Consider the following 115,343-nt stretch of genomic DNA (forward strand, 5'->3'; position numbering starts at 1 on the left):
CATACATTATGGCTCTGGCTTTTAGCTAACCCACGAAGGCGGAGGTCAGCACCTTTTGTGGGAGTCATATTGTCTATGTTTCAAAAGGAATTGTGTGAAGGCGGAATTCGTTAGTACTGAAGGAGACTACCTTCAAGCGGAGCTGAACATTGATGGGCAGACTCTCTATGTAATGGATGAGTTTGGAGGGGATTGTCTCAAGCCGGGGCAGGAAATTGATGTTGAGCTAATGAATTCCTGCGCTGATGATCTCGACTGGGATGCTGTGTTCAGTGCCAACCTCGAAAAGCGAACAGCTCTTCAACATATCTCTGGTTGGTCATACTTTGCCTTGGGTCGGGTTACTTCTATCAACCCTCTAATGTGTGACTGCGGAGTCGTCGAATTGGAAGGCCCTTTTTCAACTAATGACACGCGCTGCATTGGTGAATATGTTGGATTCAGAGTTACGAGGCTTACCGCTTTTGAAACATAACAAGAAAAACCAGAACGCCGCAAACAACGCGGCTGGGACTCCCTTCGCGAGCTCCGGCCGCCCCTGTTTTAGGCGTTAGGTTTCACTTTTATCTATGACGATGCTATCCACTTTTTTAATTCTGGCTGCTGTGGCCATTTATCTTTGGCTAGATGCCAAATGCATGTTTGGTACTGGGCTTCCTCCTGGTGGCATAGCCAGGGTTAGTGGCTGCCGCGAGATATCAATTAGCTATGGGCAATAGAACAGGGAATAGAACAGGGGACAGCCATCCGACGTTGACAGTTCAAGATTCATTTTCTACGCTGTTTGAGTGATAAATAAGCAAGGAAGCTGATATGACTCGCCCCCGCTCAGAGCTGGTTTCGCCCGCTGATACGCCTTACTACCACTGTGTATGTCGCTGTGTCCGTCGTGCATTTTTGTGCGGTGAGGACAGATTGACTAATACCGATTACAGCCACCGCAAAGGGTGGGTTCTAGAGCGTCTTACCCTGTTGGGTGAGGTATTCACTATCGAACTTTGTGCTTACGCGGTGATGTCCAATCACTATCATTTAGTCATTCATCTCAACCCCAAGAAAGCGGAACAACTTACTGACAGAGAAGTCTCTGAGCGCTGGGCCAAGTTGTTTACTTGGCCAGTAATGGTCGGACGTTATCTGGCAGGAAAGTTGGCCACTGAGGCTGAAAAGCAGGTTGCCACCAACATTATCCAACAATGGCGTGAACGCCTGTCAGATATATCGTGGTATATGCGCTGTTTAAACGAACATATCGCTCGTAAAGCCAATGAAGAGGACAAATGCAAAGGACGATTCTGGGAAGGCCGATTCAAGTCTCAAGCCATCCTTGATGAAGCTGGGCTGTTGGCTTGTATGACCTATGTGGATTTGAATCCACTCAGAGCAGGTATTGTGGATACACCGGAGCAATCCGTCGATGTGTCTATTCATCAACGCCTGAAACAGCATCATCAGGGACAACAAGAAGTTTCATCGTCACCTGAAACCAGCGCGACGCCAACGCTCAATCCGTTTGTCGGCAACCACAGACAGGAGATGCCGGAAGGTATTCCGTTCACATTTGCAGACTATCTGGAGCTGGTTGACTGGACTGGCAGGGTGCAACGTGCAGACAAGTGCAGTAGTCTTGCCAGTGACGCGCCACCTATTCTGCAACGTTTAGGCATGGACGGAGAAAGCTTTCTCACTGCGGTTCAAAAGCAAAACCTATCACGGGGCACCGTTATCGGCCATCCCGCCAGCCGAGTACGATATGCGCAGGTACAGGGGAGAAGCCGGGTATATGGTCCCGCATTAACGTCGCCATCTGGTTGATCTCAAAAATACTTCCGCTATCAAATTGCCATCACTTATTCCCACTGGGAAGAGTTAACGATGCTTCGTTTCTGGTGAAACAGTGCAAGAGCGAGTGATCTCCACCAAAAACTGCTTAAAATAATTAGCCAGTTATATTTTTCAACGGAAAGAGTGTTGCATGAAGTCTGTTCGCGGGAGATTATTTAGACAATTTAGAGATGGATGTCCATGCCGTGCTCTAAAGCGTTGCGACTTACTCATGCATATTCTTGAAGAAAGAGGATATGAGTCTACTGTTGAAAGCGAAGTTGCAGATGCTATAAGTATAATGTCTTTGAAATGCGAGTAGCAAGAGATGTCTGTACTGCAAAGTAGGTGGATGGTAGATGATAAGGTCGTGGAGATTTTATGATTTTATGTGATGGTTATACATCGTATAGAGTTTGTGAACAGCGAGAGTTAGTAGGTTTCCCATTAACTTTGTTTAAGAAAATAGAAGTTTGCGTTCCATCTATTTTTATTTATGAAAATAATCTTTATTTTCCAAATGAAGATGGACGTCTGGCTTGTTACGATCAAATAACATTTGAAAATATTTGGGTAAGCGATACAGATAAGTTGCTGCCAATTTACCCTTTGGTATCAAATGATAGCATTTTGGTTGTCCGTTATAGCGATGAGAAAGTCAGTCGAATAAAATTAGGTAATGGAGAATTCATTGAAAATTTGGATTTTAGATACAGTAGTAAATGGCTGATTAATGATGAAGTTATATATGCCCGCGGGTATAACAGGAACAAGGAGTGTAAGTATTCTATTAAGGCAATTTGTTCAAATACTTTCACTATTGGTTGGGAGTACTCTAGATTAGATTTTGGCAACTTTTCAGTATCTAAAAGCTACGTGTTATTGAAGTCCGACTCGGGTGTGTTTTTTGCTCTAGATAAAAGTGGTAATGAACTTTGGTCCCACTCGGTATCAAGGAACCCTTCGCTATTCGAAATTGACGGCGCTGACTTGTCCCAGAGTTCGGAGGGAGAGGGGATAAATTCATTTAATACCACATTAGGGGACCCGATTATTTATGATGATAGAATTGGAGTGCTACCAGTATTGTGTAATCAGCTGGCTGGGATAGACCTAAAAACGGGGGACGTCCTTTGGTTACGTAAACTTAGTCGCTCAGCGTCATCTAGTCGAGTGGCGTATGGAAAAATTCTTTATTGTATGGGAGAAAATCATATTGAAGCTATATGCTTAAATACAGGGGGTGTAAAGAAAATCATTGAAGTTGATACCAGCTTGCTTCATAAAAAATTAAATATAAAAGACATCGATTTTGGTCTATTTACTGTTACTGATACGCATATTTTTGCTGCTTCTCAGAGTTGCCATGTTTTCGTCGCCATTAACCTTTCTAGTGGTGTGATTGAATGGTTTTTTTCACCTGAAAATCCCATAGGTTCAACGAATGTCCCCTACGTCTCGAATGGGCGTGTGTACTTCCCTTGCTTTAAGCAATTATATGTCTTTGAAGCTTCAAATGGCTTTACTTCTTTAAGATAGAGGAGGTTTATGGATGGGGTCAGGAGACCTGTATCGACCACCTCGGATATTACAAGTCGCTGTCAGAAGAGTGTTTGCGGACATATGTCTGGCGTCTGGTTCAGTACGTTTATTCGTCTTTGCGCCATAGCTCGCTCCAAATCTGGTAGTTCAAGTACCACAAAACGTTTGGTAGTGACGATCGTTGTCTGTTGGCAGATCCTGATAGTCAGCGGTTTCGGCAAGCATTTGATAGGGTGAGCGTAACACTTTGAGCAAGGCGTCTGCTGGCGCACTGCTGTTGGTTAACTCACACGCCTGTAGCACCGCTTCTACGTGGTGATTGCGCGGGATCACGACAGGATTGGATTGCTGCATTAAAGCCAGTGCTGCTTGTTGTTGCTTACTGTCGTTACCGATGCGCTGCCGCCATTGACCATACCAATCACCTAATGTGTCTTGTAACTTGGTTGCTATCTGTTGCTCGGTGAGTGAGCGAGTCAGCTGGTGAAAGGTTTGGGTGTAATCGAGCTGTTGCTCCTGCAGCTGCTCGAGGAGTTCGGTGATCAGGGCAACATCTGTTTGCTGGATCTCGTCGAGTCCTAACTTGGCGCCCAACATGGTTTGGTATGCCTGTTCAAAGCGAGGAGAAAAATCGGCGATCAGCGCCTCTGCCTGAGCCAGTGCCTTATCCTGATCTTCGTCGATGAGCGGCAGTAAAGCTTCAGCTAAGCGGGCCATGTTCCAGCGGCAGATCGACGGTTGGGCACCAAAGGCATAGCGACCACCACTATCGATAGAGCTGTAGACCGTCCCCGGGTGGTAGATGCCCAGCATGGCACAGGGGCCAAAATCGATGGTTTCGCCTGAGATCGCGGTGTTATCGGTATTCATCACGCCATGAATAAAGCCGATACGCATCCATTCGACGATCAGGGTGACCTGTTTATCCATCACCGCTCCAAGTAATTCCAGCACCGGGTTGGCGGCTGCCTTTAATGTGGGGAAATGGCGGTCAATCGTATAGTCGGTCAATGTTTTTAGGGAAACGATATCCCCCTTGGCGGCAAAGTATTGAAAGCTGCCTACGCGGATATGGCTGCTGGCGATACGGGTGACCACGGCACCGGGCTTGGGTAAGTCGCGGTAGACGGTTTCGCCAGTGGTGACCACGGCTAAACAGCGCGTAGTGGGTACGCCCAGAGCATGCAGCGCTTCACTCATCAGGTATTCCCGTATGGCGGGGCCAAGGGCGCAGCGGCCATCGCCACGGCGGGAATAACGGGTAGGGCCAGAGCCTTTGAGTTGCAGATCCCAGCGTTGTTGATGGTCATCGACAAATTCGCACAACAGATGGGCGCGGCCGTCCCCCAGTTGGGGATTGAACTGACCAAATTGATGACCTGCATAAACGCAGGCGATGGGTGATGCCTCTGGCAGTAGGTCGTTGCCAGAAAATAATTGAGCAAGGGCGTTTTCGTTGTCGGGTAGCCCCTGCGATAGGGCTAGCTGATCTACCAGAGATTGATTCCAGAGTAATAGATGGGGATCGGCAACGGGAAGCGGATTAATCGATTCAGAGAAAGCGGTACCCAGTTGTAAATACGTATTAGAAATTTTCACACATAGCCCCGTGGCGAAAACGAATCATTTAGATTGCCTATGGGAGACTGTATCATCCCATGGCGTGAAGTGCGCCTGTTTCCAGCGCAGTAGGTGATAGCTTTTACGGCCGCGATAGGCTTTAGGTTCAGGTGCTATTTTGCTTCCTTGTCGCCAGTTTGGCGGCGTTGTGTCATCGAGGTACTGATTTTAGAGGCTGAGTTTGATTGAGATGAATAGACCGATACCACCGTTGTGGCGAGAAGCGGAACAGCACTGGTTATATCTAGGTGATGTGTTGGCTTGGGAACTGTTTCCGGCGTGGGGCGAGGCGTTCTGTGCGGGGATGGGGATCCAGGTGATAGTGAAAGATAGCGGTGCTGATCGGCATATTTGGCAGTGCCGAGGTAATGGGTTTGATCTGCTGCTGCAATTTGAGGGATTAGCTGAAACGATCTGGCTGGAGCCGTTGAGAGAGGCTGACTGGCCTGCATTGCAGGCCAGCTTCACAGAATGATGTTGTTAGCCGGCTTTATGGCGAAAGAAGCTATCGAGCAGGGTTTGCACGGCACCGTTTAGACGGGCATTACGTAACTCTTCTGATTGTTGCCCTTTGCCGACATTGGCTTGCAGGGCACCACGCCATACTGATTGTCCCTCTTTATTTTGAATGTCGATGACCAAGGTGCCTTTATCAAAACCTTTGTCACCGGCTAAGCCGAGAGATAAACCAAAATATTTTTCTAGATCGGCATCGTTAAGATCTTTTTCTAATGCCAGCACATAGCTGATTTTAAAGAACGCTTGCTCATGGTGCTCGGTGAAGTGATAAGCCTGTTGATCCATGCTTTTGACGATGGACTCTCGTAATAAGCCTTCAATTTCAGGGTTCTTTCCGACTTCCCCTAAAACACCACCAGTACGATCTGACCAGGTGACCATGGCTCTTGCGGGAACTGATAGTTCCGGGCTTTGAATAGAAACCGCCACTGATTTTCGTAGTTCATCGGGGACTGCATTGGCGTCATCTTTGGCGGCAGTTCCGGTATCGCCACAGGCTGCAACCATTGCCATTAGCAGCACTACTAAGAAAGATTGTTGTAACCCTTTAGCCATGGTGGCTCCTTAAAATTTAACCAGTAATCCAGCGGTGACCTGATATTGCCACCAAATTTCACTATCCACTTTTACCAGGCAGCCGCCATTACAAAAGACCTGTTTGTCACTGTCCATGGCGGTAGCAATGGCGCGGCCATCTAGGCGCAAGCCGACATAATCATTTGCAAACCACTTTAAGCCACCGGCAAAGCCCATGGAAAAGTTGGTTTCAGAGCTGTACTCTTCGGGATCAAAATAGGTGGCCCCTAGGGTTGCGCCGATATAGGGACGTAACCCGGTATCACGAACGACAAACTCATAAGTACCACCGAAATGGTAATAATTAATATCCATGTCGCTGGTGGTACGAGTGCCGTTGTTATCAAATAGTTCAAGATCGGTATTTGTTTGTGCGAGATAAAGCTCATACTGCAGTTTATTGCCTTTTTTGTGACCATCTAACAGGTTAAGTGTGAAGGCAATGGTGTCGCCACTATCCGTGTCTAGGGTGTAATCGCTGTCGTCACTTTCGGTGAAGCTATCACTGCCGCTGGTACCAGCCATAAGTGCGGCTTCCCACACCCATTCTCTGGCTGCGTGTGCCGGCAATATGATGGAAAACAAAGTTAAGGCTAACAGTATGCGCATAATGGCTGTCCTTAATGGCACTTGATGGAATGCTAGGTTGTCAGTCTAAGGCAAGTCGCTGGTTTTGTGCAGCTTTAGTATGACAATCTGGTCGGAGATGAGAGCGGTGCCCAGATCTATTTGGATCAGGTATGCTTACGCTCTGAAGTTGAACGGCTTATAAAGATAGGGTTGAAGGGATCAATGAGTAATACTGCGGCAGCGTCTGCCACTTTGCTAATTAACTGCCCAGACCGTAAAGGCTTGGTACATATAGTTACACAGTTCATCTATAGCAATGGCGGCAACGTTATTGATCTTGAGCAGCATGTGGATCGGGAAGATAACCGCTTTTTTATGCGGATAGAGTGGGATTTGAGTGATTTCGCTATTCCTGTGGATGCGTTGTCCGGCGCTTTTGAGAAAGCGTTAGCGAATCCTTATGAGATGCAATGGCAACTCAGCTTCTCTGATCGTAAGCCTCGTATGGCGGTGTTTGTGTCGCAGCATGAGCACTGTTTATATGACATGCTGGCGCGTTATCAGAGCGGTGAATGGGATCTCGAGATCCCATTGATTATCAGTAATCACACCAAGATGCAGGCCGCGGCAGAGGCTGCTGGTATCCCGTTTTATCACCTGCCTGTCACCAAAGAGACAAAAGCAGACGTTGAGGCGGAGCAGAAAGCTTTACTGCAGGCCCATGATGTCGATTTTATTGTGCTGGCTCGCTATATGCAGATCTTGTCTGACGATTTTATCCAGCAGTTCCCTAATCGCGTGATTAACATTCATCACAGCTTCTTGCCGGCTTTCCCTGGCGCCAAGCCTTATCATTCTGCCTATGCGCGCGGGGTGAAGATCATCGGTGCCACCAGTCACTATGTGACCGCGGAGCTCGATGCTGGCCCAATTATCGAGCAGGATGTGGCTCATGTGCGTCATACCGATACGGTAGATGACCTGGTACGTAAGGGGCGCGATGTGGAGAAGGTGGTGCTTTCCCGCGCTATCTGGCGTCACATCAATCAGAAAGTGATCGCCCATAACAATCGCACCGTGGTTTTTGATTGATACGTCAATTGAGTGACAAAAAATAAAGGCTCATTGATTGAGCCTTTATTTTTCTCCCTGTTAGATCTGATATTAGCTCTGTCCTGAGCGTAACTCTATTTCAGCACTACCCACACCGACCTCCACCGACAGCGAGTAACCATCGGTATTTGTTCCCTGCCAATGACTTTCATTACCCACTAAATGGCGCTCTTCACTGGCGGAGTTATCCGGGGTTTCAATATCAATATCACCTACCCCACTGACGCCTTTGACCTGCTGAAAGGTAGCGATGGGCAGAGACACCGCGACATCTCCTACCCCAACGTTAATCTCGGCACTTTGCGCTAAATCGGCGATGTCAGCGGCACCTACACCGACATCAAGATCTAGTGTTATCTGCTTAGGCAGGTACAGCACCCACTTTTCTTGATAGCTATCTTCAGCAAGGGAGATTGAGAGCACGCCATCACTCTTTTCGATAAGCAGATTGGCGTTAGTTACCGCCTCAGTAAACCAGCCATCGCGCTCGTCAACTTGCAGCGTAAACTGCAGCTCATCGCTTGCGGTGGGTAAGATTTTGATAGAGCCAACATGCACGCCGATCGCCAGGGTCTGGACACCTTGCAATGATAGCGTTTGCTCAAAGGTACGAGTGGGCTGTTCAGCCCATGTTTGGGTCGAGACCAGTAGACTGGCGAGAATAACGGTTGGTAGAAACATGCCCATGTTGACTCCTGTTCTTATTTGCATTGATGTTGGCTTAGCGGTTGCTGAGCAATAAAAAGCAGAAGTCGTGCCAAAGATATAAAGCTAACAATTACATTAGGTTATAAATTTCTATAGCAAAAGATATGGCGTGGTTTACTAGCTATTAGCAAACTACGCCACACTGGTGGGGTAAGCGGCTCTAGGATTAGGCCATAGCCAGTAACTGGTCTACAGCTTTCTCTATTCCCACCGCTGCTTCAGTGATGTTTTCTGCCAGCATATAAGCGGGTGTACTGATCACTTTTCGTTCTTGATCAACGCAGATCTCGGTTACCGCACACGCTTGATGCTCACCACCAAGCTGGTTAAAGGCTTTAGCCGTTTCACTGTCTGTGCCAATGGTGCCTTTAGCGCCATGGCCATAGACTTGTGGGATCAGGATCGGCGAGATACACAGGTAGGCCGCTGCTTTGCCGGCAGTGGCAAACGCCTGACACGCTTTTAGTACGTTTGCATCTATCTGGCACTCAGCGCCTTTGAAGGCGAAGTCCGATAGGTTTTTCGCGGCACCAAAGCCGCCGGGTAACAGTAATGCGTCAAAATCGGCAGCGTTTAGTTGCGCAACATCTTGGATCTCGCCACGGGCTATTCGAGCGGCTTCAACCAGCACATTACGCTGCTCTGTTTCTGCCACTTCGCCGGTTAGGTGATTAACGACATGATGCTGGGTGATATTAGGTGCAAAGCATTGGTATTCAGCTCCTGCTCGGCTGAGTGCTAAAAGACTGATCACCGTTTCGTGGATCTCGGCACCGTCAAAAACACCAGATCCACTGAGAATAACTGCTACTTTTTTCATTGCTAATTCCTTGTTCCGATAACGCAAGTTTTTAGTATGTAATTTTTCGATATGACACGTCTCAAATTTCTATTAAAAAACCTCCATTAGGATCTGGCAATGAAAATCTGATGTGGTAATCTCTTTCGCTACTGTGATACTGGTTAATTATTAACCGTCTTCTCCGCAGTACTAATAAAATGTTATTCACAGCAAAAACGGAATCACATCGAGAGCTAGGAATTGCTCGATCATCTTACCTAAGCTGCTGTTTTTAGTCGTATATTTTTTATTTTTATAGCTACTCTGTAGGCCATGCCGACGGAGGGTTTACTATTTCCCACACAGAGTTATCCACAAATTTCCTGCGCAGCGAGCGATTTCAATCGTCATTTCATGCCAAAGCCTTGTTAAACTACAACGACTATTCAAGCTATGGCATCCTTGCTGCTCTCCATCAAACTATAGAGTGACCCATGACCACGATCCCGGCCAATCCGTTTGTTCTTGTTGACGGCTCTTCTTACCTTTATCGCGCCTATCATTCGCCGCCGCATTTGACCAATTCAGCCGGTGAGCCAACGGGAGCGGTTTATGGTGTGGTTAATATGTTGCGCTCGTTACTGAAACAGTTCGATCCTTCGCATATTGCTGTGGTGTTTGATGCCAAGGGTAAAACTTTCCGTGATGATATGTTTCCGGAATACAAGGCCCAGCGACCGTCGATGCCAGATGATTTGCGCTGCCAGATCGCTCCGTTGCACGAAATTATTCGAAACATGGGGCTACCACTGTTGATGGTGGATGGGGTCGAAGCCGATGACGTCATTGGCACGCTTGCCCGACAAGCTGCAGCCGAAGGGCGACATACCTTGATCAGCACTGGCGATAAGGATATGGCGCAGTTGGTGGATGAGCACGTCACACTGATCAACACCATGACTGACACCGTGATGGGCCCTGTTGAAGTGGAGCAGAAATATGGTATTCCGCCGACGCTGATCATCGATTTTCTGGCCTTAATGGGTGACAAGGTCGATAACATACCGGGTGTGCCAGGTGTGGGTGAAAAGACGGCACTGGCCATGTTGCAAGGTATTGGCGGGCTTGATGCGTTGTATGCCGATCCCGATGCGGTGGCCACACTTGGTTTCCGTGGTGCCAAAACCATGCCGACTAAGCTGCGTGATAACCAGGCGGCGGCAGATATGTCGTATAAGTTGGCAACCATTAAGCTTGATGTGCCGTTAGAAAAACTGCCTGAACAACTGACGCGGACAGCGCCAGACAAAGATGCTCTGGTGAAATTGTTTGGCCAGATGGAGTTTCGTCGCTGGTTGGCTGAGATCCTCGATGGTGAGGGTGAGCAAGCCAATCCAGTAACTGATAGTCCGGCATCCAGTGCGGCAGCGATTGATCGCAGTGGTTATCAGACCCTGTTCACGAAAGCTGATCTAATGCCATGGTTGGAGAAACTTGCCGCAGCGCCTTTGTTTGCCATTGACACCGAAACAACCAGTCTTGATGTACAAGAAGCGAAATTGGTGGGTATCTCCTTTGCCGTTGCGCCTGGCGAAGCGGCTTACCTGCCGCTGGGACATGATTACTTGGGGGCGCCAGTGCAACTCTCGTTGGCTGACATCCTGCCGCTGTTGAAACCGGTTCTGGAGGATCCCAAGATCCTGAAAGTGGGGCAAAACCTGAAGTATGATTTGGCGGTGTTGTCTAATCATGGCATCGAGCTGGCGGGGATCGCCTTCGATACCATGCTTGAATCCTACGTCTTCAACAGTGTTGCCGGCAGGCACGATATGGACAGCCTGGCACTGAAGTATCTCAGTCATAAAGCGATCAGCTTTGAAGAGGTGGCTGGTAAAGGGGCGAAGCAGCTTACCTTTAATCAGATTGAGATGGATCAGGCCGCTCCTTATGCGGCGGAAGACGCTGATATCACGTTGCGCTTGCATCAGGCTATTTGGCCAAAGGTTGAAGCAGACACATCGTTGACCAAGGTGTTCAATGATATTGAGTTGCCATTGGTGCCGGTATTGTCGCGGATGGAACGCCATGGCGTGCTGATTGACAGTGCCATGTTGGCAGGGCAAAGCGATGAACTAGGTATTCGCTTGGCGGAACTAGAAAAAGAAGCGTTTGCCGTTGCTGGCGAAGAGTTTAACTTGTCTTCGCCGAAACAGCTGCAGGCGATCTTGTTTGATAAGCTGAGCTTGCCAGTACTGAAAAAGACCCCGAAGGGGGCGCCTTCTACAGCAGAAGAGACACTACAAGAGTTGGCGTTGGATTACCCCTTACCAAAGCTGATCCTCGAGTATCGTGGTCTTGCTAAGTTGAAGTCTACCTATACCGATAAATTGCCGCGGATGGTGAATGCTGGCTCCGGCCGGGTCCATACCTCTTACCATCAAGCGGTAACAGCCACGGGGCGTCTATCCTCCTCCGATCCTAATCTGCAGAATATCCCTATTCGTACCGCTGAAGGTCGCCGGGTGCGTCAGGCGTTTATCGCCCCGGCCGGTCGTGTGATCGTCGCGGCTGATTATTCGCAAATTGAACTGCGGATCATGGCGCACCTGTCGAAAGACGCTGGCTTGCTCAAAGCTTTCAAAGAGGGACTGGATGTGCACAAGGCGACTGCCGCTGAGGTGTTTGGTGTCACGCTTGACGAGGTGACCACTGAACAGCGTCGGCGGGCGAAAGCGATCAACTTTGGTTTGATATACGGTATGTCCGCTTTTGGTTTGAGTAAACAGCTTGGGATCCCGCGGCATGAAGCACAATCCTATATGGATACCTACTTTGAACGCTATCCTGGCGTACTTGAGTATATGGAGCGCACCCGAAAAGAGGCGGAGCAGCAGGGCTATGTAGAAACCCTGTTTGGTCGTCGTTTACATCTGCCTGATATTAAGGCGCGCAACATGGCGAGAAAGAAGGCGGCTGAGCGTGCGGCGATCAACGCGCCGATGCAGGGAACGGCAGCTGACATCATCAAGCTGGCGATGCTGAAGGTGGACCATTGGATCCAAACTGAAGGTAAACAACGTTTAGTGATGGTGATGCAGGTTCACGATGAACTGGTGTTTGAGGTGGAGCAAGCGCAAGCGGATGCGTTGGCAAAAACATTGAGTCAGCTAATGAGTGATGCTGTTGAGCTGGATGTGCCGCTATTGGTTGAAGCTGGAATTGGTGATAATTGGGATCAAGCACATTAGTTATTGCTTGGCTATTAATAAAGCAATATTAGGAATTTTATTACATAAATTACTTTCATGTTAACTGCGCGTTTGGTACATTAGTAGGCGTAGGGTACAGAGGTAAGATGTTCATTCTTACAGACCTTTTGGTTTCAGCTTGTTGAAACTGTTGAATTCTTACTCCGATACGTCAGTGTCGGAGTTTTTTTTGCCTGAAATCCCCCGCTATAAGCCATTCTATAGCCATAAATTGCGCTATATCAAACAAGCATTCAACTGTTAGAGTTTTAACTTTAAATTGAAAAAAAGCGCCTTTATAGTGCTCTCAAGCTAATAACCTTGTTGTTGGCTTTGACCCTAAGGGGTCTGGGAACATTAGCTTCTCCCCAAAGCTTTATTCGCCGGATGCACTCAGTGCAACCGGCTTTTTTTTGCCTAAATAGTGTCTATTGGGCATCTTTTATGTAATTAAATTACATTTTTATGTCCTTAATATGACGATCTTGCGTAGCTCATTGATTTTATGGGTGATTAAAGATGTGTGGAGTAAGGCGGCGTGAATGCGGTTAAAAAAACATCATTTTTTTAGGTGAAAAGCAGAACTTTTTTCATAGGAGTGAGTCTCAACTAGTGCATTGGAAAGTGCTTCCTTTCAAGACTCCCTAGCTTTTTATTAGCTGCCCATCCTCTCGGATGGGCTTTTTTTATGCGTCGCGCGTGAGTCGCGGCTGTCTGGGCTGATTAGGTTTCATTGCTCTGGGCAGATACGCTCTCTTCCCCTGTAGCTTCATCATCACCATGTAAGTGCCTGTAGCATTGGGTTTCAATAAACTGTGATAGGTGCTCTACCCCCAGTTTTTTCAGTGATGAAAACAGTTCAACCTGAATATCGCCACCAAACACAGTGATCGCCTCGCGAACCTTCAACAGCTGCGCCTTGCGAGCGCCTGACTTGAGTTTGTCGCACTTAGTTAGCAAGGCCAGTACCGGTAGATCACTGGCGACCGCCCACTGTAGCAGCATCTGATCGACCTCTTTCAGCGGATGGCGAACGTCCATCAGCACAACCACAGCGCAGAGCGATTCGCGTTTCTCCAGATATTCGGTTAGCGCGAGCTGCCACTTCTCTTTAAGTTCCAGTGGCACTTTGGCAAAGCCGTAACCTGGCAGATCAACTAAACGGCAGTCTTGGCCGATGTCGAATAGGTTAATCAGCTGGGTTCGGCCAGGTGTTTTACTGGTGCGTGCCAGATTTGTTTGCACGCAGAGGGTATTCATTGAGCTAGACTTGCCAGCATTGGAACGGCCAGCAAATGCTACCTCGGCACCGCCATCTGAAGTCAACTGACTGATCTTGGCGGCACTAGTGATAAAACTGGCATTACGAAAATTTAGCTTGAAGGGCTGCACAAATGGCCTCCGGGCAACGGGTTACTTTTTGTGAATTTGGTGTAAAATGACCGGATTACGATAATAAGCACGCAAAGTGTACCACGTCCCGCAGCTTTAGCGGACGAGAAAGATGGATTAGGTCACTAATGAAAAGATTCCTGATAGTTTTTACAGCTCTGGTAGGTTCCATCTCTGCAGCTTATGCAGAGGGTGATATTGAAGCGGGCAAGGCGGCAGCTGCAACTTGCGCGGCTTGTCATGGCGTTGATGGTAACTCCACTGTCGCTATCTACCCGAAACTAGCGGGCCAGCATGCCAGCTACCTGGAGAAGCAGTTGCATGAATTTAAGTTAGGCATGCAGAGCGCGGGTAAAGAGGGGCGCTATGACCCAGTGATGAGTGGTATGGCGATGCCATTGGATGATGCCGCCATTGCCAACCTTTCTGCTTATTTTGCTAGTCTGACAGCAACACCTGGTGCGACCCCTGAAGATGTGGTTGAAGTGGGTCACCAGCTCTTTCGTGGTGGCGATCCTGAGCGTGGGTTGCCTGCGTGCCTAGCGTGCCATGGCCCCCGTGGTGTTGGTTCTAGTCTAGCTAAGTTCCCTGCGATTTCTGGACAGCACCCCGATTATACGAAAGCGCAGTTAGAAAAATTCCGCTCAGGGGATCGTGCTAACGATATGAATGCCATGATGCGCGATGTAGCAATGAAGCTGACAGATGAAGAGATCGAGATCTTATCCAAATATCTGGCTGGCTTGCATTAAGCTAAATAGTTGCAGCGATTGATTGAAAGGCGGCATTGAGTCGCCTTTTTTGATTCTGGCTACATCGTCTGACACCATTGCTATGACGTATGACAGGCTTAAATAAGGAGCAGCATGTGCGACGTTTGATCACTGTATACGCTTTATCTGTGTGGCTTGGGTTGCTCTCTTTCGGGGTGACGGCAATGCCAAAAAATGGCCAGGACTATCTGACGGTCAATTTGCCGGACAGCGTCACTCTGGATGCCGATGTGGTGGAGTTTTTTTGGTACGGTGCGCCATCGTCGCAGCAATATATTCCTTATCGTAAGGCGCATCTGGCGGGTTCGCCTGGGCTTAAGTGGCAATATATGCCGGTAGTGATGCGCCCTGAATGGCGACCAGCAGCGAAAGCGTTTTACATTGCCGCCGAGAGTGAACAGTTCGAACGCTTGCACCTTGAGCTATTTGAACAAGCAAGAGATTTCCCCGAACTACTCGCCGATGAAGCGGGGGTGATAACCTGGTTTGCAGAGCGTGGCTTTAATGAAAATGATGTAAGGCGCAGCTACCTGGCAACCCATACCAATCAGCAGCTGGAAGCCGACCGGAGCGTGCTTGAAGCGCTGCCTATTCCTGGCGTACCGGCGCTGTTGATCCGTGGGAAATATTTGCTGCATGCCGGCATGCATAAGTCTGTTGATAGCTACGACGCAACGGTCAGTTATTTGTTGGCGCTTCCCGTACCAACAGTTGAGGCTAAATAGCCGTTTGCACCTGTGTTGTTCAGAAAGTGTGCGCTAGGTGGCAAAATGTAATCAATGTTATGGAAATGTTGCGTTTCATTCTTGAGTTATTACTCAACTGGACTACAGTATTACCCGACTCAGGGAAACAAAATCAGATCAGGATGATCTTTGAAAGATATTTAGGTCAAAGCATCAATGAAGAATGCATGACCAGCAAGCGGGGAAGCGCTGCACACGGGTTTATTTAAACCCACACGGTTTTTGAGCGGCACACTGTGTTTGCTCAGACGTGAAAGGAAGCATTTAAAAAGAAGAAAAAGAACCAAAGCATGGAAGCCGACAAAAAAAATAGGGATGTGACCAGGATGTCTCCCATATACAGCAAGGATTGTTGATAAAGATTGTTTGGCCATACTGACGTGGCCGATTAATAAGGCGGGCGTTCCGCCTTTTTTATTGCCTGTTTTTCAAGTCGTTACCCTCGAATTTTTCCTGTTTTAGCCGCAACAAATGTTTCTCCTTTATCGTTCCCATTTCAAAGTAACCGCAATTGCGGCTGATCGGTTACAATACGCTGGTATTTCTTTCCCTGTGTTGAGAGCACCATGAGCCGTAAGCGTAAAACGAGAAAAGTTGGTTCCCTAGCGCCATCGCTGAAACCGAAAGCGATCGCCAAAGAGGAGCGAAGTAAGCTACAAAAACGCGCGAAAAACCGCAAAGGCTTAAAAGCGGGCCATCGGCAGGTCTTAGAGTCAAATAAGGCCAGAAAAGGCGCGGGTAGTGGACAGGCCAAGTTAGATGATGCCGTGGCTGAAAAACTGGGAAGTAAGAAGCCGGTTGCTCTAGCTCCTGCGGAAACTAAGCCAGTACAGCAGCCGCAAGCGGTGAAGAAACCGAGTAAGCCCGCTGTGCCGGTAATTGATACGCAGACCCGTGAGGTTGTTGATATTGAGAGCTTATCTCTGGATGAGCTTGAGACTGCGTTGGATCTGTTGGAACAAGATCCGGTGTTTAACCAGCTGCTCGATCTGGTTGATGAAGGGAAAGCCCTGTCTGCCGAGCAACAAACGAATTTCGATCATTATGTCGCCGAACATGAGCGCCTCAGTGCTGCGCTTGGGATCACCGACGAAGAGGAACCGGAAGATACTGGCGCAGCACCGGCCTCTTCGGAAGACGAGCTGTGGAATAACTTTAATCAGGGCGAGTCATTGTTAAAACAGTTTCAGAAGGATGAGGATTAATGTCCCTGATGTTGTGGTTTTCAGGTGCTGTTGGCCTGTTGATTATTTTGGGATTGGCGGTTTATGCAGGGCGCCTGCTCTATTTGCTGAAGCAGCAACAGGATGAACAACGCCAGACTGTTGAGCGAAAAAATGCACGTTTGCTTGAGAGTATTTATACGATTGCGATGGCCGCAGAACAGCAGCAGTGTGAGTTGTCGGAGGCAGCCATTCGCCTTTGTGTGCTGTTGGACCATTTGCGCCCCGTTGGCGTTACGATCAATTTTGTTGAGCGCTATCCAAATTTGCATGCCTTGTATGATCGAGTGAAACACTTGCCTACCCATGAGGCGCGGAAGAAGTACAAGCGTAACGAGATTATGCGTATGGATCTGGAGCGGATGCGGGACGAGGAATCGTTGGCTGACGCGATAATGCCTGAACTTTCGATGCTGCGAGGCTTACCTGCGGAGTTGCTGCACGCCTAGAGCCTTGTGGCTGGCAGAAGATTAATCGTTGATATCGTTATTACTGAGAGCTGGAGAAGATCCGTGACCACGCCAACCCCGATTTGGGATCAAGCCCTGATTGCTAAGTATAATCTGACCGGTCCTAGATACACCTCTTACCCAACCGCATTGGAGTTTAAAGAGGGGTTTGCCGCGGATGATTTGGTGAAAGCGATCGCGCGCAGTGAACGCAGCAGCTTGTCACTTTATGTGCATATTCCGTTTTGTCATAAGCTTTGCTACTACTGTGGCTGTAATAAGGTGATCACTCGCCACCCACATAAGGCTGACATTTATCTCGATTTCCTCGAGCGAGAAATGGCAACTCGCGGCCCTCAGTTTCAGCACTATGAGGTGAAACAGTTACACCTTGGCGGGGGGACGCCGACCTTCTTATCTGCTGAGCAGATGAGTCGCTTGATGGCGATGTTAAGGCGACATTTTGTTTTTTCGCCATCGATAGAACAGGGAATAGAGGTCGATCCCAGAGAGATCCCACTTTCTATGATGTCTCATTTGGCAGCAGAAGGATTTAACCGCATCAGTATTGGCGTCCAGGATTTTAATCCTGTGGTGCAACAAGCGGTTAATCGAGAGCAAGACAATGAGTTTATTCATGCGTTAGTGGCTGAAGCACGAACTCAGGGGATGTCGTCGGTAAACTTGGATCTTATTTATGGCCTTCCGCATCAGACGGCGTCGAGTTTCGCCAAGACATTAGAGCAGACGCTTGCGATGGATCCAGACCGTTTGTCTGTCTTTAACTATGCGCACCTTCCAGAGCGCTTTGCGGCACAGCGTAAGATCGACGAGACCGCCATGCCAGAGGCAGCAGAAAAGATGGCGATGTTTCGGCAAAGCATTGAGTATCTAACGGCGCAAGGCTATCAGTTCATTGGCATGGATCACTTTGCGAAACCTGATGATGAGCTGGCGAAATTACAACGTAGCGGTGCATTGCATAGAAATTTTCAAGGCTATACCACCCATGGTGAGTGTGATCTTTTGGGCTTGGGGGTTTCGTCAATCAGTCAGATCGGCGATTGCTACGTCCAGAATCAGCGTGAACTAAAGCATTATTATCAGCAACTTGATGAGCGTGGGGACGCGCTACATAAAGGCGTGTCTTTGCACCGAGACGACTTGATCCGGCGCGATGTTATCAAAGCGCTGATCTGTAACTTTGAATTGAACTTCGTCGATATTGAAGCGCGTTGGGATATTGCTTTCACTGAGTATTTCAGCACTGCACTGACTGCATTGATGCCGCTAGCCGATGATGGTTTGCTTGCTATTTCTGAGCAGAAAATGGTTGTTAAACCGCCGGGAAGACTGCTTATCCGAAGTATATGCATGTGTTTTGATGCTTACATGCAGCAACAGCTCAGACAGCGGCAATTTTCCCGCATTATCTGATTGGCTCGGAGTTGAATTACACAGCTTTTGCTGTATCTCAAATTTCGTTGCACCACATTAGGTATCGCCAAATCAAGTTGTTGGCCGTAGTATGGGGTTGCTAAAATGTTAATAATCTCTTGTTTGGGTGCTTAGTGCTGTTGAACCTCTTTTATCAAACAAAGTTACGCTCTTTGCCTGCGCAAAAAGTTGAGGCTTCTGCTGATAGCGTTATACTCCTTGACCAGAATGTGATGTGGCTCTAATTATGATCAAGGATCCGGCGCCGTTAGCGCGCCTTTGTCGTCGACAGTTAAGAATGTACCGCATGGCTTATACCGTGCTGGTATTGATTACTGTGGCTATCTCTTGGTTTGATTTTCGCAATGATATTAAGGACCTGCGCCACTCGGTCGAATCATCCTTTCAAGAGCGTTTTTTATCTCTCAATAATCGACTGGAAAACACCACGTACTACGTGCGTGCGTTAGGTCAGCAATACCTGTTAGGGAAAGAAACCCCGGTAGGCTTACCTTTGCATCAGCTTGAGTCTCATCTGGTTCAATCTTCTACGCATTTTCAGCTTAGCAACAAAGAGTATTACAACCGTCCTTGGAGCTTTTTTGGTGCGGGCGAGTTTGAAGCGGATAACGCGGAATACCTACAAGAAGCCAATGCGGCATTAAAGATGGCCGATCTTTTGGTGTCTGCCCCTCTAGTAGAGCCGGCGGCTGTGCAAGCCTTCTACCATAACCCTGATGCCGGATTTTCATTTATCTATCCGCCATTGGATTGGCATGATTTTCAACCGGGCCCCCGTGATGGTGAGGTTCGTTATCGTTTGATCAACAGTGTGCTCCGCCCTCCCCAAGTCTGGTTACAACAAGGTGCTGAAGCGTATTGGACACGTCCCTATCTTGATTCTCGTGCGCAGGATCTGAGAGTTAGTTATTTGCAGCCAGTGAATTCTGGTGGCCGCTATCCTGCTTTGGTGGGAGCTGATGTAACGTTGGACTTCTTGGAGCGATTTGTTTCGCCATTGGAAGGGCCTGCATCCACTTTGAGCGTGATTAACCTGCAGCCGCCCGTGCAACTGCTGGCCAGTGGACGCCAACTGGACGATGATCCCGATGCGCCGCTATTTGATGATGGTCAGTTACTGCAGTTACATGAGATGGCCGCCAGCCGTACCCGCAAGCTAGAGCGGATGGACGGTGATTTGGTGATGCTGCGTCAGTTTGAACATGCGCCTTGGTATTTCGTTTATAGCTCCAGTCCGCTAGCGATGCTGGATGAATTGCGTTGGCAATTGGTTGTTAACATCAGTGTGGTGCTGTTAGTCGCCATTATTGGTGCCGTAACTGATCGATTTATTCGCGCACGATTTACCCGTCCTATGGAACAGGTAGAAATGGATCTGGTCGTGCAGCGCGACGAGTTATCCCGAGCATTAGATGATCTTGAACTGGCAAAAAGCGAGCTGGTGCAGTCGGAGAAAATGTCGGCCCTTGGCAGTATGGTGGCTGGTGTGTCCCATGAGGTGAACACGCCGATGGGCGTGGTGGTGACGGCTGTGTCCCATTTGCGGGAGCAGATGACGCGGATGCAATATCAGTTTAAGGAGCAACGCTTGTCTCCCGGCCAGTTGGAGCAAGCATTAGAAGATGGCCTGAAGGGGCTGGATTTGATCCAATTTAATACCGACCGCGCTGTGCACCTGCTGCAGAGCTTCCGTCAGGTTGCTGCCGATCAGACACAAGGGGAGCGTCGACGCTTTCTGCTTGCTGAGTATATTCAGAAAGTTCTCGATAGCATTCAGCCCCGTTTCCGTGATTCGCAGGTTGAACTGCAGTTTCATTATGACCGCGATGTGGAGATTGATAGTTATCCCAGCGCGGTAGCTCAAGCGGTTATTAATCTGGTATTGAATGCCCAGAAGCATGGCTATGAAGCTGGCCAACAAGGCACTATCCGTTTGGTGCTGAGTTTTGATGATCACAGCCAGCGCGCGCGCCTCAAAGTGCAGGATGATGGCTGCGGTATGTCAGCCGAGGTGGCGGCTCAAGTCTTTGATCCTTTCTTTACCACTGCCCGCGCTGCTGGTGGTACGGGGCTCGGCCTCAGTATTAGCTATAATCTGGCAGCCGGTCCGCTGGGTGGTAAGTTAAGTTTGGAAACGCGTCAGGGCTTCGGTTCATCATTCACCCTGGAACTGCCTTTCCAAGCCCCTGTAAATATCTCATAGCGCAAGCGCTCAAGGTCTCAAAGACGAATCATGATGTTGGTTATTAGTATATTGGCGCTATTGGCCGGCCCACCTTTGTATGCGTGGGTACGACGTCATCCCGGTTGGCTGGCATTGACGGACAGCTTCGTGTTTGTTGTGGTCGGCGGTCTGGTGTTGTTCCATATACTGCCAGAGGTTATCCATGCTGGCGGCTGGCAAGTACTGCTGTTGGTTGCTCTTGGGCTGTTCGGTCCGACTCTATTTGAGAACTTATTTCGCCGCGCTGCACTGCAGATGCATAATGCCACCCTGTTGGTCGGGGTGCTTGGCCTAGCGTTGCATGCACTCGGTGATGGGGCTGCACTGGTGGATCATGGTGAAGCGGAAACCCATGGGTTATTAGCGCTGAGTGTCGTTTTGCATCGTATCCCCGTGGGTTTGACCGTGTGGTGGCTGTTACGGCCACAGTACGGGAGAGTGCTGGCATGGTTGGTGATTATCCTTATGTCAGTGACCACTTACACTGGGTTTGCTGCTGGTGAGCAGTTGGTTACCGCACTTGATAGTCATCAATTTGCTTGGTTCCAGGCATTTGTGGTTGGCGCCATTTTGCATGTGGTATTTCATCGGCCCTATCACGTTGAAAGCGCCGAGCCGACGCCAACCATGACCGGTGTTGGTGGTCTACTGGGGGTGGTTGCCCTGCTATTGATCCTGCTTCCAGGCTGGCTGGGATACCATCTGCATGAGCATCATGAAGAGATACATCATCTGTTACAGGACGCGGCGCCGGAAGCACAATGGCGCTTTCTCTACCTTGCTTTGAGCGTCGCACCTTGGCTATTGCTCGCTTATGCCATTGCGGCGATGATTAACTACCTGTTCCCGCGTGCATTTTGGCTTTCACCGCGGCCGGGACGTTTGCCTGAGGCGCTGCGTGGTGCCTTGTTGGGCTTACCGTTGCCGGTTTGTATTCCCGATGCCACACGTATCTATCCGATGTTATTGAAGCAGGGGGCGACACCGAGCTTTGCGCTGGCTTTCTTGGTCGCATCACCTGTATTTGGTTTTGATGCTTTACTGGTGTCGTTGCCACTGCTTGGGTTGGAGTTCACCGGCATACGTTTATTGGCCGCGTTGGCGCTGACACTGCTCGTAGGGACGATCGTTGGGCGTTTTGTTCGCAACGTTGCAATGCCTGAAGCGGAGCTTTCGGTTGAAGAGCCGCGTCAGCATAGTGCCAAACGGCTATTTCAGGCATTTACTGATGGCTATGCCCACCTGATTGATCATACGGCGCCTTGGGTGATCGTCGGCTTGGTGGTTGCTGCCACGTTAGCGCCAACGCCAGGATGGGATCTACTGGCTGAGCAGTTGTGGGCACAGTTTCTATTAGTGATGTTGCTTGCATTACCGTTACATCTTTGTGCTACCGGGCTAACGCCTGTGGTAACCGTGCTCTTGGCTGTAGGCCTTTCCCCTGCTGCGGGTCTATTGTTCTTGCTATTGGGGCCCATGGTAAATCTAACGCTGGTGCGCTTTCTTATTCACAGCCATGGTCGGGGTATTGCGCTTGCGATGGTCGTCGCCATGGTGTGCTTGTCGGCAATGATTAGTTGGTTTGCACAACCATGGTTAGTACTTCCCCCATGGCTGCCTGACACTGAAACCACGGTGTGGCAATGGCTGGCACTCGGCGTTTTGGTGGCGCTATATGCGATCTCATTGCTGCGGAACGGCCCACGGGCATTTATTGCTGAGCTGTTGCCGAGTGAGTTACTTCATCACCATCATCATCACCATCATGATGCTAATCATGGTCACCACCATCATGATGGCGACCATAAGCACTGAGCCTTGGTCTGGCTAAGCCTAGTTAGTGAGCCGTTGAAAATCTTGTCCGCTGGGTGCTTGAAACGCTCTCAGTCCGAACACAGGTAAGATGGCAAATATATGGTCGAAAAGATCAGCCTGTAGCGCTTCATAGTGTGCCCAGCGCTTATCGTTGCTGAACAGGTAGAGCTCTATCGGTAAACCTTCACTGGTAGGAGCCAGTTGTCGGACAAGTAGGGTGAGTTCACCGTTTACCAAGGGGTGTTGCTTTAAGTATTGTTCAAGGTAGGCGCGGAAGGTGCCGATATTGGTCAATTGCCGATGGTTACACGGATGCTTGTCGTGCCACTGGCCTATCTCCGTCCGCTTCTGCTCCAAGTAGGGGTTGAGTACCGAGATCTCACTGAGGGCATTGAATGTCTCTTCATCAAGAAACTTGATGCTTTGTACATCAAGGTGCAGTGAGCGTTTGATCCTCCGGCCACTTGACTCTTCCATGCCGCGCCAGTTTTTAAACGCATCTGAAAAAAGCGCATAAGTGGGGACTGTGGTGATGGTTTTATCCCAGTTTTGTACCTTCACTGTGGTTAGGCCGACATCTTGTACTGCGCCGTCAGCGCCAAATTTCTTCACCTCGATCCAGTCACCACAGCGCACCATATCATTAGCGGCTAGTTGCAAACCGGCAACAAAACCCAGGATAGTATCTTTGAATACCAACAGCAGCACCGCAGTAAATGCGCCCAAACCGCTAAGCAGTACCATGGGTGAGCGATCGATTAGCATTGACGCGCCCAGGATGAGTGATAGTAGCAATACGAACAGCTTCGCTAACTGAGCAATACTGCGTAATGGCAATTTGTTGCTATTGCTATGACGGCTGGCCAATGCTTCTAGCGCACTGAGTAGAGCCATGAGGCCACGGCAGATGACAAACAATAGATAGAGCGACACGACGAGTGTGAGTATTCGCTCACTATTGGGCCGATCCGCAAAGGCATTGGGTATCAGTGAGATCATTAGCACGGCGGGTGCGAGATGCGCCAGATGCTCCATTACTTTGAAGTCGACCAGTAAGTCGTCCCATTTCATCGGGCTACGTTTGATCACTTGCCTGACAGCTTTGAGGAGTATGCGGCGGGTCATAAGATCCGCCACGACTGCTATCAGTAATAACAGAGTGATCAGCAGAGCATCAATGAGTAACGGATTCACTGGGAAGTTGGCGTTTATTAGCCAATGGGTTAGGGTGTCACGCATTTTTCCGGCTCCATACTGTAAGTACTGTGTATGTTAAAGCAGCGCACATGGCTGGAGAAAGTCTAAAGTTATTGTTGTAGCAGCATTTTGTTGCTGACTTTGAAGTGAGGGTGGTTTGATGTGGCAAAATTTTTGCGGCTGGTTATTGAAACGGGCTGGTTGGCGAATTGATGGTGATCTGCCAAACATCCCTAAGTTTTTACTAATAGGTGCCCCTCACACCAGCAATTGGGACTTTGTTGTTTGTATCATTGCGCGTTTTGCTTTGGGCTTAGAGATTAAATTCCTGGGTAAACATCAGCTGTTTAAACCGCCATTCGGATGGATATTTCGTGCGCTGGGTGGCTATCCTGTGGTTCGCCATCAGCGGGGTAATGTGGTGCAGGACGCGGTTGATCTTTTCGACCGTCATGAGAAATTTGTCTTGGGCTTGGCACCTGAGGGTACTAGAAAGCATGTTGGCCATTGGCGATCTGGCTTTTATCACATAGCGCTCGGCGCAAAAGTACCTTTAGTTCTATTGGGATTAGACTTTGGTAATCGACGCTTATGCTTGTCTGAGCCTATGTACCTTACGGGGGATCGCAGCACCGATGCGGCTGCGATTGAGGCTTTTTTCAAACCGATTCAAGGTAAGAAGCACCAGCCTATTCCCAAAGGATTAGGCTGGGACGATTAGATGATTGGCTGGCGTGTTAATCGACAATGTAAGCGTGTGATGCTGGCAGGTAGTCTCGAAGATCCTGCAGTAAGCCGATTTTTCCTAAAGTGAGCGGCTCGCCGGAGGGCACGAGAACATAGCCTGAATCGCTTAGGATCGGTTGCGCCAATAGCATCCCTTCCACTAATGCGTCGAATTCAACTTTCTTGCCTGGTCCGTCTACATCGTTGATACCGTCTACGCTGGCATCAATTTGTAATGGCTTCTCTGTATCTAATATCTCATAAGCGATCGCTGGACGCAGCTCAGGCTGTGGGCCGAGTAGTAGATGGTCGATGCGGGTTTTTAACTGGTCAGCACCAATGCTTTTATTGATGATCGCATCGGCATCCAATGCGATGGCTGTGCCAAGCACTGCCATCTCATCATGGCTGGTGATGACCATGACACGGGTGTTTCTGGGTTGTTCTGTTGCGCCGCAGCGGATCTTTTGTAGTAGCGTTAGACCGTTTACACCTGGCATCTCTATATCGGTGAGAATGAGGTCATATTCGCTCTCTTTCAGGCAGGCAATAGCCTCATCACCATCGCTGGCGACAGTAATAGAGCGAAAGCCCAATTGCTGTAACAGGCTATTCAATAGGTGGCGAGTGATCGGTTCATCATCCACCAACATGATATTGAAATTACCCCAGACCCCTTCGCTCATTCTGCTCTCCCTATGCTCTAGAAATAAGGGTGCCGATGGCACCCTTATTAAAATTGCTATTTGTTTTGGGCGTTTCGCCACCGATAGCAGTAGACCAAGCTACTGTTATCTTGATGTTTGACCTCTTCCCATAAGCCTAGTTCCTGAAAATAGTGCTTAGCCGCCTCCATTTCGCCTTGGGCGATAGGGGGATACAGATCACCAGGATCATGGGTTACGTCAGCCAATGACTCGGACAAAGAGATCGGTTTAGTACGCCAACGATAGCAATAGACAATGCCGTCCACGCTTTGTTGCTTTACTTCATGCCATATTCCGAGCTCGGAGAAGTAACGTTTCGCTTCTTCAAACTCGCCGGCTTGCGCCGGCGGAGTTAGTTTAAAGGCCATTTTAAGCTCCTAAAAAGGACTACTTCCAACGAACTTCAATGTGATTAACAAACGCGAGTTTCATTACGCCGACTTTGGCGTAGACACGGTTGCCGTCTTGGAACCAGCCGCGAGCGGCACGCTTATACTCTTGCATGCTGTCAAAGCGCTTTAAACGCTCTTTACGATAGGCAACGGAGGCGATCTCCTGACCGTGTGTAATGAACATCGCATTGACTTCGCGTCCAGGCTTCATACCGTCGTAACGACCACGTCCTTCAGCTATGGTTAGCTCAGCTGAGTTATTCCGTTGCTTGAGGATAAGATCAGTGTTGACGGTTCCTTTGCCTTTAACTTTATAGCTAACGGACTCGCCATCGTCTTCGTAAAGTGTGAATTTACTTTTTAGCTTACCATCACCTAAATAGGCGACTACCAGTAAGGTATTTTGCTTCTGGCCAGTGCCACGGAGACCATCGATATTCAGCAGAGTGTCATCAACCACGATCTGTGGAATAACGGTACCGGTTTTAACGAAGGTCGGCAGGCGATAGATGCCTTCACGATAGAGTGGGAATGGACCAAACCATTCGCCAGCACTTTGGTAGCGTTCGTGATCGTGGAAGTCAATCCATTCACCTTTAGGCAGGTAAACCAAGGCTTCTGTTGCACCGGCTTCAGCAACGGTCGCAACGATCATCCTATCACCGATCATCTTCTGGTTAGCCAGTGTGCGAACGCCGGGATCATCTTGATAGTGATAAACCATCGGAGGGAAGATCGCCGCACCACGTTGATAGGCTTCGTGTGCTAGCGAGTAGTAGTAAGGAGACAGTGCGTAACGTTGACGAATGATCTCGCGGTTACTATTTACATCGCCAATTTTGGCAGGGCTGGTCTCTTTGCAGTTACAAAGGTTTTCGGTGTGTGGGCGCATTGGAATATCAATTGCTGCACTGACCGCTAACCACTGGGTGTACATCTCATCTACGTTGGCGCCAGCAAGCGCTTTGCGATGGAAGCCGCCAATATCGGAACCATAATAGTCGAAGCCAGACATCGACATATGCATCTGGGTATTGATGTGTGCGGCCAGGTTTTTCAGGTTGGAGCCAATATCACCGGACCAGATAGCTGTGCCAAAACGTTGGCTACCAGCAGTACCTGAACGACTCAAAATGAATGGGCGTTGAGTGTGCTTATTGCGGGCGTAACCTTCAGCGATGCTCTGGCTCCAGAACAAGTTGTAGAGGTTATGAACGTCTCGATGACCGTGTTGAGTTTCAGTACCGATACCAACACCAGCATACCAAGCGTTGACGTCAAATTGCTCTGGTTCACCCAAATCTGTCCAGTGGCCCATGACACCATCTTTGATTAGCTGTTCACGGCGCCAATCATGGAAGAAGTTAGCACCTTCCAGATGAGTGTAATCAAGCATGCCGCCTTTACCCCACCATGGCTGGGAATTCAGATAGACGGGATCACAAGGGTATGGGCATTGGCGAACCAAATAACCTTTGGTGGCCATGGTCAGGTATTCAGGTAGACGTTTGCCAACATAGGGTTCTTCGATGGTGACGACACCCAGACCATATTTCTCTTTGTACTCTTTGATCCGCAGTTTGGGGCTAGGGAAGTTAGTTTTGTCCCAGCGCATAGAGCCCATTTTCGTGTTTTCAGAGCCTTCGCGAATACCGCCAAACCATTGTAGGTCGAGGAATGCACCATCAACTGGGAATTTGGCTGCACGCAGGTCGCGCATTGCGACGTCAATCTCTTTCCAGTTGTCGAAACCGTATTCTGACATCCACAAACCAAACATCTTCCGTGGTGGCACCGGTGGGCGCCCTGTCAGGTCAAGGTATCCAGAACGCAGGTCTTGTAAGTTACGGCCACCGATAACGTAAGCTCGGATCGCATCGCCACCGGTTTCTACTTTGTATGGGTCGGCAGAAAAATCCCAAGTTTGGGCGTAGGTGTTATCAAGAAACAGGGCGTAGTTCTGCATACCCTGGCCAAGGAAATAGGCGACGGGAACTTGCATGTTGCCAACAGCCCCACCACCTTGATTGACCATCTTGTTACCAAACTCACTGCCTGGTGTACGGCGTTGACCACTGAGGTCACCGTTGATCTCACCAAGTTTCTTATGTTGCTCACCAAGACCATAGATATGATAGAAATTTTCACGACTGAACTGCAGGCTCAGTTGGTCAGGCTTGGTTGATGTCGGACAAAAATTACTCAGCTCATACTCTGGCTGTTTACGAATGTCCGTCACTTTTACGCACAGTGAAGAGGTATCAACACGAATAGAGAGTGTTTTCGTTTTTAAGGTGTTACCACCAGCAGGGATCGGTTTAGCTTTATGGTCGTTGCGCAGCACCATGGGTGACGTATAGATACGACCGGAAGATGCATTTCCGTTCATCGCCCACTCTAGATGAATCAGATCATCTTCGAGTAGTTCGATAGAAAGAACGTTTTTGCCACTTACGGTGCGGTATACCGACGCCGACTGTGCAGCAAAACTGAACAGACATGAGAGCAATGTCAGCAAATAGATCGGTTTAACCACGGGAAGACTCCTCGGATATGGTTCTAGTTATTACGCGTGTTGCCAGGTTGTTACGAATATTACCGTAAACTGTACAATAACCCGACGTTTTCTATCGCCTATCAGAGGGTCGAACCGCGTTAATTTTGAAGTTCATCGCAAAAAAACAAACTTTAGGCCTAAAATTAACATCTTTTTTGGTGATTGACTGGTGTCGGAAAACCGTCAATTACCGCCTCTGGTCAGGTAAGTAAAGCATTTTGTGTGCCAGACATTTTATATGAATTCGTGATTTGCGATCAGTGACACGTGTTCGCAACTTGCTAATATGTGGCTAGTTTTGTTTACGGAATAAGCAATGAACTTTCTAATTCGGTTATTTGGCATCTATATGCTGTTTTATTCAGGGTTACTTCATAGTGAACAACCGCCATCACACCCTTTAGATGCATATCAAGCTGCGTGTCCTTTGAATAATCCGCAGCCAGTTCCATTAGCAGAATGTTATATTGATGTTGTCGATGAGTGGCGTGATGAGGTCGAGCGAGTTTACGATTTCGTATTAGAGCGTAAGCTTGCACAGAAGCGTTATCAGGAAGCCAAACTGATCAAGCAAGCACAGACGAATTTTTTAGCGTATCGAAAGTTGGTTGCCACGCAGTGGCAAAATAGCTGTAACGGCAGCGCTGCTTGTCAGGTGCAGTTACCGGAGTTGGAGCTTGAGGCGCAGCGGGAAAGATATTTTCAACTTGAAGCCTATGTTGACTGTATCAATTGTTTCCCGTCCTATAAGTGATAACGCTGGACAATGGTCATAGAATTGGCGAATAATTGAGCGTCTGCCAATTTAATCTCTCTCATAAAACCGGCTAGGCAAGGATGTCAGCATGAAAATCAAGAAGTTAGTCTACGGTGTGCTAGGTGTAGCCGCGTTGTTTGCGTTGCAGCATTCCAGCGAAGGGGAAGCATTGATTATGGATCGGGTGCTTGCCTGGGCAAATCAAACGCCATTTTATGCACAAGCCAGAGTTCGCTACTCAGTGAAGGGGATTGAAGGGGAAGGTCTATTGCTGTTCCAGCTTAACCCTCTCGATGGGTGCCGTAATACGCTGAAAGATTTTATTGCTGAGGTCACCCGCTGTGAAGACTGTGAGTTGACGTCAATAAGCTGCTCTATTTCACCAACTCCTTATCAAAAACAGTTGCTTGATGGCGACGACGGAGAAAGGGGTTACATGTTGGTGCAACATAGCAGTGATGATATGAGCCGTGCGGTGCTGCAGTATTGGGGTCTAGATCATCAACAGTGGTTCCAAGTTTGCCAGAGTATGCGTGGCAATTTGAGTGATACGGATCTTCAGGCGCGTTGCATTTAACGCCGCATCATGTGAAGGTAGGTCGCGCTGTTGTATGAAGTAGAGCGTGTTTTGTCCTGCTGTCGACAACCGCAATAGTTATTATTTCTTAGATTAGCCATTGTTGGCTTTTAACAGGGAAAGTCGGTTGTGAATGTGATGAAACCGCTGTTACCCGCGGTATTAGTTTTTTCGTGTCTGAATTTAGTTGGCTGTGGTGGTGGGGGATCTGACACTCCGGAAGAGAATTCACCCGGCGTGGTTATTCCTGTTGACCCTGCGCCGCCAGAAAACCCTCAACCTAGTGATCTACCTGTGCTAAGTTGGAATGCGCCAACTGCCCGTACAGATCATACTCCGCTACAAAGCTGGGAAATCGACAAGTATCAAATTTGGTATGGTCAAGATCGCCATGAACTTGAGCTACTCGATGAAGTGCCTGGCGGCGATGAAAGACCAGAGTTAGTGGTTGATATGTTGGACGATGGTTACTATTTTTTTGCCGTCACCGTGGTTGACAATGATAGCTTAGCCAGCGACCGATCCAAGGTTGTTTTTAAGCGGGTTCCTGATGACTTGTTGCCTCTTGACAGCGGGACTGGGACATCAGCAATAAACTAATTAGCTGCAGCGGAGGCTTTTAGTTCACCTCCGTTTGTGGCAGATGATAAGGTTATTTGCCTATTTCATCGACTGAGTAAGGTTGCCCAAACAGGTAGCCTTGCAGACCATCGATACCTAACTCTTTGAGGGTGTTCGCCGCTTCCTCATCCTCAACTTGCTCGGCAAATACCGCAATATCAAGACCGTGTCCCAGCTGTATTAGGGTTGTTATAAAATCTTTGTTTTCAATATCTTTGTTGATGTCATGGACGTAGTTACCTGCCACTTTAATATGGTCGGGGCGGATCTGTTTTAGGTAGGAAAAGGGTAAGGTGCTGACACCAAACTTCTCTATGGTGACTTTAACGCCAAGTGTTCTGACTGTTTGTATAAAGCTCTGTGCAGCTTTCATGTGTAATTGAATACTATGTTCACTGAGTTCAAAGGTGATTCGTTTACGAAGACCTCTGGCTTTGGGAAGCTGGTTGGCCAACCAAGCTAGAAATTCTGTACTGAGCATCGTTTGCATTGACAGGTTAATCGCTAGCCGAGCGCCTTGATGCACACGCGCCACTTCCAGTGCTTCCTTGATCACTGCGCGATCAAGTTGTTCAATCAAACCCAGTCGACTCAGCTCGGCGAATAGATCTGGCGTGTTCATCGCCGCCCCTTGGTCGTCAAAGAATCGTGATAGCAATTCGAACATCTGCACTTGCTGACCATCTTTAGCAAGAATTGGCTGACAGCTTAGCTTGAGCTGCGGCGGTGTGATGAGCCTGCTCATTTTGGCTCGCCGTTGACTAATATCCAGTTGGTCAGTCGCCAGATTCTCTTCCGGTGCCAGTATATGGAATCGCTGTTCACCTGGTTGTCCCGCCAGTGTTAATGCGTGGTCGGCGTTGGCAAGTAGTTGTTTCAACTCCATACCGGGACGATATTCACAGATACCCAGGATGGCGACGCCCTGTGTCTGTTCTGGGTGGGCTAGCGCATCCAATGAAGTGCTCAGGCTATTGGCGTCTTGGTCTAGCTGATGGAGTCTGGGTACAACCATTGCTATCTCGCTTTCTGATGTGCGAAATGCCATGCCTTCGAAATGCTCAGCGAGCTCGCGACATAGTTCGCAGACTCGTTTTACCTGATCTTTGGCAATAGGGGCGCCAGCTCTTTGCTGCAAGCTTTCAAGTCCGGTTAAGTGAACGAACCATAAAGCGCCACTGGGTTGCTCTGGATCATTCAGCAGTTGTTTGAGGTGAGCGAGAAAGGCGCGACGATTACCTAATTGGGTTAAGCCATCAATATAGGCTTCGGCTTGCAGTTTATCGGCACGTTCGCTTACTGCTTTGAAGTTCTTCTCTATCGCTTTCGCCATACGGTTCATCGCTAAGACCACACTTCTAAGCTCTTCTGTACCAGGGAGCTGACTAATTTTTGAAAAATCGCGTGCCGCAATGGCATTGGCTTGAGCTTCGATTGCACGCAGTGGACGAACAATGAAAAACAACAAAGCGTAGCCAATCAGAGATGCAACAGCGGCGATGAGTAGGGCGACTAACAAACTCTTTTTTGCTGATTTCCATAGGTACTCGTAAGCCAAACCAGTATTACTTTTTATTTCAATCGCTCCCAGCTTTTCCCAGGCGTAAAGCTCTGACGTACCTACGCCGGGTTCAAGTACATACCAATTCACAAACCAACTGGGGACGCCCTCTATTTGATTACTTCCGACCCTTTTTAATACCTCTTTGCCAGCTTTGTCGGTTAGGGTGAACTCAACGATATAGTTCGAATCAACCAAGCTACTGACTTGCGTTTCTACCATCGCCAGATCCCCCGCAGCCACATAGTCACGGCACCACATACCGAAGTAGTATGCGGTGTCCTGAGCATGGGTGCTGAGTTGTGCTTTTAGGTACTGTTGGGTTTGGTTTAGTTGTACAGCAAAGTAAGCAACGGAACCAAGCAAGCTGGTGGCGATAAGCAGGCGTATCACCTGACCGCGAAAAGTCGGGCCGAGGAACAACCGTTTGATTAATGGAGTGGCTGACATGGCGTATTCCTCTTAATAACCTGATTCTATTCGGTTTAATAATTCGTGCCAGGGAGCCTGGCTGTTCTCAATAACACGTTTACCTTGGTTTAAAGCTTTACTTTGCCATAACCCTTCCGCATTAAAGCTGTACACAGGGATAAGATCTTTACGCTTTGAGGCGGGTAAAATACTATCGGTCAAATTGTCCAGAACCAGTGGCATTGAGTCGGGTTCAGGATAATAGGTGAGCACCATATGTGCTTGATTAATACGCACAGCTTTCACATACATTAGCCGCAGTTTTTCCGGGGCGACACCAAGTGCACGGAGAGAAAAATATTTGGCGATGGAGTAGTCTTCACAGTCCCCTGCCCCCGTCGCAATCAGCTCAATAGGGGTGGCCCAGTAGTCGACTTTCCCCCAATGGCTTTGATCGCTGCGAAATTCAATTTTGTTAAAATGCTTGTTAATCAGCTTCAATTTATCCCTTTCGGCTAAATTTTGCCCTCTTTCTAACAAACGCTTTAACTTTCGCACTCGTGCTGCGGCTTCGTCACCATAATCTTCACTGACTTTGGTAAACAGTGCTGGTGAAAAAATTTGTAGGAAGTCATCTGAACGCAAAGATGCGATTAACAGTAAACCGCATAGAAAAATGGCAATTTTTGCGATATTTGACAGTGGGAGCGACACAGAATGCCTGCAGTTTTTTGTCGATATATCCAGTGTAGTGCAGACTTCGGCGCTATGGGATATTAGCTAACCTATTGGTTCGGCGCTCGAATCACGTTTTTTGTGGTTTATTTACGATTGCTTCTCGTTTCTAAGATGCTCTCATATTGCTGGTAAGTAATTACTGTTAGTATCGACGTCGTTTAACGTTGCTGTTTTGCTGTGATACATCGGAGGTTGATGACAGCATGGATATGGCTCATATTAATTTAGCCAGCTATCTCTTTGCCGCCTTGGCATTTCTGCTCTTTTTTGGGCTTCAGCTGACCGCTCGTAGAGAGGGGTTGCCAGCACGATTGTTGGTGGTTGCAACGCTGGTTAGCGGGATCTGGTCATTAGTGCTCGCGGTGGCCAGTTTGACTGCAAGCCCTCCCTATCACTTGATGTTAGCGCTGGACGCCGTTCGCTATATTGCCTGCATTTTATTTTTGGGCAGCCTGTTACAAACGTCTGATAATTTGAATCAACTGATTGCCCAAAGTCGGCTATTGCGGATATTTGTGCCACTAGCTTTGTTGCTGGTGGTGATGGATCTCTTTATGCCTGAGCTAGGTTTTCCGCCAGTGACCGTGCTGTTTAGTGCACATCTGTCACTTGCTGTGGTTGGTCTAATGATTGTTGAGCAAGTCTTTCGCTTTGGTGATCGGCAGCAGAAGTGGGCATTAAAGCCACTGTGTTTGGCCTACGGGGCGCAGTTTGCATTTGATTTTGCCATGTTTGCGGAAGCGACGCTGTTTAATCATCTCGATCTCATGATGTGGGTCGGGCGAGGTGTCGTTTTTGCCCTTACCGTGCCGTTTCTACTTATCTCTGCTCGACGCATCAAGCAGCTATCGTTGCGGATCTTCGTCTCTCGTCAGGTGGTTTATCACAGCACCTTGTTGTTTGGTGCCGGTTTGTATCTGCTGTTGATGGCTGGTGTTGGCTATTACATTCGCTTTTTTGGTGGCGAGTGGGGAACACTCGGGCAAGTGCTGTTTTTTGCTTTAGCGTTGCTTCTGCTGGCTTCCCTATTCTTGTCTGAATCACTGCGCCGCCAAGTGCAAGTGTTTATAACCAAACATTTTTATGCCAACCGTTATGATTATCGAATTGAATGGTTGAAAACTAACCAGAAATTGGCAGAGCGAGCGGATGACGCTTGCATTTACCAGACAGCCCTTGATGCAATGGCCACGGTTGCCAAAGCACCCGCTGGTATCCTTTTACGTCGTTCAGACCGTATGTTGTCTATTCAGGCCCATTTGGGAACAATTGCTGCGGAACAAGCGCAACTTATTGCCAGCGAGGTGATCCGTGCGGAAGCGTTTTGTTTGCAAAGTCGCTGGATTATCGACCTACATGAATTTTCCGAGCACCCTGAACGTTACCCAGAACTGACGCTCGATGTACCGTTGCTGCATAAGTACGGAATTAAAACCTTAGTGCCGATGATCGAGGGGGAAGAGCTGACCGGATTTTTTGCCTTAGGTCGGTTAGAGGGGGAACCTGAAATCAACTGGGAAGACAGGGATCTCTTCAACACGGTGACCCATCAGCTTGCGACTTTTCTTAGTCTGCATGAAGCGTCGGAAGCCTTAGCAGAATCCAAACAGTTTGATGCATTTAACCGCATGTCTGCTTTTTTAGTGCATGATTTGAAAAACATTGTGGCGCAGCTAAATCTTATTGTGGTTAACGCTGTGAGGCATAAACATAACCCCGAATTTATCGATGATAGCCTGGATACATTGACCAATGCGGTGTCAAAGATGCAGCGCATTATGAACCAGTTGAAGCAGAGTACGCCCTCTCCTGAGTCTCGGCGGCAGGTCGCTTTGTGCGCTTTGTTAGAAGAACAAGTCGCACGGCATCAGTCACAACAACCGCAACCTGAATTATCATGTGTAACTGATGCCACAATTCGAGTAGATAGCGAGCGTTTTTCCGCCATTATTGGTAATTTGATCCAAAATGCGCAAGACGCTACCGACAAAAGCGGTAGCGTGACGGTGAGCCTTACAACTAATAACGATTGGGTGGATATCTGCGTCAGTGATACTGGCTCCGGCATGTCTGCTCAATTTATAAACGAACGATTGTTTAAACCCTTTGACACGACTAAGGGTAACGCTGGTATGGGTATCGGGGTATACGATGCTCGCCAGTTTGTGCAGAACTGTGGTGGTAATTTAACGGTGCAAAGTGAGCTTGGGGAAGGTAGCTGTTTTACCCTGCGCTTGCCCCTTCACAGCTAGTGTGGATCTGTCATACTAACTTTGCCCAGTAGACATGGAGAGTACAGGCTTTGGTGGTTAAAAAAGAATATCTGTTGATCGTTGACGACGATCCCGGCATCCAGAAGCAGCTTAAATGGAGTCTGGATAAATATAACTTAGTCTTTGCGGAAGACAGAGCGTCTGCTATTAAGCAGTTACGCCGCTTTGAACCTGCGGTTGTGACCTTGGATTTGGGCTTGCCGCCTGATCCCGCAAACGCCTCTGAAGGCCTCATGGCCTTGTCAGAGATTCTAGCGTTGTCACCGTCGACTAAGGTGATTGTCGTTACCGGTAATGATGATAAAGACAATGCGCTTAGAGCCGTGGCTGATGGCGCTTACGATTACTATCACAAACCAATTGACCCGGATGTTTTGCAGATCATTATCGATCGTGCGTTCCAACTTCATCGTTTGGAAGATGAAAATCGTCGTTTGGTTGAGTCGAAATCTCCTGCAACAGCAGGAATTATTGGCAATAGCCCTGAAATGACGCGGGTGTTGCGCCTAATCGAGCGTGTCGCTCCGACCGAAGCGACGGCATTGCTGCTTGGTGAAAGCGGTACCGGCAAAGAAGTTTTTGCCCGAGCGATCCATCAGCTGAGCCCTCGTCGTAATGCGCCTTTTATCGCAATTAACTGTGCATCCATCCCTGAAAACCTATTAGAAAGTGAGCTTTTTGGCTTTGAAAAAGGCGCGTTCACTGGTGCTCACAAGAAGACGCAGGGAAAAATTGAGTGTGCTCAGGGTGGCACACTGTTTCTCGACGAAATAGGTGATATGCCTGGAGCCTTGCAGGCCAAGCTACTGCGATTCTTGCAGGAGCGGGTGATTGAGCCTGTCGGCGGCAGAACAGAACTCCCCGTCGATGTTCGGGTCGTTTGTGCCACCAACCGTGATCTAAAAGAGATGGTCGAGAGCGGCGAGTTTAGAGAAGATCTGTTCTATCGGATCTCTGAAATAACTTTCCAATTGCCAGCCCTACGTGAGCGTGAAGGCGATGTTGTCCTCCTTGCCCGTTCATTCCTCCACAATTACAACAGCGAGCTGGGACGCAATTTGCTGGGGTTCAATGAAACCGCGCTTAAAGCGATTTGTAGTTACAGCTGGCCGGGTAATATCCGTGAATTACAGAATAAGGTGAAGTCTGCGGCCATTATGGCTGATAGCAAGCTGATTAGCGCCGAAGATCTTGGTTTGGATCTGTTAGCTGAGAAAGATATGGCGTTTAATCTGCGAGCGGTTCGTGAAGAGGCAGAAAAGAAACTTATCTTTAAAGCGTTTAGTTACACCGATTACAACATTTCACGATCGGCTGAATTGCTGGGAGTCACCCGTCCAACGCTTTACTCCTTGATGGACAAATACAACATCACTGATGAACGGAATAAAAGAGCTCAGTAGGCAGAGCTGATAACGAATAATAACGAGGGAAGATAATGGCGGCTTGGTTAGGTATGGGTAAGAGTAATTTATGGCGTGTGGGTGTGTTGACCACAGCGGTGCTGTTGGCCGGTTGTGGTGACAACAGAACAGAGGCTGAGTATCTGACATCGGCGGAAACGTACTTAAATGAAGGCCAAGCTGCAGCGGCCATTATTGAGTATAAAAACGCGCTGAAGCTGAACCCTAAAAATGCCAATATTCGTTTAGCGTTAGGACTCGCTTATCTGTCTGAAGGAAACGCTCAAGGTGCAGAGAAAGAGCTAAAGCGTGCGTTGGAGTTGGGTGCGGATCGCAATGATGTGTTAATTCCGCTGGCCAAGGTGCTTAACCAAACCGCAAAAATTGATGAGCTACTGGAGTTAACCCGAGATCTGTCGGAGGTTCCCGCAGATAAACGTCTCTTCCTGCATATATTTCGCGGTCAGGCGCTGATTAATCAAAATAAACCGGAAGATGCTCGTCTTGAGTTCGAGTTGGCAAATGAGATGGATCCGCGTGCCCCGTTTGGGCAGCTGGGTGATGCCTACCTGAAGACTCTGGACAATCAGATGTCTGCGGCGCTTGGCAGCCTGGATGCTCTGCTAAAGGAGCAACCTGACTTTGTTGAGGCGTTGCTGCTAAAAGGCCGTCTGTTGTTGGCCGATGGTCAGTCACAAGCGGCGGCAGATATCTTTACCCAGTTAGTGCAGGTTGAGCCCAATATTATGGGCTATCGCTTGCTGCAAAGCGAAGCTTTGATTGCGGCTAAGCAGTTCGATCAGGCGACAGAGGTACTGACTAAAATACGCAAAGTTTTGCCAAATCATCCGGTACCTGTCTATTACCAGGCCGTGATCGCGTTTGAGGGCAAAGATTGCAAAACAGCGCTGGAACGCACATCCGAGGTGTTACAAGCGCTTCCTGAACATTTTAATAGTCGAATGATTGCAGGCTATTGTCATTTCCTCGATGGCAACAATGAGCAAGCTTATCAATTGTTAAGCGCTATCGCGCCGTTAACACCGGCGAATCATTTAGCGCGCAAAACTTTGGCTATCACTCAGTTCCGCCTGGGTTACCACGAGCAAGCCGCTGACACCCTGCGTGGTCTAGAAATTGACGATGAGAAAGGCGCCGCTTTGCTTTCCCAACTCGGAGACGAGTTTATGAAAAGTGGTGAGCACGCGCAGGCAAAGGAGTTGTTTGAGCGGGCATTAGGAAACAGTAGTGATCCCGCCAATATGTTGCGGTTAGGCATGGCAAAACTCTCAATGGATGATACCGGGGGCTTGGCTGACCTTGAAGCCGTGCTCAATGAGAATCCAGAGATGAAGAGCGCTAAGCTGCTGCTGGCATTAAATCTGATCAAACGCGAGCGCAAGGCAGAAGCGTTAGAAGTCGCCCAAAAGTGGGTGCAAGAAGAGCCTGAATCGATAGACGCCGCCAACCTGTTGGCTACGGTGTATCGCAGTATGTCAGAGTTTGATAAGGCCACTGCTGAATTAGATCGTGCGTTGTTGTTGGAAGGGGATAAACGCAATACTTATTACCAAGCGGCGTTGATTGCAGCGGAACAAAAGGATGTGTTGAAGGCGCGCGATATGTATCAGCGGCTGTTGGTTGATGCGCCACTGAACTTGCGCTTATTACGTGAGTGGTTTCTTGTGGAACGGGCAGGTGGCGATCCTACCTTGGTTGGTAAATATCTAGACGAGTCTATCGCCGCTAATCCTGAGCTTACTCAAGGTCCTTTGGTTAAAGCACAGTTCTTGTTGTCACAAGATAAAACTGATCAAGCATTAGCTTTACTTGATGGTTACGCTCCAGACAGCCCCTACTACGCTGATGCGGTCATGACCAAAGGGCGCATGCTAACCAGAGCCAGTAAGCTTGATGAGACGCTTGCACTGTATCAGCAGTGGCTGGAAGAGAAACCAGACGACTTCCGTGCCGCACTGTTTGTGGCTGAAACTTATGAGTATCAGCAGCAGTTTGATAAAGCGATTAACGTTACTCGTGGTGCCATGACTAAGTCACCTAATGAACCGTTACTCGGCATGATGATGGCTAACTTGCAGTTGAAAGCAGGCAAGATCGCGGTTGCAGAGCAGGAGATTGCGTCATTAAAAGCGGATGGTCTTGATACACCCTATCTAACTGAGCTGGAAGGACGGCTGGCGATGCATCAGGGGCAGTGGGTCACTGCCATTAGATTGTTAGGTAATGTGCAAAGGGAGCACCCGTCAACGCAGAGAGCACTTTATCTTGGCCACGCTTATGTTCGCTCTGGCAACAGTGAGCAGGGTCAGAGTCACCTGGAAGCCTGGTTGAAAGAGCACGACAAAGATCAGGGGCCTCGTAGCTTGTTGGCGCAAATTTATCTGGCAAAAGATCAAAACAAAGCGATTGCGCAGTATCGAATTTTGGTTGAACAGAACCCGGCAAATGTGATCGCATTGAATAACTTGGCTTGGCTGCTTTCTGAACAAGGGCAGTTAGAAGAGGCAGAATCGTTTGCCCGTCAAGCGTTAGCCCAGGCCCAGAATAACCCTATGGTACAGGATACCTTGGGATCTGTTTTATTGGCGCAAGGCAAAAACGCTGAAGCGGTTGAACTGTTAGCGAAAGCTGCGACAACGGCGTCGAATGATCTAGGCATACAGTTTAATTATGCTAAAGCGTTAGCAGCGAATAAGCAGAATCCGGATGCGGAAAAAGTGTTGGATAACCTGCTTGCTAAGCCTGCGGCAGCCCAATTTGCCCAGCGAGAAGATGCCTTGGCTCTGCTCGATAAAGTGCGTGGCAAAGGATAGCTTGATGTCTAAGTTACTGGGTGCGATGACCATCGATGTCGAGGATTACTTTCAGGTTGAAGCTTTTGCTAAGCTCGTTGATCGTAACAAGTGGGATAGCTATGAGCGCAGGGTGGCGGGTAGCACGCGCAAGGCGCTCAGCCTATTTCAGCAGCATGATGCGAAAGCAACATTCTTCATTTTGGGATGGGTGGCTGAACGTGAACCTGAGCTGGTAAGAGAGATCCTTGCTGCGGGACATGAAGTGGCTAGTCACGGCTATGCCCATCAACATGTTTGCGGGTTAACGCCCGAGCAATTTCGTGAAGATATTGTTCGCGCCAAGGGGATCCTGGAGGATATTGGCGGCTGCGCGGTACAAGGCTACCGCGCGCCCTGCTTCTCTATTGATCAGGACAATCATTGGGCCCATGAGATCATCATGGAGACGGGTCATCAATACAGTTCAAGCATCTACCCGATTAAGCATGATCTCTATGGTGTGCCAAACGCGCCGACTGAACCATTTCGGTTGCCTAATGGGCTGCTTGAGATACCTGCGAGCACCTTGCCCTTGGGCGGAAAAAACCTGCCTATTTCAGGTGGCGGCTATTTTCGCTTATTGCCGTTAATGATTTCGCAATGGGCACTGAAGCAACACGCTAAGCGCCATGGGCAAGTGGTGTTTTATTTTCATCCGTGGGAGCTGGATACAGAACAGCCTCGCATGGTTGACGCCTCTCGAAAATCTAAATTCAGGCACTACCTAAACCTAGACCGGATGGAGCCCCGCTTATCCAAACTGCTCAATAATTTTCAGTGGCAGAGCATGGCTGACTTATATCTAACGCCAGATAAAACCTATCCGGTGGTAGATTGGCGCAGCGTCAAACAGGCTTCGTAGGTCAATGCGTGACATTGGCCCTAATTAAAGTGACAAATGGAGTTGTGCGGTCATGGAGACGGCAAAAAAATTTCCCTTAGGCTTGCTGCTGCCTGCCATATTGGCCGTGATTGTGGCTGGACTTTACTGGTCCACCTTTGGCTCTTTATGGCATCGTTGGTTAGAGTTTGATGAGAGTTACGGCCATGGCTTGCTGCTGATGGCTGTGATCCTCTGGTGGTTTCACGATCAACGTGTTGTATTTGGTTCGTTACCTGTGGGACCTTGGCTTCCGGCTTCGTTGCCTCTGCTTTTGGTCGTTGCGGTCTGGTGGGTTGCTGCCGCCACAGATATCTTGGTGGTACAGCAAGTGTTGCTGCCGTGGATATGGTGGCTTGCTTTAGCCCTGCTAGGAGGGAAAGCTTTAGCAAAGCATAGCTTTTTCGCCGCGTTGCTGTTCTGTTTTGCTGTACCTATCTGGGATCATCTGAACGATTACTTGATCGATTTGACCGTGGTGGTGACGACAAATCTGCTGTCAATGCTCGCCATGCCTATCCTTATTCAGTCTAATGAGATCCATATCCCCAGCGGGATTATTACCGTTGCTGATGGTTGTTCAGGCTTACGTTATCTCATTATTGGTATCGCATTTTCATTACTTAGCGGTCAGCTGTTCTTCCGTGATTGGCGATGGCGGATAGGCCTACTGGCGTTAGGCCTGTTGTTGGGACTGGTGACCAACTGGCTCCGTGTATATTCGCTGGTGTTGATCGGTTATGCCACCGAGATGCAAAGCAGTTTGTTAGCCGATCACGAACTGTACGGTTTCGTTTTATTTGGCGTAATTTTTAGCCTGATGTTTTTTCTTGTCCGTTGGAAAGGTGATAACAGCGCCCCAACCGCGGTTGATGGTTTGCCTTCTGCGGCAGGTTTTTCCTGGCCGGGTATCTTCGTTGCTAGCGTGATTTTGATTGCGGCTCCACTATCAATTTCCTTGCTGCTGAAAGCACCAGCCAAAGCACAATTTGTCGCACCACCAGCCATTAGCAGTTACCCCACTTTGTCTGCCGATGGTATGCCAGCGATGACGCCGGCCTATTTTCGACCGATTGAGCGGGCGCAGCATGAGCTGCAGTGGTTTGCTATCGATGAGCAACCGGTGTTGATTGAGCGCTTTTTCTATCGGCAGCAGCAGGCAAAGCAAGATTTTATGCCCTATCGCTGGCTTTTTGCGCGCCAGCATTGGCTGACGTTGTCGCAACATCATCGTACGCTCAGCGATGGTACGGGTGTGTTGATCCGGGAGATGGAGCCGCGTATTGGCGTACGTAAACTTTGGCTGTCAGCCTACTGGATGAGTGTCGGAGAGCGGACATTGACCAACGCTTATCTGGCCAAGCTTGCTGAGCTACCGGCGTTATTCAGCGGCCGTCACGATGCGGCCTTGGTAGCCATTCAACTGCCCTGTGAGATCGATTGTGCCGAGGCGGTTGCTGCGCTGGATCGGCTATTGGATTCCGATGGCGTCAAGCTACAGCAGCAAAACAGTGAGCGCTGGATCCCAGCAGATGACTATTAACCGAGAAGAGATTGAATAAACCATGACTCTGATATTTTGGTTACTGTTTGCGCTGTTGCTTTATATCTATTTTGGCTATCCGACCCTCGCGGCTTGGTTGGCACAGTTAAAGCCTCGGCCAGTGACAAAAGAGAGTGTGCAACCCCATGTGACAGTGCTGATCGCAGCATTCAATGAGGTCGAGCATATCGAAACAACGGTTCGCAACAAGTTAGCTCAGGATTATCCCCACGATAAATTACAGGTCATCGTGATTTCGGATGGCTCTGATGACGGTACTGATGAGCTGGTAATGAAAATCGCTGAGGAGGATCCCCGAGTACGGTTATTGGTTCAGATGCCGCGGGCGGGTAAAACATCGGCGTTGAATATGGCTGTGCCTGAGGCTGAAGGCGAGCTACTGCTGTTTTCTGATGCGAACTCGGTTTATAAGAGCGATGCCATTGCCCAATTAGTGAAAAACTTTGCTGATCCGGAAGTCGGTTACGTTACCGGTCAAATGATCTACGGTAATCCAGAAAGCAGTATGACCGGCGAAGGTTGCAGCGCCTACATGAAATATGAAAACGCACTGCGCCAGTGGGAAACCGAGATAGGTTCAGTGGTGGGAGTGGATGGCGGTATCGATTGCATGCGTCGAGCGTTATACCAGCCGATGAACGCCGACCAGCTGCCAGACTTTGTGCAGCCGCTTAAGGTGGTGGAGCAAGGCTATCGCGTCGTCTACGAGGCGGCCGCGCTGCTTGGTGAAGATGCGCTTGATGACAGTGGCCGAGAATATCGGATGCGGGTGCGTGTTGGCTTACGTGCCTTGTGGGGCTTATGGGATATGCGTCAGCTATTTGATACGCGTCGCGATGCCCTGTTTAGTTGGCAGCTGTTCAGTCATAAGCTGTTGCGCTATTTGGCATTTATTCCGCAGTTGCTACTTCTGTTGGTCAACTTTCCGTTGGCATTGCAGAGTAGCTTCTTCACGCTTGTTCTGTTGCTGCAGTTGGCTTTTTATGGCTTGGCGATGGTTGGGTACTACCGCCCAGGAAGTAGCGCGTTGATCAGTATCCCTTACTATTTTACCCTGATTAATCTGGCATCCGCCCATGCTTTTCTGCGCTTTGCGAAAGGTGAAAAAGTCGTGCTGTGGAAACCTCGGGTAGGCTAAGTCAATGCACATCATGCACTTGATCGATAGCGGCGGACTTTATGGGGCTGAGCAGATGTTGCTCGGCTTAGTTCGGCGTTGTAACCAGCTAGGCATCAAAGCGACCATTGTCAGTGTCGGTGATGTTGGCGTGGCCGAGAAACCGTTGGAAACGGCCGCAAAAGCTGCTGGCTTACCGCTGGTATGTTTACGAATGAAGAATGGACTAAATTTTTCTGGCGCCAAGAAAATTGTTCAGTTGGCCAAGTCTCACGGTGCAGATTTACTACATAGCCATGGCTATAAATTTAATATTTTGCTGGGTTTGTTACCGCGTCGCTGGCGTCTACCCTGTCTGACGACGGTTCATGGCTATGTACATTCGCCGCTAGGCAGCCGCATGTGGTGTTATGAGTGGCTCGACAGGAAAATGTTGCCACGTTTGGAGCAGGTGGTGTTTGTGAGTGAACAAACGCTACAACATCCAAGAGTGCGTGGTCTTAAGTTGGCAAATGCCAATGTTATTGCCAATGGCCTGGCGCCGCCGACGCAAAGGCCCGCAGACATGACACCACTGGCAAATCCCGAAATTGCAAAGTTTGTCGCTGATAGTGAGTTCCTGATCTTGGCGGTGGGGCGCCTGTCGCGGGAAAAAGGATTTGATACCTTGTTAGCCGCCTTCGCCCAGCTGCATAGCAATCATCCCCATGCGAGGCTGCTTATTGTTGGTGATGGTGGCCAACGGGCGGCGCTAGAGTCGCAAGTGGCGGCGCTGCAACTTGCTGACGCAGTGCTACTGCCGGGATTCAGTGAGCAGGTGGCTAGCGTCTTAGCGCAAGCGCAGCTGTTCGTGATGCCCTCACTGACCGAGGGGCTACCAATGGCGTTGCTCGAGGCAATGGCCGCAGAGATCCCTATCATCGCCTCGGCGGTGGGTGGTATTCCGCAGGTGCTTAATGATGGTGAGTGTGGTGAGCTTGTCCCTGCGACAGATGTTTGTGCACTGCAGGCTACGATGGAAAAGCTGATGGATGACCCTGCACGCTGTAATGAGTTAACGGCACGGGCGAAACAGCGTCAGCTAAGCCTGTTTAGTGTTGTCGCGATGGCCGATTCCTATCTAACGCTCTATCAAAACATGTTGAAGCGGGAGGACTGAGCTAAATGTCTCCGTGGATGGAAAAGCTTTACTACCAGGCGCCGGTCTGGTGCCAGAATTTGTTGGTAACGGCTTATGGACTTAAGCTCCGCAAAGAGCGTTTTAGCCCTGCAGCAGACAGCCACTTAGCGGATCTGTTACATAGCGAGCGCTTGGATGCGGTTGCCATGGCCGAGCTGCAATCGGCGCGTTTTGTCGATTTAGCGCGTACGGCGATTTTGCATGTTCCCCATTATCGGCAGTGGGCGCAAGGTGTCGATTTAAATGTCGAAGATATTAAAGATTTGAACGCGTTAAGCTGGTTTCCGATCTTAGAGAAATCGGTATTGCGGGAAGACCCACAATCTTTAGTTGATGAGCGGATCCTCGCCAGTGGCAACTATTTTACCCTTAACACCAGTGGTAGCAGCGGGTCGCCAATCACTATTTATGCTGATGTTGCCAGCCGTACAGCCCATTATGCATTTTGGAGCCGCCTACGCCATTGGTTTGGTGTTGCACCGTTGGGACGTCGGGCGACCCTGTTCGGTCGGATCATTATGTCGCCGGAGGCTAGCTCTCCACCGTTCTGGCGTTATGACCGTTTCCAACGCAACCTGTTGATGTCTTCCTACCATTTGGCTGAAGCGAATCTTCCTGCTTACTATGCGCAGCTCCAGCGTTATCAGCCAGAAGAGATAGTCGGCTACCCATCCAGCATCTATCCCATAGCCAAGTATATTGCTCAGCATCAGCTACCGCGGATAAAGGCGAAAGTGGTATTTACGACGGCTGAAACCTTATTAAGCCATCAGCGCAGCTTGATTGAGGCGAGTTTTGACGCGCCGGTGATCGATCAGTATGGCTGCACCGAGATGGCGCTATTTGTTTCCCAATGCGAACATGGCAGCATGCACCTGCATCCTGAACACGGCATGCTTGAGGTAGTGGATGCTGATGACCAGCCGGTGGCGGCAGGTGAAACCGGTGAAGCGGTATGCACAGGCTTAGTGAACCAGGCGATGCCACTGATTCGATACCGCTTGGGTGATTGTTTGACTTCGAGTTCAGCGTCCTGCGGATGTGGCCGTGCATTTCCTGAGCTAGCCCAGTTAGCGGGCCGGGTGGATGATATATTAGTCACTCCCGATGGGCGCCCTTTAGGGCGGATGGATCCGATATTTAAAGGCTTAGCTGGGATCTATGAAACCCAGATCATACAAACCGCGAAAGACCGCCTGCAGTTTAATCTGGTGACGGATAGTCAGTATGACCAAGCGGCGGAAGATGCCCTCAGGTACGAGATCCTTAAACGCACTGGTGAGCAGATGCAGATCGTATTTAATTATCTTGAAGCGATCCCAAAGAATGCCAATGGTAAGTTTAAGTCGGTGGTGTCTGATATCCCCACTGAGGAGGCGGTGAAGCAATGAGCAAAGCGCCCGTGATCCTGCATTTTGTGCACTGGCCAGTGAGCGGCATTATTGCGTTGCTGCGAGCGCTGTTAGCTAACTCAGATATGCGTCGCTACCGTCACTACTTGCTGTTGTGCGAAGGGGACGCCGAGCACCTAAAAGTATTCGACGGCTTAATTGCCGAAGGGGCGATCCTCTCTGCTACTGGTAACGGTTTGACGATTGCCAGGCAGCTGCCGACATATCTGCGTCGGTGGCAGCCAGATTTAGTTCATAGCCACTCCTTTCAGCCCTCATTTTGGACGGCACTGCTAAGGCAACAGCATCTGCCTCATTTGCGAACCATCCATAACTGTTACCCCTATTTTAAACAGCAGAGCATTGGTAGCCGGATCAAGCGCGCGTTAGAGCGCTGGGCCTTAGCGAGAAGCAATACACGCACTGTGGCAGTGTCAGCAGAGGCTAGCGCCTGGTTTGCTGAGGTCTACGGTTTGCCCGTGACTACGCTGGTCAATGGTGTTGATGGCGAGGCTATCAAGTTGGCCGCGGCAGGCGATAATGCTGGTGAGGCTTTGGTTATTGAGAAGACTGCGGGGCAAGTAGTGGCGGTTTCCTGTGGTCGTTTGCATTCGCAAAAGGGCTTTGATATTGCGGTGTCAGCGATGACTGGACTGTCCAAGCGCTTTCCGCAACTCGTGTTGTGGATTATTGGCGAGGGCGAGCAGCGGGCGGCACTGGCAGCACAGATCAGCGAGCTTGGGTTGAGTGACAAGGTCAAGTTGTTGGGACATCAGTGCAATCCATACGCGTTGTTGGCGCAGAGTGATATTTATCTAGCTGCAAGTCGCTATGAAGGGTTTGGTTTGGCGACGTTGGAGGCGATGACCCTTGGCTTACCTGTGGTAGCGGCGCCAGGCGCTGTGTCGCCACTAAAGCTGAATCATACTGTGGCGGTTTGCCTTGAATCTTTGACTGTGGATGCGCTTGCTGCTGGGGTCGCAGAGCTTGTGGATAACAACGAGCGTCGCTGGCAATTGGCCGAGCAGGCTAAGCGATTTGCCCAAGGCTATAGTATTGAAGATACCGCAAGCGCTTACGTACAACATTACAGTGCCATGTTACCGAGTCAGTTGACCACGTCAGGGAGTATTTGATCCGTGTTACCTTTTGTTTCCATCGTTATTCCCGCATTTAACGAGGAGCGATATATCGCTCGTTGTCTGCAGTCACTACAGAAGTTGGACTATCCAACGGATCGTTTTGACATCACTATTATCGACAATGGCTCTACAGACAATACTGTAGCGATAGCGCGCAGTTTTAATGTCCAGGTTGAGGTGTTAAGTAACTGCAAAGTGGGCGCCGTTCGTAATCATGGTGTGGCGTTGGCAAAAGGCGATATTGTGGCCTTTGTCGACAGTGACTGCGAAGTTGCTCCGCGCTGGTTAAGCGCAGCCGTAGAGGAGTTAAGCGATAAGACGACCGGTGCTGTCGGTGGTGTTTATCTGGTGGAAAAAGCCGCTTGTTGGGTGGAGCAAGCCTGGATCACCGAGCAAACTTCCGCGCGCCGCGAAACAGATTCACTTGCGGGTGGCAGTTTTATCATGACCAAACAGCTATTTGACGCGCTGGGTGGTTTTGACGTCAGCTTATCAGCCGGTGAAGACGATAACCTGTCCCACCGGGTGCAGTTGGCAGGCTACAACGTGATTCAGCTGAGAGATTGCGCTGTGGTGCATTTGGGCTACCCGAAGACTTTGATAGGTACAATGCGCAGGCAGCGCTGGCATGGCAGCTATCAGATTGAATCAGCCCGCTCGCTGAGTGATAAATTGCTGTGGTTAACTCACCTATACACGCTAGCGGTGTTGTTGTTGCCGATCTTGCTTCTGGCAATGACGCTGCTACCACAGGCTTGGCTTTTGATGCTGTCTGCTGCACTGACATCTGTGCTGGCCTTGTTAGGGATCCCCGGTTTGGCAGCCGTACATCGACTTATAAAATACGAAGGTAATCAATTTGAACTACTGAAGCTGGCGCAGTTATATGCCATCTATCAGTTCTATTTTGTCGGTCGTATGCTCGGATTGATTGAGAATTACCGGCGACGTTGGTTCAGCTCGCAGAAGTCGATGTTAGGAGCCGACAGATGACCTTTGCGTCAAAAGAGTATCTGTTCTTTTTCTTAGCGGTATTTGCTGCCTATTGGCTATTGTCTCGGCGACATCAGAACCACCTGCTTTTGGTGGCCAGTTATGGCTTTTATGCGGCGTGGGATTGGCGTTTTCTTAGCCTCATTATTATCAGCACCTTAGTTGATCACTATGTTGGGCACCGAATTTGTGATGCCAAGAAGAGCAAGGCACGTAAGCTTTGGTTAACCACCAGTCTAGTGATTAATCTCTCCATTCTGTTTTATTTCAAGTACTGCAATTTCTTTATCGATAGTCTGCAGGCAACGCTGACCAGCATGGGGATAGAGACGGGCCTGCAGACGCTGAATATCATTTTGCCTGTGGGTATCTCTTTTTATACTTTTCAGAGCTTGAGCTACTCGTTGGATATTTATCGCGGCAAACTGAAGCCACATCAATCGCTACTCACCTTTGCGACTTTTGTAGCATTTTTTCCTCAGTTAGTGGCTGGGCCGATTGTGCGCGCAAAAGAGTTTCTCTACCAATTGGATGCGCCACGCCGTTTTCAGTGGCATATCTTTGAGGATGGAGCATTACGTTTCCTCAAAGGTTTATTTTGTAAGGTGTTTATCGCCGATAATTTAGGTGTCTACCTGGTTGATCCTGTTTTTGCTGATACGGCAGGGTATTCGTCAGGCATGTTATGGCTGGCGATGCTGGGTTACGGCGTACAGATCTACGCTGATTTTTCCGGCTATTCCAATATGGCGATTGGTAGTGCCAAAATGCTTGGTTTCTCTCTGCCGGAGAACTTTAACTTCCCCTATTTGGCGACCAGCATTGTCGATTTTTGGCGGCGTTGGCACCTCACCATGTCACGCTTTTTCCGTGACTATGTCTATATATCGCTAGGTGGCAACCAGTGTGGACCTTGGCGAAATTTCTTTAATGTCACTGTTACCACATTGATCAGTGGCTTATGGCATGGGGCAAACTGGACCTTCGTTATTTGGGGAGGACTGCATGGATTGTTGGTGTCTCTCACTCACCTTGGCCAACACTTACTTGGGCAGGGGTTGCTGGCGCAACTATTACAGCGGGCTTGGTGGTTGCGCTGGGCGCTGACGCAGTTAGCTGTGATGCTACTCTGGGTGGTTTTCCGTAGTGATTCGCTGACCTCTGCTGGGGACTTCTATCTTGGCTTGTTCAGTGTGCAAGCGGGGACCACACTTGTTCTTCCGATGATTGTCTGGCTCGCTTTTGCTGCGTTTGTCATTGAGCATGGCTTGGGCTGGCAGAAGGAGCATCCGGGGCAAACTGGAGCATTACAGGTGCGCGCTGTTAGTTGGCTGAGAGCCAGTGTCTATGTGGCGATGATGATCGCCCTCACCCATGGCATGCCCAGTGGGCAAACGCCATTTATCTATTTTCAGTTTTAGGGTGACGGCATGGTGAATTTGATAACCAAAATGAAACTGGATGCGCCGTTGCTTAGTCGGGTATTACTGGTTTGGTTAGTTGTTGAGTTTTGCGTGGCTTTCATTTTGCCCATACTCCTACCTACCCGCTGGTACTTTGAGCTCTATTTGAGCGAAGAAGCCGTGGTTAATACCGAAAAATTTCTGCAGGGTGAAGGCTTCCTGAAGCCTGATGCTGTTGTTGGCTGGATTAACCAACAACAGCTTTCGCAAAAGAACTGGCGTACCGACCAGTTTGGCGCCCGTACCACTGCTGATTATAGCGTTGAGCGCAATGGCTTACCTCGGGTACTGCTTGCTGGCAGCTCAATGATTAATGGCGGCCATCTTGCCAGTAACCAAGAGACTATTTCCGGGTACCTAACCACGTCGACCTTGGAGGTATTTAATTTCGGTACCATGCTGCATGAGATGGATCAGGTGCTGCTTTATTACAGAGACCAACTGCAAAAATTCCAACCTGATCTGTTAATCGTGGGGATCAACCCTGATCCAGTCTCGGGATTAAAGAATCTCTATATCCCTCTGCGTCGGCCGAAAGAGGTTTATATGCCCTACTTGAAGCCACGTTTTGAGACGACGGCTGCTGGCTTGCAACTGTTATCGGTTGATCCTCAGTTGTTGTCGCCGCTTCCCAATGAGTCGTTGTTAACCTTACTGCGCCAGCATGATGGCTACTACAGCCGTTTTCAGGGGTTCCAGCGTCACAATTTTACTCCCCTGTCTCGTTCTGTTGATTATCTACAGCGGCAACTGCTTCGGGTTTCTAAGCTATGGTCGCGTGGTGCCAGTAAAGAAGAGGCGTTGTTACAACAGTTAATGACGTTGCTTGTGGAGGAAGCGGCGAAGCAGGGCACCCGCGTAATATTCTTGGCCATGCCTGATGCATCGCAATATCGACAGGGTTGGAAGCAGAGGTTGTATGATGATTTCGGTGAGCGAGTGAAGCGTTTGCAAAGTCAGTTTTCGATTATTGATATTCGGCAGCTATTCCGGGACAGCGGATGGCGACAGAAAGAACTGTTTCAACCGGATAAGGTGCATTATCAAGCTGCCGCAAATCAGTTGATCGCCGATGCATTACGTCAATCTGAGATGGTTTGTCAGATCCTGCATTCGTGCCACGAGAACGCCGAGCGGATATCAGAGTAGTGAAAGGAGAAAGATGAAGATGGAACTTGCGCCGTCATATTTTGCTGACAAGCTCCAGGCTGCGAAGCCGGCACTGCTCGAGGTTTTGTTTGCTCAGCAGTTCAACGCAGAGCGCATTGCCCAGTGGCAGATCTCTGGGGTTAGAGAGGGCGACAAAAGTCGTCTAATTGAACGTTTTCTTTCGCCACTCGTTGAATTGTTGTGTCGTTGTTTGCAGGGCGATGAAACGATGCGCGCCATCTATCTCGATGAGCGTTTGCGCTATGCTCCGCATCGAGAAGCGATGGCGGTGCGAGCCGATTTTTTTCGCGCATTGTTGCATGATGAACTGGCGGAGATAGAGCGTTTATTAGGTTTGCCCGACGATGAGCTGGTATTGCTGCGGGAGCAATGGCGGGCTTTGCACCAGCCATTAGTTGACTCAGCGAGTGCGCCATTAGGCTTGTTGGCGTTGGGCGATTGCTTGATGAATGAGATCCGGGTGTTTCTGCCTGAGTCGTGTGCGCGACAAAATATCACTCTGGATATGCGATGTATCTACTTTAGTAATGCTCAGCAGCGGGGATTGTCGCTCGATGATGTGCGTGCATTTTTAGAGCATAACCATGCCGATATGATTGCTATCAGCTTTTTTAGTTTTTCTGGTATTCCAGCCTACTCCTTGGTGTTGCGAGAATCTGAGCAGTTCTCTGCGGAACAGTTACAACAAAGAGTTGATATGCTGATAGGGCTGGCTCGCGATTTTCTAACTCAGTTGCGTACGCTGACCTCTGCCCCCATTTTACTGCACAATGCCAGTGGTTTACCTCTCACTCGTTGGCGCCGTCATTTACCACTGCTACCCGCCCTTTCATCCGGTCGTAAAAAGCTGCTGAAGCAACTGAATCAGGGTTTAGCTGAGTTGGTTGAACACACCGAGAACTGTTTGCCGATTGACGAATGGGACACGGTTACAGATGTGGGTTGGCGCCCAGCGTCAAAGAACCTGTTGCCGAAAGCATTGCGGGCGATGGCGCATACTTCTGCGTTTGGCCAAATGCTAACGCCGAGATATCTGCAGCCACTCAAGGCATTTCAGTTACTAAATAAGGCGAAAGTGCTGCTGCTCGATTTTGATAATACGTTGTGGCGCGGTGTCATGGGAGATGAAGAGGTTGAACAGTTTCATGAGCGCCAGCGATTGCTGCGGCAATTGAAAGAAGCGGGAATGTTGTTGGTTGCTGTCAGCAAGAACAGTGAGGAAAACATTCGTTGGCAAGAGATGACCTTGCAGCCTGATGATTTTGCAGCATTAAAAATCAACTGGTTGATGAAGCCGAAGAATATCGCTGATGTCGCTCAGGAGTTAAATTTAGGCTTAAACAGCTTTGTGTTTATTGACGACAACCCGGTAGAGCGTTCACTTGTCAGCAGAGAGCTGCCGGATGTGGTATGCCTCGATGCTGAAGATGAAGCAACTTGGTTGCAGTTGCCGATGCTGTTCGAGTTTTCTAACACCCAACGCACCGAAGAAGCGAGTAAGCGTACGGCGATGTACCAACAGCAAGTGGCCCGCAAGCAGAGCCTCTCTGCTGAACTCGACTATCCAGCAATGATGGCGTCACTTGCCTTAGTGATGCGTTTTGGTGAAGCTAAAACGGCAGATATTGAACGGGTGAGTGAACTGGTTTCACGTACCAATCAGTTTAATACTACAACGATTCGGTATGACAAGGCTGAGTTAGCTGAAATGATGGCAAACCCTGACTATAAGGTGTTTGTCGCGGAGTTGGGTGACAAGTTTGGTGAATTAGGTATCGTGTGTGTGGCTATTGTGCAGTGCGCATCTACCGAGTGGTGTATCTCCAGCTTCATCATGAGTTGCCGAGCGATGGGCTTTAGTCTTGAAGTTGGCATGCTCAATCAAATCGTTCGACTTGCTCAGGATGCTAACGTTGACAGGGTTTTAGGGGATTTTGTTGCAAGCGATCGTAACCTGCCCTGTGCACAATTATATTCCAATGTCGGCTTTTCATTGGATGATTCGGATAAATGGCAGCTGCAACAATCTATTTTTGAAAAAGTGGAAATGCCTTGTTGGCTTAATATCCAAAAAAGAAGTTGAAGAGACGAATTTTTATGGGATGCAGGCTTGCAATATGCGTAGATAAAAGTGGTCACGGCATTCAGAAAGACGCAGCTATTTTAAAAGCTGCGTTGCAAGATCTAGGCATTTCTGCAGAAATAATCTTCACTGGAAATAGTGTTTTCCAAAATAAAATACCGTGGAGATTCAGGCGAGGTTTCTTTCTATTTATTGCACTCTTTTTCAAGTTTCTTACTGTTTTTTATTCGAAAAAATATCACCTGATGGTGCACATTCAGAGGGTAAACCCTTTTTTATCGGTGAATTCTGAGAGGAATTTTCTCATCCCAAATCAAGAGTGGTACTCTAATAACGCGATACCTCTGCTGGGTTTGGTTGATACCGTTCTGGTTAAAACCAAATATGCTGAAAAGATTTTTAGCCGCATTAAATCTGATACTCGCTTTATTGGTTTCACCTCAACAGAGCAAGCACTAACTTACCAACCACCTAGCTTTGATAGAGGTGTCTGTTATTTTCATCGCGCCGGAAACAGCGCCACAAGGGGAACTAAAACACTGCTCAAGTTGTGGCAAAAGCACCCTGAGTGGCCAGAATTAACGGTGTTAATTGGTAAGCACCGACTTCCTGATCTCTCAATTCCTGAGAATGTCAGGGTTATTACTGATTTTTTATCTGATGATGAGTTTGAATCCATGATGCGGGAGCATCCTTTTCATATTCATCCGACCATGACCGAGGGCTATGGTTTAACCCTGTCGGAAGGCTTATCTTTAGGGTGTATACCTATTGTCACTGACGCACCGCCAATGAATGAGATCGCCAGTAGAGATTTTTCATTCTTAGTGGAGGCAACAGCAAAAGGGCGGAAGGGTTTATCTGAATTGTTTGAAGTTGATGGAGATGCGCTTGAAAGGGTGATAGATCAGACAGCAATGATGACTATGCAGGAGTTGTTATTGATGGCAAGTAAAGGGCAAGCGTGGCATCAAAGCAACTATGAGATGTTTAAAGACAATCTAAATAATGTTTTTGCTGCTAACCTGTAGCGCCTTGTGAAAATGGTTAAGGTCTCCATAGGCTCTAAATTCAGCATTGCCAGAGCCTGGCGACTTTATGTCAGTTTGCTAGACTTCGAGTGTAGTCGATGGTCAGGAGAGGAAAGATGTTGCAATTAGTGAAGGCTAACCGGACAAGCAGTAGAGCGAGCAAGCTCTTAAAGTGTCTCTGGTTGGGCTCGTTTGTTTTAAGCATGAATGCAAGTGCAGAACCAACCATCGGCGACAGTGATGTGACTCCGACTGTGAAGGCGGACTTAGCTCAAGGCGTTACTGTTACAGTCAAAGGTTCCGGTTTTGGCGCGAAAGAGATGGCGGCACCTCGTTTCTATGATCGTGGTGATGTCGCCTATGAGAGAGGGGTTGCTAATGACCATCAAAGCAATTTTGCAGATGGTGCTGAGATCCTCCGAACAGAAGATGACCCAGAAACGATTTGGACCAAATCAAGTAACTACTCCTTTGGCATTCCTCCGGTATTGACCCGTAGTCGAGACCGCCGAACGCCCTATCTGAATTCACATTATTACATGCATGGCGTTAAGGCGTATCTCGGCTGGCCAGCAGCGATTAGTGAAGGAAATACAGAAAAAGGGCAGAAGAAAACTTATATTTCGTGGTGGATGAAAGTGCTCGCTCACCCTCAGCATTACTACCAACATACATTGAGCAATCGCACCGGCGACTTTATCGTTGGCTCAACAGATGAGTTGGGCGAAGAAGTTCGTTTGTCGAATGGCAAATCAGCGCGACTTATTCATATTGAAACGGCTGAGGATGGTTTAGAGTTTGCCCATATCGATATTGATGAGGCGAAGAAATTATCCGACCTCGGTTCAACAGTTGTCGGTGTGACAAGTGGTGCCCAGGCAGTGCTTGCGGATCAACATAAAAGCTATGGTTCGAATAAATTTATCCGGGTTTGGGATAACCCTGGTGGTGAAAACTTACGTTATTCGTGGACGAATGATGAGTTAGGTGGGATGTCTAGTCGCTCTTACACTGATTGGATCGGTACCGCGGGTAAGTGGGTGCATATGGAGATGTATCTCGATATTGATGCCCAGCGAACGTTGGCTTGGGTCGATAATGTCGTCAACCATGATATGCCGATGGCAGAGATGAAGCAGGATCCGAACTATAGTCCAAATATCGGCCTGTTAGGGTTTGACGGTAAAGTGCAGACTTTGCAACAAACTGATGTCAGTGAGATCTATTTTGACTATACCCCGCAGCGGGTTGTGTTGGGGAACGCGCCTGAATGGGTGAATGTCACTCATGCTGAACTTCAGATGCCTCAAGCTTGGACTAATGATGAGGTGAAGTTCAAACTAGACCTCGGTAGCTTTGAAGAGTTAACCGGTTCCCTATTCGTTTATATCTTTGACGAAAATAATGTACCGAATGCCAAAGGCTATCAGCTATGTCGTGACTGCAAGGCAAAGCCTAGTCCGGTGCAGTTCAATTAGCGTACTGTAGCTGTTATCATTGTGTTAACAAATTGCCAGGCCCATCTATTGTTGGGCCTTATTTGTGTTGGAGCGGCATTAAAAGGAGTTGTGCGTGTCAGTTTTGGTCTCGGTAATTATTCCCGCCTACAATCGGGACAACTATATTGCGTACACCATTGATTCTGTCTTAAATCAGACGCTTACTAATCTTGAGCTGATTGTCGTCGATGATGGCAGCACAGATCAGACGCGGAAGATTATTGAGTCTTATACTGATGATCGTGTGACCGTACTAGAACATCCTGGGGGGGTAAACAGAGGTCAGGCTGCCGCAATCAATGTTGGTCTTAAGCATGCTTCTGGTGAGTTCCTTGCGATCCTTGATAGTGATGACTATTGGGCACCAGAGAAGCTAGAGACGCTGGTTGGCCACCTACAGTCTCACCCTGATATTGGTTTGGTTTACAGCAATGGTTTCGCTGTCGATCCTGAAAATCAGCCAATTTATCCGATATATCGTGACGGGCATGAAGAACACAATGACCCGGCACGTGTGCTGATAGACTGCTATTTTCTCTTGCCAAACAATGCTGTGTTGCGTCGCGAGATCATGACACAAGTGGGTGAGTTTGATGAGTCGCTGCGAGCAGCACAGGATCATGATATGGCGATCCGGGTTGCTGAAGTGACCAAGATGGCTTACTTGGATCTACCACTGTTCTTCTATCGTCGCCATCCTGACTCCATCAGTAGCACCCGTAAACACATTCGTTGGCAAAACGGTTTCTATATTTTGGAAAAGGCGGTCAAGCGTTTTGGCTACTCCTCAGAGGCTGTTCGCCAGCGTAAGGCTGTATTACATTTTCGTCTTTACCAATGTCGCAAACAGAATCATAAATGGCTTTCCGCTGTCACTCATTTAGTGATGGCAGGGCTGTGCGATCCGTCGAGAGCGATAAGGATCCTTACCGGCAAGGAAGTTGCCTACTAGGCACACAGGAAGTCGCTGAATCATGGAACAGCTCAATATTGCCTATTTGATCGATTCGTTGGGTAACCCTAACGCAGGCACGGAAGGACAGTTCATTAAGTTAGTTCAGGGTATGTCGCAGCGTGGCCACCAAGTTAAGGTATATGCGTTACGTCAAAGTGATTACCTAACCAGTGGTGAATTAGGCGTTGAGGTGGAATTTCTCGACGTTACCCGCATGGCGTCCCCTAAAGCACTCTGGAAGATGTTCTGTCTTGGGCGGCGATTGCGGGCGCAAAATACGCAGCTGGTGCAGACTTTTTTCAATGACGCCTCTGTCATTGCTCCTTTCTTTTTAAAGTGGGCAGGATGTCGAGTGATGATTTCTCGTCGTGACATGGGTTTTTGGTACAGCGCCAATTTGCTTAAATTGTTGCGGTGGAATCGTCGTTGGGTTGATGCTGCCGTAGTTAATAGTAAAGCGGTGGGTGAACAGACAGCTTTGGCTGAGCATATTCCAGCCGAGCGTGTCCATGTTATCTATAACGGCTACGCCCCCCCAGCGGAAACGCAATCGGATGTTGAACTGCCTGCAGGCCCAGTGATTGGTATTGTTGCTAATATTCGTCCAATTAAACGGATGCAAGATGCTGTGGCGGCGTTGGGTGCGTTGTGTGGGGAGTTTCCAGATCTTCAGTTAGTGATCGTCGGTGGTGGTGACCCTGCTGAACTGCAATCACAAGCTGAACAACTTGGTGTTGCCAAGTTGCTGCATTGTGTCGGTGGCCAATCTGCGCCACAGGACTATATTCGCCGATTTGATATCGCTCTGCTCTGCAGTGAGTCTGAAGGCTTTTCCAATGCCATCATTGAATACCTGCAATGGGGTAAACCTGTGGTTTGTAGCCGCACAGGAGGGAATCCCGAGATTATTGAACACGGTAAAAATGGCTATTTGTATGATGTCGGTGATGTTGATGCCTTAGTCGAACATTTGCGTAAGCTATTAGCCGATCATGAAGGTTACAAGAAGATGAGCCAATATGCTTTGTCGAGTGTGGCCAGCCGTTTTTCCATGTCACAAATGTTGGGTAATCACGAGTTGCTCTATCGCCAGCTATTAACGGTGGAAGATAAATGATTGGCCAGATAAAAAAATGGAAGTCTCGTTTGGTCAGAGCGGTTGGGGCGCTCGGTGGCTATCAGCTGGCGCGCTGGTTGACGGGCAATCAACCGAAAATTTTGATGTACCATAGATTTTGCCAGCAGCCCAAACGTGGCTACATGGATGTGGCTGAGCTTCGGCGTCAGCTGCAACATCTGCAGCGTGAGTTTAATGTTGTGCCTTTACATGACGTGGCTGTGGCACTCAGATCCGGATCGAAACTACCGAAGAACGCCATTGTGCTGACGGTCGATGATGGTTATCTGGATTTCTATCAATATGCCTTTCCTGAGTTTAAGGCCGCTAATGTGCCGGTCAGTTTCTTTGTCACCAGCGGCTTTGTTGACGGCGAAACTTGGTTGTGGCCAGACATGCTCTCTGATCTGCTGGATCATATTGAACCGACACAAGCCCAATGGCCGGAAGAAACCCCAAAGCAGGTTGTCGCTAAGATGGCACACTGCAGTGAAAAACGCGCGGCGTGGCATTACCTGAATCGCTTTTTGATGCCGCTGGATCTGACTGACAAGTTAAATTGGTTGCAGCAAGCGGCAGCGATAAACCAGTATCAAATATCCAAGCAGGCACCGCCTCAGTACGCCCCTGTGTCCTGGGAGCAACTCAAAGAGATGGCTGAGTCAGGTATCGTGGATATTGGTGCCCATACTGTCATGCATCCGACACTCAGTGGTATACCTTTAGCCCAAGCGGTGGAAGAGGTTGAACTGAGTAAGGCGCGTTTACAGCAACAACTGGGTATTGATATCCATCATTTCTGTTATCCCAACGGGCAACCGGAAGACTTCACGCCTGAAGTAGCTAGTGCGGTGGCAGACGCCGGATTTGATTGTGCTGTCGCGGCTCATTGTCACTACGTGACGCTGCATGATGTATATGCTTTGCCGAGATTTTCGGTAACAACGAATGGTTTTCAATTCAACAAGATTATTTATGGTGTGCAATGGCTCTCTAAGAGGTTGATGCAGAAACGTCAGTTTGCTCAGGCACAGGAGCATGGCAAGTGACAGCAGGTAGCGCAATGAAGTTTGGGGCGAAACTGCGGGGCGCTATTCAATATCCGCCAGTCCCCTCTATCTGTTTCTTCCTCTACCTGATTTTTACTATCGATTTCTTTATCAGAATATCCGCTCGTATCCCTGGCGCAGGGCAGATCCGGCCGACTTTGCTGTTGGTTGGACTGATCTCTGTGCTATTGATTTTTAACTTCGAAAGATTACAGGAAAAGCTAAAAAGCCCGACCGCTAAAGCGCTTGGGATATTGTTGCTGTATGTGCTCGTGACTTTACCGCTGGTGAAGTGGCCGGGCAGTGCGCTACGAGATAATAGCCAGGAATTTATCAAGGCATTTGTTTTTTTCTATTTTACGCTGTTGATTGTTGATACTGATAAACGTTTGAAATGGTTTCTTATTATCTTTTTGGGAACGCAAGTGTTTCGGGTGCTTGAGCCTTTCTATTTACACGTTACCGAAGGCTATTGGGGGAGTAACACATACATGGGGGGCGCAGCTCATCAGCGCCTCGCTGGCGCGCCCTACGATGTCATAAATAGTAATGAACTTGGCTTTGTGATCGCGACCTTGGTGCCCTTTTTGCACTACCTGCTGATTAAGAAAGGTTGGTTCCTCAAGCTTATCTATTTTAGCTTGCTTGGTATCTTGCTATGGGCATTGGTATTGACGATGAGCCGAGGCGCATTCATTGCGTTGCTGGTGGTGCTCTGGTTTATCTTCAAGCAGTCGAATAAGAAACCTTTGCTGATCGCGATTGGCTTTGTGGTGATGGTGGCTGGCTGGAGCCAGATGAGTGATGTGCAGAAAGACCGTTACCTCTCGTTGACGGGGGCCGATGTCCGCGGTTCCGGTTCAGCAACCGGACGTTTAAACGGTATTTTTGATGAGCTCTATGTTGCCATGGATAACCCCTTGTTTGGTCATGGGGTTGGTACGGCCAATGAGGCTAAGTATCATAAGTTTGGTCGCGCACAGGCATCACATAGTTTGTACGCCGAATTAATCATCGAGATAGGCATTATTGGTTTCATCCTCTTTATGCGTTTTCTGCATGCTATCTACACCAACCTTAAACAGCTACAAGAACAGACCGAGAAGATTGAGGAAGATGAGGAGTTAGCGTCGCAGCTTGACTCCGATACTCAGCTTTCCAAGGCGATGCGCGCCTGTTTTTGGATGTACGTGGTTTACAGTATTAATTACTGGGGGCTGTCAGTGTATTACTGGTACCTGTTTGGAGGTTTGTGTGCAGCGGTGATGCTGCTTACGGAGCGTAAGGTGAAGCGGATAAAACAGGTTAAAGCTGAGGGTGAGCGGCAAGAAGTTAAAGGATCCACATGAAAAAATCAGCATTATTAGTTGTTCGGTGGCCTATCAGTGGGATCCGAAATTATCTGCGTTATGTATATCAAACTCCTTTTTTTGATGATTACCATTTGACCATCGTCGCCCCAGATCTGGATTTTGCACGCTACTTTGGCGAATACCTGCCTACGCACCAGTTTCGTTTGAAAATTGCAGACAATAGCCTTAAGGGGTTGATGCTCGCCACGCATCATGCATTGCGAGAGCAGGAGTATGACTTGGTTCACTCCCATGGCTTTACGTCAGCGATAGCCGCACTCTTACCCACTAAGTTGGCAAGAAAAAAACACTTGTTAACCGTGCATGATGTCTTTCAATCGGGCCAGTTTAAGTCGTGGTACGGACCGCTGAAAAAGTGGGCGCTGACTCGGGTATTCCGCCAGACCGATCAACTACTGACGGTGAGCGAGGATTGTGAGCAGAATCTATATGAGTTCTTGCCCGGCATGCGCGGTGCCAATGTCAAAGCGATCCTTAATGGCGTCAACTCAGAGCAATTCAAGCAAGCCACAGCAGTCGATCTGGCTCTCGAATATAAGGAGTGTCAGGGACGTTTTCTGATTGGCTTTATGGGCCGGTTTATGTCGCAAAAAGGCTTCCGTTATCTGGTGGAGGCTATTGCTGAGTTGGCGGAAGATGACAGCCTGCCATGTAAACCGCTAGTGGTGGCATTCGGTGGCATGGGCGGCTTTGTTCGCGAAGATCGTGCTTTTATTGAAGCTCGTGGCTTAGATCAGTATTTCTTTTTCCACCCTTATACCGATAACGTTGGTGGCTCAATGAAAGGGTTAGATCTGATGGCTATGCCGTCGCTCTGGGAAGCCTGTGGCTTATTGGCGATGGAAGCGCTGTGTGCAGGGGTTCCTCTTGTGGCAACAAATTGCATCGGCTTACGCGAAGTATTGAAAGATACCCCCGCTTGGCAAACCGATCCGCGGAATGCTAAGCAAATAGCCTTGGCAATTAAAAGCTTGATGCGTAACCCAGAAGAACGTCAGGCATTTACTGACTATGCCGACACCGCCTGCGATCGGTATGACGTTCGTCATGCAGCTAAAGCGTTAGTGGATACGTATTGCCAACTTGAAGGTGGACGTTCGTGAAACGCTTATTACAGAATACTTTTTCCAATGTAGGCGTATTGTTTATCAAGTTGGCTATCACCTTCGTGATGACACCAGTGATTGTATATAACTTGGGTAATTATGATTATGGTATCTGGGAAATCATTGGTTCAGTGTTGGGCTATATGGGAATGCTCGACCTTGGTTTGAAACCGACAATTAGTCGTTTTGCTGCCCGTTATAATGCACAGGCTGATCGTGAAGGGATGGGGCGTGTTTACTCCACCTCTTTGGTGTTTATGCTGTCGATTGGTCTATTCCTGTCTCTAATTTTCTTGATGTGGGCATTGTTCTTCCCTGAGTCGATTGCTGCGCCAGAAAGTGATATTAGCCGCTATGCCTTATTGTTGATGATACTTGGGGCTCAGCTAATGGTGATTTTCCCCGGTTATGTAGCGGTGAGTTTTTTGGAAGGGCTGCAGCATTATCAGATTAAGAACAACATCCTATTGGTCAATTCTGTTATTGGCGCGGCACTGATTTACTGGCTGATAAACCCCGAAAATGGGATCATCATATTGGCATTTATCAATGCCATTGGCACGGTGACGAAATTTCTCCTCTATTTCTGGCTGTTATCTCGGCCAAATTATGGACAGATGCGTTTCTCTCTCACCAAATGCCACTGGCAGACGCTGACAGAGCTATTGAACTTTGGGCTCAAGTCATTTGTGCAAGGGGCCGCGACTAGAATCAGTAATAACGCAGATAACTTTGTCATCGCTTTTTTCCTCGGTCCTGCGACGATTATTTTCTATGCTTTACCTGCCAATCTCATTCGCCACATTCGCATGTTAATCATGAGTATTACTCATGCGTTTTTGCCCTTTTTTAGTGATCTGCAAGCGCGTGAAGACATCGAGTCTAGTCAGCGGTATTACGTGACAGCTTCGCGTTACGTGGTTGCAATCGCACTCATGTTGACGCTTTGTACAGCAGCTTTAGGGCCTGATTTTATTGCTGTTTGGATCGATATCAGTTATCGAGAGCCTGCGCGGTTTGTACTCTATCTCCTATTGGTTACTGTCATGGTGCCTTTGTTTAACCCTCTGTCAAGCCGGTATCTGACGGCGCTGGGTGAGCATGGCATTCTTGCTCGTCTGGCAGTGTGGTCTGCATTGGTGAGTTTGGGCTTAAGCCTGAGCTTAGTGCATTGGTTTGGCTTAGAAGGGATCGCGCTAGCGAGTGTGGTGCCTACGGTGTTTATTCAGTGGCGTGTGCTGGGCAAGACTTGTGAGCAATTGGCCATGAGTCGTATGGACTATCTAGCAAAAGTAATTGGGCCAAACGTGTTGCCGGTGGTGGCGACAATCGCTGCATTGTATACGGCACAATTACTATGGGTTTTCGACAGCTATCTAGTTATTCTGTTCGTAGGTGGCGTCAGCAGCGTAGTTTACCTGCTGGTGTTGCTTTGTTGCATTCCGGCAACCGACAGGCAGATGCTTAGACGCGGTCAGCAGCAGGGACTAGACCAGGAGGGACGCTAATGTGTGGTATCACAGGGTTTGTTCCGTCAAAAGCCATTAGCCAGGATAAATCGACTGAAATTATTGGCGCGATGAATGGCCGTTTACACCATCGTGGACCAGACAGTGGTGGCCATTGGATATGCGCAGAGACTGGCCTGGTGCTGGGGCACCGCCGTTTAGCTATTGTTGAATTGTCGCCATTGGGCGCGCAGCCTATGCTTTCGCCGTGTGGCCGGTTTTCTCTTGTTTTTAATGGTGAGATATACAATTTCAAGGAGCTGCGTGCAGAGCTGGAACTGATGGGAGTCAGTTTTCTCGGGCACAGTGATACTGAAGTTTTGCTGCATGGCTTTATGCGCTGGGGATTTGCTGCCACCTTAGAGAAAGCCGTTGGTATGTTTGCCTTGGCATTCTATGATCAGCAGAGTGGTGATCTTTCTCTGGCCCGGGATAGATTTGGTGAAAAGCCACTCTATTATGGTGTCCAGCAAGGCGCGTTCCTATTCGCATCGGAGTTGTCAGCGCTGCGCGTCACGCCCTTCTTTAGCGGTGACCTGTGCCGCCAAGCTATCGCTGATTATCTGGTGTATAACCGGGTCAATGCGCCCCGCTCTATCTACCAGAATATTTTTAAGCTCTGTCCTGGGCATTTTATCGTCGTCAATACGCGAGCACCCGCGGCATTGCCTGAGCAACGCAGTTATTGGTCTGTGGCACAGGCATATCAGCAAGCGCAGCGGCAACCTGTTGCGTCACGCCAGGAAGCTATCGCAGGTGTAGATCATTTGCTGCAGCAAGCGGTACGTCAGCAGATGATTGCTGATGTGCCTCTTGGCGCGTTCCTTTCCGGCGGTATCGATTCCTCTTTGGTGGTGGCTGCTATGCAGTACCAAGCCTCTAAGCCGGTAAAGACGTTTTCTATTGGTTTCAGTGAGCCTGAATTTAATGAAGCGGAACATGCAGCCCGTGTTGCCAAACATTTAGGCTGTGAGCATACAGAGTTATATGTCGACGCCAACGACGCTTTAGCCTTGGTGCCTGAGATGGCTTCGGTTTATGACGAGCCTTTCGCAGATTCATCGCAACTGCCTACTTATCTTGTCTGCCAGATGGCTAGGCAACACGTTACCGTTGCGTTGTCGGGCGATGGCGGAGATGAGTTGTTTGCTGGATATTCTCGCTATCAAGGGATAGGCCAACGGTGGCAGGCTATTCAACGTATGCCTGCTGCTGTGAGAAAAATCACCGCTGGCTTAATGGGTGGAGCCGCCAAAGTCACTGGCTCTGGCAGATTTCGGGTACGCCAAGCTTGGTTGAATTCGCCCTCGCTGCTTTCTCTCTACGAAGACAGTATTTACCCACGGCAGATGCTGGATTTGTTGCAACACCCTGAGACATCGCAAGCACCGTTAATAGATCTTGCTGATGATATGACCGCTATGCAGTTATACGACATTACTAGCTACATGGTTGACGATATCTTGGTCAAAGTTGATCGCGCTTCTATGGCGCATAGCCTGGAGACGCGTATTCCACTGCTTGACCATCGTTTGGCTGAATACGCGTTATCGATACCGAATCAATTCAACGTTGAAGGTGGTGTGGGCAAGCAGGTTTTGCGGCAGCTATTATATCGATATGTGCCGCAAGAGATGGTGGATAGACCTAAGCGGGGGTTTGCCGTGCCTATTGCGCAGTGGCTTCGCGGGCCTTTATTACCGTGGGCACAAACCTTGATTAATACCCCAGATCCATACCTCAAGCAGGCAATGGTCGAGCAGTTATGGCGCTCACACCAGTCTGGTCAGGATCGTAGTCGTTCACTGTGGACCATATTGATGTTCCGGGACTGGTACCAAAAAGTTGCCTGTGGGGGAGAGTTTGCTGTACCCGCCGCCTGAGGTTAGACAGGGGGATTACTCTCCTGGTTATGAACAGCGTGTGATTTCACTACTGGGAGATCATGACTTTAAGCGTGTGCTGTGGCCATGGCAGTTTCAACACATTGAAACCGTGCAACCGGTTGTGCTGCTGGATAAAGATCGGCAGGTGAAAGGATTTAATGGGGTGATGCCGGTGACCGTTAGTATTGATGGTCAACACTTTCCTGCGGTGTGGAGTTGTGACTTTGTGGTTGCTGGGGACTGCCGAGGCCAAGGGGTTGGCAAGCAGGTCAAACTAGCATTGCAGGCGGATTTTCCACGCTTGATGTCACTAGGGATTAGCGACTCGGCGGTACGTGTGCTTTCTCGCATGGGCTGGAAGCCTGGGGCTCGTGTGATCACTATGCGCCGATTGGGAAGTCAACGTCGTTGGCGTGATGCTCCTTTGTTGTTAGCTCAGGCGATATTGACGCGGTTATTTGGCTGCTCACGGCAAGCCGGTGATGGAGATGCCTTAGTATGGTCTCAGCAGCTGCCAATGCAGGCGGATGTTGATGATCTATCTGTGCGCGTGACCCCCGAGTACTCAAGAACCGTGGTGAGAGATTACGCTTATTTAAGTTGGCGCTACGAAGGGCACCCGTTAGCACGATACCAATATTTATCATTACAGAGTGAGAATGGCTTACAGGCTTTGGTGGTGGTAAGAGAGTCGCTGGGGCATCTGCGTATCGTCGACTATCTCGGTCCGGCGGCTGGCGTCCATGAGATACTGTTGCAAGCTATCTTGAAAAGATATCAGGGATCCCGTCTATTCACCTGTACAACCAGTGATAAAAACTGGCTAAAGGCGCTTTGGCGGGCAGGTTATTTACCGCAAGGGCGGCAGCGTTTTTATGTATATAGTGAAACCGATGGTGAATCTGAAGGGTGGTTTTTAATGGCCGGTGATTCCGATGGTGAGTTATTGCAGGCAGCAAGGGGAGCGCATAGATCGTGACAGAGCAGTATCCACTCGTGTCGGTGATTATTCCGACCTACAACCGTGCTGAGTTTATTCTGCAGGCGGTTGATAGCGTGTTGGCGCAAGACTATTCGCCAATTGAGATCATTGTTGTTGATGATGGTTCAACAGATGAATCAGCGGCATTGCTGCAGCCTTATATCGATAATCAGCAGATCATTTACCGTTACCAGGAGAACCAGCGCCAGTGTGTTGCACGTAATCATGCGATGTCATTGGCAACGGGAAAGTTTTGGTGTTTTTTAGACTCGGATAATCGTTGGTTGCCTGGCAAATTAAAAGCGCAGGTTGAGTATCTATTGCAGCATCCGGCGGTCGATATTGTCTATGGTGATAATCAGATCATTAACGAAGCTGGCGATATCACTAGTGAACATAATATGCGCCGATATAGTGGGCGTATCTATCCACAGATGCTGCGTGATAACTGCGTATCAATGAATACAGTGATGGCGCGAGCTACCTGTTTTGAGAAGCAGGGATTCTTCGACCCGAGCTTTAAAGTCGCAGATGACTATGAGCTATGGTTAAGACTCTCGGCTCACTATCAGTTTGCTTATATTCCTACTTTTTTTGCTCAATACCGCGTAATGGCGGATCAGATTTCGTCAGATAAAGAGCGCCGTTTTGGTTCCAATGAATTAGCTTTGCAGAAGTTTTTTAGCTGTAACCCTAATTTGCTTTCAGCCACAGAACAGAGAGCTTGTTTTGCTCATTTTTACAGCCGTTGGGCACGCCTGAGAATGGCTAAAGGTAATTACCAAGGTGCAGCTAACATGCTCCAGCGTGCATTGGGCTGCCAATGGTATCACCGTGGAACCTGGCGTGTTGTTTTAAAGTGGGTAATGCGATCGTGACGCCAGAGGCTTTGTCTGCGGAGCCGCTGGTCGTGGAAAAACTAACGCCGTCTCAATTTCAAAGCTTGCAGGCTGAATGGAGTGAGTTGCTGGCAAACAGCCACGGCAATGCCTTGTTTCTCAGTTGGGCATGGGTATGGAGCTGGTGGAGTACCTGGGCGAAGCTGCTTAATCTAGAGCTATATTTGGTCTGCGTGAGGGATCAACAAGGAAAGTTGTTAGGCTTGGCGCCCTTGTATCGACATCAGGTTAACTATGCCGGATTGACCGTTGTCACGCGTTTGCAGTGTATCGGTAATGCTTGGAAGTTGGCGCCGACGGTGCGCAGTGAATACATCGGTTTTATTGCTGAATCTGAGCATGAATTACTGGTATACCAGGCGATTTGGCAATTTTTGCAATCCCAACAAGACTGGGATGAATTGGTACTCTGTGACATGGATAAAAGTAGCCGCAGCTTTCGTATTATGAGCGCCTTGGCACGTATACACAGCTGTCAACTGCATCCCGCTTCAATCGACTTCGGCATCCGAGTACCAGTGTCTGGAGATTTTTCAAGTTACTTGAAGTCGTTAGGGCGTAATACCCGTTTAAAGCTAGTTAATAGGCGGAGCCGATTGGCAGAGTTGGGGCCAATTGAGCATGAACGGGTCAGTAAAGATAAGTATGTGACTTTCTTTCAGCAGCTTAATCAGTTGCACGCCACACGATGGGGTAAGGGCTGTTACGTGGGGGCCAGTGAGCGCTTTCATTTGCAGATGCTTTCCTACCTACCTTCCGAATCTGCTCATTGTTTGTTGTTAAGGCAGCGAGGTGAGGTCATCTCGGCTTTGTATGATTTGGAACTCGGTGGGGTCAGGTACAATTTACAGGCGGGCTACTTACAGGATCATCACCCGAAAGTCTCTTTAGGGACGTTGCATTTAGGCTACGGTCTTGAACAGGCATGGCAAACACCGGACTGTCAGGGTTATGACTTGCTTGCTGGTGGTGGTAAACACTCTTTTTATAAACAGCATTTAGGCAAAGCGCGTACGCCGTTCGTTACCTTGCAGATTATCCGTGCTTCTAAAGCGTGGCGTTTGTATCCTTTAATTGAAAAGTTGCCAAGTAAGTGGCGGCAATGGTTGAAGCGCAGTAAATAGATGGATTTTGGACACGATGTCGAACATTAAAGCTCTGATTAAACGCAGTCTGCCAGCGACTTGGTTACGTGCGGTGCAAATTGCCCGCAACCCCTATCCCTATCGCAGCTATATGGATCAGCACCAGTGTATTTTTATTCATATCCCCAAGGCTGCCGGAACCAGTGTGTTATCTGCAATGATGGGTGGCAACGAAAACCCTGATAGGGATCATACTGGCTATAAAACCTATCTTGAGGCGAATCCGGGTAAGTTTGATCGCTATTTCAAGTTCACATTTGTCAGGGATCCATGGGATCGATTGATCTCGGTTTATACCTACCTCAAAGGGGGGGGCAATGGTGGTTCAGACCGCTACTTTCAGCAATTAATTGCAGATCGCTACCCAACATTTGCTGAATTTGTGCTGGGCTATCTGGATAAAGACCGTATTCATCAACATATCCTATTGCGCCCACAGTTTTTGTTTGTGGTTGACCACAAAGATCAGTTAATGGTCGATTATGTTGGCCGCTTTGAATCTATTGCTGATGATTTTTCTAAGGTCAGTCAACAGCTCAAACTAGGCGTCAGTCTGCCGCAGGTCAATCGTTCGGCACGTAAAGATAAATCCGCATACTTGGTGAGCCAGGAGGTAATTGACAAGATTGGCCAGCTATATTCAAGAGACGTGGCGCAGTTCGGTTACTGCGCTCCCTTGCTAAAAGAGTAGCATCAGAAGGGATCGATGATGAAAGGTAGAGAGATATCCGACCAACGTTTTCAAGTCGATGCCCTTGATGGATTACGTGGCATCGCAGTGCTGCTCGTCATATTCAGTCACACCAGTAATGCTGGCCAACGATTAGCGAGTTGGCTGGATTTTTCCGGTATTGGTAAAAGCGGTGTGTTTCTGTTTTTTATGCTGAGTGCCTTTTTGCTCACTTATCCATTCATAGCGTCTGAAGCTAAGAGTTTAAGCCGTTTTAAATTGGCTAATTATTTTGTTCGACGTTTCTGCCGGATCTATCCCCTCTATTTCTTGTACCTTTTGGCTGCGGTGATTAGTACAGCGCTTATAGCTTGGTGGTTGGAGCCAGACAAGCCTTTTGGCATACCGCTTTCGATGGACTGGGTCGGTATGTGGCGCCACCTAACCTTGCAGGAAGGTAAAGGGGTGACCTGGAGTATTGCCGTGGAGTTTCAATTTTACTTCGTATTACCCATTGTCGTGGCAGTCTGGGTGCTGGCGTTTAATAAGCGGCTTGGGCCCTGCGCTTTGGTGATTGGCGTTGCCATTGCTGGTTGTTACCTGCTTTGGCCTCCTGCTGAGACCGTGGGCAATGATGTGCGGTTAGGCCCATATCTATCGGTATTTTTACTCGGTAGCCTACTCGCATTATGTCACTACCATTGGCGACGCACTGAGTGGTGTCAGTCATTCATTGCACAATGGTTGCTTGAAGGTGCGGCAGTCATTGCTGTGATGCTTGCGGTTGCCACTATTCCTGCATTCTACAACTGGTTGTTTGGGCAAGCCGTACCAAGAAACTATTTCCACCACGCTTTTATTCCCTATGCTTTGATTTGGGGCGGACTTCTGTTTGGGGTGCTCAATGGTCGGGGTTACTTACGCCGTATTTTAGAGTGGCACCCGTTGCGGGTGATGGGTTTTATTAGCTTTAGTGCTTATCTCATTCACCCCACCTGTGTGGGGGTCTTTGCTCAGATAAATCGGCTCTGGTCACTGCCGGGCTGGCTCCAGGTGAGCGGTGTGTTGGCACTAACTGTCGCGATCTCTATGCTCTCTTTTCGGTTAATTGAAGCCCCTTCGGCACGCATTAGGCTGCAGCAAAAAGCTGCTTAAACAGAGCCATAATTCGCAAAAGTCTAATGTAACTGTAAAGTCTTTTGACGTTAGAGGAAATAAAGCGATTCCGTGTCTAAACTTCAGATGTTACAGAATAGATGAATGCCCAAAATTTGATGGGAGGGCACATGAAATTGTTCCAGCAAGTGGGAGCTTTGTTAGCGGTTCTGTTGATGGCAGGTTGTGCAACGACAGAGACACTGGAACCGACAGCAAGCGGTGACGGCCCGACCGGTAGTGCAGAAGCGGAAGTGTGGGAAAATCTAGAGGGTAGATCGCTAGGGGACTTATACAGTTCACCTAATTTCCCTGATTCTCCAACCAGAGTGATTAATGTTCCTGAATTAAAAGTAAAAAATGGTTACAGCAAATATGCGGTTAGAGTGAGAGCTTATCTCTATCCGCCAGAAACGGGTGAATACCTATTTAAGATTAACGCACCAGATGCAGGTGAATTTTGGCTGTCGACGGACGACAGTAGCACGGGTAAGCGTAAGCTCATTCAAGTGCCTGATCCGAACGTCTCTGGCAGTAATGTTGAGGCGAAACGTCCGGTTTATTTAGAAGAGGGAAAGCGTTATTACATCGAAATACTGAATAAAGGGGATACCAGTTCTGACCAGATAAATACTCGTTGGCAGCTACCTAGTACCCCGGGAAAGTGGAGCGCGGTAAACCTGATCTCTCCATTTGTTCCTGAACTAGATAGTGGCCCCTCTGAAGAGTTTATGCTTGGTTTTCGTGCTGGATATAGTGAAGGTTTTGGCGATTCTAGTACCGGCTTAGATTATGACGATAGTTACCCTCCCGCTGATTCCGATTACGATGGTGTCCCTGACAAATGGGAACTGATGTTTGGTTATGATCCGAATGACTATTTTGACATGGGTTATGATGATGACGGCGATGGCCTGTCAGGTTATGAGGAGTATATATACGGAACAAGTCCTCTTAATGCAGATAGTAATGGCGATGGTAAATCTGATGGTCAGCATGTCGCAGACGGTACTGACCCGTTAGAAGGTGGGTGGGAGCAACCCCCGGAAGTAACAGATCCGCCAGACCCAACAGATCCAACTGATCCCCCAAAACAGACAGAGCCGACGGAACCCACTGAACCGACAGAGCCATTGCCTCCTGCTGAGGGTGGAGATGGTTCGATGTTAGTGACTTGGGTTGCACCTGAAACTCGGGCAGATGACGAAGCTCTTTCACCTAATGATATTAAGAAGTTTGTCATTCATTATGGTATTTCGCCGGATGTGTTGATGCATAGCGTGACAGTTGAAGGGGATAAACGAAGTCACACCATTTCAGATCTGTCCCCAGGTCTCTATTACGTATCTATTACTGTCTATGATAAAGATGATGTGGCTAGCGAGCCTTCCCCGTTGCAGCCCTATAATGTCTATTAAGTGACACTGTTCGTAAAGAAGCCGCCTTTTAGGCGGCTTCTTTACTTGTAATCCTCGGTCGATTTCGCGAATATCGGTTTAGATTTTTTGTATTTGCACTGGTGCGTAGATTGTTGCATTGGACGCAGGAGTTAATGAATGGAAAAGAAGCACCTCTTGATTGTTGGGGCGCCTCGCTCCGGAACAACTATGTTGGCATCGATGATCGGTGCCCATCCAGATATAGCCGTTGCTATCGAGACCAGTGATATGGCGTTTTGTCGCATCGTGGGTAAAGCGGTTGTTGGTAATAAACTGTGTATTCCGAATCAACTAGATTTCGCTGAGCAACTTGGTTTTAACCGGCGTTACCGTTGGCGGCGCATGTTGCGTAGTGTCTGGCAAACGGTAACATTGAGCGATACTCCTCCTGATGAGTTCTTTGCTGGCTCAGCATACCCCTTGGAAAAATATTTGGCGCTGCCGAACTTACACGTAATAGGTATTATTCGTCATGCCGATGATGTGATCTCTTCGATGTTAAAGCGCGGTGGTATTACGGAAGAGAAAGCCCGTCACCGTTGGAGCAGGGCGATTGAGATCATGTCTGCTCTCAACGATAAAGCTGAACATAATTTGATCATCGATTATAACGAATTATTGTTTTCGCCTGGAAAACAGATGGATCGGGTTGCCGAGTTTCTCGGACAAGAGCCGTCCGCATCAATGGCAGAAGGGTATCTGGCCAATCCTATCTACCCTGACCAAAAGGGTATCGATACCTCAAAAGCACGGGACATGCATAGTGGATCCAAGTTTGGTATAGATAGTAAAAGCCCCAACGTTTGGCGAAAATTTCTTAATCTGCACAAATTGTCGGCTGACTAACGCTGGCTGTTGCAACAAAAAGCCCATTATCTTGTTGATAGATAATGGGCTTTTTTATTTGATGCGGTCGCTTGATGGTGACTGTGCGCCTGGTTAGCGGGCACCTTTCTTAAATAGAACGACTTCCACTGTTTGGATAAAGATAAAGATATCCAACAGGAAACTTCGGTGCTTGACGTAGTAAAGGTCGTATTTCAGCTTCTCTAACGCATCTTCTTCGCTGGCTCCATATGGATAGCAGAGTTGCGCCCATCCAGTGAGTCCAGGTTTGACCGTATGACGTTCAGAGTAGTATGGAAGTTTTTCTGCCAGCTGATCGACAAACTCTGGGCGTTCAGGTCGCGGGCCTACAAACCCCATTTCACCTTTTAATACATTGAAAAGCTGGGGTAACTCATCCAGTCGATATTTACGGATCACTTCACCAACACGCGTCACGCGATCATCGTTTTTCTTCGCCCACTGTGCACCGTTTGATTCGGCGTCAGAACGCATACTGCGGAATTTAATAATATTAAACGGATTGCCCCCTAAGCCGATCCGCTCTTGGCGGTAAAGTATGCTGCCACCACGGCGTCCATCTTCTAACCAAATCGCCAATGCGGTGCCTAACATCAGAGGCCAGCAAAAGAACATTAAGATGATGGCTAAGCCGGTATTGAGTATCCAGTCTAATTGCGAACGCAGATTATCTGCGGGCTTAAAACCGTTGGAATATATCATCCAGGATGGATAGATAAGATTGACAGCAATCTGCCCGGTTTCTCGTTCGATGAAGGAGAGTATGTCTGTGATCTCTACGCCTCGAAGCTTACACTCAAACAGCTCTCTGACTGGCAGCTGTTGCCGCCTTTCGTCACAAGCAACAATGATCTCGTCGACAGATTGTTCACGGATGTAGTCAACCAACGGGGTATTGGCATCAATGTACAATGTACTGGATATCTGCTCCGCTTTGTCTCCTGGCATTGGCATATAGCCACAAACGAAGAAGTTTCTGCGGTCGACTTTGCGTCGCATCCGCTTTTCGATAATGGAAGCTCGTTCGCCAGCGCCTAGCACAAGAATGCGACGACGGAACACACCGAGTCCTGGAATTTTTGGCACAAGTAAGCGAAATAAACCGATTAAGCCGATAGAAAGCAATGACGCTAGCAGTATTCTCGAAGGACTAGGTACCAGTTCTGGTAACACAGCATTAATGGCGGCGAGCAGGGCAAAAGCCAATATCATCGCCAAGCCAATTCTTCTCAATACGCCACGGGTATGCTCGCGAAGACGTGGGTTATATAAACCCATTGCGAAGGTCGATAACATACCAACGGCTGCAAATGTTATGAACTCTGCAGACGAGGCCGCGCCTAAATTGACACTGTTTTCAGATTGAAGTGTCGCCAGCCAAGGCTCTGAAAGCACACACAGGTGCAAAGCGACCAATAACAGGAAGCTCTCTACTACGACCAGAACGAAAACGCCATGGCCACCACTCTTTAAGTCGGGTGTCATTTATTACATCCAATGTAGATAATTGTCTCCACGCGAAATGCAATTCTATAGCGTTTGATGGTCATACTCCAACCCGCGTCAGTATATTGTCATAGCGCGCAGCTATATAAGTGGTTATCAGTTTGATAAACATGGGGAAAAGTTCTTATAACGTTTTACTTTAGCGTTCTATAATGATAGCTGCAATGTGTCAAAATGTTGTATAACAAGTTAAGATGTTTGTAATCGTCTGCACTGGTGTGGTGCCTAATCATAGTATTGGTATGCAAATCAAATTGTTATAAGGATGTTAAAGGTATGGGGGCAGTAAAACAGGATGTCAAAATAGCTATCGTCGGTCTTGGCTATGTTGGTTTACCCTTGGCAGTCGCTTTTAGTCGTTACTTTCCTACCTTAGGATTTGATGTCAGTGCGACCCGGATTGAACAGCTTAAGAGTGGCGTTGATGTCACTCAAGAAGTTGAGTCGTCAGAATTACTTGATAGCGTTAATCTCAACTTTAGTGCGGATCCCACTGCACTCGCGGATGCTAATTTCTATATCGTCTGCGTACCAACCCCTGTTAACCAGCATAAACACCCCGATATGAGTCTGTTGGTTGCTGCGTCCAATATGGTGGGTGGTGTCTTATCTAGAGATGATGTGGTTATCTACGAGTCGACAGTCTACCCTGGGGCAACGGAAGAGATCTGTGTACCGATTCTTGAACAAACTTCAGGCCTCACGTTTAATACTGATTTCTATGTCGGTTATTCGCCAGAGCGGATTAATCCTGGTGATAAAGAGCATGGTGTCACTGATATTTTGAAGGTTACCTCAGGTTCAACGCCTGAAGCGGCAGAATTTATTGACTCGGTCTATAGTCAAGTAATTACAGCTGGGACACATTTAGCGCCTTCTATCAAAGTGGCGGAGGCTGCCAAAGTTATTGAGAACACTCAACGTGATATCAATATTGCCTTGATGAATGAGTTGGCTCAGATTTTTAAGCGGGTTGGCATCGATACCCAGGACGTATTGGCGGCCGCCGCGACAAAATGGAATTTTCTGCCGTTTAAGCCTGGATTAGTGGGCGGGCACTGTATCGGCGTAGACCCTTATTACCTGACGCATAAAGCTCAGGAGCTAGGTTATCACCCAGAAGTTATTTTGGCGGGACGACGTATCAATGATGGTATGGGTGCCTATGTTGCGAAAGAAGTGATGTCGCTGATGGCTGGCAAAGGCATTGAAATTGTGTCCGCCAAGGTGTTAGTGATGGGCTTTACTTTTAAAGAGAATTGTCCTGACATTAGGAACACTCGGGTAATCGATGTCGTTAACAAGCTGCTTAACTTCAACATGGAAGTTGACGTGTATGATCCATGGGCAGATGCTGATGAGATCGCCAAAGAGTATGGTATCTCAGCGATAACCACACCAGACTCGAATCGTTACGATGCAGTTATTTTAGCGGTGGGGCATAGAGAGTTTATCGCTATGTCGGCCGAGCAAATAGAAGCACTGGGGAAATCTCAATGCGTTATTTACGATGTTAAATCAGCATTGCCACAGGGGCTTGCTGATGGACGTCTATGAAACAGAGTAAGGAGACTTTGAGATGCTAAAAAGAAGTTTGTGGTTACTGATCGTTTTGGGCTTAACTCAGTTCGGCTGCAGTAGTTCCAGCGATAACCAGGTGCTGTCTCACGCAACAGTCCAACCGTCGATGACAACAGATCCGAGTGACTATCAGTACCTGATAGGTGCAGGTGATTCACTGTCGATCTTTGTTTGGGGCAACCCAGATATATCGGGGCCTGTCACCGTGCGCCCTGATGGTAAAATCACCACCTCTCTGGCTGAAGATTTAGATGCTGCAGGAAAAACCCCCTTCGCATTAGCGCGAGAAATTGAAAAGTCGTTGAAAACTTTTATTCGTGAACCGCGTGTCACAGTCTCTGTCGGTGGCTTTGTTGGCCCATTTAGCGAGCAGATCCGAGTGATTGGCGAAGCTGCTAATCCACGCGCAATTAACTATCGCAAGCATATGACTTTGCTTGATGTGATGATTGAAGTGGGTGGCCTAACAACTTACGCCGCAGGTAACCGTGCCACCTTGGTACGCGTGCAGGGCGGGACTCAGCAGACCTTCTCTGTTCATTTAGATGACTTGGTGCGTGATGGCGATATTTCGGCTAATGCTGATGTATTGCCTGGTGATGTGATCATCATCCCCGAAGCTTGGTTTTAGTCCACATAATTAGGTAGGAATGCAGTAATGCAGGATGCATTAGAACTGATTCAAGAGAAGTTGTTTGCTGTGTGGCAAAGAAAGCTGTTTGCTTTGCTGCTGGTTTGGCCAATCTGTATTGGTGGCTGGATATATGTTAGCAACATGCCGGATGTTTATGACGCACGTGCGCGTATCTACGTTGATACGGAGACTGTTTTGAAGCCTTTATTAGAAGGGTTAACGGTAGAAGCAGACGTTGATACGCAAGTACGTTTGATGTTCAAGAATATTCTTAGTCGTTCCAATTTGGAAAAAGTGGCGCGACTGTCAGACATGGATCTATTGGCGAACGACGAAGATCAATTCGATGCGCTAATCGCTCAGCTTCAGCGAGATATTAAAACCATCAAGTTGGATAAAAAGCAGAATCTTTACACCTTGATTTATCAAAATCAGGATCCGCGAATGGCCAAGGCGGTGGTTGAATCGACGATTAATGTTTTTATGGAAGATATTCTTGGCGAAACTCGGATTGAGTCACAACAGGCGCAGCAGTTTCTCGATAAACAGCTGGAAGAGTATGAGCGTCGCTTGGTCGAGGAAGATAGAAAACTCGCTGATTTTAAACGTCAAAATTCAGGGCTGTTGCCCGGTGAGTCGGGTGGCTACTACAACCGTTTAGAAGCCGAAAAACGCGAGCTGCAAGATGCGACGTTAGCTTTACGTCAGAAAGAGAGTCAGTTGGCCAATGCAAAACAGACTTTGCGGGACTACGAAACGCAAATGCGTGCTGGTTCTGGCGCTGGCCAAGCGTTTACCTCCAAGTATGATCAACGTATTGAGTCTTTACAGCAGCGACTAGACGACCTTTCACTGCGTTATACCGAACAACACCCTGATATTATTGAAACTACCCGCTTGCTTGAACAACTTGAAAGGCAGCGAACTGAAGAGTTGCAGAATTCAGCGATGGTTCCATCGGCACAAAGCAGTGGTGATATGGGGTATTACCAGCAGCTACAGCTATTGGTGACCACACTGGAGTCTGAAGCTGTATCGATGCGGATCCAGGTCAGTACATACGACGCGCGAGTGAAAGATCTAGAGCAACTGGTTTATAAAGTTCCAGAAGTTGAAGCTAATTTACTGGCATTGCGACGTGGTTACGAAATTACTCGCCAAAAGTATGAAGAGCTATTAAGTCGTAAAGAGACCGCTGCATTGGGGCAGCGAGCCGGCGAACAAGCGGATGCGCTTAAATTTAGAGTGATCGATCAAGCTAAAGTATCACCGAAACCGGTAGGGCCGAAGCGACCTGTACTTTATACCATGGTACTCGCAGCCGGCTTCTTAATTGCGATTGGCGTGCCTATCGTGTTAGGTGAGCTTAACCCAAGAGTCTACAGCGCGAGCAGTATAGTAGAGCTAACCGGTATCCCTTTGTTAGGTCAGGTGTCCGATCTTGATCCTTCGACCCAGTCTCTTTCTGGCCGACTGCAGGCGGCCGGTGTGGGCTTGAGTGCAGTGATACTGTTATTTATTTATGGCGCAATTATGTTTACCCAAATAGCTTCACAATCTCCGGTGGCATCGAGATTAAAACAGATGGCAGAGGGGGTGCTGTAATGGGGATCATCGAGCGAGCGCTTGAAAAGAAAGCGCAGCAGCAAAACAAATCTGTTTCTGATGAGCAGCCTGTCAACGAAGGTATCGTCAGCGATCCATTGTTGCAAAAACAGCAAAGCCCAGCAGATCAAACGTTGCCGACTATCTCCTCAGAAGATCAGCAGCCAATTGCAGAAACGGACAGAGAGTTTGAACAGCAAGCTGTGCAGATTGATATGGATCGTTTACGTGATAAAGGCATGCTAGTGCCCGATCTCGAGCGAAACAGGATCAAAGAGGAGTATCGGGTTATTAAGCGTCGCTTGTTAAATACGGCGTTCAATGTCGCAGGTCCCTTGGCTGATAACGCTAATTTGGTGATGGTCACCAGCGCTAACCCGTCTGAAGGCAAAAGCTTTAATGCGATCAATTTGGCGATGAGTATTGCCCATGAGCAAGACCGCACCGTGTTGTTGGTGGATGCTGATGTGGTTAAGCCCTCTTTAACCAAAGAATTAGGTATAGAGCCTCGTCCTGGATTAGTTGAATATCTGTTAGGCAAGGTCGAAGATATTGGTGATGTTATCTGTAATACCAATATCCCGCGCTTGAAAATTATTCAAGCAGGACAGAGCCACCACCTGACGAGTGAGCTGCTCGCGAGTGACAAAATGAGAGCTTTAGTATCTGAGTTGGGTGCTCGTTATCCTGATCGTTTGGTCTTGTTTGATTCACCTCCTTTGCTGGGGGTTACCGAGGCTCATGCGATGGCGCAGCTAGCCGGACAAACAGTCTTGGTCGTTTCACAAGGCCGCACTTTGAAGAAAGATGTGCAGGCATGCATCCCCCTGCTGAATCCAGATAGTGCTGTTGGCTTATTGATGAATAGAGCCAAACCCAAGGATAAAAAGTATTATGCCTATGGATATTACAACGGTTAAGTGGCCGCTATTCTTACTGTTAACGACCAGTTCTTTGTCACTCAATGCTGCGGAATGGCAGACGGTGCCAAAGATCTATGTTGAAGAGATGTACAGCAGTAACATTGAGCGACAACGGTCAGATGAAACAGAAAGCTTTGTCACTGAAGTCAGCCCGGGTTTTGCACTGCAGGGTTTGGGTGCCAATTTCACCGCAGCGTTAAATTACGCGCTTACGGGGATCTATTACACCGACGATAGTGATGCTAAAACTTCTTACCACAAAGCTCATGGCAACTTGGCATATTCCCCTTGGCGTCCAGTGACCCTCTATTCTACGGCTAGCTATGATCAAGCGATAACTAACTTGGATCGTGGTTTGTCCAACGATATTGTCTCTAGGCAGGGTAATGTCTCTGATCGACAGCAGTTGGTGGTAGGAACTCGTTACTCGAATCAGCACGCCGGCTGGATGGTTGTTGATAGTGATGTTAGCTATCGCTGGGTTAAAGCCGATGATACTGGACCCGATAGTTTTGATAATACTGAGAGCCACACTATCCAATTTAATACTACCCAAGGCGATCGTTGGGATCGGATTTTTTGGGTAGGACAGTACGATGACATGCGTGAATCTTCCGACAGTGAACCATCGTTGCATACCCGGTATGGAAAAGCGCAGCTGGGATATTTTGTTTGGCAGCACCTCGGCGTATATGCCCGCTATAGCTATGATGACAATCAATATTCCAGTGTTGCCGATAATGATCAGACGTTAAAAAGCTATGGCGGAGGGATCCGCTTTTCCACCGGTCCGAAGCTTGTTGTCGACCTTGGTTATAACAGTGTGATTGATGGCGATGAATCGGATTATTGGAATGCCAGTGTCAACTGGAATCCAACGCAACTTACCTCATTTTATGCCGATTATGATCGGAGATTCTATGGCGAAAGTTACGCCTTAAGCTTATCCCATGGCACGAGAAAGCTGCAAAATTCCATCCAATACAAAGAGTCGGTAACGACGTTCAGCCAGTCTGGCAACGGCAGTATCGATGCCGATCTATGGTGCCCGCTTGGTGGCGGAGGCAGTTTAAATGATTGTTCTTTTGCACAGCCTAATCAACCGCCCCCCCCAGGACAGGAAGTCGTCAGCGAATCTTTACCTTACAGCTCGGTAAACAATCAGGCCTATCTAAATAAAATGTGGGTGTGGACAACAACATTACGCCTGCAAAAAAATACGTTGTTGTTTAATACTTACTACTCTAAGCGAGAGTACGGAGAGCAAGAGCCTGCTCGTTCAGATGAGAAAACTGGCGGTGCAAGTTTAACCCTTGATACCCGGTTGAACGAACGCTCGAGCTTGGACAACCGAATTGTTTACCGTCGCTTTGAACGGGATACAGAGTCTGGTGACGACACCGAATGGTCTATACGCAGCGCTTACATTCGTCAGCTTTGGCCGAGTACATCGGCAAATGTCGCCGCGGAATATAACACGCGCGATAGCTATAATGGTGGTACTGATTATGACGAATTTCGCTTACTCGCGGGCATTCGAAGCCAATTTTAGGTGATTAGATGTACGAACATTTTTATGGCTTCAGCGAGAAACCATTTCAGCTGACCCCGGATCCAAGGTTTTTCTTTGCCAGTGATAGTCATCAACGTGCGATGTCATATCTTCGCTACGGCTTGTCGCAGGGTGAAGGCTTCATTGTTGTTACTGGGCCAATCGGTACTGGGAAATCGACGCTTGTCCGCAATCTTCTGTCTGAGCTAAGTGATAACCGAGTTGTTGCTGCACAGCTGGTTTCTACCAATCTAGCGCCGGGAGATCTCTTACAACTCGTTGCTGATGCCTTTGGTGTTCAGGGAGATTTTCCGACTAAAGCGGGATTGCTGAAAGCGATTGAGCAGTTCCTTTCCGGAATATATCGGCGGGGACAGCGTGCCTTGCTGGTGGTGGATGAGGCTCAGAATCTGCCTGCTGAGACGGTTGAAGAGTTGCGTATGTTGTCCAATTTCCAACGCAACAATAAGCCGCTATTTCAATCGTTTTTGTTAGGGCAAGAGGAGCTTAAGCAAACGATAGAATCGCCGGGGATGGAACAATTTAGGCAGCGAGTGATAGCTAGTTGTCACTTGGAGGCTCTATCGGAATCGGAGCTGGTTGACTACATAGAACATCGCCTTAGCCGAGTCGGTTGGCAGGGGTGTCCCAAAATTTCTGAACAGGCCATGTTGGCAATCCATGAGGCGACGGCGGGCATTCCGCGTCGTGTGAACTTGTTCTGTGACCGGCTGCTGTTATTTGGCTACCTCGAAGAGTTGGCCGATTTTGATTTGGAAACAGTGCAAGCCGTGGCAAAGGATCTTTATCAAGAGCCTGCCGCGAAGAAGGAGTTAAGCGAACCCGTAGCCGATCAGCCTATGGCTGCCGCTTCCTCTGCTAATAACCCGGTCGCTGGAATTGCGGCTTCACCTTATGTGACGGCGCGGGATGTAGACAAGGTGGCGAATATTGCCACGGTGGCACATTATCTTGACCAGCAATTGGTGGAGAAAGTGGCATTGCTGAGGCAATTAGATGAGCAAATTGCTGCTAAGCGAGAGCAATTGGAGCTGCTGAATGCCAGTGCAGAGGTATCCTCTTCACCCCCAGAAGAGGAAAACGTGACAGTGCTTAAACCCGCTGGTGAAATGCCTGAAGTGAGTACCGATTAACTCAGTTATTTTCGGCTTTTTGTCTGGCTAGCAGAGGACGCTTTGCCGGAGCCGCCACCGCCTGGTGTGTGGATAATCAAAGTGTCCCCTTGATTCACTTGTAGCTGGCAGCATCCTGGCAGGCTGCGATGATTGCCACTGTTAGTGATGAGTTCGTTGCGTCCAATAGCCCCCTCTTCACCGCCATTTAGCCCTTTGGGCGCCACTCGCCTGTGGTTGCCAAGCAGTGAGAGAGTCATTGGCTGCAGAAAGCAGAGCTTACGGGTGGCACCATTCCCGCCTCGATAGATACCGTTGCCGCCGGAGTTTTGTCTAATTGAAAACGCTTCAAGACGGACAGGGTAACGGGACTCGAGTATTTCAGGATCCGTCAATCGCGAGTTTGTCATATGGCTGTGTATGGCATCTGTGCCGGAGAATGACAACCCTGCTCCGGAACCACCACATAAAGTTTCATAGTATTGAAACTCACTATTGCCAAAGGTGAGGTTATTCATCGTGCCTTGGCTTTCCGCCTGCACGCCGAGCGCCCCCAAAATAGCATCAGTGATACATTGAGATGTTTCGACGTTACCGGCCACTACTGCGGCGGGCCAGCGTGGTGACAACACTGAGCGTTCAGGAAGGATAATTTTAAGCGGCTTAAGGCAGCCGACATTGAGCGGAATAGGTGCGTCGACTAATGAGCGAAAAACGTAGAGCACCACTGCTTTTGTGATGGCGGTTGGTGCGTTGAAATTACCTGGCTGCTGTTCGCTGCTACCGCTGAAATCTAAAACGGCTTGCCCCAGTTTTTGATCAACCGTGATCGCTACTGAGATAACTGCGCCATTGTCCATTTCCACTTGGTAAGCGCCATTGCGCAGTTTGCCTATAGCCTTTCTTACACACTGCTCGGCATAGTTCTGCACATGCCTCATATAGGCTGCCACCGCAGGTTCACCAAAGTGGTTTAGTGTTCGGGTCAGCTCCTTGATTCCGCGCTGATTTGCGGCCAGTTGTGCCTTGAGATCTGCGAGGTTTTGCAGCGGCGTTCGTGCAGGGTATTTTCCTTGCGATAGAGCTGTTAAGAGGGCATCACTTGCCAGCACACCTTGACTGACCAACTTGAAGTTTTCAAATAGGATCCCCTCTTGCTCAATATGAGAGCTTTCGGCTGGCATTGATCCTGGAGTGGTACCGCCGATGTCAGCATGGTGGCCACGACTGGCGACGAAGAATTGGATCTTGTCGCCCCGCTGATTAAACAGCGGCGTGACCACTGTGATATCGGGGAGATGGGTGCCACCGTGGTAGGGGCTGTTAAGCATGATGCTATCACCTGGCTTAAGTCGCCCATGATTCTGCGCAATGACACTGCGAACGCTTTCACTCATCGAGCCTAGGTGTACTGGCATGTGCGGAGCATTAGCCACCAGATCACCATGACTATCAAACACGGCACAGGAAAAATCGAGACGTTCCTTAATGTTCACCGAGCTGGCGGTTTGTTGTAGCGTTGTCCCCATCTGTTCCGCGATGTGCATGAACAGGCTGTTGAACAGTTCTAGCATGATGGGATCAGGGCTGGCGCTGGTATCGATATCCTCATTTTTAGCCAATTGCACTACCCGCTCAAGGATCAGACCGTCATCATTGCTGACGCGGGCTTGCCATCCGGGCTCAATCACCACTGTAGTGGCCGGCTCCAAAATAATCGCAGGACCGGCAAGTGTGGCGCCTGAACTGAGTCCTGTTCGCTCGTAGAAGGGGACTTGCTGCCATATGCCATCCATAAACACTGAACGCGTGGTGATAGCGCAAGGCTGGGTACGGGTCAATGAGCATGGGGAATCGTCAGCACTAGGCTGTGAGGCGTGTTGCCGGTTTGCGGCTGAGGCTTCTACTTGCACCCCGCTAATGATTAACGGCGAGTCCTGAGTGAAGCCAAATTGCTGCTGGTGTTTGTGGCGAAAGGCGGCAGTCATGCTGTCTGCATCCGCCAACTCAATTTCGATCTGGGTGTCTGACCCTTGGTAACGTAGATTGACGCTGTTGCGACATGAGACATCTGCAGCGGCGATGTGCTGGCGCGTGAGTGCGGTAATGGCTTCTTCGACTTGGTGATGAAATAACGCTTGCAGCGCTTCTTGATTGAAGTCGTCCAAGGGGCGTTCGATAGTTTGCTGTTGTATGTGGCTGACGCTTGCCAAACCCATCCCGTAGGCGGACAACACCCCAGATAGGCGATGCACAAATACGGAGCGGATACCTAGTTGATCTGCGACCAAGCAAGCATGCTGTGCGCCGGCGCCACCAAAGCAGGCGAGCGTAAACTGCCCTACGTCATGTCCCTGTTGCGTGGATATCTTCTTAATGGCGTTAGCCATGTGATTTACGGCAAGCCGTAACATGCCTGACGCTATCTGTTCTGGACGGGAAGCTGAGTCCTTGGCTGCCGAGACTTGATTTGCCAAGCGTTGAAAATCTTTTTTTACCTGGTTGATATCTAGTGCTTGCTGGCCATCTTTGCCGAATAAAGCAGGAAAGAAGTCGGGTTGGATTTTTCCCAACAAGACATTAATGTCTGTAACCGTGAGGGGGCCACCATTACGATAACAGGCTGGGCCGGGATAGGCGCCCGCAGATGCCGGACCAACGGTGAGTCGTGCCCCATCGAAAGCGAGTATAGAGCCGCCACCAGCCGCCACCGTATGGATTTTCATCATAGGAGCACGCATTCGCACCCCGGCTACTTCAGTTTCGAAACTACGCTGATACTCACCATTAAACAGTGAGACATCGGTACTGGTGCCACCCATGTCAAAGCCGATGATCTGATTAAAACCTGCCTTTCTTGCGGTCTCCACCATCCCTACGACGCCGCCTGCAGGCCCTGAAAGTATCGCGTCTTTACCTTGAAAACTGTGGGCGTCGGTCAGTCCGCCGCTACTTTGCATGAACTGCAATGGGCAGTGACCCAACGCTTTTTCGATACGATCGACATAGCGGCGAAGAATGGGAGAGAGGTATGCATCAACAACCGTTGTGTCGCCACGACCAATCAATTTTATCAGTGGACTGACCTGATGTGAGACCGAGATCTGCGTGAAGCCTACCTGCTGAGCTACCGCGGCAATCTGCTGTTCGTGATCTGGGTAGCGATAGGCGTGCATCAATGCGATGGCGACTGCTCGTATACCTTGTTGGTAAAGCGCTGTTAATTGCGCAAACACTCTTTTTGTATTGAGTGGACAAACTAGTTCGCCATTAGCAGCGACACGTTCTTCAACTTCGGCCACCTGCTGATAGAGGGCGGCTGGACGCTTTATTTGTAATGAAAACAGGTCTGCGCGGTGCTGGTAACCGATCTTGAGCGCATCAGCGAACCCTTGAGTAATGAGCAGTGCGGTCGCTTCGCCTTTACGTTCTAACAGTGCATTGGTGGCAACGGTGGTGCCCATTTTGACGGCATCAATAGCGACACCTTGCAGTTGGTGCAGCGCTGTTAAACCCAGTAGATCTAGGATCCCCTGCAGCGCAGCATCTTCATATTGGGTGGGGTTTTCTGACAGCAACTTGTGTTGGTGATTATTGCCATGGGGATCAAGGGCGACAATATCCGTAAATGTGCCGCCGCGATCGATCCAAAATTGCCAGCCGTTTGCGTGCATAAGTAATCTAACGGCTACTTGCTAAGGTTTGCTAAGGAAGTTGACCAAGTCCGCAAAGGGCATTGGTCTGGCGTAGAGGAAGCCTTGTGCTTCATCGCAACCAATCTGGCGCATATGTGCCGCTTGAGCTTCGGTTTCTACGCCTTCACACACCGTCGTTAGCTTCAACTTCTTACCTAGTGCAACGATGGTTTCGGCAATGATAGCTCCTTGAGCATCATCGACAGCAGTGACGAAGGCGCGGTCGATTTTAATCCGGTCTAATGGCAGTTGTTGCAGATAACTGAGCGAAGAAAAGCCTGTACCAAAGTCATCAATAGAGACTTTGACGCCTGCGGCTCTGAGTTTTCCAAGGGTGTCGATGACTACGGCTGGGTCATCCATCACCACACTTTCGGTGATCTCTAATTCTAGACATGCCGGAGCCATCTCTAGTTGCGCTAAGGTATTAATTACCGAATCGAGAAAACCAACGCTACGGAATTGCTGCATGGAGACGTTAACGCCAACAGTGAGTTCTTCGAATCCCTGTTCCTGCAGCTCTTTTAGTTGCCGCAGCGATTCCTCCAATACCCAAGCACCGATATCAACAATCAGGCCTGAATACTCTGCTAACGGGATAAACACAGCGGGTGAAATATAGCCGCCTTCGCCATCAGGCCAGCGCAGCAGCGCTTCCATGCCTGAGACTTTCAGATTAGCTAAGGAAAGTTGTGGCTGATACCAGACCTGCAATCGGCGTTCAGAAAAATCATGCCGCAGTGAGCGGATCATATTCAGGCGATCAGAGGTCGATGATTCGAGAGACTGCTCATAGTAGGCATATTTCTCACTCAGATTCTTTTTCGCTAAGTTGAGTGCAATATAGACCTGCTTGAGTAGGTCAAGTCCTCGGCCGGATGCTTGTGGCTGGCAGCAAAAGCCCATGGCGGCTTTAATTGGCAGCATATGTTCGCCAGCATGGAATGGATGATTGAACACTGACAATAAGCGATCGGGTGTCACTATCTGTTCACTACCGATAATGCCAAACACATCTGAGCTGACACGGGCGACAGTGCAGCTCTCGCCCAAGGTTTGCGATAGTCTTTCTGCCACAGCTTTGAGCAGTTGGTTGCCCGCTTCTTGTCCTAAGCCGTCGTTAATATCGGAAAATTGGTTGAGATCGACCAGCGCAACCACTTGGTCTTTACCCGCGGTGGTGATAAAGCCGTCCAAGCATTGAATAAAGCCGGCACGATTAGGCAGTCGGGTCAGCTCGTCAGTATAGGCTGCATGTTGCAGGCGCTGGAACAGGCTGACGTTTTCATATCCGACCCCAATGTTGCCGAGAAACACTTCCAAAAGGTTGCGGTCGATTTGTGCCAGCGGACGTGCGGAATCGATATAAATAGCGGCTTCGTAGTCGCTACTGGCGATAAATAATGCGGTATCGTCTTGTTCGTATTGATGGGCTTTTTCGTTTAAACAGCTTTCTACCAAATTGGCGATATGCTGGCTTGGGAGATCTTGCAGTGGCTGATTAACGAAGGGAGCAAAATCGCCAGCAGCACCTAAGACATAAATACTATTATCTGGTGTATCTTCTTCACTGCTGAATTGACCGCGCCGCGCGCACAACACACCTTCTGGCTCAACACCTAGCACCGAGGCAAGTTGGGTCAGTACGCCTTCCGCGAAGCCCTTCATTGCATGGTGTTCCATCAAATTGGCACTGGATTTGATAATCATCTCCAGGCCGCGACGACTTTGGTTGAGCATTCTTATCTGATGATAGGAACGCACAGCAGTGATAATGGAGGTGACTAAGCGATTGCGGGTGAGCTCGGTTTTGGTCTTGTAATCATTGATATCATAATCTTTGATCACTTGCTCTTCCGGTGCGTAACCCGGTTGTCCGGTACGCAGAATGATACGTACCTCATCTTGTTTTAAATCATCGCGTATATAGCGAGCAAGCTGCAGGCCGGCATCGTCATTTTCCATTACTACGTCAAGCAGCACGATAGCGATATCTTGTTCATGCTGGAGCAGTTCTTTGGCTTCATCGGCGGAATAGGCGTGCAGAAACGCAATGTCTCGGTCAAAAATGGTGAGACCATTGAGGGCGAGCTGAGTGACGGCATGTATCTCATGATCGTCATCGACGATTAGAATACGCCATTTTTCCAGTTCAGGGCCGTCTGAACCAACTAACTCTTCATCATCTGCGAAGAACAGTAGCTCATCATTATCCATTTCCTGATTATCTGCGGTCATATAGCCTGATGACACCCTTTGTACTTCAGAAGACAATCTTTTTTACGCTGATAAGTTAAGTATCAACATCTTGTACCATTTAACAATAGTCATAAGGTAAAACCTAGGCACAAATAACAATGTTCAGCGACACAAGGTTCGCAACTGTGCATTAAATCGCAGTCTAACGCCTCAATGGCGTGTTTCTCCGTTTTCCGTTTGGTCTTTAACCATAGCGTGTTTCTTCGTTTTCATCCTCTCCGTTGCGCTAAACAAACGTAGGGATCAAACTTTATGGTTGGCTGGGGGAAGGTAGGAAACTGTTGTTCATCGACGGGGGTAGCCGGTGGCCATAAAAAAAGCCACTTATCTCCCCTTTAGTTAGGCCCTGTCGGAGATAAGTGGCAACCTGGAGCTGGTTTCTTTAACGAAGAAATCTTTAGGCGCTTTCGGCCTCTTTATCTGGTTTGCTGGCGGTGAGAGGAGTGACTTTCTTTGCCGCCTCTTCCGCTTTGTAGACATGTTGGTAAACGTGATTGGTGGCTTCAATAAAGCCATCTACACTGCCGCAGTCAAATCGGGTGCCGCGGAATTTGTACGCCAGTACACAACCATCTTTTGCCTGTTTAAGAATGGCGTCGGTCAATTGTACCTCGCCATTTTTACCGGGGGGGGTCTCTTTAATCAGGTCAAAAATATCGGGTGTTAGTATGTAGCGACCAATAATGGCTAAGTTGGACGGTGCATCTTCGGGGGCTGGCTTCTCTACCATATCTTCAACACGGAACAAGCCATCTTTCATCTCGGTACCTTTGATGACACCGTACTTGTAGGTTTCATCCATCGGCACTTCTTCGATGGCGACAATAGAGCAACGGAACTGGCGATACAGTTTCACCATCTGGCTCAAAACGCCATCGTCTTCGCCAAGACAGAGATCATCGGCCAATACCACCGCAAACGGTTCATTACCTACCAAGGTTTCTCCGGAAAGAATGGCATGGCCAAGCCCTTTCATGTGGTTCTGGCGGGTGTAGGAAAAATCGGTGGTTTCGATCAGCGTGCGTATATCAGTAAGAAATGCTTCCTTCGATGTACCGGCGATCTCATTTTCGAGCTCATAACTGATATCGAAATGATCAGCGATAGCGCGCTTGCCTCGTCCGGTGACGAAGCCTATTTGATCCAGACCAGCGTCAACGGCTTCCTCAACACCGTATTGCACCAACGGCTTGTTCACGACGGGGAGCATCTCTTTTGGCATTGATTTGGTTACCGGTAAAAAGCGTGTGCCGTAGCCCGCCACCGGAAATAAACATTTGCGTATCATATGTGACACTCCTGAAACTAAACTTTGTGATAAAGACACAGCAAACAGGATGCCAAGTTAAAATATTTTTATGATTGGCACAGCGAATGCTATGTCTATACGGTGTTTTCACAGGGATTGAGGATATCTACCTCTGACCGCTAAAGGGTGAAGAATAGAAGCCAACTTGCACCAGGATTTGATACTAAAGGGGTAAGTTTGCACCATGATAGAGCAATCTCAGGAGGTGAACCGATGGCAGATCAGCGAACATTGGCGACGTTGTCAGAGATCTTGTCCCAACGTTTACAGCGGATCTATGGCAGTGACGATTGCTTAGCAAAGCTGATGCTTAAGATTGAGGCGCGAACGGCAGCGTACCAAAGGACGAGAAAAGGGCGATGGGATGAGTCAGATATTATTCTTATCACCTATGGCGATAGCTTATTGCAAGAGGGTAAGCGGCCGCTGCAGGTATTGAATCAATTTCTGCGTCAGCATTTAGCCGACACTTTCTCTGCCGTGCATATCTTACCGTTTTTTCCCTACAGCTCAGATGATGGTTTTTCAGTGATCGACTATCGGGCTGTGAACTATAAGCTCGGTACTTGGGACGACGTTGCTCAGATTGCGCAGTCTTTCGACTTGATGGCGGATCTGGTGTGTAACCATACCTCCCGTCAGAGCCTTTGGTTCATTGATTTCATTAATGGTGAGGGGGAAGGCAAGGAGTTTTTTGTCGAGTCGGATCCTGATGCTGATTACAGCTCGGTGATTCGGCCCAGAACCAGCCCGCTAATAGTGGATGTTTATACCCGTCAAGGGGTGAAGCATGTCTGGGCCACTTTCAGTGATGATCAGATCGATCTGAATTTTGCTAATCCAGATGTACTGATCGAGATGATCGATATCTTGCTTGAGTATATCGTCAAGGGGTCTCGTTACATTCGCCTCGATGCCGTGGCCTTTTTATGGAAAACCCTAGGCAGTAAATGTGTTCACCTACCCGAAACCCATGAAGTGGTGAAGCTGATGCGGGATATCTTCCGTTGGTTGGATCCAGGGCTGGTTCTTATCACGGAAACTAACGTGCCTCACGAAGAGAATATTAGCTATTTTGGCAGTGGCGATGAGGCTCAGATGGTGTACAACTTTGCTTTGCCACCGCTGATCCTACACGGCTTGAACCGTGGCAATGCCAGCTATCTCACGCGCTGGGCGCGATCGTTACCTGCTTTTCCTGCCGGTTGCTGCTTTCTAAATTTCACCGCTTCCCATGATGGTATTGGTGTCCGGGCGGTGGAAGGGATCATTCCTAAGCATGAAATAACCGATTTGATTGAATCTGTGCATCAGTTCGGTGGCTTTGTCAGTATGAAAGCTAACGGTGATGGTACAAAGAGTCCGTATGAACTGAACATATCGTTATTTGAAGCGCTTCAGGGAACGCGGAATGGGCCAGACACTTTTCAGATCTCGCGATTCTTGTGTGCGCAAACCATTATGCTATCGCTGCAAGGGATCCCTGCCCTATATATCCATAGTTTGACTGCAACACCTAACGATTTGGAGCAGGTCGAGCTAACGGGAAGGACACGTTCAATTAACCGCCATAAATGGCAAAGTGATGAGTTAAACGGGCTATTGTGCGATCCGGCCAGTGACCAGTCGCGGATTTTTTCAGCACTCACTGAGATCATTAAGATCCGGCGCAGTCATCATGCGTTTAGCCCCGACGCTTCTCAGGAAGCATTGGTGTTATCAGATACCTTGTTTGCCATTATCCGCTGTGATCCGCACTCCGGGGAGCAGATCCTTTGTATACATAACCTAACAGCCTACCCCCATGAGGTGCATGGCATTGAAAAAATACCGCAGCAATTCACTGCCGCGGGTTGTGATGAGTTGTTAACGGGAAAAACAGTGGCGCTGCATGAATTCGAATTGGCACCGTACCAATGTGCTTGGTTGGTGCCTTGTGTGGAATAGCTGAACGATTACGATTGCTTCATAAAAAAACGCCCGCAATATGCGGGCGTTCTAATTAGCGCCGTGTGAGTGTTTATCGCTTAGCTGTTGTCTGCTTCTACTGCATCGTAGAGGCGGTCAAGAAAATCAGGAACGGCACTGGTGATCCGGTTCCAGCTGGGGATAAACGGTGTTGCTGATGGATTGTCGAGGAATGCTTCGCCCGCTTCGGTTATGCACTTGGCAAACAATTCTACCGCTTCCTCTTCTGCATGGCGATCCAAGGTCAAGCCATTGATCTTGGCATCGTTGTAATAGTTTTCGATAAAGTCGAGTGCCGACCTAAAGTAGGTGGCCTTCAGGCTACGAAACGCGCCAGAATTAAACACATGTCCTTGCGTGGCCAGCTTGCGCATCATCGCTTTTGCAATATCTGTTGCCATTTTTGCCAGTCCGGCATCATGGTTGTCGATGGAGAGATCTTGATGCTTGTGATCATACACATCGGCGATATCGACTTGGCACAATCGGTTCGTATTGTAGTTACGATAGACTTCTGAGAGTACACCGATTTCCAGTCCCCAATCGCTTGGGATGCGGAGCTCGCGTAGCACATCCGCCTGCATTGAGAACTCCCCAGCAAGGGCGTAACGGAAGCTATCCAGGTACTCCAGATAGTCGTCGTAACCACAGATTTTTTTCAACGCTTTGATCAGTGGGGTGACCAACAGGCGGCAGACACGACCATTGAGCTTGCCATCGGACCAACGTGAGTAGTAGCCCTTACAAAATTCATAGTTGAATGATGGGTTGGCCACTGGATAGATCAAACGTGCGAGCATCTCCCGCTGATAGGTGACGATATCGCAATCGTGCAGTGCTACAGCCTTACCGCGACCGGAAGCGAGTACATAGCCAAAGCAATACCAGACGTTACGTCCTTTACCTGGCTGCTCCGGGGCTAAGCCTTTGTCGACCAGTAGCTGATCTAACGCGCGCAGCCTTGGTCCATCGTTCCATAGGATCCTATGGTGTTGTGGTAGACGGGAAAAGTACTCCTTGGCATGTTCAAACTCCTCTTTTGAGGCGCGGTCGAGACCAATAACCACTTCATTGAGGTAGGTAGCTCCTTTGAGCTCCTCGACAATATTGTCCAATGCCGGCGCTTGAAGCTCCGAATAAAGAGACGGCAATACCAGTGACATAGGGCGTTGACGAGAGAAGCTGGCCAGCTCCTGCTCTAACTCATCCAGTGGCCGCTGTGTGAGATTATGAAGTGTGGTCACCAGACCGTTCTGGTAAAAATCAGCCATGCATGAATTCCTTCTCAGGTAGTGAATTTATAATGTCTAATATCAGTGGATACATTACTGCGTCCCAGCCTTCAGGGCCTTGCTGGGATGCAAACTTTATCTGCTTGCCCACAGGGCTTAAGCGTTGATTTTTGGCATCGGGGATAACCACGCCAATGTCAGCACGTTCAAGCATGCATAGGTCATTTTGGCTGTCACCCAAGGCGACTGTGATCTGTTTGAACTGTGCATATTTTCTTGCGAAATGGGGTTGCAACCAATCCAGTGCAGTGCTTTTGTCTACGTGCCCCATCACATGCAAGAAGCGCCCACCTTTGAGTACTTTTAAGCCAAGGGGCTTGAGTTGCAGCTTTAACTGCGTCAATGCGGCATCACTGTCTTGCCATAACATCGGCTCACTGGCCTGTCGGCGTTTCGCCATCTGGGCATCCGCCAGAGGCAGTGAAGTACAATCTGCCACGTCGGCATCAGACATATCGGCAAAGCCGGTAAATTGATAGCCGTGCTGCTTGCGAAGTTGGTGCAGCACCTTAATGATGTTGCTGTAGTTGGGGCCTAGATTTTGGATGAAATAGCGCTGCTCACCAGCGTAAAGCTGGGTCGACAACATGCCGTCAAGCCAGACAAAATAATTTGCTGGTATACAGATGGCGCTGCCATTTTCGATGATAAATGGATGATGATTATCGAGCTGGTGGCGCAGGCTTATCACTTCCGAAAACGTTTTACTGGTATTAAGGAGCAGGGGGAAATTAGCGCTTGCCAGTAGTGCCAGAGAGCGTTGCGCAGCTGCAAAACTGTAATTGTGATGATCTAGCAGTGTGCCGTCTAGATCGCTATAGACGATCAGTTGGGCTTGGGGACTAACGATAAATCACCTCCTCATTAGCAAAGCATTTTGTTTATTTGCACCTTATCGATACCGTGGCTTTCGTTGAGGTGAAAACAGATGTCAGCCAAATCGGGTAAGGTTTTCAGTGCGTGATTAGTCAGTCGCTGATAATGCATCAGAAAACGAGCTAAGCTCTCTTCGTCCATCACGCCAGCCTGTTTTCCGGCTTTCGCCTGAAGCTGTTGTTCTTGCTGACCACGCCATTGTTTAACAGCGTTTAGGTCTGGCACTTTCAGCATTAATAGGGCGTCAATACGGGCGAATAGCGTTTGGTATGGTCCAGCTAATTGCTGATTAACATAGCGCCGCCACTGGCCATCAGCATCCTCTTCACGTTCGAGGGCGTTCATTGGGATCGCCAGAGAAGCTTCGCTTTGGGCGGGAGTGCCGACACACCAACCTTCAAAAATAACCAAGTCCACCGGGCCTTCACAGGTCTGCCAAGCTTCCATGGGATCGCAATCATCAACCGCTTTGTTAAAGCTGGGTAGATAGGTCGCTTCGTTCGCCCGTAACGTACGTAAACGGTTGAGTAGTTCGAGACCTGATGCCACATCATGGGTGCCAGGCACGCCGCGGGTTGCCAATAATGGGTGCTGATTGCGAGCTAATACATGACGGCTACGTTTACTGAGGTAGAGGTCATCAACGGAGAAGCCAACGGTACGCAGATCAAAACCCTGCTCCATCACCAGCTTGAGGAAATGGCACAAGGTTGACTTACCGCTACCCTGACCACCGTTGACACCAAAAACATAGCAAAGCTTGCCTTGGAGTAGGCGCTGACGAGAGATCCACTCACCTAACGGCAGATAGATTTGCGTGAGTAGCTCTCTGTAACTATCAGGCAACTGAAGTTGCTCACACAACTCGTTAAATGGCTGTGTGAGCTTATCAAGCAACGCTTGTTTGCGTTCCTCTGTCAGAGGAGTGTCTGGCCACAATGGTGATGCTGGCATCATCTTCCTTACAGTGCACCATTAAGGTGCGTCAAGATCGGCTCATGATTCATCACGTTCGATATTGGTGCGATTATCCAACTATCGAATGATTATAGTGACTGATTGCAGTTTGAGTGCCAGCTTGTTACCGGTGTGCTGATTTAGCTCACAAAAAGATCTATACAGCGTTCAGTAGCATGGTGCCGGTTTCAGTCATTCCCATTTGCACAAGATAGCTGATTGCGACGATACCTGCTGCCAAATACCATTTAGCATCAAGCACCAAGGTAAACAGCAACGCTGACGCCCCCAAAATCGCCCCAGCAGAGGACCACTCTGGCAGTGCGATCAGGCTAACTAACTCTGTCATGCTGCAACACACACCTGCGGCGACGATACAAGGAAAAACCGTGCGGCGGCCAGCTTGGAGTAGATTTGCAGTGAGAAATATAGGGATAAAATAGAGGCATCCAATGATGGTTGCTTCCAATACTGCACCCATAACAGCATCTCCTTAAATCATTCTTTAAACGTGCATCCGTGTTAGATGACCGACCACTTTAAGGAAATTAGCGTCAACGCCAAGTTGCTCATTCGACGGGTGTGAAGCGCGCCACTGTTTTATTTTGATGGCTGACTTTTTCTGTGAACATGGCAAGCGGTCTCACCCATAACTGCTGTTCTCCGTAAAGCGGTCGGTAGAGCACCATCCACTCTTCGGTTTCACTGTGACGTGCGAGATCGATTACCTGATACTCGCCACCTTTAAAGTGGCGATACCGTCCGGGGCGGAGTGCTGGAGTGCTGTTCAACGAGGGTTATTCTATGTCGAGAGGCTCGGCAGATAACAGCACGCCTGTGGTGTCGGCGTAAAGGTGATCTTCCGGTAGAAAAGTCACACCGCCAAAATTGACTGCTACGTCAACTTCACCAATGCTCTCGCCGTCTGCGCCAACAGGAATAGACGCCAGCGCCTGTACGCCTAGCTCAAATTCACCGACGGCATCGACATCGCGAATACAGCCATAAACTACCAAGCCTTCCCAGCCATTATCGGTCGCCGTTTCGGCAATCTCTGCATCCACTAGCGCTCGGCGTAATGAGCCACCGCCATCGATTAACAGCACGCGTCCGCTACCATCTTCCTGCACCGCGTCGCGGATTAAGCCGTTGTCTTCAAAACATTTAATGGTGGTGACCTGACCACCGAAGGAGCTGCGTCCTCCGTAGGATGCAAACATGGGTTCTACCACATCGACGGAATCGAGATAGATATCGCACAGTTCCGAGGTGTTGTATTCCATAACTGTCTCCTTGATTGATAACGGCTTTTTAGCTCGAGGCTCGCTTAACGACAAAGAGTATAAGCGCCTTTCTAGTGCAAAGCGATCTCCGTGTTGCAATGCTCGCTAACTATTTGATTTAACGCAGCTGCTGTTTCACTCGCAGGGCTGCGCTAATGTCGCTGTTTGTGGCGGTAAATTCACCGTCGTCGGTAAAGTCCCGGCAAGGGGGCTGTTGGGATAGCTGTCGATAATCTGCCAGCAGCTATCGGTCAGTGTCAGTTCAACGGGCTGCGAGCTGTAGTTCAGTAGTACCAGACGTACGTCATCATCAAGTGTTCGGGTAAACGCAAAGATCCGTTTATCGGTGACTTCAACCGCTTGGTAGTTGCCGCTCTGCAAGGCTGGCTGCTGATTACGTAACTGGATCCAGTGACGGTAGTGCTTGAGTAGTGAGCTCGGTTGTTCAAGCGCGGCAGCAACGTTATGCGTCGCGACGTTATTAGCGACGGCTCGAAATGGTGTGCCGGTGGTGAAGCCTGCACTGTTGGCGTCATCAGTCCAGCTCATCGGGGTTCGTAATCTGTGGTCGGGATCCGGATCGGTGATGTCGAGACTATGACCTATCCCTATCTCTTCACCGTAGTAGATAAAAGGTGTACCAGGCAGGGTCAGCAGCGTTGCTGCAGCCATGCGATAGCTACCCTCGTCGCCCTTTAGTTGCTCCATGATTCGGCCGCCAGCAAATGAATCGTGGTTGGCTAACAGCGTGGCCAGTTGCGCCATCGGTGCATTCTCTAGTCGATCCTTCATGCGCTGCTTGGTTTTGCCAAACTTAGCACTGGCAAGAATGGCGCCTTGTAGACCGAAATAGAACGCACTACCACAAGAGTCTGCGGTGGGCATGGGGCCATCCGGATTTTCGCAGACCATATAGCGATTGGGATATTCCATCACGATCGGACGGATGCTATCGGCGAGGAAGCGGTGATTGTCTGGCTGATTAAGCATGGCGCTGCTGCCGTTTTCGAACAGCGTGCCGACGGCGTCGAAGCGGAACCCATCGACCCCTAAATTAAGCCAGTAACGTAAGTTGTTTTGGTGGAAGCTGACTACCTCGGGATGACGCAGATTAAAATCGGGCATTTGATCCCAAAAAATACCGTAATAGAAACCGTCAGTTCCGGCATGCCAGGTTTCGTTGCCCCCCCAGTTCGGCCAGTGTTGAAAATCGTCACGCCAAATATACCAGTCACGTTTTCCCGCTAGATGCTTATCTGAATCGAGGAATAGTGGATTCTGTGCAGCGCTATGATTAATTAGGTAATCAATGATCACCCCAATGCCACGGCGGTGGGCCTCGTTTAGGAAGTGTTTGAAGTCGTCCAAACTGCCGTAATCGGGTTCAACTTTGCGATAGTCTGTTACTGCATAGCCATGATCGCGATCCTGGCTTTGCATCATTGGCATCAACCAGATCCCTTTTATTCCGAGATCTTGCAGGTAATCGAGGCGTGAGGTCAGGCCATTAAAGTCGCCAATACCATCGCCATCACTGTCCTGATAGCCCCGAATGTAGATCTCCATAAACACCGCGTGCTTCTGCCAATCGGCAGGCAGTCCGCTATCGTTTAACTCAATGGCTACCGGGCTCAGATCAAGGGCATCACTTAAGCCAGGGGTATCTGGATCTGCCGGTGCCTGCTGGCAAGCGGTTAGGCTGAGCGCCAATAGCGCTGAGCATCCATATGAGGAGAGTGAAGTGATGTTTTTCATGCTGCAGCGATCCTGTCGTGAATTAAGTTGAGCATGCGCTTTACCGTTGTCGGCGGCAACGAAGTTACCGCCTGAGTATGAATCAACGCACAAAATAAGTTTCAGAAAAACGACTCGATGCCGGAGCCATCGATTAGTGCCAGCCCTCGTCAATTGGTTGAAATATAGCCTTCTTGTTTCTGTCATGTTGTTGTCATTGATTCACCTTAGCTTGGCAACTAACTTAGTTGGAGGTGCCTCATGAACATATTGAGTCTGAAGCAACTTGATGAGCAGTTATTTCTTCGCCTTTCTGGCGCTAATCGTTGGCCTGGTCTGGTCACTGCCTGTCGTTACTTATCGAGAACCGGTGATGGTTATTGGTATCCGCTTGTCGGGCTGATGGCTTGGTGCTTATTCCCTGAGCGCGGTACCGCCTTTCTGATCGCCACCTTGACCGCTTTTCTTATTGAGCGACCGATCTATTGGCTGTTGAAAAATGGCTTTAAACGTAATCGTCCTGCCCAAGCCAATCTCGGTATCGCTGCCGTGGTAACCCCTTCCGATAAGTTTAGTTTGCCCTCTGGCCATACGGCCGCGGCGTTTGTGATGGCGACCATGTTGAGTACATTTTTCGCAGAGATTCAGTGGCTGGCCTATGGCTGGGCGTGCTTGGTGGGTTACTCCCGCGTGATGCTAAGAGTGCACTTCCCGGCGGATGTCGTCTGTGGCGCACTGCTGGGTATAACGGTCGCAACAGCGGTTATTTCACTGGTGTAGTACAGCCTGTAAGTGCCGGGCGCCGTTGGTTGGATAGAGAGATTTTGATTTCCCCTAGGGAGACTGACGTTGAGAAGTCGTAGATGAAGATACTTTATGGGGTACAGGGCACGGGAAATGGTCACATGACCCGTGCGCGGGTTATGGCAAAGGCGTTAGCTGAAGCGGGAATTGCAACCGATTACTTGGTCAGTGGCCGGCCGTTAGATCAGCTGTTTGATATGCAGCCGTTTGGTGACTTTTTTTGGCGTCAAGGACTGACTTTTGCCGTTTCTGCGGGCTCGATTAATCTATGGCAAACGCTTAAACAGGCTAGCTTGCGGCAATTATGGCGAGATATTCGTTCGCTTGATTTGAGTGCCTATGACCTTGTTATTACCGATTTTGAGCCTGTCACTGCGTGGGCGGCAAAGCTACAAGGGGTACCCAGTCTTGCCTTAAGCCACCAAGCATCGTTTCGTTATGATGTGCCTAAGCGTGGTTATAACTTGGCTGCACGCATATTAATGAGCGGTTTTGCCCCCGCCTCTGAGCATATAGGGTTGCACTGGCACCATTTTGACCAGGCCATTTTGCCCCCAATCATCGATATTGAGCATCGCAGCTTACCGGCGTTGAAAAATAAGGTGGTTGTTTATCTGCCGTTTGAAGCGTTAACCAAGATTGAAACCATGCTGTTGTCTCAGCCCAATACGAATTTTTATTGTTATCATCCGGCGATCTCAAGCGCGAAGTTACAGCAACATATTCAGTGGTTACCCTTGAGCAAGCACAGCTTTGCCAACGATCTTGCCGATGCGGAAGGGGTGATATGTAACAGTGGTTTCGAACTGCCATCGGAAGCGCTTTTTCTGGGTAAAAAATTGCTGGTAAAGCCGTTAGTGGGGCAGTTTGAGCAGGAATCAAACGCCGCGACATTAGCGAAACTGCAATTGGCTCAGGTGATGGATACCTTGTCAGCGTCATCGTTGAACGAATTCTTGGCTACCCCAGCGAAGATGCCTTTGTCATACCCTTGTGTCGCGGCAGCGTTGGCGGGTTGGTTGGCTCAGCAGCGTTCCGAGCCGTTAGAGAAGGTCGCTGAACGGTTGTGGGCGAAAGTGAGCATATAATTTCAGGCGACAAAAAAACTCAATGGCTTTGATCCGGTTGCTTGTCACCGCTGGAGCATAAGCGTAGCTTGTGCCAAGCTATTCATTTTACTCTTTAAGACAAGCATATGAATCATACCCAACAGGCATTGCGAGTATTTGAACTGGAAGCCAATGCCATTTCCGATCTAAAGCAACAACTGGATGCGAGTTTTGACCTAGCGATAGACACTATCCTTGCCAGTCAAGGTAAGTTGGTCGTCACTGGCATGGGAAAATCGGGCCTGATAGGGAAGAAGATCGCCGCTACGCTGGCCAGTACTGGGACTCCCAGTTTCTTTTTGCATCCAGCGGAGGCTTGGCATGGTGATCTCGGAATGGTCGGTAAAGACGATATTTTATTGGCGATCTCCAACTCTGGAGAGAGTGAAGAGCTGATCGGCTTGATCCCCTTTATGCAAGCGAATAAGAACACCCTGATTGCGATGACGGGTAACCTTGATTCCACCTTGGCGCGCAACGCGGATTTTCATCTGTCGATTGCAGTAGCAGAGGAAGCGTGTCCGCTGCGTTTGGCGCCAACCTCTTCAACGACAGCAACGGCGGCTATGGGAGATGCGGTAGCCATGGCCTTAATGGTCGCCAGAGATTTTCAACCATCTGACTTCGCGCGTTTTCATCCCGGGGGCAGTTTGGGGCGTCGCTTATTGACTCGAGTGCGGGATGTGATGCGTGGCGAGCAACTGCCAATATTGGCGCCTACTGCCTCCACCAAAGAGGTTATCCAGGTGGCGACAGAGGGGCGTTTGGGTGTCGCGATCGTGATGGATGGCGACGAGTTACGAGGGATCATCACTGATGGTGATATTCGTCGGGCGATAGAAAAATATGAAGACAGTTTTTTGCGTCAAACAGCAGCCGATGTGATGACCGTGGGGCCAAGGGTAATATCGCCATCGGCTAGGCTGCAGGAGGCCGCCGATACTATGCATGAGTTAAATATTACCGTGTTGTTGGTGGTTGAAAATGAGCGCCTTGAAGGCGTTTTGCAGCTGTATCAATGCGAACTATGAGTTAAATATCGGCACCCTGTTTTCTTAAATGGCGGCGTGCCAGCCATAGCAATAGCCGTTGTAAAGGGTGCTTATAGCCACCCGGCCGCCAGCTGCTAGCCAGACGGTTGCAGTAGGCATCGTACTGAAAGCTCCAAGGCGCAGGCTTGACTGCGCCGCGCTTCAGTAGCAATTTCAGCGCTTGAGTCGCAGCTACGCCTGCACACATTTCGCAGCCCATGATGGTCGATGGCCCCTTTTTATTCGCCAAATCAATCTTCTCTGGTAGCACCAAGTAATCCCGATGCGCAGCTTTAGGTGCTAAACCAACATAGAAGCGCAGGTATTGCTCGAGCATCGATTGATCATTAAGGCCGAAGTAATCATCAAAAGGCATACTGTCTGGCAGAAAGCTTAATAATGCCGCGCCCATGCCAAGTGGCGCGGCCGTGACAGCCGGAATACCGAGCTCTCGGCATCTGGCAAAAACCAGTCGGCGCACGGGTAACACGAAGAAGTCCAGGCCATCCATATAGAGGTCGATGTCGGCGAGAAAGGGCTCCAGGTTATCTTTGTTCACCCCCTGTTCGAACAGACGGATCTCCACCTCAGGGTTTATCTGCCTCGCCATGTCGGCGAGGGTTGCCGCTTTCTGTTGCTGCAGGGTATCTAACCTGGCCCCTGCCTGACGATTGAAATTGGCTTGTTCAAACTGGTCGAGGTCGGCGATATGAAAATGCTGACAGCCCAGCCGCACCAAGGTAAGTAGATGTGCCCCGCCGACGCCGCCCATCCCGGCAATGGCGATGCGGCTGTGTCGCAGGCGCTGCTGTTCATCGTTCGTCAACCAGCCAATATTGCGGGAAAACGCTTCAGCGTAGTTAAATTCGCTCATTGCATTGTCGGACAAAATGGGATCAGCGTGAGCTGCTGGTTCAACTCCGCTTTGATCAGATCGTAGAGCTCTTGGATATCGTCTGATAGATAGCGGGTGAGTTTGGCTTTCGGCAGCATGTATAGCGCACGGGTACCGTGGTATTCCATCGCCTCACCAGATTGTTCAAAAGGCAGGCCAAAGCGCATTAGGTGCCTCTGCAGACGTGGCTCCATCATCACAAATACATGCTGATGATGGCATATATCCACCATGGCGATGGCGGCCAAGTAGAGGCCGATGGCGATGTTGGGAAAGTTTCGCCGCTCCTCTTCGGTAAATGCCCGTGCCGTGGAGCTCTCACCGAGGACAAACGGCTTACCCTTTTCATCTTGCCGACGGCGGAAGGTGTCAGGCACAGCCAGTCTGGATATTTCGCCGAATGTGCCCCGCTCCAGACTTTCCGGATCGATCACACTGCGCCAACAACTTTGCAGGCAATGCTGCTCAAAGGGTAGCGGTTGATTGGCAGCATGGGCCGGGGGAATAACTAGGCGGATAGTTCCTGCATACTGGCCGCTGGTTTTATGCTCCAGTAGGCAAACGTGAGCATAGGGATCACAGCTATCTGTCTCTATTTCATCTTGATTGGGGGCTTCCCAGCCCAGTTCCTGCGCATAGACCTGATGGCGGATGCGATAGGCAAAATTTTTCAGCGCCGGGTTCTTCGCATAACGGATGCCAAAGTAACGATCAAAATTCTCTGCCAATGAAGGTGCAGCCATAGTGAGAGCCTTGTAACGAGAGCTATCTCTTATTTATAGACATAACTCATCGATCCTGTGACTAAAGCTGCTGATCTTTAAAGAGAGATGAGGCATGACCAAGATTTTCTGCCTAGACTTTGGTTTATCTTTCTCTGTCGGCTAAACCATTAACCAATGGTGCCGATAGAATTGATTAGCCCCCTGGTATAGATGGAGTTTGTTGAGCGATGTTGATAAGCCAAAAGCTAAAATTGAATACGGTGATCAGTCTGGTTGCCTTGGTTGTGTTGGTGGTCGCTAGCGCATTGGGGATGAGTAGTGTCGGGGACTTGCATCGAGCATCTCTGGAAACGGAAAAGCTCAACAGCTCTATGCTGATGTTACGACGCCATGAAAAAGACTTTCTGGCGCGTAAGCTGGATAAATATGAAGGCAAATTTACTGAAGAGGTCGCTACTTTTCAGCAGACGTTGGCTTTGTTGCAGACCCGTTTGGACAATGAAACCATCGTCGAAGAGGAAAACCGCTTGAAAGCGGTGATCGACCAATATCATCAACTGTTCAAGCTGCTGATCGCCGAACAGCGGGTTATTGGTTTGGATCATAAGTCTGGGCTAAATGGTGCTCTGCGAAGCGCGGTGCATGATGTTGAGGAGCTGTTGTACGCTCAAAAGAATTATCAGTTGGCGGCCGGTATGTTGCAGCTGCGCCGCAATGAAAAAGATTTTATGTTGCGCAGTGATGCTAAATACCTGGATAAATTTAGTAAAAATATGCAGTCACTGTTGAACGATGTCAAAGGCAGTAAATTGGCCTCTGGCACGAAATCCCAATTAACAGCGCTGTTAGGTAATTATCAAAGCCAATTTGAGCTGTTTGCTGCTGGTGCGCAGAAAATAGGGCTGGATCAAAACAGTGGCATAAGAGGTGAGTTGCGTGCAGTGATCCATCAAAGTGAAGAGCTGCTTGCCGCTGTCGAACTGCATATTGACGAAGAAATTACCACTAAAGAAGCCAGTATCAATACCATATTAACTATTTTCGCGGTGGTGGTGATCATCTTACTGTTGGTACTGAATATTCAGATCTCTCGTGCCATTAATCGTCCGGTTCAGGCGCTACGCGTAATGACGCGACGGGTTGCTGAAACAAATGACTTAACGTTGCGAGTGGAAGTGAATGAAGACAATGAACTGGGGCAGGTTAGCGAGAATTTCAATCATATGATGGATAACTTCCGCGCTTTGATCGTCGAGGTCACGGATGCGGTTAATTCGCTTAATAGTGCCACTGAAGAACTGTCGTCCAACTCAGAACATACGCTTGATGGTATGCAAAGCCAGCTGTCTGAAACTGACATGGTGGCTACCGCAGCGACCGAGATGGGAGCTACCATTGAGGAGATTGCCAAGAACACTGAAATGGCCGCCAATAATGCCGAAGAGACTAACCGTAATGCTGAAGCGGGTAAGTCGGAAGTGGACATGACGGTGGACCGCATCCGTAGTTTGTCAGAGCGTTTGGTGCAAAGCTCCGAAGTGGTTTCACAGTTAGAGAATGACAGCGTGACTATCGGTTCTGTGCTTGATGTGATCCGTGGTATCGCAGAACAAACCAATTTATTGGCGTTGAATGCCGCGATTGAAGCCGCCCGTGCCGGTGAACAGGGACGTGGTTTTGCGGTTGTTGCAGATGAAGTGCGTAATTTGGCCATGCGTACCCAGGAGTCGACCCAAGAGATCGCTAATATCATTGATAACCTGCAGGCTCGTACCGTTGATATCGTGCAATTGATGACGACGTGTCGAGAAGAGGGGATGGGCAGTGCAGAGCAGGCGGCAGCCGCTGGTGATCTGTTGAGTCAGATCACTTCTGATGTGACTCATATTATGGATATGAGTACGCAGATTGCGACAGCAATTGAAGAGCAGAGCCATGTGGCGGCGGAAGTGAACCGCAATGTGACCAACATTCGTGATATTGCTGCTCAATCAGCGGAAGCCAGTGAACACAACGCAAAAGCAACCGGACAGGTGGCAGAGCAGGCCGCTCATTTAAGCTCGGCTATTTCTGAGTTCAAAGTCTAAAAAATGCGCTGAAAGCCCCGTGATGCGGGGAATTTTCGTGATCTTTTTTCCAATATCAGGTAAATAAATACAATGCGGCTTGCTTCCAAGCCGCTTTTGCTTCATTAATTCCCAGAGAGTTGGCGAAAACGTCAGATTACTAATAACAACGAGGATACTTTCCAATGAACAAAACCGAGCTGATCGACAAGATTGCCGAAGGCGCAGATCTGAGCAAAGCTAAAGCAAAAGATGCACTGGATGTGCTGCTGGCATCAGTGACGCAAAGCCTGAAAGAAGGCGACCCAGTACAGCTGGTAGGCTTCGGCACATTTAAGATCTCTCACCGTGCTGCGCGCACTGGTCGTAACCCTCAGACGGGTGCAGAGATCCAGATCGCTGCGGCTAACGTTCCTGCATTCACTGCTGGTAAAGCACTGAAAGACAGCGTAAACGGCTAGTTCCCCTTGCGGGAAATAAAAAAGGCAGCGTTCGCTGCCTTTTTTAATGCCTGAGTTCCGGCTGGTTGATGGGTGTTATTTAGTCTGAAAACTTCACCTGCACCGGTATTAGCGGCTCTCTACTGCCTTTCTGAGCAGCTAAGCGTTGCAGATAATCTTGCCAGATCTTGCTTTGATCCCGCCCGAGAATATATAGCAGTTGCCAGGGGTAGATGCCGGTATCATGGCCATCGTCAAATATCAGTTTGACGGCGTAGTTGCCTACCCTTTCAATTGCCTTGATATTGACCTCGCGCTTATGGCTGACTAAGACCGGTTTACCATGACCGTGAACTTCAGCAGAGGGGCTGGAGACGCGCAGCAACTCACAGGGAATGGCATAGGCTTCGCCGTCATCAAAACGCACTGTCAGGAGCCGTTCAGCGCGATTTAGCGTAATGCCTGTGAGTTGCGGTCCGGCCATTAGAGGATGAAGCGACTTAAATCTTCATCTTCGACCAGTGCATCCAGATGGTCGGTGACATATTGGCCATCGATCAGTAGTGACTCGCCTTGTTTATCGGAAGCGTCAAAAGAGACCTCCTCCATTAAGCGTTCCATCACGGTATGCAGACGTCGGGCACCGATGTTTTCTGTTGTTTCGTTGACCTGCCAGGCGGCGTCGGCGATCTTTTTGATGCCATCGTCAGTGAACTCAACAGATACACCTTCGGTAGCCATCAGGGCTCGATATTGCTCTGTCAGTGATGCTTTGGGCTCAGTTAAGATGCGTACAAAGTCGTCGCTACTAAGTGCGCCTAACTCAACACGGATCGGTAGGCGCCCCTGCAGTTCTGGGATCAGATCTGATGGCTTAGCCATCTGGAATGCGCCGGAGGCGACAAACAGGATATGGTCAGTCTTCACCATGCCATGCTTGGTATTGACCGTGCAGCCTTCCACCAATGGCAGGAGATCACGCTGTACGCCCTCTCGGCTGACATCGGGGCCTGATGTGTCGGCACGTTTGCAGACCTTGTCGATCTCATCAATGAACACGATGCCATGCTGTTCTACTGATTCCAGCGCTTTTTCTTTAAGCTCTTCAGGGTTAATCAGCTTGGCTGCTTCCTCTTCGGTCGCCAATTTTAGTGCTTCTGATACTTTTAGTTTACGTGATTTACCTTCGGTGCCGCGTCCAGCGATATTTTGAAACATCCCTTGTAGCTGGTTGGTCATCTCTTCCATGCCGGGTGGTGCCATGATCTCTACGCCGACTTGTGGCTGTGCGATCTCAATCTCGATCTCTTTATCGTTGAGTTGACCTTCCCGTAACTTTTTCCGAAACACCTGACGGGTATTGCTATCTGAGGTTGCTTCTGGCTCACCAAACTGATTGCGTGGTGGTGGCAGCAAGGCATCCAAAATGCGCTCTTCTGCCAACTCTTCTGCCCGGTACTTGAAGCGTTCCGTCTCCTGCTCGCGCACCATCTTCATTGCCATGTCGGTGAGGTCACGGATAATGCTATCAACCTCTTTACCTACATAACCCACCTCGGTGAATTTGGTGGCTTCGATCTTAATAAATGGGGCATTAGCCAATTTAGCTAAACGACGGGCGATCTCGGTTTTGCCGACACCGGTCGGGCCGATCATCAGGATATTTTTTGGCGTGACTTCCTGACGTAACTCTGGCTCCAACTGCATCCGGCGCCAGCGATTACGCAGGGCAATGGCAACGGCGCGTTTAGCGTCGTCCTGACCGATAATATGCCGGTCTAATTCGTGGACAATTTCTCTCGGGGTCATTTGGGACATGTTCTGATCCTGTCTGCAACGCGGGTACTAGCTTATGCGTTGTTACTGTCAATTTCTTCGATGGTATGGAAGCTGTTGGTAAAGACGCAGATGTCGCCTGCAATCGTCAGGGCTTTTTCTGCGATCTCTTTTGCTTCCAGCTCGGTATTTTCCAACAGAGCTAATGCAGCTGCTTGGGCGAATGGCCCACCAGAGCCGATGGCGATCAGATCATGTTCTGGCTGCACGACATCACCATTACCGGTAATGATCAGTGAGCTCTCATGATCTGCAACGGCTAACAGCGCTTCTAAGCGGCGTAGCGCTCGATCGGAGCGCCAGTCTTTGGCGAGCTCTACGGCGGCTTTTTGCAGGTGGCCTTGATGCATCTCTAGCTTGGCTTCAAAGCGTTCGAACAGAGTAAATGCGTCGGCGGTACCGCCAGCGAAGCCACCGATCACACGATTGTTATACAGGCGACGCACTTTACGGGCGTTACCTTTCATCACGGTATTACCGAGGGAAACCTGACCGTCACCGGCGATGACGACTTTGCCATTACGGCGAACTGAAACAATAGTGGTCACAAATCTTTCCTTTGGTTTAGGTGGCTGGAAGCAGCCACCTTTCACACATAGAAAAGGATGTGGGGACGCAAGCTCAGGAACTCAACCCTGCCATTTCCAGATCTTGCAGGTCTTGATACCGCTACGGGCGAGGATATGGCGATCTTTTTCGGCGCTACGTTTCTGCTCGTAGGGGCCGAGTACCACCTTATACCAGGTGCCACTTTTGCCTTCCGCCCGTCGTACCATTGCTTCTTTGCCCTGAAAGGCAATTTTTGCCTTCATCGATTCCGCTTGTGCTGAACTGCGGAACGAAGCGCACTGCATCTGATAGGGCCCTTGGCTGGGCTCTGGCGGTGGTACATCAACCACCACTTCTTTGTTTTCCAGCTCTTCGATGTACTGCCAATCCTCCGCTGGCGGCGGTGGCAGTGGCGTTTCCTTCGGCTGGGTTTGCGGACGTGTGGTGACCTTGGGTTTGGTGGTTTCTGCCACTGGTGCGGGTTGCGTTTCCGCTGTCCCATTGAGCTGCATCAGCAGGTAGCCAAACGCACCTACCAGCGCCACGGCGATCACCATGGCGAAATAGGGTGGTTTCTTTACCGGCGCCGGAGCCTTTTTAGCGCTGCGCCCCGTTGATTTGGTTGCAGCGCGACGGGGCTTTGGCTTACTGCGGTGGGCGTAATCCCTTGGCACGGTTTACATCTTCTCCAGTGTCTTAATTCCCAGCGTGTCTAAGCCTAACTTAAGTGTTTTGGCTGTGGCAGCGCACAATTGTAAGCGACTTTGTTTCACGTCGGCAGCGACATCATCTTTGTTTACCGGACAAGCTTCGTAGAACGTCATGAAGTTGCCTGCCAGTTCGAACAGGTAGCCGCATAACAGATGTGGTGTGCCTTTTGTCGCGACGCTTTGAATGATGTCATTAAACTGCACCAGCTTTTGCGCCAGGTTCTCTTCCGCAGCTTGCACTAGAGAGACTTCACCGCTGAGCTGTGTCGGGTCGACTCCAGCTTTCCGGAAAATTGACTGAATACGCGTATATGCGTACTGCAGATAAGGCGCAGTATTGCCTTCAAACGCCAGCATGTTGTCCCAATCAAAGATGTAATCAGTGGTACGATTCTTTGACAGATCAGCATATTTCACCGCGCCAATACCCACTGCGTCGGCAATACTTGCCAGTTCATCTGCGGCCAAGTCCGGGTTTTTACTGCGTACCAGATCGATAGCGCGTTGCTGTGCTTCGTCCAGAAGATCAGAAAGCTTAACAGTGCCACCTGAGCGGGTTTTAAATGGCTTACCATCTTTGCCCAGCATCATGCCGAAAGCGTGGTGCTCCAGACTCATCTCGGCGGGGATATAGCCGGCTTTGCGGACGATAGTCCAAGCTTGCTGCAGATGCATTGCTTGTCGCGAATCGATGAAGTAGAGCACGCGATCAGCATGTAACTGTTCATGACGATACTTGGCGCAAGCGATATCTGTGGTGGTGTAAAGGTAGCCGCCATCGCGCTTTTGAATGATCACCCCCATCGGGTCACCATCTTTGTTCTTATACTCGTCGAGGAACACCACGACGGCACCGTCATCCTCAACCGCCAGCCCTTTGGCTTTGAGATCATCAACGATCTCTTTCAGCATCGGGTTATACAGGCTTTCGCCCATGGTGTGGCTGCTGTTGAGTGAGACATTCAAACGGTCGTAATTTTTTTGGTTTTGCTCGAGGGTGATGTCCACCAGTTTCTGCCACATCTCACGGCACCAAGCGTCACCGCTTTGCAGTTTTACCACGTAATTACGGGCTTTTTCGGCAAACACTTCATCAGCGTCATAACGCTGCTTGGACTCACGGTAGAACTTCTCCAGATCACTGAGTTCCGAGTTGACGGCGTCGGGCTGCTCGCTCTGCAATGATTCCAGGTGGGTGATTAACATGCCGAACTGGGTGCCCCAGTCGCCAATATGGTTGGCGCGGATCACTTTGTGTCCGAGAAACTCCAATGTCCGCACCAACGCGTCACCAATAATGGTCGAGCGGATATGGCCGACATGCATCTCTTTCGCGACATTGGGGGCAGAGTAATCCACCACAATTGTCTGTGGTGAGTCGACTGTGGCGACGTTCGCCCGCGGGTCAGCAACAATTTCAGTGATCTGCTTGCCAAGGAAACCACTATCGAGGAAGAAATTGATAAAGCCCGGGCCGGCGATCTCCACTTTGGCAACCCGCTCAGAGGCGGGCAGCTTGGCAATTATTTGTTCTGCTAATTGCCGAGGATTCATCTTGGCAGGCTTTGCCAGCATCATTGCTAAGTTGGTTGCCAGATCGCCGTGGCTTTTATCGCGGGCACGGTCAACCTGGATCCTGGGAGTGACCTCTGCAGGGATGACCTGTTCAGACTTAAGGATTTCAACGGTTTGCGATAGCAACTGTTCGATATGGGCTTTCATTCTGGACCTGTTGACTGAGACTGGTAGCGAGCAAAGAGGGCATTGTAATGGTTTGTATGGGTGACAGACAAACCGCATCTGATCTTCTCGACGTATAATGTCGATTATCTTTGCAAAAAACCATGATATTGCGGCACTACGGGGAAATAAATTCAATGCGCATGGCGTTTGTTGATTTGGAAACTACTGGCGGTGTTGCCACCCGTGATCGGATTATCGAAGTGGCCATTGTGGTGACGGAAGATGGTCAGGAGGTTGAGCGCTGGTCTAGCCTGGTCGATCCTGAGCAGCCATTGTCCCCGTTTATCGTTCGCTATACCGGCATTAGTGACCAAATGCTGCGGGATGCACCGCTGTTTGCCACCGTAGCAGATAAAGTCGCGGAGCTGACTGATGACGCGCTGTTTGTTGCCCACAATTCCAGATTTGATTATGGCTTTCTGAAAAATGAATTTCGCCGCTTAAAGCGGCCTTGGCAAGCTACTGCACTGTGTACGGTTAAATTGTCCCGAGCCCTCTATCCACAACACAACAAGCACAATCTGGATATTATTATCCAGCGCCATCAGTTGCCGCAGGTGACTCGCCATCGGGCGATGGGCGATGTCGATGCCATGTTGGCTTTTTATCGTCATGCGCAGAGCGAACTTGGCTGCGACAAAGTGGCGCAGCAGGTGACTATTCTTACCCAAAGACCAAGCCTACCACCGGGGTTAGCGCCGGATCTGTTTGACCAACTGCCTGCCGCCCCGGGTGTCTATCGCTTTTTTGATGATGACGGGGCACTTATCTACGTTGGTAAGAGCGTTAATCTCTACCAGCGGGTGAGTAGCCATTTCAGCGGCCATCACAGCACCAGTAAAGGGCACCAGATGACAGATCGGGTGCGGCATATCGAATGGACACAAACGGCGGGCGAGTTAACGGCGCTACTGCAGGAGCTGCACGAAATAAAACAACATCGCCCCTTTTTTAATCGACAGCTAAAGCCGGTTAAAAAAGTGGTCAGTCTGCAATTACAGAGTGATGAACGTGGTTACCACAGGATCGTCTTCACCGAGCAGATAGACCCACTCTGCTTAGCTGACTACTTCGGCACATTTCGCAGTAAAAATCAGGCGAATAAAGCGCTGACCGGACTTGCCACATCCCATCGTCTCTGTTTGCGGCTGCTGCAGCTAGAAGCTGGAGACGGTGCCTGTTTTGGCTATCAACTGGGCGAGTGCCAAGGCCCCTGTTGCGGCCAAGAGTCCGCCGAGTTGTGGAACCTGCGCCTGGGCTTGGCATTAAACAGCATGAAACTGACTCAATGGCCGTGGCAGCAGCCGATGGTGCTGATTGAGGAAGACAGCTTCAGTGATCTGCGTAGCTTTCATCTGATTGATCATTGGGTGTTATTGCAAAGCTGTGATTCGGCAGAAGCGTTGCAACCCACTGATCTGCAGGCGTGCTTGGATGCTGGCAGTACTGAATTTGAACTGGATCGATATAAGTTACTTAGCAGTTATCTGTTGGGCGGCGGTAAGCGGCTTACCGTGCAACCGCTAGATGAATTTGTCCGCTCCCGTGACGGATAGGACTGCTTACCGAGACGCGTTAGATTAAAACATTCTTTGCGTATGCCGATCAGATCGCTGTTTCCTACCGTATAAGCAACAAGTAATAGTGGTAGATGATGCCTAATCAACGGCATCCAGATGAGGCGTTATGACTGTCGTTAAAGACACTCTCCCGCTCTTTCCCCTCAGTGCGCATGTGTTGCCTGGCGGAAAGATGCAGTTGCGAATATTTGAGTCCCGTTACATTCGGCTGGTAAAAGAGGCATGCCAAAGTGATGTTGGTTTTGGTGTCTGCATGTTGAAGAAACGCAGCGCAAATAGCCTAGTGAATATGTTGCCGATCGGTACTCGGGTGCAGGTGGTTGATTTTGAACAAACTGCTGATGGGCTGCTGGGGATCACAGTGGAGGGGGTTGAACGCTTTCGTTTGGAGCGGGTGTTTATGGAAGATGACGGTTTAAAACGTGGTGAGGTCACCTGCTTGCCTAATTGGCGCCCTTGCGAACTGCCGAACGCCTCCCAACATCTCTTTGATGGCCTGTGTGAGCTTTATCGACGCTATGATCATTTGGCGGAACTCTATCCTCAACCAATGGCTAACGATGCCAGTTGGATCTGCCAGCGCTGGCTGGAACTATTGCCGTTATCCGCAGAAGATAAATTGTTATTAGTGGAACAGAGTGACTGTCAGTCAGCGTTAAAGTTTCTCACCGATACGGTGCAACTAAAAACTGCTTAACCCTTTAATCTGTCTGGCTTGGCGCCATTAAACCCTTCACATCAACGAGTTAAAACGCTTCGTAAACTGCATATTTTTTGATCTTATTTTAATTTGCCGCCGTAACCATTCTCACCTCGGCGTGAGGATGGAGAAAAATATAATGAAACTTACTAAATCTGTATTAGCCCTACTTATTTCGTCAGCATTGATTTCCGGCTGTAGTGATGACGATGATGACGAAGAAATTATTGTTCCAGATGGAGAAGCATTTGTTCGAGTCGTACATGCCTCTCCAGACGCCCCTAACGTAAACGTATATGTGGATGATGCTCAGGTGTTGGCAGATGTCAGCTACCAGCAGGCTTCCGCATTCTTAGCTTTACCAGAAGGCACTTACGACATTCGTGTTGAAGCAATTGTCCCTGGCGGCAATGTCGATGTATTTCAAGGTGATGTCAGCGTTGACGCGTTGCTGCAATACAACATAGTCGCAGTGGGTTACGCGGCGGGTCTGCTAGATCCGACAGCGCTTGATAGCACCACCTTCCAACCAGTGATTGTGCCCAGAGACGGCATCTACGATGAAACCATGCTGCGTTTGCAAGTGCTGCATGGTGCGCCGGATGTTGGCCTGGTGGGTGTGCATGTGACTGGACCTGATGATGAATTGTCCGATGCGACCGAACTGACTGAGCTCGATTACGGTGACTTCACTATGGATCCGGTGATGGTGGCGCCTGCAGTTTATCGCGTGCGTCTTACCGACCCTGATGACGCCAGTGTCGTCGCTTACGACTCCGGCCCGTTAGATCTGTCTGCTGGAGGTGACCTGTTTATCACTGCCACTTCGAACACCGGTGCCGGTGCTGCTCCCGTCAATTTACTGGTGATGGATGGCACTGCGGATGAAAACGGCAATGATGCTGGCGTGGTTGCCGATGCCAATTTGGCGGCAGAAGTCCGGATTACCCATGCGATCAATAATGTCGGTGGGGTTGATGTTTGGGTTAACGGTACCGCACCTGAGATGGGTAGCCCGCTTTATAACCTGATGTTCCCTAGCACCACACCGATGGAAGGCTATCTTGAACTGCCTGCCGCCAGTTATGATTTTGATGTTGCATTAACCGGCACCATGGATGTGGCGATCTCTGCCGAAGATGTGATGCTGGCAGGCGGCTCCCGTTATAACGTCTTTGCTATACCGCAAGGCCCTGGAGATGTGAATCCGGCGCTTTGGCCCATCGTGATTGATGATCGAGCCGTAGCGACTGAGTCGAAACTGCGTGTCCTGCATATCAGCCCAGAAGCCGGTAATGTCGATATCTATCTCAGTGCCGACGATATGATTGATGCTGATGACACGGTTCTGGCAGACATCCCTTACTTGGGTGACTCTGGCAATATCTCAGTGGTACCGGGCATGTATTACCTGATGGTGACCCCTACCGGTGACATGGACACCATTGCATTAGGACCTTTGGCGCTGGATCTGATGGCGGGCAAGGTTTACACCGCCGCCGCCGTGACTGATCCGATGAACGAAACCGGTGTGGCTATCGAAGGGATCGATGTGGGTTTGATTGGTCTTGATGACCTGATGATCGCCCCCGGCGATCCGTTAGTTCGCGTATCCCACGTGTCACCGGATGCGCCAGCCGTCAATGTATTAGTGGATGGTGCCGTCGCGCTGGAAGGGGTTGATTACAAAGTCGCTTCTGGTTTGATTGAACTGCCTGCCGGTGCTCATACCGTGCAAATTGACGCGCTAGATGCCGATGGCGATTTTCTCGCCACGGTATTGCCTGAAACCTCGCTGGATCTGATGGCTGGTTACACCTACAACGTGTCTGCTATCGGTTATGCCGCTGAGCTGGGTATGGAAACAGCGACGGCGTTTGCGCCAAGTATTGTTGCTTCACCTACCCGTGCTTTAGCGGCCGATAAGGTGCGGGTGCAGATCCTGCACGGCGCGCCCAATGCACCGCAAGTCGATATCCATGTCACCGCCCCTGACGCCACGTTATCGGCTGACACGGTACTGACTACCTTGGCTTTTGCTGAGTACACCATGTCGCCAGTGACAGTGCCAACCGGTGATTACCAAATTCGTATTACCCCAGCAGATGATCTGACGGTGGTCTACGACTCCGGAACCTTGGCGTTGGCCGGTGGTAGTGATCTGTTTATCACGGCAATTCAGAACACCGATGCTGGCAATAAACTAGTTGCACTGGAAGTGTTGGATGGCACCGTCGATGAAGAGGGCAATGATGCGGCGATTGTGTATGACAAAGACACAGGTGCGGATGTCAATGTGATCCATACCGTTGCAGCAGCACCGCTGGTGGATGTGTATGTGGATGATGCGCTGGCGGTGGATGATTTCGCCTTTCAGGCAACCACAGGTTACGTACCATTAGCTGCTGGCATGCATACCCTCGATGTGACGGCGAGCGATGCCGCGGACAACAGTATGCCAGTGATAACCGCTGACGTAGACCTGATGGCCAGTTATAGCTATTCGGTACTGGCAATCGGTGATGGCTCTGACGAGAATCCGTTGGCATTGTGGCCGCTGGTTGATATGCCACGCAGTATCGCGACTGAAGCGATGATCCGCTTTGCCCATGCGGCGACCGCGGCACCCCTGGTAGATATCTACCTCAGTGCGGATGCGACGTTAGATGCCGGTGATGCATTGTTAGTGGAAGATCTTGATTACATGGAAACAGCCAGTCTGAGCGTTAATGCGGACACTGGTGGTTATGTGTTTGTCGCGGTTGCAGACACGTTAACTGCGGCAATTGGCCCAGTAATGATCCAAGCTGACCTTGGTGGCGTATATACGGTAGTAGCAATAGATGACGGAATGAGCGGGTTTACCGTGATTGATGTCGATGGCATCGCTGTTCCCGAATAGATAAAGCGTTATCAGTGGCAGTTGAGCCGGTTCTGATGACTGGCTTAACTGTCACAAATAGGAGTTAAGATGAGCGCGCTTAGACCCAGTGAAAACAGCCGTTATACTAACAGCACTTATGTAGCTAAAGCTGGAAGTGGCTCGTTGAATAAACAAGCGGTAGAGAAAACAGATTGGCGGCCGGTGTTAGTTAGTGTGGCAACCGACCGTGATAAGCGTGCTTATGCCAGCTTATTCGCCTATTTCGCACCACGCTTGAAAGCCTTTGGTATGAAGCAGTTTGGCCAGGAAGCGCAAGCGATGGAGCTGGTACAGGAAACCCTGCTCAATGTATGGCAAAAAGCCCACCTGTATCATCCAGAAAAAGGTGCACCTAGCACCTGGATATTTACCATAGCGCGAAATTTGAGTTATGACATGATGCGTAAAAAAGGCAGTCGTGGCGATGAAGTGTGTGCAGAAGATCTTTGGCCTGTGTTATCGGATCGTGAGCCCGATGACGATAGGTTATTGCCTGAACACCTGCTGATGCAGAAACAGATAGATAAATTTTATGATGTACTTAGCGAGACCCAAATGGAGGTGGTGCGCAAGGTATATCTTGAAGACAAGCCGCAGCAGCAAGTGGCCGAAGAGTTAGAAATACCCCTCGGCACAGTGAAGTCAAGACTGCGGTTAGCAGTACAGAAGTTACGGGAGTGCATGACAAATGAAACCAATTAATCACCATCCAACAAGTCAGTTGTTGCAGCAATTTGCTGATGGCGATCTGTCGCCAGCACTCTCCTTGGCTGTCTCCGCTCATGTGGATATGTGCCCTCACTGTCAGCGTGCCCTTGATGTGGCAGAAGCTGAACTGGCGCAGCAATGGCAATTCAAAGAGGTCAGCGACGAGACCGTCGCTGAGCAAGATTTGACGTCCATGCCTGAATTTGCCGCTATGTTTGACCAGATAACCCGTGCTGAACCCGCTGCTATCGAGACCAATTGGGAAAGCGCGCCGACACCATTGCTGTTAGGTGACAAAGAGTTTTACTTGCCACGGGCGTTGCAACGGTTTAGCGCACAGGCCGGACGTTGGCGACAGATGGGTAAATTATCGCGCTCGTCATTGGCGCTGGAAGAGAATGTCAGTGCCAGCTTTATCCATATTGATGCCGATGGTCAGATACCTGAGCATACCCACAAGGGTGTGGAGTGGACACTGGTGTTGGATGGTTCGTTTAGCGATGAAGAGGGGCATTATCAAGCGGGCGATTTTATTCGTTGTGATGGTCAACATAAGCACACGCCACGCACCGCTATGGGCGAAGATTGTCTCTGTTTTGCGGTGGTTGAAGCACCATTGCATTTTACTTCCGGTTTAAGTCGCCTCCTGAACCCGTTTGCACGTTTTATGCAGTAGTTTGTTCCGAGGCCTCTCTACGACAAGGACCAACTAGCCAGGGCATTTTTCGCCCTGGCTATATTTCATGCTAATATACCTGCCTCTGAAGGATGTAAAAGGGATGCCCTAGGGGCGAAACGTAGGGATGACGTGCCAACAAATAGAAATATCAGGATCAAGCGGTCGCTTGATCTGTCTGTTTTTTGCCAATGAGCTGGTGTATGGCGCTCAACCTGAGAACAGCTCCAAACCTGACCGACTCTACTCCTCTTCCGATGCTTTCCGCTGGTTGGGCGATAGTGCGTGTATGGTGCGCTATCGACAAATTGCGCAGTTAAAAGAGCGCGAGGGAGATCTGGGCATCGAGATATCCCATGGCAGCCGCAATCACCTCAAGCAAACGCGTTTGGAAACCTTCACCCAGGAACAACACGAGCAGCTGTTTGCGCTACTGCAGCAATACCTCGGCGGCACTTTGGTTAACTCCAGCAAACCCAGAGCCTGGTGGCATGCGGCGTTAAATCCTGTGTTGGCAATCATTGTTTCTGTTTTGGCTGGTTATCAGGTGATTGTGCCACTGTTTTGGCCGACATTAATGCTAGTGGCCTTAGCTGTCATGTTATCACTGGTGACGCTGCGGCTAAACCTTGCGCAACCGATGGGCACTCGCATATGGAAAATACAACGGCGCTGGTGGCAACCGTTTCGTACCGGCAGTTTCATTGTGTTATCGCTACTGGTCTGGAGCTGTATATTGACGCTAATCAGTCAGCGTGTTGACCACTATTATGGTGATGATGCGATTTTTCATGCTTATCATGAGGGCCGCCTGTTTGAGTGGGATCTGCAGCGATTACGCCTACATGGCGTCTCTTTAGATCGTAAAGATCGTTATGGCTATACGGTATTGATGTACGCCACAGAGGCGGACGATGTTAGCTTAGTTGGTATTTTGCTGCGCAGCGGAGCTTCACCTGATGTGATTGACAATCAGCGGCAAACTGCCCTGTTTCATGCTATCGGTAGCCAATCTCGACCACTGTTGAATCTATTGGCCAGTCACTGTGCGATTAATCACCGCGATGCTTATGGTGCAACTCCCGTAATGTATCTGTTAGAACATAATCCCAGTGCCGCGTCGTTGGCGATCTTAATCCGCAACGGCGCTGACTTGAACTTGGTTAATCAAGCCGGTGACAGTGTGTTGGCACAGGCGCTACAGCTTGGGGTTAAAGAGGAGGTTGCGAAAACACTCATCACTCACGGTGCAAAACTGACTCAGGAAGAGATGGGTGCGGCTGAATATCAGCAGGCCATCCGCCATTATACCAGCACCGATACGGCACACCTGCTTATCCAGAGTGTGCTGTAGTACTTAGCTAAGATCTTGTGGGTCAATATCTAATGACCAGCGGATCTTGCGACTGATCGGTAGTTTTTCGGCCTGAACTAGGATCCCGTGCAGCCACTGGTGCAGAGTTTTACGTTCGGCAGACTCCAGTAGCAGTTGCCAACGAAACCGCCCTGCTTTTCGCTCCA

At 49.2% G+C, this 115,343-nt stretch carries 95 protein-coding genes (1 of these 95 running past the window's edge); 64 read left to right on the forward strand and 31 right to left on the reverse strand.

Translation table 11 applies throughout. From position 1 onward, the window contains the following. The first annotated feature begins 94 nt into the window (after nucleotides 1–94). The 3 genes from EZV61_RS00005 to EZV61_RS00015 all read left to right on the forward strand — a co-directional run bounded on the left by EZV61_RS00005 (nucleotide 95) and on the right by EZV61_RS00015 (nucleotide 3,363). Nucleotides 95–475 (forward strand): hypothetical protein, encoded by a 381-nt coding sequence (locus tag EZV61_RS00005; protein ID WP_131413908.1) that lies wholly within the window; start codon nucleotides 95–97, stop codon nucleotides 473–475. A 338-nt stretch (nucleotides 476–813) separates the two neighbouring features. Further along, a complete protein-coding gene (locus EZV61_RS00010) occupies nucleotides 814–1,815 on the forward strand; it encodes a transposase (protein ID WP_131413909.1) in 1,002 nt (333 codons plus the stop codon). A 390-nt stretch (nucleotides 1,816–2,205) separates the two neighbouring features. Then, a complete protein-coding gene (locus EZV61_RS00015) occupies nucleotides 2,206–3,363 on the forward strand; it encodes an outer membrane protein assembly factor BamB family protein (protein ID WP_131413910.1) in 1,158 nt (385 codons plus the stop codon). Nucleotides 3,364–3,513: 150 nt separating this feature from the next. Here EZV61_RS00015 and EZV61_RS00020 read toward each other — a convergent pair whose 3' ends face one another. Continuing rightward, complete coding sequence (locus EZV61_RS00020) at nucleotides 3,514–4,965, reverse strand: protein adenylyltransferase SelO (protein WP_131413911.1); 1,452 nt, start codon at nucleotides 4,963–4,965, stop codon at nucleotides 3,514–3,516. Nucleotides 4,966–5,176: 211 nt separating this feature from the next. Between EZV61_RS00020 and EZV61_RS00025 the strand changes: the two genes are divergently transcribed. Continuing rightward, nucleotides 5,177–5,461 (forward strand): DUF3630 family protein, encoded by a 285-nt coding sequence (locus EZV61_RS00025; RefSeq protein WP_131413912.1) that lies wholly within the window; start codon nucleotides 5,177–5,179, stop codon nucleotides 5,459–5,461. 5 nt (nucleotides 5,462–5,466) lie between these two features. Here EZV61_RS00025 and EZV61_RS00030 read toward each other — a convergent pair whose 3' ends face one another. Then, entirely contained in the window at nucleotides 5,467–6,060 is a 594-nt protein-coding gene (locus EZV61_RS00030) for a DUF4136 domain-containing protein (protein ID WP_130566071.1), read from the reverse strand. Nucleotides 6,061–6,069: 9 nt separating this feature from the next. Beyond that, nucleotides 6,070–6,690: an outer membrane beta-barrel protein gene (locus EZV61_RS00035; protein ID WP_114339711.1), complete on the reverse strand. Its 621-nt coding sequence runs from the start codon at nucleotides 6,688–6,690 to the stop codon at nucleotides 6,070–6,072. A 183-nt stretch (nucleotides 6,691–6,873) separates the two neighbouring features. Here EZV61_RS00035 and purU point away from each other — a divergent pair, with 183 nt between their 5' ends. Continuing rightward, nucleotides 6,874–7,743, forward strand: coding sequence for a formyltetrahydrofolate deformylase (gene purU, locus EZV61_RS00040; protein ID WP_114339710.1), 870 nt, complete (start codon nucleotides 6,874–6,876; stop codon nucleotides 7,741–7,743). A gap of 72 nt (nucleotides 7,744–7,815) precedes the next feature. Here purU and EZV61_RS00045 read toward each other — a convergent pair whose 3' ends face one another. Further along, the gene (locus tag EZV61_RS00045) at nucleotides 7,816–8,451 is read right to left on the reverse strand and encodes a hypothetical protein (protein WP_131413913.1); all 636 of its coding nucleotides are present in this window, start codon (nucleotides 8,449–8,451) and stop codon (nucleotides 7,816–7,818) included. Between the two features lie 187 nt (nucleotides 8,452–8,638). Then, entirely contained in the window at nucleotides 8,639–9,292 is a 654-nt protein-coding gene (elbB, locus tag EZV61_RS00050; RefSeq protein WP_131413914.1) for an isoprenoid biosynthesis glyoxalase ElbB, read from the reverse strand. A 455-nt stretch (nucleotides 9,293–9,747) separates the two neighbouring features. Between elbB and polA the strand changes: the two genes are divergently transcribed. Then, nucleotides 9,748–12,501 carry a DNA polymerase I gene (gene polA / locus EZV61_RS00055; RefSeq protein ID WP_131413915.1) on the forward strand — a complete coding sequence of 918 codons (2,754 nt, stop codon included), beginning with the start codon at nucleotides 9,748–9,750 and terminating at the stop codon, nucleotides 12,499–12,501. Nucleotides 12,502–13,224: 723 nt separating this feature from the next. Here the strand turns inward: polA and yihA are convergent. Next, nucleotides 13,225–13,893 (reverse strand): ribosome biogenesis GTP-binding protein YihA/YsxC, encoded by a 669-nt coding sequence (gene yihA, locus EZV61_RS00060; RefSeq protein ID WP_114339706.1) that lies wholly within the window; start codon nucleotides 13,891–13,893, stop codon nucleotides 13,225–13,227. A gap of 128 nt (nucleotides 13,894–14,021) precedes the next feature. Here yihA and EZV61_RS00065 point away from each other — a divergent pair, with 128 nt between their 5' ends. From EZV61_RS00065 to EZV61_RS00095, 7 genes are all read left to right on the forward strand, one after another. After that, complete coding sequence (locus EZV61_RS00065) at nucleotides 14,022–14,645, forward strand: c-type cytochrome (protein WP_114339705.1); 624 nt, start codon at nucleotides 14,022–14,024, stop codon at nucleotides 14,643–14,645. A 116-nt stretch (nucleotides 14,646–14,761) separates the two neighbouring features. After that, entirely contained in the window at nucleotides 14,762–15,391 is a 630-nt protein-coding gene (locus EZV61_RS00070) for a thioredoxin domain-containing protein (RefSeq protein ID WP_130566075.1), read from the forward strand. A gap of 587 nt (nucleotides 15,392–15,978) precedes the next feature. Next, on the forward strand, nucleotides 15,979–16,617 hold the full coding sequence (locus tag EZV61_RS00075) for a GTPase-activating protein (RefSeq protein ID WP_131413916.1): 639 nt from the start codon (nucleotides 15,979–15,981) through the stop codon (nucleotides 16,615–16,617). Beyond that, complete coding sequence (locus tag EZV61_RS00080; protein WP_240695125.1) at nucleotides 16,617–17,084, forward strand: DUF2489 domain-containing protein; 468 nt, start codon at nucleotides 16,617–16,619, stop codon at nucleotides 17,082–17,084. The genes EZV61_RS00075 and EZV61_RS00080 overlap by 1 nt, the downstream gene beginning before the upstream one ends. A gap of 96 nt (nucleotides 17,085–17,180) precedes the next feature. After that, a complete protein-coding gene (hemN, locus tag EZV61_RS00085) occupies nucleotides 17,181–18,521 on the forward strand; it encodes an oxygen-independent coproporphyrinogen III oxidase (RefSeq protein WP_205695327.1) in 1,341 nt (446 codons plus the stop codon). 247 nt (nucleotides 18,522–18,768) lie between these two features. Next, nucleotides 18,769–20,745 carry a sensor histidine kinase gene (locus EZV61_RS00090; RefSeq protein WP_114339701.1) on the forward strand — a complete coding sequence of 659 codons (1,977 nt, stop codon included), beginning with the start codon at nucleotides 18,769–18,771 and terminating at the stop codon, nucleotides 20,743–20,745. A gap of 30 nt (nucleotides 20,746–20,775) precedes the next feature. After that, complete coding sequence (locus tag EZV61_RS00095) at nucleotides 20,776–22,581, forward strand: permease (protein WP_131413918.1); 1,806 nt, start codon at nucleotides 20,776–20,778, stop codon at nucleotides 22,579–22,581. 18 nt (nucleotides 22,582–22,599) lie between these two features. Here the strand turns inward: EZV61_RS00095 and EZV61_RS00100 are convergent, their stop codons facing one another. Then, a complete protein-coding gene (locus EZV61_RS00100) occupies nucleotides 22,600–23,820 on the reverse strand; it encodes a mechanosensitive ion channel family protein (RefSeq protein WP_131413919.1) in 1,221 nt (406 codons plus the stop codon). Nucleotides 23,821–23,938: 118 nt separating this feature from the next. Between EZV61_RS00100 and EZV61_RS00105 the strand changes: the two genes are divergently transcribed. Next, entirely contained in the window at nucleotides 23,939–24,499 is a 561-nt protein-coding gene (locus EZV61_RS00105; RefSeq protein WP_130566079.1) for a lysophospholipid acyltransferase family protein, read from the forward strand. A 16-nt stretch (nucleotides 24,500–24,515) separates the two neighbouring features. On the opposite strand, the gene EZV61_RS00110 is transcribed toward EZV61_RS00105, so the two are convergent. The 3 genes from EZV61_RS00110 to EZV61_RS00120 are packed head-to-tail and all read right to left on the reverse strand — an operon-like array spanning nucleotide 24,516 to nucleotide 28,139. Further along, nucleotides 24,516–25,190 carry a response regulator gene (locus tag EZV61_RS00110; protein WP_131413920.1) on the reverse strand — a complete coding sequence of 225 codons (675 nt, stop codon included), beginning with the start codon at nucleotides 25,188–25,190 and terminating at the stop codon, nucleotides 24,516–24,518. A gap of 56 nt (nucleotides 25,191–25,246) precedes the next feature. Then, on the reverse strand, nucleotides 25,247–25,579 hold the full coding sequence (locus EZV61_RS00115) for a hypothetical protein (RefSeq protein WP_114339696.1): 333 nt from the start codon (nucleotides 25,577–25,579) through the stop codon (nucleotides 25,247–25,249). A gap of 19 nt (nucleotides 25,580–25,598) precedes the next feature. After that, nucleotides 25,599–28,139 (reverse strand): TIM-barrel domain-containing protein, encoded by a 2,541-nt coding sequence (locus tag EZV61_RS00120; protein WP_131413921.1) that lies wholly within the window; start codon nucleotides 28,137–28,139, stop codon nucleotides 25,599–25,601. 337 nt (nucleotides 28,140–28,476) lie between these two features. Here EZV61_RS00120 and EZV61_RS00125 point away from each other — a divergent pair, with 337 nt between their 5' ends. The 3 genes from EZV61_RS00125 (at nucleotide 28,477) to EZV61_RS00135 (ending at nucleotide 30,094) form a co-directional block, all read left to right on the forward strand. Beyond that, nucleotides 28,477–28,914 carry a hypothetical protein gene (locus EZV61_RS00125; protein WP_131413922.1) on the forward strand — a complete coding sequence of 146 codons (438 nt, stop codon included), beginning with the start codon at nucleotides 28,477–28,479 and terminating at the stop codon, nucleotides 28,912–28,914. A 91-nt stretch (nucleotides 28,915–29,005) separates the two neighbouring features. Further along, entirely contained in the window at nucleotides 29,006–29,494 is a 489-nt protein-coding gene (locus EZV61_RS00130) for a hypothetical protein (protein ID WP_130566083.1), read from the forward strand. 129 nt (nucleotides 29,495–29,623) lie between these two features. Next, nucleotides 29,624–30,094 (forward strand): hypothetical protein, encoded by a 471-nt coding sequence (locus EZV61_RS00135; RefSeq protein WP_131413923.1) that lies wholly within the window; start codon nucleotides 29,624–29,626, stop codon nucleotides 30,092–30,094. A 52-nt stretch (nucleotides 30,095–30,146) separates the two neighbouring features. Here EZV61_RS00135 and EZV61_RS00140 read toward each other — a convergent pair whose 3' ends face one another. Together EZV61_RS00140 and EZV61_RS00145 are read right to left on the reverse strand one after the other, a co-directional pair. Then, on the reverse strand, nucleotides 30,147–32,126 hold the full coding sequence (locus EZV61_RS00140) for a bifunctional diguanylate cyclase/phosphodiesterase (protein ID WP_131413924.1): 1,980 nt from the start codon (nucleotides 32,124–32,126) through the stop codon (nucleotides 30,147–30,149). Between the two features lie 12 nt (nucleotides 32,127–32,138). Then, entirely contained in the window at nucleotides 32,139–32,801 is a 663-nt protein-coding gene (locus EZV61_RS00145) for a transglutaminase-like cysteine peptidase (RefSeq protein ID WP_233496534.1), read from the reverse strand. Nucleotides 32,802–33,028: 227 nt separating this feature from the next. Between EZV61_RS00145 and prsK the strand changes: the two genes are divergently transcribed. The 29 genes from prsK (at nucleotide 33,029) to EZV61_RS00290 (ending at nucleotide 70,999) form a co-directional block, all read left to right on the forward strand. Next, nucleotides 33,029–35,077 carry an XrtA/PEP-CTERM system histidine kinase PrsK gene (gene prsK / locus EZV61_RS00150; protein WP_131413925.1) on the forward strand — a complete coding sequence of 683 codons (2,049 nt, stop codon included), beginning with the start codon at nucleotides 33,029–33,031 and terminating at the stop codon, nucleotides 35,075–35,077. Between the two features lie 53 nt (nucleotides 35,078–35,130). Next, a complete protein-coding gene (gene prsR / locus EZV61_RS00155; protein WP_170308587.1) occupies nucleotides 35,131–36,501 on the forward strand; it encodes a PEP-CTERM-box response regulator transcription factor in 1,371 nt (456 codons plus the stop codon). 35 nt (nucleotides 36,502–36,536) lie between these two features. Further along, nucleotides 36,537–39,335 (forward strand): XrtA/PEP-CTERM system TPR-repeat protein PrsT, encoded by a 2,799-nt coding sequence (gene prsT, locus EZV61_RS00160; protein WP_131413926.1) that lies wholly within the window; start codon nucleotides 36,537–36,539, stop codon nucleotides 39,333–39,335. 4 nt (nucleotides 39,336–39,339) lie between these two features. Continuing rightward, entirely contained in the window at nucleotides 39,340–40,218 is an 879-nt protein-coding gene (locus EZV61_RS00165) for an XrtA system polysaccharide deacetylase (protein WP_170308588.1), read from the forward strand. A 52-nt stretch (nucleotides 40,219–40,270) separates the two neighbouring features. Continuing rightward, complete coding sequence (gene xrt / locus EZV61_RS00170; RefSeq protein WP_131413927.1) at nucleotides 40,271–41,779, forward strand: exosortase; 1,509 nt, start codon at nucleotides 40,271–40,273, stop codon at nucleotides 41,777–41,779. 22 nt (nucleotides 41,780–41,801) lie between these two features. Beyond that, the gene (locus EZV61_RS00175; RefSeq protein WP_131413928.1) at nucleotides 41,802–42,938 is read left to right on the forward strand and encodes a glycosyltransferase family 2 protein; all 1,137 of its coding nucleotides are present in this window, start codon (nucleotides 41,802–41,804) and stop codon (nucleotides 42,936–42,938) included. Nucleotides 42,939–42,942: 4 nt separating this feature from the next. Beyond that, nucleotides 42,943–44,076, forward strand: coding sequence for a glycosyltransferase (locus EZV61_RS00180; protein WP_131413929.1), 1,134 nt, complete (start codon nucleotides 42,943–42,945; stop codon nucleotides 44,074–44,076). A 5-nt stretch (nucleotides 44,077–44,081) separates the two neighbouring features. Then, the gene (locus EZV61_RS00185) at nucleotides 44,082–45,488 is read left to right on the forward strand and encodes a phenylacetate--CoA ligase family protein (RefSeq protein ID WP_131413930.1); all 1,407 of its coding nucleotides are present in this window, start codon (nucleotides 44,082–44,084) and stop codon (nucleotides 45,486–45,488) included. After that, the gene (locus EZV61_RS00190) at nucleotides 45,485–46,624 is read left to right on the forward strand and encodes a glycosyltransferase (protein ID WP_131413931.1); all 1,140 of its coding nucleotides are present in this window, start codon (nucleotides 45,485–45,487) and stop codon (nucleotides 46,622–46,624) included. Before EZV61_RS00185 ends, EZV61_RS00190 begins: the two co-directional genes overlap by 4 nt. 3 nt (nucleotides 46,625–46,627) lie before the next feature. Beyond that, on the forward strand, nucleotides 46,628–47,623 hold the full coding sequence (locus EZV61_RS00195) for a glycosyltransferase family 2 protein (protein ID WP_131413932.1): 996 nt from the start codon (nucleotides 46,628–46,630) through the stop codon (nucleotides 47,621–47,623). After that, nucleotides 47,620–49,044 (forward strand): MBOAT family O-acyltransferase, encoded by a 1,425-nt coding sequence (locus tag EZV61_RS00200; protein WP_131413933.1) that lies wholly within the window; start codon nucleotides 47,620–47,622, stop codon nucleotides 49,042–49,044. Before EZV61_RS00195 ends, EZV61_RS00200 begins: the two co-directional genes overlap by 4 nt. Before the next feature lie 9 nt (nucleotides 49,045–49,053). Beyond that, complete coding sequence (locus EZV61_RS00205) at nucleotides 49,054–50,235, forward strand: SGNH/GDSL hydrolase family protein (RefSeq protein ID WP_131413934.1); 1,182 nt, start codon at nucleotides 49,054–49,056, stop codon at nucleotides 50,233–50,235. 13 nt (nucleotides 50,236–50,248) lie between these two features. Further along, on the forward strand, nucleotides 50,249–52,339 hold the full coding sequence (locus EZV61_RS00210) for an HAD-IIIC family phosphatase (protein ID WP_165569483.1): 2,091 nt from the start codon (nucleotides 50,249–50,251) through the stop codon (nucleotides 52,337–52,339). A gap of 14 nt (nucleotides 52,340–52,353) precedes the next feature. Next, complete coding sequence (locus EZV61_RS00215; protein WP_131413936.1) at nucleotides 52,354–53,370, forward strand: glycosyltransferase family protein; 1,017 nt, start codon at nucleotides 52,354–52,356, stop codon at nucleotides 53,368–53,370. Between the two features lie 203 nt (nucleotides 53,371–53,573). Then, a complete protein-coding gene (locus EZV61_RS00220; RefSeq protein ID WP_131413937.1) occupies nucleotides 53,574–54,848 on the forward strand; it encodes a hypothetical protein in 1,275 nt (424 codons plus the stop codon). A gap of 94 nt (nucleotides 54,849–54,942) precedes the next feature. Further along, the gene (locus tag EZV61_RS00225; RefSeq protein WP_165569484.1) at nucleotides 54,943–55,821 is read left to right on the forward strand and encodes a glycosyltransferase family 2 protein; all 879 of its coding nucleotides are present in this window, start codon (nucleotides 54,943–54,945) and stop codon (nucleotides 55,819–55,821) included. A 22-nt stretch (nucleotides 55,822–55,843) separates the two neighbouring features. After that, nucleotides 55,844–56,941, forward strand: a complete 1,098-nt coding sequence (locus EZV61_RS00230) for a glycosyltransferase (protein ID WP_131413939.1) — start codon at nucleotides 55,844–55,846, stop codon at nucleotides 56,939–56,941. Then, entirely contained in the window at nucleotides 56,938–57,990 is a 1,053-nt protein-coding gene (locus tag EZV61_RS00235; RefSeq protein WP_131413940.1) for a polysaccharide deacetylase family protein, read from the forward strand. Before EZV61_RS00230 ends, EZV61_RS00235 begins: the two co-directional genes overlap by 4 nt. Then, on the forward strand, nucleotides 57,987–59,339 hold the full coding sequence (locus tag EZV61_RS00240) for an O-antigen ligase family protein (protein ID WP_131413941.1): 1,353 nt from the start codon (nucleotides 57,987–57,989) through the stop codon (nucleotides 59,337–59,339). The genes EZV61_RS00235 and EZV61_RS00240 overlap by 4 nt, the downstream gene beginning before the upstream one ends. Beyond that, nucleotides 59,336–60,466 (forward strand): glycosyltransferase family 4 protein, encoded by a 1,131-nt coding sequence (locus EZV61_RS00245; RefSeq protein ID WP_131413942.1) that lies wholly within the window; start codon nucleotides 59,336–59,338, stop codon nucleotides 60,464–60,466. The genes EZV61_RS00240 and EZV61_RS00245 overlap by 4 nt, the downstream gene beginning before the upstream one ends. Then, nucleotides 60,463–61,977 carry a lipopolysaccharide biosynthesis protein gene (locus tag EZV61_RS00250; protein WP_131413943.1) on the forward strand — a complete coding sequence of 505 codons (1,515 nt, stop codon included), beginning with the start codon at nucleotides 60,463–60,465 and terminating at the stop codon, nucleotides 61,975–61,977. The genes EZV61_RS00245 and EZV61_RS00250 overlap by 4 nt, the downstream gene beginning before the upstream one ends. After that, complete coding sequence (asnB, locus tag EZV61_RS00255) at nucleotides 61,977–63,860, forward strand: asparagine synthase (glutamine-hydrolyzing) (RefSeq protein WP_131413944.1); 1,884 nt, start codon at nucleotides 61,977–61,979, stop codon at nucleotides 63,858–63,860. The genes EZV61_RS00250 and asnB overlap by 1 nt, the downstream gene beginning before the upstream one ends. Beyond that, nucleotides 63,841–64,842: a hypothetical protein gene (locus tag EZV61_RS00260; protein WP_131413945.1), complete on the forward strand. Its 1,002-nt coding sequence runs from the start codon at nucleotides 63,841–63,843 to the stop codon at nucleotides 64,840–64,842. Before asnB ends, EZV61_RS00260 begins: the two co-directional genes overlap by 20 nt. Beyond that, nucleotides 64,839–65,723, forward strand: a complete 885-nt coding sequence (locus EZV61_RS00265; protein ID WP_165569485.1) for a glycosyltransferase — start codon at nucleotides 64,839–64,841, stop codon at nucleotides 65,721–65,723. Before EZV61_RS00260 ends, EZV61_RS00265 begins: the two co-directional genes overlap by 4 nt. Next, complete coding sequence (locus tag EZV61_RS00270; protein WP_165569486.1) at nucleotides 65,705–66,868, forward strand: GNAT family N-acetyltransferase; 1,164 nt, start codon at nucleotides 65,705–65,707, stop codon at nucleotides 66,866–66,868. Before EZV61_RS00265 ends, EZV61_RS00270 begins: the two co-directional genes overlap by 19 nt. A 16-nt stretch (nucleotides 66,869–66,884) precedes the next feature. Next, nucleotides 66,885–67,580, forward strand: coding sequence for a sulfotransferase family protein (locus EZV61_RS00275; protein ID WP_131413948.1), 696 nt, complete (start codon nucleotides 66,885–66,887; stop codon nucleotides 67,578–67,580). Between the two features lie 15 nt (nucleotides 67,581–67,595). Further along, nucleotides 67,596–68,714 (forward strand): acyltransferase family protein, encoded by a 1,119-nt coding sequence (locus EZV61_RS00280; RefSeq protein WP_131413949.1) that lies wholly within the window; start codon nucleotides 67,596–67,598, stop codon nucleotides 68,712–68,714. A gap of 131 nt (nucleotides 68,715–68,845) precedes the next feature. Further along, entirely contained in the window at nucleotides 68,846–70,132 is a 1,287-nt protein-coding gene (locus tag EZV61_RS00285) for a PA14 domain-containing protein (protein ID WP_165569487.1), read from the forward strand. A gap of 138 nt (nucleotides 70,133–70,270) precedes the next feature. After that, nucleotides 70,271–70,999, forward strand: coding sequence for a sulfotransferase family protein (locus tag EZV61_RS00290; protein ID WP_131413951.1), 729 nt, complete (start codon nucleotides 70,271–70,273; stop codon nucleotides 70,997–70,999). Between the two features lie 93 nt (nucleotides 71,000–71,092). On the opposite strand, the gene EZV61_RS00295 is transcribed toward EZV61_RS00290, so the two are convergent. Beyond that, the gene (locus tag EZV61_RS00295) at nucleotides 71,093–72,505 is read right to left on the reverse strand and encodes a TIGR03013 family XrtA/PEP-CTERM system glycosyltransferase (RefSeq protein ID WP_131413952.1); all 1,413 of its coding nucleotides are present in this window, start codon (nucleotides 72,503–72,505) and stop codon (nucleotides 71,093–71,095) included. Between the two features lie 297 nt (nucleotides 72,506–72,802). Between EZV61_RS00295 and tviB the strand changes: the two genes are divergently transcribed. The 6 genes from tviB to EZV61_RS00325 are packed head-to-tail and all read left to right on the forward strand — an operon-like array spanning nucleotide 72,803 to nucleotide 79,975. Further along, nucleotides 72,803–74,083: a Vi polysaccharide biosynthesis UDP-N-acetylglucosamine C-6 dehydrogenase TviB gene (gene tviB / locus EZV61_RS00300; protein ID WP_131413953.1), complete on the forward strand. Its 1,281-nt coding sequence runs from the start codon at nucleotides 72,803–72,805 to the stop codon at nucleotides 74,081–74,083. Between the two features lie 22 nt (nucleotides 74,084–74,105). Next, nucleotides 74,106–74,738, forward strand: coding sequence for an XrtA/PEP-CTERM system exopolysaccharide export protein (locus EZV61_RS00305; RefSeq protein WP_130566113.1), 633 nt, complete (start codon nucleotides 74,106–74,108; stop codon nucleotides 74,736–74,738). A gap of 27 nt (nucleotides 74,739–74,765) precedes the next feature. Next, nucleotides 74,766–76,346 carry an XrtA system polysaccharide chain length determinant gene (locus tag EZV61_RS00310; RefSeq protein ID WP_131413954.1) on the forward strand — a complete coding sequence of 527 codons (1,581 nt, stop codon included), beginning with the start codon at nucleotides 74,766–74,768 and terminating at the stop codon, nucleotides 76,344–76,346. After that, nucleotides 76,346–77,266 (forward strand): XrtA-associated tyrosine autokinase, encoded by a 921-nt coding sequence (locus tag EZV61_RS00315; RefSeq protein WP_131413955.1) that lies wholly within the window; start codon nucleotides 76,346–76,348, stop codon nucleotides 77,264–77,266. Before EZV61_RS00310 ends, EZV61_RS00315 begins: the two co-directional genes overlap by 1 nt. Beyond that, on the forward strand, nucleotides 77,241–78,821 hold the full coding sequence (locus EZV61_RS00320; protein WP_131413956.1) for a TIGR03016 family PEP-CTERM system-associated outer membrane protein: 1,581 nt from the start codon (nucleotides 77,241–77,243) through the stop codon (nucleotides 78,819–78,821). Before EZV61_RS00315 ends, EZV61_RS00320 begins: the two co-directional genes overlap by 26 nt. An 8-nt stretch (nucleotides 78,822–78,829) precedes the next feature. Continuing rightward, nucleotides 78,830–79,975: an XrtA/PEP-CTERM system-associated ATPase gene (locus EZV61_RS00325; RefSeq protein ID WP_131413957.1), complete on the forward strand. Its 1,146-nt coding sequence runs from the start codon at nucleotides 78,830–78,832 to the stop codon at nucleotides 79,973–79,975. Nucleotides 79,976–79,980: 5 nt separating this feature from the next. Here the strand turns inward: EZV61_RS00325 and EZV61_RS00330 are convergent, their stop codons facing one another. The 3 genes from EZV61_RS00330 to galU all read right to left on the reverse strand — a co-directional run bounded on the left by EZV61_RS00330 (nucleotide 79,981) and on the right by galU (nucleotide 87,196). Continuing rightward, nucleotides 79,981–83,628, reverse strand: a complete 3,648-nt coding sequence (locus EZV61_RS00330) for a hydantoinase B/oxoprolinase family protein (RefSeq protein WP_131413958.1) — start codon at nucleotides 83,626–83,628, stop codon at nucleotides 79,981–79,983. A gap of 21 nt (nucleotides 83,629–83,649) precedes the next feature. Next, complete coding sequence (locus EZV61_RS00335) at nucleotides 83,650–85,887, reverse strand: bifunctional diguanylate cyclase/phosphodiesterase (protein ID WP_131413959.1); 2,238 nt, start codon at nucleotides 85,885–85,887, stop codon at nucleotides 83,650–83,652. A 418-nt stretch (nucleotides 85,888–86,305) separates the two neighbouring features. Then, entirely contained in the window at nucleotides 86,306–87,196 is an 891-nt protein-coding gene (gene galU, locus EZV61_RS00340) for a UTP--glucose-1-phosphate uridylyltransferase GalU (RefSeq protein WP_114339658.1), read from the reverse strand. Between the two features lie 234 nt (nucleotides 87,197–87,430). Between galU and EZV61_RS00345 the strand changes: the two genes are divergently transcribed. After that, entirely contained in the window at nucleotides 87,431–89,164 is a 1,734-nt protein-coding gene (locus EZV61_RS00345; protein WP_131413960.1) for a sugar phosphorylase, read from the forward strand. Nucleotides 89,165–89,244: 80 nt separating this feature from the next. Here the strand turns inward: EZV61_RS00345 and EZV61_RS00350 are convergent, their stop codons facing one another. The 7 genes from EZV61_RS00350 to EZV61_RS00380 form a co-directional block, all read right to left on the reverse strand. Next, nucleotides 89,245–90,456 carry a glycosyltransferase family protein gene (locus EZV61_RS00350; protein ID WP_131413961.1) on the reverse strand — a complete coding sequence of 404 codons (1,212 nt, stop codon included), beginning with the start codon at nucleotides 90,454–90,456 and terminating at the stop codon, nucleotides 89,245–89,247. After that, complete coding sequence (locus EZV61_RS00355) at nucleotides 90,449–91,327, reverse strand: HAD-IIB family hydrolase (RefSeq protein ID WP_114339655.1); 879 nt, start codon at nucleotides 91,325–91,327, stop codon at nucleotides 90,449–90,451. Before EZV61_RS00355 ends, EZV61_RS00350 begins: the two co-directional genes overlap by 8 nt. A gap of 14 nt (nucleotides 91,328–91,341) precedes the next feature. Beyond that, nucleotides 91,342–92,307 carry a kinase gene (locus EZV61_RS00360; RefSeq protein ID WP_205695288.1) on the reverse strand — a complete coding sequence of 322 codons (966 nt, stop codon included), beginning with the start codon at nucleotides 92,305–92,307 and terminating at the stop codon, nucleotides 91,342–91,344. 160 nt (nucleotides 92,308–92,467) lie between these two features. After that, on the reverse strand, nucleotides 92,468–92,791 hold the full coding sequence (locus EZV61_RS00365; RefSeq protein WP_114339654.1) for a hypothetical protein: 324 nt from the start codon (nucleotides 92,789–92,791) through the stop codon (nucleotides 92,468–92,470). Nucleotides 92,792–92,879: 88 nt separating this feature from the next. After that, nucleotides 92,880–93,101 (reverse strand): DUF1653 domain-containing protein, encoded by a 222-nt coding sequence (locus EZV61_RS00370; protein WP_131413962.1) that lies wholly within the window; start codon nucleotides 93,099–93,101, stop codon nucleotides 92,880–92,882. Nucleotides 93,102–93,107: 6 nt separating this feature from the next. Further along, nucleotides 93,108–93,593, reverse strand: coding sequence for a ribonuclease E activity regulator RraA (rraA, locus tag EZV61_RS00375; protein WP_114339652.1), 486 nt, complete (start codon nucleotides 93,591–93,593; stop codon nucleotides 93,108–93,110). A gap of 135 nt (nucleotides 93,594–93,728) precedes the next feature. Next, complete coding sequence (locus EZV61_RS00380) at nucleotides 93,729–95,348, reverse strand: alpha-amylase family glycosyl hydrolase (protein ID WP_165569488.1); 1,620 nt, start codon at nucleotides 95,346–95,348, stop codon at nucleotides 93,729–93,731. A gap of 240 nt (nucleotides 95,349–95,588) precedes the next feature. On the opposite strand from EZV61_RS00380, the gene EZV61_RS00385 reads away from it, so the two are divergent. The 3 genes from EZV61_RS00385 (at nucleotide 95,589) to EZV61_RS00395 (ending at nucleotide 98,271) form a co-directional block, all read left to right on the forward strand. Next, a complete protein-coding gene (locus EZV61_RS00385) occupies nucleotides 95,589–96,107 on the forward strand; it encodes a phosphatase PAP2 family protein (RefSeq protein ID WP_114339650.1) in 519 nt (172 codons plus the stop codon). Nucleotides 96,108–96,190: 83 nt separating this feature from the next. Then, nucleotides 96,191–97,219, forward strand: coding sequence for an MJ1255/VC2487 family glycosyltransferase (locus EZV61_RS00390; protein WP_131413964.1), 1,029 nt, complete (start codon nucleotides 96,191–96,193; stop codon nucleotides 97,217–97,219). 107 nt (nucleotides 97,220–97,326) lie between these two features. After that, nucleotides 97,327–98,271 (forward strand): KpsF/GutQ family sugar-phosphate isomerase, encoded by a 945-nt coding sequence (locus EZV61_RS00395; RefSeq protein ID WP_114339648.1) that lies wholly within the window; start codon nucleotides 97,327–97,329, stop codon nucleotides 98,269–98,271. 1 nt (nucleotide 98,272) lies between these two features. On the opposite strand, the gene EZV61_RS00400 is transcribed toward EZV61_RS00395, so the two are convergent. Together EZV61_RS00400 and EZV61_RS00405 are read right to left on the reverse strand one after the other, a co-directional pair. Further along, nucleotides 98,273–99,145, reverse strand: coding sequence for a ThiF family adenylyltransferase (locus tag EZV61_RS00400; protein WP_131413965.1), 873 nt, complete (start codon nucleotides 99,143–99,145; stop codon nucleotides 98,273–98,275). Beyond that, nucleotides 99,142–99,909 carry a PEP-CTERM/exosortase system-associated acyltransferase gene (locus EZV61_RS00405; RefSeq protein WP_131413966.1) on the reverse strand — a complete coding sequence of 256 codons (768 nt, stop codon included), beginning with the start codon at nucleotides 99,907–99,909 and terminating at the stop codon, nucleotides 99,142–99,144. The genes EZV61_RS00400 and EZV61_RS00405 overlap by 4 nt, the downstream gene beginning before the upstream one ends. Before the next feature lie 209 nt (nucleotides 99,910–100,118). Here EZV61_RS00405 and EZV61_RS00410 point away from each other — a divergent pair, with 209 nt between their 5' ends. Next, nucleotides 100,119–101,978, forward strand: a complete 1,860-nt coding sequence (locus EZV61_RS00410) for a methyl-accepting chemotaxis protein (RefSeq protein ID WP_131413967.1) — start codon at nucleotides 100,119–100,121, stop codon at nucleotides 101,976–101,978. Between the two features lie 164 nt (nucleotides 101,979–102,142). Next, nucleotides 102,143–102,418 carry an HU family DNA-binding protein gene (locus EZV61_RS00415; protein ID WP_114339644.1) on the forward strand — a complete coding sequence of 92 codons (276 nt, stop codon included), beginning with the start codon at nucleotides 102,143–102,145 and terminating at the stop codon, nucleotides 102,416–102,418. Nucleotides 102,419–102,497: 79 nt separating this feature from the next. On the opposite strand, the gene EZV61_RS00420 is transcribed toward EZV61_RS00415, so the two are convergent. The 5 genes from EZV61_RS00420 to argS form a co-directional block, all read right to left on the reverse strand. Then, nucleotides 102,498–102,881 (reverse strand): gamma-butyrobetaine hydroxylase family protein, encoded by a 384-nt coding sequence (locus EZV61_RS00420; RefSeq protein WP_114339643.1) that lies wholly within the window; start codon nucleotides 102,879–102,881, stop codon nucleotides 102,498–102,500. Continuing rightward, nucleotides 102,881–104,215 carry an HslU--HslV peptidase ATPase subunit gene (gene hslU, locus EZV61_RS00425; RefSeq protein ID WP_114339642.1) on the reverse strand — a complete coding sequence of 445 codons (1,335 nt, stop codon included), beginning with the start codon at nucleotides 104,213–104,215 and terminating at the stop codon, nucleotides 102,881–102,883. The genes EZV61_RS00420 and hslU overlap by 1 nt, the downstream gene beginning before the upstream one ends. 32 nt (nucleotides 104,216–104,247) lie before the next feature. Continuing rightward, the gene (gene hslV / locus EZV61_RS00430) at nucleotides 104,248–104,781 is read right to left on the reverse strand and encodes an ATP-dependent protease subunit HslV (protein WP_114339641.1); all 534 of its coding nucleotides are present in this window, start codon (nucleotides 104,779–104,781) and stop codon (nucleotides 104,248–104,250) included. A gap of 81 nt (nucleotides 104,782–104,862) precedes the next feature. Further along, nucleotides 104,863–105,456: an SPOR domain-containing protein gene (locus tag EZV61_RS00435; RefSeq protein WP_131413968.1), complete on the reverse strand. Its 594-nt coding sequence runs from the start codon at nucleotides 105,454–105,456 to the stop codon at nucleotides 104,863–104,865. Nucleotides 105,457–105,459: 3 nt separating this feature from the next. Continuing rightward, nucleotides 105,460–107,214, reverse strand: coding sequence for an arginine--tRNA ligase (argS, locus tag EZV61_RS00440; protein ID WP_130566126.1), 1,755 nt, complete (start codon nucleotides 107,212–107,214; stop codon nucleotides 105,460–105,462). 155 nt (nucleotides 107,215–107,369) lie between these two features. Here argS and EZV61_RS00445 point away from each other — a divergent pair, with 155 nt between their 5' ends. The 6 genes from EZV61_RS00445 to EZV61_RS00470 all read left to right on the forward strand — a co-directional run bounded on the left by EZV61_RS00445 (nucleotide 107,370) and on the right by EZV61_RS00470 (nucleotide 115,176). Further along, nucleotides 107,370–108,791, forward strand: a complete 1,422-nt coding sequence (locus EZV61_RS00445; protein WP_165569489.1) for an exonuclease domain-containing protein — start codon at nucleotides 107,370–107,372, stop codon at nucleotides 108,789–108,791. 130 nt (nucleotides 108,792–108,921) lie between these two features. Beyond that, on the forward strand, nucleotides 108,922–109,512 hold the full coding sequence (locus tag EZV61_RS00450; RefSeq protein WP_114339637.1) for an LON peptidase substrate-binding domain-containing protein: 591 nt from the start codon (nucleotides 108,922–108,924) through the stop codon (nucleotides 109,510–109,512). Between the two features lie 142 nt (nucleotides 109,513–109,654). Further along, nucleotides 109,655–112,417, forward strand: coding sequence for a DUF4397 domain-containing protein (locus EZV61_RS00455; protein WP_165569490.1), 2,763 nt, complete (start codon nucleotides 109,655–109,657; stop codon nucleotides 112,415–112,417). Between the two features lie 69 nt (nucleotides 112,418–112,486). Next, nucleotides 112,487–113,140: a sigma-70 family RNA polymerase sigma factor gene (locus EZV61_RS00460; RefSeq protein WP_114339635.1), complete on the forward strand. Its 654-nt coding sequence runs from the start codon at nucleotides 112,487–112,489 to the stop codon at nucleotides 113,138–113,140. Beyond that, on the forward strand, nucleotides 113,127–113,822 hold the full coding sequence (locus EZV61_RS00465; RefSeq protein WP_131413971.1) for a ChrR family anti-sigma-E factor: 696 nt from the start codon (nucleotides 113,127–113,129) through the stop codon (nucleotides 113,820–113,822). The genes EZV61_RS00460 and EZV61_RS00465 overlap by 14 nt, the downstream gene beginning before the upstream one ends. Nucleotides 113,823–113,949: 127 nt before the next feature. After that, a complete protein-coding gene (locus EZV61_RS00470) occupies nucleotides 113,950–115,176 on the forward strand; it encodes an ankyrin repeat domain-containing protein (RefSeq protein WP_131413972.1) in 1,227 nt (408 codons plus the stop codon). 3 nt (nucleotides 115,177–115,179) lie between these two features. Here EZV61_RS00470 and priA read toward each other — a convergent pair whose 3' ends face one another. Next, nucleotides 115,180–115,343, reverse strand: partial view of a primosomal protein N' gene (gene priA / locus EZV61_RS00475; RefSeq protein ID WP_131413973.1) — the 3' portion only. Its footprint extends 2,074 nt past the window's final position; 164 of the gene's 2,238 nt are visible here — the last part of the coding sequence; its start codon lies beyond the right edge, outside the window; its stop codon occupies nucleotides 115,180–115,182.

It is taken from the genome of Corallincola luteus (genome assembly GCF_004336975.1).
Taxonomy (GTDB): Bacteria; Pseudomonadota; Gammaproteobacteria; order Enterobacterales; family Neiellaceae; genus Corallincola; species Corallincola holothuriorum.

Excerpts from the sequence above, each read along its gene's own strand:
- EZV61_RS00010 (WP_131413909.1), top strand. The coding sequence starts at position 814 with ATGACTCGCCCCCGCTCAGAGCTGGTTTCGCCCGCTGATACGCCTTAC.
- EZV61_RS00015 (WP_131413910.1), top strand. The coding sequence starts at position 2,206 with ATGATTTTATGTGATGGTTATACATCGTATAGAGTTTGTGAACAGCGA.
- EZV61_RS00025 (WP_131413912.1), top strand. The coding sequence starts at position 5,177 with ATGAATAGACCGATACCACCGTTGTGGCGAGAAGCGGAACAGCACTGG.
- EZV61_RS00030 (WP_130566071.1), bottom strand. The coding sequence starts at position 6,060 with ATGGCTAAAGGGTTACAACAATCTTTCTTAGTAGTGCTGCTAATGGCA.
- EZV61_RS00035 (WP_114339711.1), bottom strand. The coding sequence starts at position 6,690 with ATGCGCATACTGTTAGCCTTAACTTTGTTTTCCATCATATTGCCGGCA.
- purU (WP_114339710.1), top strand. The coding sequence starts at position 6,874 with ATGAGTAATACTGCGGCAGCGTCTGCCACTTTGCTAATTAACTGCCCA.
- EZV61_RS00045 (WP_131413913.1), bottom strand. The coding sequence starts at position 8,451 with ATGGGCATGTTTCTACCAACCGTTATTCTCGCCAGTCTACTGGTCTCG.
- elbB (WP_131413914.1), bottom strand. The coding sequence starts at position 9,292 with ATGAAAAAAGTAGCAGTTATTCTCAGTGGATCTGGTGTTTTTGACGGT.
- polA (WP_131413915.1), top strand. The coding sequence starts at position 9,748 with ATGACCACGATCCCGGCCAATCCGTTTGTTCTTGTTGACGGCTCTTCT.
- EZV61_RS00065 (WP_114339705.1), top strand. The coding sequence starts at position 14,022 with ATGAAAAGATTCCTGATAGTTTTTACAGCTCTGGTAGGTTCCATCTCT.
- EZV61_RS00075 (WP_131413916.1), top strand. The coding sequence starts at position 15,979 with ATGAGCCGTAAGCGTAAAACGAGAAAAGTTGGTTCCCTAGCGCCATCG.
- EZV61_RS00080 (WP_240695125.1), top strand. The coding sequence starts at position 16,617 with ATGTCCCTGATGTTGTGGTTTTCAGGTGCTGTTGGCCTGTTGATTATT.
- EZV61_RS00090 (WP_114339701.1), top strand. The coding sequence starts at position 18,769 with ATGATCAAGGATCCGGCGCCGTTAGCGCGCCTTTGTCGTCGACAGTTA.
- EZV61_RS00095 (WP_131413918.1), top strand. The coding sequence starts at position 20,776 with ATGATGTTGGTTATTAGTATATTGGCGCTATTGGCCGGCCCACCTTTG.
- EZV61_RS00100 (WP_131413919.1), bottom strand. The coding sequence starts at position 23,820 with ATGCGTGACACCCTAACCCATTGGCTAATAAACGCCAACTTCCCAGTG.
- EZV61_RS00105 (WP_130566079.1), top strand. The coding sequence starts at position 23,939 with ATGTGGCAAAATTTTTGCGGCTGGTTATTGAAACGGGCTGGTTGGCGA.
- EZV61_RS00110 (WP_131413920.1), bottom strand. The coding sequence starts at position 25,190 with ATGAGCGAAGGGGTCTGGGGTAATTTCAATATCATGTTGGTGGATGAT.
- EZV61_RS00115 (WP_114339696.1), bottom strand. The coding sequence starts at position 25,579 with ATGGCCTTTAAACTAACTCCGCCGGCGCAAGCCGGCGAGTTTGAAGAA.
- EZV61_RS00125 (WP_131413922.1), top strand. The coding sequence starts at position 28,477 with ATGAACTTTCTAATTCGGTTATTTGGCATCTATATGCTGTTTTATTCA.
- EZV61_RS00130 (WP_130566083.1), top strand. The coding sequence starts at position 29,006 with ATGAAAATCAAGAAGTTAGTCTACGGTGTGCTAGGTGTAGCCGCGTTG.
- EZV61_RS00140 (WP_131413924.1), bottom strand. The coding sequence starts at position 32,126 with ATGTCAGCCACTCCATTAATCAAACGGTTGTTCCTCGGCCCGACTTTT.
- prsK (WP_131413925.1), top strand. The coding sequence starts at position 33,029 with ATGGATATGGCTCATATTAATTTAGCCAGCTATCTCTTTGCCGCCTTG.
- prsT (WP_131413926.1), top strand. The coding sequence starts at position 36,537 with ATGGCGGCTTGGTTAGGTATGGGTAAGAGTAATTTATGGCGTGTGGGT.
- EZV61_RS00165 (WP_170308588.1), top strand. The coding sequence starts at position 39,340 with ATGTCTAAGTTACTGGGTGCGATGACCATCGATGTCGAGGATTACTTT.
- xrt (WP_131413927.1), top strand. The coding sequence starts at position 40,271 with ATGGAGACGGCAAAAAAATTTCCCTTAGGCTTGCTGCTGCCTGCCATA.
- EZV61_RS00175 (WP_131413928.1), top strand. The coding sequence starts at position 41,802 with ATGACTCTGATATTTTGGTTACTGTTTGCGCTGTTGCTTTATATCTAT.
- EZV61_RS00180 (WP_131413929.1), top strand. The coding sequence starts at position 42,943 with ATGCACATCATGCACTTGATCGATAGCGGCGGACTTTATGGGGCTGAG.
- EZV61_RS00185 (WP_131413930.1), top strand. The coding sequence starts at position 44,082 with ATGTCTCCGTGGATGGAAAAGCTTTACTACCAGGCGCCGGTCTGGTGC.
- EZV61_RS00190 (WP_131413931.1), top strand. The coding sequence starts at position 45,485 with ATGAGCAAAGCGCCCGTGATCCTGCATTTTGTGCACTGGCCAGTGAGC.
- EZV61_RS00200 (WP_131413933.1), top strand. The coding sequence starts at position 47,620 with ATGACCTTTGCGTCAAAAGAGTATCTGTTCTTTTTCTTAGCGGTATTT.
- EZV61_RS00205 (WP_131413934.1), top strand. The coding sequence starts at position 49,054 with ATGGTGAATTTGATAACCAAAATGAAACTGGATGCGCCGTTGCTTAGT.
- EZV61_RS00210 (WP_165569483.1), top strand. The coding sequence starts at position 50,249 with ATGAAGATGGAACTTGCGCCGTCATATTTTGCTGACAAGCTCCAGGCT.
- EZV61_RS00215 (WP_131413936.1), top strand. The coding sequence starts at position 52,354 with ATGGGATGCAGGCTTGCAATATGCGTAGATAAAAGTGGTCACGGCATT.
- EZV61_RS00220 (WP_131413937.1), top strand. The coding sequence starts at position 53,574 with ATGAATGCAAGTGCAGAACCAACCATCGGCGACAGTGATGTGACTCCG.
- EZV61_RS00230 (WP_131413939.1), top strand. The coding sequence starts at position 55,844 with ATGGAACAGCTCAATATTGCCTATTTGATCGATTCGTTGGGTAACCCT.
- EZV61_RS00235 (WP_131413940.1), top strand. The coding sequence starts at position 56,938 with ATGATTGGCCAGATAAAAAAATGGAAGTCTCGTTTGGTCAGAGCGGTT.
- EZV61_RS00245 (WP_131413942.1), top strand. The coding sequence starts at position 59,336 with ATGAAAAAATCAGCATTATTAGTTGTTCGGTGGCCTATCAGTGGGATC.
- asnB (WP_131413944.1), top strand. The coding sequence starts at position 61,977 with ATGTGTGGTATCACAGGGTTTGTTCCGTCAAAAGCCATTAGCCAGGAT.
- EZV61_RS00275 (WP_131413948.1), top strand. The coding sequence starts at position 66,885 with ATGTCGAACATTAAAGCTCTGATTAAACGCAGTCTGCCAGCGACTTGG.
- EZV61_RS00280 (WP_131413949.1), top strand. The coding sequence starts at position 67,596 with ATGATGAAAGGTAGAGAGATATCCGACCAACGTTTTCAAGTCGATGCC.
- EZV61_RS00285 (WP_165569487.1), top strand. The coding sequence starts at position 68,846 with ATGAAATTGTTCCAGCAAGTGGGAGCTTTGTTAGCGGTTCTGTTGATG.
- EZV61_RS00290 (WP_131413951.1), top strand. The coding sequence starts at position 70,271 with ATGGAAAAGAAGCACCTCTTGATTGTTGGGGCGCCTCGCTCCGGAACA.
- EZV61_RS00295 (WP_131413952.1), bottom strand. The coding sequence starts at position 72,505 with ATGACACCCGACTTAAAGAGTGGTGGCCATGGCGTTTTCGTTCTGGTC.
- tviB (WP_131413953.1), top strand. The coding sequence starts at position 72,803 with ATGGGGGCAGTAAAACAGGATGTCAAAATAGCTATCGTCGGTCTTGGC.
- EZV61_RS00305 (WP_130566113.1), top strand. The coding sequence starts at position 74,106 with ATGCTAAAAAGAAGTTTGTGGTTACTGATCGTTTTGGGCTTAACTCAG.
- EZV61_RS00310 (WP_131413954.1), top strand. The coding sequence starts at position 74,766 with ATGCAGGATGCATTAGAACTGATTCAAGAGAAGTTGTTTGCTGTGTGG.
- EZV61_RS00315 (WP_131413955.1), top strand. The coding sequence starts at position 76,346 with ATGGGGATCATCGAGCGAGCGCTTGAAAAGAAAGCGCAGCAGCAAAAC.
- EZV61_RS00320 (WP_131413956.1), top strand. The coding sequence starts at position 77,241 with ATGCCTATGGATATTACAACGGTTAAGTGGCCGCTATTCTTACTGTTA.
- EZV61_RS00325 (WP_131413957.1), top strand. The coding sequence starts at position 78,830 with ATGTACGAACATTTTTATGGCTTCAGCGAGAAACCATTTCAGCTGACC.
- EZV61_RS00330 (WP_131413958.1), bottom strand. The coding sequence starts at position 83,628 with ATGCACGCAAACGGCTGGCAATTTTGGATCGATCGCGGCGGCACATTT.
- EZV61_RS00335 (WP_131413959.1), bottom strand. The coding sequence starts at position 85,887 with ATGACCGCAGATAATCAGGAAATGGATAATGATGAGCTACTGTTCTTC.
- galU (WP_114339658.1), bottom strand. The coding sequence starts at position 87,196 with ATGATACGCAAATGTTTATTTCCGGTGGCGGGCTACGGCACACGCTTT.
- EZV61_RS00345 (WP_131413960.1), top strand. The coding sequence starts at position 87,431 with ATGGCAGATCAGCGAACATTGGCGACGTTGTCAGAGATCTTGTCCCAA.
- EZV61_RS00350 (WP_131413961.1), bottom strand. The coding sequence starts at position 90,456 with ATGGCTGATTTTTACCAGAACGGTCTGGTGACCACACTTCATAATCTC.
- EZV61_RS00360 (WP_205695288.1), bottom strand. The coding sequence starts at position 92,307 with ATGCCAGCATCACCATTGTGGCCAGACACTCCTCTGACAGAGGAACGC.
- EZV61_RS00365 (WP_114339654.1), bottom strand. The coding sequence starts at position 92,791 with ATGGGTGCAGTATTGGAAGCAACCATCATTGGATGCCTCTATTTTATC.
- rraA (WP_114339652.1), bottom strand. The coding sequence starts at position 93,593 with ATGGAATACAACACCTCGGAACTGTGCGATATCTATCTCGATTCCGTC.
- EZV61_RS00380 (WP_165569488.1), bottom strand. The coding sequence starts at position 95,348 with ATGAAAAACATCACTTCACTCTCCTCATATGGATGCTCAGCGCTATTG.
- EZV61_RS00385 (WP_114339650.1), top strand. The coding sequence starts at position 95,589 with ATGAACATATTGAGTCTGAAGCAACTTGATGAGCAGTTATTTCTTCGC.
- EZV61_RS00390 (WP_131413964.1), top strand. The coding sequence starts at position 96,191 with ATGAAGATACTTTATGGGGTACAGGGCACGGGAAATGGTCACATGACC.
- EZV61_RS00395 (WP_114339648.1), top strand. The coding sequence starts at position 97,327 with ATGAATCATACCCAACAGGCATTGCGAGTATTTGAACTGGAAGCCAAT.
- EZV61_RS00400 (WP_131413965.1), bottom strand. The coding sequence starts at position 99,145 with ATGAGCGAATTTAACTACGCTGAAGCGTTTTCCCGCAATATTGGCTGG.
- EZV61_RS00405 (WP_131413966.1), bottom strand. The coding sequence starts at position 99,909 with ATGGCTGCACCTTCATTGGCAGAGAATTTTGATCGTTACTTTGGCATC.
- EZV61_RS00410 (WP_131413967.1), top strand. The coding sequence starts at position 100,119 with ATGTTGATAAGCCAAAAGCTAAAATTGAATACGGTGATCAGTCTGGTT.
- EZV61_RS00415 (WP_114339644.1), top strand. The coding sequence starts at position 102,143 with ATGAACAAAACCGAGCTGATCGACAAGATTGCCGAAGGCGCAGATCTG.
- EZV61_RS00420 (WP_114339643.1), bottom strand. The coding sequence starts at position 102,881 with ATGGCCGGACCGCAACTCACAGGCATTACGCTAAATCGCGCTGAACGG.
- hslU (WP_114339642.1), bottom strand. The coding sequence starts at position 104,215 with ATGTCCCAAATGACCCCGAGAGAAATTGTCCACGAATTAGACCGGCAT.
- argS (WP_130566126.1), bottom strand. The coding sequence starts at position 107,214 with ATGAAAGCCCATATCGAACAGTTGCTATCGCAAACCGTTGAAATCCTT.
- EZV61_RS00445 (WP_165569489.1), top strand. The coding sequence starts at position 107,370 with ATGCGCATGGCGTTTGTTGATTTGGAAACTACTGGCGGTGTTGCCACC.
- EZV61_RS00450 (WP_114339637.1), top strand. The coding sequence starts at position 108,922 with ATGACTGTCGTTAAAGACACTCTCCCGCTCTTTCCCCTCAGTGCGCAT.
- EZV61_RS00455 (WP_165569490.1), top strand. The coding sequence starts at position 109,655 with ATGAAACTTACTAAATCTGTATTAGCCCTACTTATTTCGTCAGCATTG.
- EZV61_RS00460 (WP_114339635.1), top strand. The coding sequence starts at position 112,487 with ATGAGCGCGCTTAGACCCAGTGAAAACAGCCGTTATACTAACAGCACT.
- EZV61_RS00465 (WP_131413971.1), top strand. The coding sequence starts at position 113,127 with ATGAAACCAATTAATCACCATCCAACAAGTCAGTTGTTGCAGCAATTT.
- EZV61_RS00470 (WP_131413972.1), top strand. The coding sequence starts at position 113,950 with ATGACGTGCCAACAAATAGAAATATCAGGATCAAGCGGTCGCTTGATC.